The organism is Pseudoclavibacter sp. AY1H1, assembly GCF_002931055.1.
Lineage (GTDB): Bacteria > Actinomycetota > Actinomycetes > Actinomycetales > Microbacteriaceae > Pseudoclavibacter.
In genome coordinates, this window is record NZ_PSXX01000004.1 from 57,672 (window position 1) to 168,624 (window position 110,953).

At 67.7% G+C, this 110,953-nt stretch carries 117 protein-coding genes (1 of these 117 running past the window's edge); 59 read left to right on the forward strand and 58 right to left on the reverse strand.

Going from position 1 to position 110,953, the window contains the following annotated elements; translation table 11 throughout:
- Window positions 1–315: 315 nt before the first annotated feature.
- Genes C5E05_RS08385 through C5E05_RS08420 form a run of 8 tightly spaced genes read right to left on the reverse strand, consistent with a single transcriptional unit; the run spans window position 316 to window position 8,130 of the window.
- Entirely contained in the window at window positions 316–1,530 is a 1,215-nt protein-coding gene (locus tag C5E05_RS08385; protein ID WP_104341653.1) for an acetyl-CoA C-acetyltransferase, read from the reverse strand.
- The gene (locus C5E05_RS08390; RefSeq protein WP_104341654.1) at window positions 1,527–2,183 is read right to left on the reverse strand and encodes a CoA transferase subunit B; all 657 of its coding nucleotides are present in this window, start codon (window positions 2,181–2,183) and stop codon (window positions 1,527–1,529) included. The genes C5E05_RS08385 and C5E05_RS08390 overlap by 4 nt, the downstream gene beginning before the upstream one ends.
- Window positions 2,183–2,998 carry a CoA transferase subunit A gene (locus C5E05_RS08395; RefSeq protein ID WP_104341655.1) on the reverse strand — a complete coding sequence of 272 codons (816 nt, stop codon included), beginning with the start codon at window positions 2,996–2,998 and terminating at the stop codon, window positions 2,183–2,185. The genes C5E05_RS08390 and C5E05_RS08395 overlap by 1 nt, the downstream gene beginning before the upstream one ends.
- Window positions 2,991–4,247 carry a 4-carboxymuconolactone decarboxylase gene (gene pcaC, locus C5E05_RS08400; protein WP_104341656.1) on the reverse strand — a complete coding sequence of 419 codons (1,257 nt, stop codon included), beginning with the start codon at window positions 4,245–4,247 and terminating at the stop codon, window positions 2,991–2,993. The genes C5E05_RS08395 and pcaC overlap by 8 nt, the downstream gene beginning before the upstream one ends.
- Window positions 4,244–5,473, reverse strand: coding sequence for a lyase family protein (locus C5E05_RS08405; protein WP_146081073.1), 1,230 nt, complete (start codon window positions 5,471–5,473; stop codon window positions 4,244–4,246). Before C5E05_RS08405 ends, pcaC begins: the two co-directional genes overlap by 4 nt.
- A gap of 2 nt (window positions 5,474–5,475) precedes the next feature.
- Entirely contained in the window at window positions 5,476–6,063 is a 588-nt protein-coding gene (pcaG, locus tag C5E05_RS08410) for a protocatechuate 3,4-dioxygenase subunit alpha (RefSeq protein ID WP_104341658.1), read from the reverse strand.
- On the reverse strand, window positions 6,056–6,859 hold the full coding sequence (pcaH, locus tag C5E05_RS08415; RefSeq protein ID WP_104239812.1) for a protocatechuate 3,4-dioxygenase subunit beta: 804 nt from the start codon (window positions 6,857–6,859) through the stop codon (window positions 6,056–6,058). The genes pcaG and pcaH overlap by 8 nt, the downstream gene beginning before the upstream one ends.
- The gene (locus C5E05_RS08420; protein WP_104341659.1) at window positions 6,856–8,130 is read right to left on the reverse strand and encodes a 4-hydroxybenzoate 3-monooxygenase; all 1,275 of its coding nucleotides are present in this window, start codon (window positions 8,128–8,130) and stop codon (window positions 6,856–6,858) included. The genes pcaH and C5E05_RS08420 overlap by 4 nt, the downstream gene beginning before the upstream one ends.
- A gap of 405 nt (window positions 8,131–8,535) precedes the next feature.
- On the opposite strand from C5E05_RS08420, the gene C5E05_RS08425 reads away from it, so the two are divergent.
- Together C5E05_RS08425 and C5E05_RS08430 are read left to right on the forward strand one after the other, a co-directional pair.
- On the forward strand, window positions 8,536–9,303 hold the full coding sequence (locus tag C5E05_RS08425; RefSeq protein WP_104341660.1) for a YfbU family protein: 768 nt from the start codon (window positions 8,536–8,538) through the stop codon (window positions 9,301–9,303).
- A 264-nt stretch (window positions 9,304–9,567) separates the two neighbouring features.
- On the forward strand, window positions 9,568–10,836 hold the full coding sequence (locus tag C5E05_RS08430; RefSeq protein ID WP_104341661.1) for a helix-turn-helix domain-containing protein: 1,269 nt from the start codon (window positions 9,568–9,570) through the stop codon (window positions 10,834–10,836).
- Window positions 10,837–10,920: 84 nt separating this feature from the next.
- Here the strand turns inward: C5E05_RS08430 and C5E05_RS08435 are convergent, their stop codons facing one another.
- The 4 genes from C5E05_RS08435 to C5E05_RS08445 all read right to left on the reverse strand — a co-directional run bounded on the left by C5E05_RS08435 (window position 10,921) and on the right by C5E05_RS08445 (window position 13,937).
- The gene (locus tag C5E05_RS08435; protein ID WP_104341662.1) at window positions 10,921–11,157 is read right to left on the reverse strand and encodes a hypothetical protein; all 237 of its coding nucleotides are present in this window, start codon (window positions 11,155–11,157) and stop codon (window positions 10,921–10,923) included.
- A complete protein-coding gene (locus C5E05_RS08440) occupies window positions 11,157–11,402 on the reverse strand; it encodes a hypothetical protein (protein ID WP_104341663.1) in 246 nt (81 codons plus the stop codon). The genes C5E05_RS08435 and C5E05_RS08440 overlap by 1 nt, the downstream gene beginning before the upstream one ends.
- 645 nt (window positions 11,403–12,047) lie before the next feature.
- Window positions 12,048–12,218: a hypothetical protein gene (locus C5E05_RS20110; protein WP_181059458.1), complete on the reverse strand. Its 171-nt coding sequence runs from the start codon at window positions 12,216–12,218 to the stop codon at window positions 12,048–12,050.
- Window positions 12,219–12,701: 483 nt separating this feature from the next.
- The gene (locus C5E05_RS08445; RefSeq protein ID WP_181059460.1) at window positions 12,702–13,937 is read right to left on the reverse strand and encodes an MFS transporter; all 1,236 of its coding nucleotides are present in this window, start codon (window positions 13,935–13,937) and stop codon (window positions 12,702–12,704) included.
- Window positions 13,938–13,957: 20 nt separating this feature from the next.
- On the opposite strand from C5E05_RS08445, the gene C5E05_RS08450 reads away from it, so the two are divergent.
- Window positions 13,958–14,587, forward strand: coding sequence for a TetR/AcrR family transcriptional regulator (locus C5E05_RS08450; RefSeq protein ID WP_219819511.1), 630 nt, complete (start codon window positions 13,958–13,960; stop codon window positions 14,585–14,587).
- 660 nt (window positions 14,588–15,247) lie between these two features.
- Here C5E05_RS08450 and C5E05_RS08460 read toward each other — a convergent pair.
- Window positions 15,248–16,222 carry a LacI family DNA-binding transcriptional regulator gene (locus tag C5E05_RS08460; RefSeq protein WP_104307393.1) on the reverse strand — a complete coding sequence of 325 codons (975 nt, stop codon included), beginning with the start codon at window positions 16,220–16,222 and terminating at the stop codon, window positions 15,248–15,250.
- A gap of 180 nt (window positions 16,223–16,402) precedes the next feature.
- Between C5E05_RS08460 and C5E05_RS08465 the strand changes: the two genes are divergently transcribed.
- Both C5E05_RS08465 and C5E05_RS08470 read left to right on the forward strand, forming a co-directional pair.
- Window positions 16,403–17,629 carry an MFS transporter gene (locus C5E05_RS08465; RefSeq protein ID WP_104341666.1) on the forward strand — a complete coding sequence of 409 codons (1,227 nt, stop codon included), beginning with the start codon at window positions 16,403–16,405 and terminating at the stop codon, window positions 17,627–17,629.
- 43 nt (window positions 17,630–17,672) lie between these two features.
- A complete protein-coding gene (locus C5E05_RS08470) occupies window positions 17,673–19,301 on the forward strand; it encodes an amidohydrolase (RefSeq protein WP_104307391.1) in 1,629 nt (542 codons plus the stop codon).
- Window positions 19,302–19,449: 148 nt separating this feature from the next.
- Here C5E05_RS08470 and C5E05_RS08475 read toward each other — a convergent pair whose 3' ends face one another.
- The 3 genes from C5E05_RS08475 to C5E05_RS08485 form a co-directional block, all read right to left on the reverse strand.
- The gene (locus C5E05_RS08475) at window positions 19,450–20,829 is read right to left on the reverse strand and encodes an aldehyde dehydrogenase family protein (protein ID WP_104307390.1); all 1,380 of its coding nucleotides are present in this window, start codon (window positions 20,827–20,829) and stop codon (window positions 19,450–19,452) included.
- Window positions 20,830–21,061: 232 nt separating this feature from the next.
- Window positions 21,062–21,808: a GntR family transcriptional regulator gene (locus C5E05_RS08480; RefSeq protein ID WP_146081393.1), complete on the reverse strand. Its 747-nt coding sequence runs from the start codon at window positions 21,806–21,808 to the stop codon at window positions 21,062–21,064.
- A 57-nt stretch (window positions 21,809–21,865) separates the two neighbouring features.
- On the reverse strand, window positions 21,866–23,260 hold the full coding sequence (locus C5E05_RS08485) for an aspartate aminotransferase family protein (RefSeq protein WP_258064805.1): 1,395 nt from the start codon (window positions 23,258–23,260) through the stop codon (window positions 21,866–21,868).
- Between the two features lie 58 nt (window positions 23,261–23,318).
- Here C5E05_RS08485 and C5E05_RS08490 point away from each other — a divergent pair, with 58 nt between their 5' ends.
- The 4 genes from C5E05_RS08490 (at window position 23,319) to C5E05_RS08505 (ending at window position 28,867) form a co-directional block, all read left to right on the forward strand.
- On the forward strand, window positions 23,319–24,383 hold the full coding sequence (locus C5E05_RS08490) for a phosphotransferase (protein ID WP_104307387.1): 1,065 nt from the start codon (window positions 23,319–23,321) through the stop codon (window positions 24,381–24,383).
- Between the two features lie 98 nt (window positions 24,384–24,481).
- Entirely contained in the window at window positions 24,482–25,255 is a 774-nt protein-coding gene (locus tag C5E05_RS08495; RefSeq protein WP_258064806.1) for an SDR family NAD(P)-dependent oxidoreductase, read from the forward strand.
- A gap of 58 nt (window positions 25,256–25,313) precedes the next feature.
- The gene (locus C5E05_RS08500; protein ID WP_104341668.1) at window positions 25,314–28,172 is read left to right on the forward strand and encodes an aminotransferase; all 2,859 of its coding nucleotides are present in this window, start codon (window positions 25,314–25,316) and stop codon (window positions 28,170–28,172) included.
- 89 nt (window positions 28,173–28,261) lie between these two features.
- The gene (locus C5E05_RS08505; RefSeq protein WP_104307384.1) at window positions 28,262–28,867 is read left to right on the forward strand and encodes a DUF1349 domain-containing protein; all 606 of its coding nucleotides are present in this window, start codon (window positions 28,262–28,264) and stop codon (window positions 28,865–28,867) included.
- 109 nt (window positions 28,868–28,976) lie between these two features.
- Here the strand turns inward: C5E05_RS08505 and C5E05_RS08510 are convergent, their stop codons facing one another.
- The 3 genes from C5E05_RS08510 to C5E05_RS20520 all read right to left on the reverse strand — a co-directional run bounded on the left by C5E05_RS08510 (window position 28,977) and on the right by C5E05_RS20520 (window position 32,177).
- On the reverse strand, window positions 28,977–30,356 hold the full coding sequence (locus C5E05_RS08510) for an APC family permease (protein ID WP_104307383.1): 1,380 nt from the start codon (window positions 30,354–30,356) through the stop codon (window positions 28,977–28,979).
- Between the two features lie 16 nt (window positions 30,357–30,372).
- Window positions 30,373–31,971: an amidohydrolase gene (locus tag C5E05_RS08515; RefSeq protein ID WP_104341669.1), complete on the reverse strand. Its 1,599-nt coding sequence runs from the start codon at window positions 31,969–31,971 to the stop codon at window positions 30,373–30,375.
- 83 nt (window positions 31,972–32,054) lie between these two features.
- On the reverse strand, window positions 32,055–32,177 hold the full coding sequence (locus tag C5E05_RS20520; protein WP_258064808.1) for a hypothetical protein: 123 nt from the start codon (window positions 32,175–32,177) through the stop codon (window positions 32,055–32,057).
- Window positions 32,178–32,537: 360 nt separating this feature from the next.
- On the opposite strand from C5E05_RS20520, the gene C5E05_RS08520 reads away from it, so the two are divergent.
- Window positions 32,538–33,233 carry a TetR/AcrR family transcriptional regulator gene (locus C5E05_RS08520; RefSeq protein ID WP_104341670.1) on the forward strand — a complete coding sequence of 232 codons (696 nt, stop codon included), beginning with the start codon at window positions 32,538–32,540 and terminating at the stop codon, window positions 33,231–33,233.
- A gap of 239 nt (window positions 33,234–33,472) precedes the next feature.
- Here the strand turns inward: C5E05_RS08520 and C5E05_RS08525 are convergent, their stop codons facing one another.
- Window positions 33,473–34,615, reverse strand: a complete 1,143-nt coding sequence (locus C5E05_RS08525; protein ID WP_104341671.1) for a zinc-binding alcohol dehydrogenase family protein — start codon at window positions 34,613–34,615, stop codon at window positions 33,473–33,475.
- 78 nt (window positions 34,616–34,693) lie between these two features.
- On the opposite strand from C5E05_RS08525, the gene C5E05_RS08530 reads away from it, so the two are divergent.
- Window positions 34,694–35,257, forward strand: coding sequence for a TetR/AcrR family transcriptional regulator (locus C5E05_RS08530; RefSeq protein ID WP_104341672.1), 564 nt, complete (start codon window positions 34,694–34,696; stop codon window positions 35,255–35,257).
- Between the two features lie 197 nt (window positions 35,258–35,454).
- On the opposite strand, the gene C5E05_RS08535 is transcribed toward C5E05_RS08530, so the two are convergent.
- From C5E05_RS08535 to C5E05_RS08565, 7 genes are all read right to left on the reverse strand, one after another.
- Window positions 35,455–35,892: a nuclear transport factor 2 family protein gene (locus C5E05_RS08535; RefSeq protein WP_104239828.1), complete on the reverse strand. Its 438-nt coding sequence runs from the start codon at window positions 35,890–35,892 to the stop codon at window positions 35,455–35,457.
- A complete protein-coding gene (locus C5E05_RS08540; protein WP_104341673.1) occupies window positions 35,883–36,689 on the reverse strand; it encodes an MBL fold metallo-hydrolase in 807 nt (268 codons plus the stop codon). The genes C5E05_RS08535 and C5E05_RS08540 overlap by 10 nt, the downstream gene beginning before the upstream one ends.
- 107 nt (window positions 36,690–36,796) lie before the next feature.
- Complete coding sequence (locus C5E05_RS08545; protein WP_104239830.1) at window positions 36,797–37,291, reverse strand: MarR family winged helix-turn-helix transcriptional regulator; 495 nt, start codon at window positions 37,289–37,291, stop codon at window positions 36,797–36,799.
- Between the two features lie 213 nt (window positions 37,292–37,504).
- A complete protein-coding gene (locus C5E05_RS08550) occupies window positions 37,505–37,822 on the reverse strand; it encodes a transcriptional regulator (RefSeq protein WP_258064809.1) in 318 nt (105 codons plus the stop codon).
- A 17-nt stretch (window positions 37,823–37,839) separates the two neighbouring features.
- Entirely contained in the window at window positions 37,840–38,343 is a 504-nt protein-coding gene (locus C5E05_RS08555; protein ID WP_104341675.1) for a hypothetical protein, read from the reverse strand.
- A gap of 55 nt (window positions 38,344–38,398) precedes the next feature.
- Window positions 38,399–38,839 carry a hypothetical protein gene (locus tag C5E05_RS08560; protein WP_104341676.1) on the reverse strand — a complete coding sequence of 147 codons (441 nt, stop codon included), beginning with the start codon at window positions 38,837–38,839 and terminating at the stop codon, window positions 38,399–38,401.
- Window positions 38,840–38,942: 103 nt separating this feature from the next.
- Complete coding sequence (locus C5E05_RS08565; RefSeq protein ID WP_104341677.1) at window positions 38,943–39,815, reverse strand: alpha/beta fold hydrolase; 873 nt, start codon at window positions 39,813–39,815, stop codon at window positions 38,943–38,945.
- Between the two features lie 85 nt (window positions 39,816–39,900).
- On the opposite strand from C5E05_RS08565, the gene C5E05_RS08570 reads away from it, so the two are divergent.
- Window positions 39,901–40,398 carry a CGNR zinc finger domain-containing protein gene (locus C5E05_RS08570; protein ID WP_104341678.1) on the forward strand — a complete coding sequence of 166 codons (498 nt, stop codon included), beginning with the start codon at window positions 39,901–39,903 and terminating at the stop codon, window positions 40,396–40,398.
- A 73-nt stretch (window positions 40,399–40,471) separates the two neighbouring features.
- Here C5E05_RS08570 and C5E05_RS08575 read toward each other — a convergent pair whose 3' ends face one another.
- A complete protein-coding gene (locus C5E05_RS08575) occupies window positions 40,472–40,795 on the reverse strand; it encodes a hypothetical protein (protein WP_104301278.1) in 324 nt (107 codons plus the stop codon).
- A gap of 338 nt (window positions 40,796–41,133) precedes the next feature.
- Between C5E05_RS08575 and C5E05_RS08580 the strand changes: the two genes are divergently transcribed.
- From C5E05_RS08580 to C5E05_RS08590, 3 genes are all read left to right on the forward strand, one after another.
- Entirely contained in the window at window positions 41,134–41,667 is a 534-nt protein-coding gene (locus C5E05_RS08580) for a GNAT family N-acetyltransferase (protein WP_104341679.1), read from the forward strand.
- Between the two features lie 62 nt (window positions 41,668–41,729).
- Window positions 41,730–42,107, forward strand: coding sequence for a hypothetical protein (locus C5E05_RS08585; protein WP_146081074.1), 378 nt, complete (start codon window positions 41,730–41,732; stop codon window positions 42,105–42,107).
- Window positions 42,108–42,222: 115 nt separating this feature from the next.
- On the forward strand, window positions 42,223–42,714 hold the full coding sequence (locus C5E05_RS08590) for a hypothetical protein (RefSeq protein ID WP_104341681.1): 492 nt from the start codon (window positions 42,223–42,225) through the stop codon (window positions 42,712–42,714).
- 80 nt (window positions 42,715–42,794) lie between these two features.
- Here the strand turns inward: C5E05_RS08590 and C5E05_RS08595 are convergent, their stop codons facing one another.
- Window positions 42,795–43,418 (reverse strand): hypothetical protein, encoded by a 624-nt coding sequence (locus tag C5E05_RS08595; RefSeq protein ID WP_104341682.1) that lies wholly within the window; start codon window positions 43,416–43,418, stop codon window positions 42,795–42,797.
- Between the two features lie 27 nt (window positions 43,419–43,445).
- The gene (locus C5E05_RS08600) at window positions 43,446–44,957 is read right to left on the reverse strand and encodes a SulP family inorganic anion transporter (protein WP_104341683.1); all 1,512 of its coding nucleotides are present in this window, start codon (window positions 44,955–44,957) and stop codon (window positions 43,446–43,448) included.
- A 158-nt stretch (window positions 44,958–45,115) separates the two neighbouring features.
- Here C5E05_RS08600 and C5E05_RS08605 point away from each other — a divergent pair, with 158 nt between their 5' ends.
- Window positions 45,116–45,487 carry a MerR family transcriptional regulator gene (locus tag C5E05_RS08605; RefSeq protein WP_104341684.1) on the forward strand — a complete coding sequence of 124 codons (372 nt, stop codon included), beginning with the start codon at window positions 45,116–45,118 and terminating at the stop codon, window positions 45,485–45,487.
- Window positions 45,488–45,680: 193 nt separating this feature from the next.
- Here the strand turns inward: C5E05_RS08605 and C5E05_RS08610 are convergent, their stop codons facing one another.
- The gene (locus tag C5E05_RS08610; RefSeq protein ID WP_104341790.1) at window positions 45,681–46,052 is read right to left on the reverse strand and encodes a metalloregulator ArsR/SmtB family transcription factor; all 372 of its coding nucleotides are present in this window, start codon (window positions 46,050–46,052) and stop codon (window positions 45,681–45,683) included.
- Between the two features lie 100 nt (window positions 46,053–46,152).
- On the opposite strand from C5E05_RS08610, the gene arsB reads away from it, so the two are divergent.
- Both arsB and C5E05_RS08620 read left to right on the forward strand, forming a co-directional pair.
- Window positions 46,153–47,247: an ACR3 family arsenite efflux transporter gene (arsB, locus tag C5E05_RS08615; protein ID WP_104341685.1), complete on the forward strand. Its 1,095-nt coding sequence runs from the start codon at window positions 46,153–46,155 to the stop codon at window positions 47,245–47,247.
- 56 nt (window positions 47,248–47,303) lie between these two features.
- On the forward strand, window positions 47,304–47,714 hold the full coding sequence (locus tag C5E05_RS08620; RefSeq protein ID WP_104341686.1) for an arsenate reductase ArsC: 411 nt from the start codon (window positions 47,304–47,306) through the stop codon (window positions 47,712–47,714).
- 10 nt (window positions 47,715–47,724) lie between these two features.
- Here the strand turns inward: C5E05_RS08620 and C5E05_RS08625 are convergent, their stop codons facing one another.
- From C5E05_RS08625 to C5E05_RS08635, 3 genes are all read right to left on the reverse strand, one after another.
- The gene (locus C5E05_RS08625) at window positions 47,725–48,180 is read right to left on the reverse strand and encodes a putative immunity protein (protein WP_219819512.1); all 456 of its coding nucleotides are present in this window, start codon (window positions 48,178–48,180) and stop codon (window positions 47,725–47,727) included.
- Between the two features lie 152 nt (window positions 48,181–48,332).
- Entirely contained in the window at window positions 48,333–48,644 is a 312-nt protein-coding gene (locus C5E05_RS08630) for a hypothetical protein (RefSeq protein WP_104341687.1), read from the reverse strand.
- On the reverse strand, window positions 48,641–49,252 hold the full coding sequence (locus C5E05_RS08635) for a TetR/AcrR family transcriptional regulator (protein WP_104341688.1): 612 nt from the start codon (window positions 49,250–49,252) through the stop codon (window positions 48,641–48,643). The genes C5E05_RS08630 and C5E05_RS08635 overlap by 4 nt, the downstream gene beginning before the upstream one ends.
- 91 nt (window positions 49,253–49,343) lie before the next feature.
- Here C5E05_RS08635 and C5E05_RS08640 point away from each other — a divergent pair, with 91 nt between their 5' ends.
- Together C5E05_RS08640 and C5E05_RS08645 are read left to right on the forward strand one after the other, a co-directional pair.
- Window positions 49,344–49,985 (forward strand): hypothetical protein, encoded by a 642-nt coding sequence (locus C5E05_RS08640; RefSeq protein WP_104341689.1) that lies wholly within the window; start codon window positions 49,344–49,346, stop codon window positions 49,983–49,985.
- 19 nt (window positions 49,986–50,004) lie between these two features.
- Window positions 50,005–50,937, forward strand: a complete 933-nt coding sequence (locus C5E05_RS08645; RefSeq protein WP_104341690.1) for a CPBP family intramembrane glutamic endopeptidase — start codon at window positions 50,005–50,007, stop codon at window positions 50,935–50,937.
- A 41-nt stretch (window positions 50,938–50,978) separates the two neighbouring features.
- Here C5E05_RS08645 and C5E05_RS20115 read toward each other — a convergent pair whose 3' ends face one another.
- The 3 genes from C5E05_RS20115 to C5E05_RS08655 form a co-directional block, all read right to left on the reverse strand.
- A complete protein-coding gene (locus C5E05_RS20115; protein WP_181059462.1) occupies window positions 50,979–51,815 on the reverse strand; it encodes a CPBP family intramembrane glutamic endopeptidase in 837 nt (278 codons plus the stop codon).
- A 124-nt stretch (window positions 51,816–51,939) separates the two neighbouring features.
- Complete coding sequence (locus C5E05_RS20120) at window positions 51,940–52,431, reverse strand: hypothetical protein (RefSeq protein WP_181059464.1); 492 nt, start codon at window positions 52,429–52,431, stop codon at window positions 51,940–51,942.
- 171 nt (window positions 52,432–52,602) lie between these two features.
- Window positions 52,603–53,262, reverse strand: coding sequence for a stage II sporulation protein M (locus tag C5E05_RS08655; RefSeq protein WP_104341692.1), 660 nt, complete (start codon window positions 53,260–53,262; stop codon window positions 52,603–52,605).
- A gap of 111 nt (window positions 53,263–53,373) precedes the next feature.
- Here C5E05_RS08655 and C5E05_RS08660 point away from each other — a divergent pair, with 111 nt between their 5' ends.
- The 4 genes from C5E05_RS08660 (at window position 53,374) to C5E05_RS08675 (ending at window position 56,088) form a co-directional block, all read left to right on the forward strand.
- A complete protein-coding gene (locus tag C5E05_RS08660) occupies window positions 53,374–53,619 on the forward strand; it encodes a hypothetical protein (RefSeq protein WP_104341693.1) in 246 nt (81 codons plus the stop codon).
- Window positions 53,616–54,752 (forward strand): sensor histidine kinase, encoded by a 1,137-nt coding sequence (locus C5E05_RS08665; protein WP_146081075.1) that lies wholly within the window; start codon window positions 53,616–53,618, stop codon window positions 54,750–54,752. Before C5E05_RS08660 ends, C5E05_RS08665 begins: the two co-directional genes overlap by 4 nt.
- Entirely contained in the window at window positions 54,749–55,369 is a 621-nt protein-coding gene (locus tag C5E05_RS08670) for a DNA-binding response regulator (protein ID WP_258064810.1), read from the forward strand. The genes C5E05_RS08665 and C5E05_RS08670 overlap by 4 nt, the downstream gene beginning before the upstream one ends.
- Window positions 55,370–55,437: 68 nt before the next feature.
- Window positions 55,438–56,088, forward strand: coding sequence for a Type 1 glutamine amidotransferase-like domain-containing protein (locus tag C5E05_RS08675; protein WP_219819513.1), 651 nt, complete (start codon window positions 55,438–55,440; stop codon window positions 56,086–56,088).
- Window positions 56,089–56,144: 56 nt separating this feature from the next.
- Here C5E05_RS08675 and C5E05_RS08680 read toward each other — a convergent pair whose 3' ends face one another.
- Window positions 56,145–56,810, reverse strand: coding sequence for an SDR family oxidoreductase (locus tag C5E05_RS08680; RefSeq protein WP_104341695.1), 666 nt, complete (start codon window positions 56,808–56,810; stop codon window positions 56,145–56,147).
- A gap of 119 nt (window positions 56,811–56,929) precedes the next feature.
- On the opposite strand from C5E05_RS08680, the gene C5E05_RS08685 reads away from it, so the two are divergent.
- Both C5E05_RS08685 and C5E05_RS08690 read left to right on the forward strand, forming a co-directional pair.
- Window positions 56,930–57,493 carry a TetR/AcrR family transcriptional regulator gene (locus C5E05_RS08685; RefSeq protein WP_104341696.1) on the forward strand — a complete coding sequence of 188 codons (564 nt, stop codon included), beginning with the start codon at window positions 56,930–56,932 and terminating at the stop codon, window positions 57,491–57,493.
- A gap of 46 nt (window positions 57,494–57,539) precedes the next feature.
- Window positions 57,540–58,133: a class I SAM-dependent methyltransferase gene (locus C5E05_RS08690; RefSeq protein ID WP_104341697.1), complete on the forward strand. Its 594-nt coding sequence runs from the start codon at window positions 57,540–57,542 to the stop codon at window positions 58,131–58,133.
- Between the two features lie 52 nt (window positions 58,134–58,185).
- Here C5E05_RS08690 and C5E05_RS08695 read toward each other — a convergent pair whose 3' ends face one another.
- Complete coding sequence (locus tag C5E05_RS08695) at window positions 58,186–58,926, reverse strand: chromosome condensation regulator (protein ID WP_258064811.1); 741 nt, start codon at window positions 58,924–58,926, stop codon at window positions 58,186–58,188.
- A gap of 220 nt (window positions 58,927–59,146) precedes the next feature.
- On the reverse strand, window positions 59,147–59,809 hold the full coding sequence (locus tag C5E05_RS08700) for a ThuA domain-containing protein (protein ID WP_104341699.1): 663 nt from the start codon (window positions 59,807–59,809) through the stop codon (window positions 59,147–59,149).
- 91 nt (window positions 59,810–59,900) lie between these two features.
- Between C5E05_RS08700 and C5E05_RS08705 the strand changes: the two genes are divergently transcribed.
- The 7 genes from C5E05_RS08705 to C5E05_RS08735 all read left to right on the forward strand — a co-directional run bounded on the left by C5E05_RS08705 (window position 59,901) and on the right by C5E05_RS08735 (window position 68,250).
- Window positions 59,901–61,007 carry a substrate-binding domain-containing protein gene (locus tag C5E05_RS08705; protein WP_104341794.1) on the forward strand — a complete coding sequence of 369 codons (1,107 nt, stop codon included), beginning with the start codon at window positions 59,901–59,903 and terminating at the stop codon, window positions 61,005–61,007.
- 86 nt (window positions 61,008–61,093) lie between these two features.
- The gene (locus C5E05_RS08710; protein ID WP_104341700.1) at window positions 61,094–62,386 is read left to right on the forward strand and encodes an ABC transporter substrate-binding protein; all 1,293 of its coding nucleotides are present in this window, start codon (window positions 61,094–61,096) and stop codon (window positions 62,384–62,386) included.
- Complete coding sequence (locus tag C5E05_RS08715) at window positions 62,383–63,315, forward strand: carbohydrate ABC transporter permease (RefSeq protein ID WP_104301228.1); 933 nt, start codon at window positions 62,383–62,385, stop codon at window positions 63,313–63,315. Before C5E05_RS08710 ends, C5E05_RS08715 begins: the two co-directional genes overlap by 4 nt.
- Window positions 63,312–64,229, forward strand: coding sequence for a carbohydrate ABC transporter permease (locus tag C5E05_RS08720; protein WP_104341701.1), 918 nt, complete (start codon window positions 63,312–63,314; stop codon window positions 64,227–64,229). Before C5E05_RS08715 ends, C5E05_RS08720 begins: the two co-directional genes overlap by 4 nt.
- Window positions 64,226–65,230, forward strand: coding sequence for a hydroxyacid dehydrogenase (locus tag C5E05_RS08725; RefSeq protein ID WP_258064813.1), 1,005 nt, complete (start codon window positions 64,226–64,228; stop codon window positions 65,228–65,230). The genes C5E05_RS08720 and C5E05_RS08725 overlap by 4 nt, the downstream gene beginning before the upstream one ends.
- 69 nt (window positions 65,231–65,299) lie before the next feature.
- Window positions 65,300–67,294 (forward strand): DUF5074 domain-containing protein, encoded by a 1,995-nt coding sequence (locus C5E05_RS08730; protein ID WP_104341702.1) that lies wholly within the window; start codon window positions 65,300–65,302, stop codon window positions 67,292–67,294.
- On the forward strand, window positions 67,291–68,250 hold the full coding sequence (locus C5E05_RS08735; RefSeq protein ID WP_181059466.1) for an N-acetylglucosamine kinase: 960 nt from the start codon (window positions 67,291–67,293) through the stop codon (window positions 68,248–68,250). The genes C5E05_RS08730 and C5E05_RS08735 overlap by 4 nt, the downstream gene beginning before the upstream one ends.
- Here the strand turns inward: C5E05_RS08735 and C5E05_RS08740 are convergent.
- The 7 genes from C5E05_RS08740 to C5E05_RS08770 form a co-directional block, all read right to left on the reverse strand.
- A complete protein-coding gene (locus C5E05_RS08740) occupies window positions 68,162–69,385 on the reverse strand; it encodes an MFS transporter (protein WP_181059468.1) in 1,224 nt (407 codons plus the stop codon). The genes C5E05_RS08735 and C5E05_RS08740 overlap by 89 nt on opposite strands.
- 83 nt (window positions 69,386–69,468) lie before the next feature.
- On the reverse strand, window positions 69,469–70,689 hold the full coding sequence (locus C5E05_RS08745) for a zinc-binding dehydrogenase (RefSeq protein ID WP_258064815.1): 1,221 nt from the start codon (window positions 70,687–70,689) through the stop codon (window positions 69,469–69,471).
- Window positions 70,686–71,441, reverse strand: coding sequence for a phosphonatase-like hydrolase (locus C5E05_RS08750; RefSeq protein ID WP_104341704.1), 756 nt, complete (start codon window positions 71,439–71,441; stop codon window positions 70,686–70,688). Before C5E05_RS08750 ends, C5E05_RS08745 begins: the two co-directional genes overlap by 4 nt.
- A complete protein-coding gene (locus tag C5E05_RS08755; RefSeq protein WP_104341705.1) occupies window positions 71,438–72,610 on the reverse strand; it encodes a TIGR03364 family FAD-dependent oxidoreductase in 1,173 nt (390 codons plus the stop codon). The genes C5E05_RS08750 and C5E05_RS08755 overlap by 4 nt, the downstream gene beginning before the upstream one ends.
- Entirely contained in the window at window positions 72,607–74,352 is a 1,746-nt protein-coding gene (locus tag C5E05_RS08760; protein WP_104341706.1) for an ABC transporter permease, read from the reverse strand. The genes C5E05_RS08755 and C5E05_RS08760 overlap by 4 nt, the downstream gene beginning before the upstream one ends.
- Window positions 74,349–75,176 carry a phosphonate ABC transporter ATP-binding protein gene (gene phnC, locus C5E05_RS08765; protein ID WP_104301308.1) on the reverse strand — a complete coding sequence of 276 codons (828 nt, stop codon included), beginning with the start codon at window positions 75,174–75,176 and terminating at the stop codon, window positions 74,349–74,351. Before phnC ends, C5E05_RS08760 begins: the two co-directional genes overlap by 4 nt.
- Window positions 75,177–75,225: 49 nt before the next feature.
- Entirely contained in the window at window positions 75,226–76,146 is a 921-nt protein-coding gene (locus C5E05_RS08770; protein ID WP_104301212.1) for a phosphate/phosphite/phosphonate ABC transporter substrate-binding protein, read from the reverse strand.
- A gap of 209 nt (window positions 76,147–76,355) precedes the next feature.
- Here C5E05_RS08770 and C5E05_RS08775 point away from each other — a divergent pair, with 209 nt between their 5' ends.
- The 3 genes from C5E05_RS08775 to C5E05_RS08785 all read left to right on the forward strand — a co-directional run bounded on the left by C5E05_RS08775 (window position 76,356) and on the right by C5E05_RS08785 (window position 77,959).
- Entirely contained in the window at window positions 76,356–77,105 is a 750-nt protein-coding gene (locus tag C5E05_RS08775; RefSeq protein ID WP_258064816.1) for a GntR family transcriptional regulator, read from the forward strand.
- Between the two features lie 155 nt (window positions 77,106–77,260).
- Window positions 77,261–77,737, forward strand: a complete 477-nt coding sequence (locus tag C5E05_RS08780; RefSeq protein WP_104307365.1) for a hypothetical protein — start codon at window positions 77,261–77,263, stop codon at window positions 77,735–77,737.
- A gap of 3 nt (window positions 77,738–77,740) precedes the next feature.
- Window positions 77,741–77,959 carry a helix-turn-helix transcriptional regulator gene (locus tag C5E05_RS08785; RefSeq protein WP_104341708.1) on the forward strand — a complete coding sequence of 73 codons (219 nt, stop codon included), beginning with the start codon at window positions 77,741–77,743 and terminating at the stop codon, window positions 77,957–77,959.
- A gap of 47 nt (window positions 77,960–78,006) precedes the next feature.
- On the opposite strand, the gene C5E05_RS08790 is transcribed toward C5E05_RS08785, so the two are convergent.
- Complete coding sequence (locus C5E05_RS08790) at window positions 78,007–78,648, reverse strand: TetR/AcrR family transcriptional regulator (protein ID WP_104341709.1); 642 nt, start codon at window positions 78,646–78,648, stop codon at window positions 78,007–78,009.
- Window positions 78,649–78,795: 147 nt separating this feature from the next.
- Between C5E05_RS08790 and pdhA the strand changes: the two genes are divergently transcribed.
- From pdhA to C5E05_RS08810, 4 genes are all read left to right on the forward strand, one after another.
- Window positions 78,796–79,899: a pyruvate dehydrogenase (acetyl-transferring) E1 component subunit alpha gene (gene pdhA / locus C5E05_RS08795; protein ID WP_104341710.1), complete on the forward strand. Its 1,104-nt coding sequence runs from the start codon at window positions 78,796–78,798 to the stop codon at window positions 79,897–79,899.
- Window positions 79,896–80,891 (forward strand): alpha-ketoacid dehydrogenase subunit beta, encoded by a 996-nt coding sequence (locus C5E05_RS08800; RefSeq protein ID WP_104301204.1) that lies wholly within the window; start codon window positions 79,896–79,898, stop codon window positions 80,889–80,891. The genes pdhA and C5E05_RS08800 overlap by 4 nt, the downstream gene beginning before the upstream one ends.
- Window positions 80,892–80,900: 9 nt before the next feature.
- The gene (locus C5E05_RS08805) at window positions 80,901–82,241 is read left to right on the forward strand and encodes a dihydrolipoamide acetyltransferase family protein (RefSeq protein ID WP_104341711.1); all 1,341 of its coding nucleotides are present in this window, start codon (window positions 80,901–80,903) and stop codon (window positions 82,239–82,241) included.
- Window positions 82,242–82,407: 166 nt separating this feature from the next.
- Window positions 82,408–82,992 carry a TetR/AcrR family transcriptional regulator gene (locus tag C5E05_RS08810; protein WP_104239867.1) on the forward strand — a complete coding sequence of 195 codons (585 nt, stop codon included), beginning with the start codon at window positions 82,408–82,410 and terminating at the stop codon, window positions 82,990–82,992.
- A 21-nt stretch (window positions 82,993–83,013) separates the two neighbouring features.
- Here C5E05_RS08810 and C5E05_RS08815 read toward each other — a convergent pair whose 3' ends face one another.
- Window positions 83,014–84,417 carry an APC family permease gene (locus C5E05_RS08815; RefSeq protein WP_181059470.1) on the reverse strand — a complete coding sequence of 468 codons (1,404 nt, stop codon included), beginning with the start codon at window positions 84,415–84,417 and terminating at the stop codon, window positions 83,014–83,016.
- Between the two features lie 150 nt (window positions 84,418–84,567).
- Here C5E05_RS08815 and C5E05_RS08820 point away from each other — a divergent pair, with 150 nt between their 5' ends.
- Window positions 84,568–86,253, forward strand: coding sequence for an amidohydrolase (locus tag C5E05_RS08820; RefSeq protein WP_181059472.1), 1,686 nt, complete (start codon window positions 84,568–84,570; stop codon window positions 86,251–86,253).
- Between the two features lie 29 nt (window positions 86,254–86,282).
- Here C5E05_RS08820 and C5E05_RS08825 read toward each other — a convergent pair whose 3' ends face one another.
- Complete coding sequence (locus tag C5E05_RS08825; RefSeq protein WP_104301194.1) at window positions 86,283–86,477, reverse strand: hypothetical protein; 195 nt, start codon at window positions 86,475–86,477, stop codon at window positions 86,283–86,285.
- A 54-nt stretch (window positions 86,478–86,531) separates the two neighbouring features.
- Window positions 86,532–87,215 (reverse strand): response regulator transcription factor, encoded by a 684-nt coding sequence (locus C5E05_RS08830; protein WP_104239871.1) that lies wholly within the window; start codon window positions 87,213–87,215, stop codon window positions 86,532–86,534.
- A 116-nt stretch (window positions 87,216–87,331) separates the two neighbouring features.
- Here C5E05_RS08830 and C5E05_RS08835 point away from each other — a divergent pair, with 116 nt between their 5' ends.
- The 5 genes from C5E05_RS08835 to C5E05_RS08855 all read left to right on the forward strand — a co-directional run bounded on the left by C5E05_RS08835 (window position 87,332) and on the right by C5E05_RS08855 (window position 92,753).
- The gene (locus C5E05_RS08835) at window positions 87,332–87,952 is read left to right on the forward strand and encodes a hypothetical protein (RefSeq protein WP_104341714.1); all 621 of its coding nucleotides are present in this window, start codon (window positions 87,332–87,334) and stop codon (window positions 87,950–87,952) included.
- Window positions 87,949–88,992, forward strand: a complete 1,044-nt coding sequence (locus tag C5E05_RS08840; protein WP_104307359.1) for a peptidoglycan-binding protein — start codon at window positions 87,949–87,951, stop codon at window positions 88,990–88,992. The genes C5E05_RS08835 and C5E05_RS08840 overlap by 4 nt, the downstream gene beginning before the upstream one ends.
- Complete coding sequence (locus C5E05_RS08845) at window positions 88,989–89,711, forward strand: ABC transporter ATP-binding protein (protein ID WP_104341715.1); 723 nt, start codon at window positions 88,989–88,991, stop codon at window positions 89,709–89,711. Before C5E05_RS08840 ends, C5E05_RS08845 begins: the two co-directional genes overlap by 4 nt.
- Window positions 89,704–90,891, forward strand: a complete 1,188-nt coding sequence (locus C5E05_RS08850; RefSeq protein ID WP_104341716.1) for an ABC transporter permease — start codon at window positions 89,704–89,706, stop codon at window positions 90,889–90,891. Before C5E05_RS08845 ends, C5E05_RS08850 begins: the two co-directional genes overlap by 8 nt.
- 68 nt (window positions 90,892–90,959) lie before the next feature.
- Window positions 90,960–92,753 carry a cell wall metabolism sensor histidine kinase WalK gene (locus C5E05_RS08855; protein WP_181059474.1) on the forward strand — a complete coding sequence of 598 codons (1,794 nt, stop codon included), beginning with the start codon at window positions 90,960–90,962 and terminating at the stop codon, window positions 92,751–92,753.
- Between the two features lie 21 nt (window positions 92,754–92,774).
- Here the strand turns inward: C5E05_RS08855 and C5E05_RS08860 are convergent, their stop codons facing one another.
- Window positions 92,775–94,595 carry a carboxylesterase/lipase family protein gene (locus C5E05_RS08860; protein WP_104341718.1) on the reverse strand — a complete coding sequence of 607 codons (1,821 nt, stop codon included), beginning with the start codon at window positions 94,593–94,595 and terminating at the stop codon, window positions 92,775–92,777.
- Between the two features lie 91 nt (window positions 94,596–94,686).
- Window positions 94,687–95,604, reverse strand: a complete 918-nt coding sequence (locus C5E05_RS08865; RefSeq protein WP_104341719.1) for a MerR family transcriptional regulator — start codon at window positions 95,602–95,604, stop codon at window positions 94,687–94,689.
- A gap of 184 nt (window positions 95,605–95,788) precedes the next feature.
- On the opposite strand from C5E05_RS08865, the gene C5E05_RS08870 reads away from it, so the two are divergent.
- The 8 genes from C5E05_RS08870 to C5E05_RS08905 all read left to right on the forward strand — a co-directional run bounded on the left by C5E05_RS08870 (window position 95,789) and on the right by C5E05_RS08905 (window position 101,031).
- Window positions 95,789–96,136, forward strand: a complete 348-nt coding sequence (locus tag C5E05_RS08870; protein WP_228496687.1) for a GntR family transcriptional regulator — start codon at window positions 95,789–95,791, stop codon at window positions 96,134–96,136.
- On the forward strand, window positions 96,129–96,977 hold the full coding sequence (locus C5E05_RS08875) for an ABC transporter ATP-binding protein (RefSeq protein WP_181059476.1): 849 nt from the start codon (window positions 96,129–96,131) through the stop codon (window positions 96,975–96,977). The genes C5E05_RS08870 and C5E05_RS08875 overlap by 8 nt, the downstream gene beginning before the upstream one ends.
- A complete protein-coding gene (locus tag C5E05_RS08880) occupies window positions 96,974–97,612 on the forward strand; it encodes an ABC-2 transporter permease (protein WP_181059478.1) in 639 nt (212 codons plus the stop codon). The genes C5E05_RS08875 and C5E05_RS08880 overlap by 4 nt, the downstream gene beginning before the upstream one ends.
- A gap of 95 nt (window positions 97,613–97,707) precedes the next feature.
- Window positions 97,708–98,100, forward strand: coding sequence for a PadR family transcriptional regulator (locus C5E05_RS08885; protein ID WP_104239880.1), 393 nt, complete (start codon window positions 97,708–97,710; stop codon window positions 98,098–98,100).
- Window positions 98,097–98,636: a hypothetical protein gene (locus C5E05_RS08890; protein WP_104341721.1), complete on the forward strand. Its 540-nt coding sequence runs from the start codon at window positions 98,097–98,099 to the stop codon at window positions 98,634–98,636. Before C5E05_RS08885 ends, C5E05_RS08890 begins: the two co-directional genes overlap by 4 nt.
- Window positions 98,637–98,728: 92 nt before the next feature.
- Window positions 98,729–99,232: a hypothetical protein gene (locus C5E05_RS08895; protein WP_104341722.1), complete on the forward strand. Its 504-nt coding sequence runs from the start codon at window positions 98,729–98,731 to the stop codon at window positions 99,230–99,232.
- Window positions 99,233–99,385: 153 nt separating this feature from the next.
- Complete coding sequence (locus C5E05_RS08900; RefSeq protein WP_258064817.1) at window positions 99,386–100,183, forward strand: Abi family protein; 798 nt, start codon at window positions 99,386–99,388, stop codon at window positions 100,181–100,183.
- Between the two features lie 296 nt (window positions 100,184–100,479).
- Entirely contained in the window at window positions 100,480–101,031 is a 552-nt protein-coding gene (locus C5E05_RS08905) for a GNAT family N-acetyltransferase (protein ID WP_104341724.1), read from the forward strand.
- Between the two features lie 97 nt (window positions 101,032–101,128).
- Here the strand turns inward: C5E05_RS08905 and C5E05_RS08910 are convergent, their stop codons facing one another.
- The gene (locus C5E05_RS08910; RefSeq protein ID WP_104341725.1) at window positions 101,129–101,965 is read right to left on the reverse strand and encodes an SDR family oxidoreductase; all 837 of its coding nucleotides are present in this window, start codon (window positions 101,963–101,965) and stop codon (window positions 101,129–101,131) included.
- 64 nt (window positions 101,966–102,029) lie between these two features.
- Between C5E05_RS08910 and C5E05_RS08915 the strand changes: the two genes are divergently transcribed.
- Together C5E05_RS08915 and C5E05_RS08920 are read left to right on the forward strand one after the other, a co-directional pair.
- A complete protein-coding gene (locus tag C5E05_RS08915) occupies window positions 102,030–102,362 on the forward strand; it encodes a helix-turn-helix domain-containing protein (protein WP_104239962.1) in 333 nt (110 codons plus the stop codon).
- A gap of 106 nt (window positions 102,363–102,468) precedes the next feature.
- On the forward strand, window positions 102,469–103,581 hold the full coding sequence (locus C5E05_RS08920; RefSeq protein ID WP_258064818.1) for an acyl-CoA desaturase: 1,113 nt from the start codon (window positions 102,469–102,471) through the stop codon (window positions 103,579–103,581).
- Between the two features lie 35 nt (window positions 103,582–103,616).
- On the opposite strand, the gene C5E05_RS08925 is transcribed toward C5E05_RS08920, so the two are convergent.
- Genes C5E05_RS08925 through C5E05_RS08935 form a run of 3 tightly spaced genes read right to left on the reverse strand, consistent with a single transcriptional unit; the run spans window position 103,617 to window position 106,362 of the window.
- Window positions 103,617–104,366, reverse strand: a complete 750-nt coding sequence (locus C5E05_RS08925; protein ID WP_104307348.1) for an NAD(P)H-binding protein — start codon at window positions 104,364–104,366, stop codon at window positions 103,617–103,619.
- On the reverse strand, window positions 104,363–105,370 hold the full coding sequence (locus C5E05_RS08930) for an ankyrin repeat domain-containing protein (protein WP_104341727.1): 1,008 nt from the start codon (window positions 105,368–105,370) through the stop codon (window positions 104,363–104,365). Before C5E05_RS08930 ends, C5E05_RS08925 begins: the two co-directional genes overlap by 4 nt.
- Window positions 105,370–106,362 carry an alpha/beta fold hydrolase gene (locus C5E05_RS08935; protein WP_219819514.1) on the reverse strand — a complete coding sequence of 331 codons (993 nt, stop codon included), beginning with the start codon at window positions 106,360–106,362 and terminating at the stop codon, window positions 105,370–105,372. The genes C5E05_RS08930 and C5E05_RS08935 overlap by 1 nt, the downstream gene beginning before the upstream one ends.
- Window positions 106,363–106,515: 153 nt before the next feature.
- Between C5E05_RS08935 and C5E05_RS08940 the strand changes: the two genes are divergently transcribed.
- Together C5E05_RS08940 and C5E05_RS08945 are read left to right on the forward strand one after the other, a co-directional pair.
- Window positions 106,516–107,142, forward strand: a complete 627-nt coding sequence (locus tag C5E05_RS08940; RefSeq protein ID WP_104341728.1) for a TetR/AcrR family transcriptional regulator — start codon at window positions 106,516–106,518, stop codon at window positions 107,140–107,142.
- Entirely contained in the window at window positions 107,130–107,933 is an 804-nt protein-coding gene (locus tag C5E05_RS08945; RefSeq protein ID WP_104341729.1) for an alpha/beta fold hydrolase, read from the forward strand. The genes C5E05_RS08940 and C5E05_RS08945 overlap by 13 nt, the downstream gene beginning before the upstream one ends.
- Before the next feature lie 36 nt (window positions 107,934–107,969).
- On the opposite strand, the gene C5E05_RS08950 is transcribed toward C5E05_RS08945, so the two are convergent.
- Window positions 107,970–109,157: an MFS transporter gene (locus C5E05_RS08950; RefSeq protein ID WP_104341730.1), complete on the reverse strand. Its 1,188-nt coding sequence runs from the start codon at window positions 109,155–109,157 to the stop codon at window positions 107,970–107,972.
- A 262-nt stretch (window positions 109,158–109,419) separates the two neighbouring features.
- Between C5E05_RS08950 and C5E05_RS08955 the strand changes: the two genes are divergently transcribed.
- Window positions 109,420–110,953 carry the 5' portion of a glucose PTS transporter subunit IIA gene (locus C5E05_RS08955; protein ID WP_104341798.1) on the forward strand. It continues 398 nt past the right edge of the window, so the window shows 1,534 of its 1,932 coding nt (coding positions 1–1,534); the start codon lies at window positions 109,420–109,422; its stop codon lies off the right edge, out of view.

The following is a 110,953-nucleotide window of genomic DNA, read 5'->3' on the forward strand; positions in this document are numbered from 1 at the left end:
CAGCCAGACAACGCGCCCCACCCCAGCTTCTCGAGATGGGTTACACGCCTCGGGATGGGATGCAACCCATCCACAAGCGCGAAACCCATCCCGAAACCGCAGTGGGCAGGCAGCGAAACGAAGGTGGGGGTGGGAAGACAGACGAGGAATCCATCCCGAAACGGACGCAGCCAGACAACGCGCCCCACCCCAGCTTCTCGAGATGGGTTACACGCCTCGGGATGGGTTGCAACCCATCCGCAAGCGCGAAACCCATCCCGAAACGAAAGTGGGTGGGCAGCGCGGCCCCGCCGCACCGCCGCACCGCCGCGCGCCCTACACGCGCTCGAAGACGGCGGCGAGCGCCTGGCCTCCGCCGATGCACATGGTCTCGAGGGCGAGGCTGGCGTCGAGGGCCGGCAGCTCGTTCGCGAGGGTCGCGAGCATGCGGATTCCGGTGGCGCCGATGGGGTGGCCGATGGAGATGCCGGAGCCGCGCGGGTTGAGGCGCGGGTCTTCGGCGTCGATGCCCCAGTCGGCGAGGCACGCGAGCACCTGCACGGCGAAGGCCTCGTTGAGCTCGATCACGTCGAGGTCCGCCAGGCCGATGCCTGCGCGCGCGAGCGCAAGCGACGTCGCCGGCACCGGCGCGACACCGAAGAGGCGCGGGTCGTTGCCCGCTACCGCCCACGAAACCAGCCGAACGGAAGCCGTGAGGCCAAGCGCAGCCGCCCGCTCTGGGGTCGTCACGATGCAGGCTGCGGCCGCGTCGTTCTGTCCGCTCGAGTTACCGGCCGTGACGGTGGATGCCGGGTCCTTCTTCCCGAGGATCGGCCGCAGTCGGGCGAGGGCCTCGAGCGACGAGTCGGCGCGCGGATGCTCGTCCCGGTCGACGAGCACGTCGCCCTTCCGGCCAGGCACGGTGACGGGCACGAGCTCGGCGTCGAACGCGCCGGATTCCTGCGCGGCGACGGCGCGTTGGTGCGACTGCAGGGCGAAGCGGTCCTGCGCCTCACGGCTGATGCCGTACTCGGAACGCAGCAGCTCGGCGCTTCCCACGTTGCCGTCGGGGCTCGGGTAGTTGACGCCGCCGACGGTCTCCCGGCCGCGGGCCAGGGCGTCGTGGAGCATGAGTCCGGCGGGCGGGGTGCCGCGGCGTCCCTGCTCCGTATAGAGGGGAGCGTTCGACATCGATTCGGCGCCGAGGGCGACGACCACGTCGGCGACCCCCGTCTGCACCTCCATCGCCGCATTCATGACGGCCTGCAGTCCCGAGCCGCACCGGCGGTCGAGCTGGTACCCCGTCGTGGTGATGGGGAAGCCCGCATCCAGTGCCGCGACCCGCCCGAAGGCCGGAGACTCCATGGAGGGGTACCCCTGCGCGCCGATGACGGAGTCGACGGCGGTGACGTCGAGCCCGCTGCGCGCGACGAGCGCCTGGAGCACGGCGACGCCGAGCGCTCGAGCCGAGAGCGGCGCGAGCGATCCGCCGAGCCGCCCGACGGGCGTGCGGAGCGGTGAGCAGATGACGACCTCGCGGAGCTCGGTCATGCCGAGACCTCCTGCAGGGACTCGGCGACCGTGAAGGCGGCCCCGGTTGCGTCCCGAACCTCGTCGACCGTCACGCCGGGCGCGAGCTCGACGAGCACGAGCCCGGAGTCCGTCACGTCGAGGACGGCCAGGTCGGTGATGATGCGGTCGATGCAGCCCTTGCCGGTGAGGGGCAGGGTGCACTGCTCGACGATCTTCGGCGAGCCGTCCTTCGCGACGTGCTCCATGACGACGAGCACGTGCTCGGCGCCGTTGACGAGGTCCATCGCTCCGCCCATGCCCTTGACCATCTTGCCGGGCACGGCCCAGTTGGCGATGTCGCCCTGAGCGGAGACCTGCATGGCGCCGAGGACGGCGTTGGTGACGCGGCCGCCGCGGATCATGCCGAAGCTCGCTGCCGAGTCGAAGAAGGACGCGCCGGGCAGCACGGTGACGGTCTCCTTGCCGGCGTTGATGAGCTTCGGGTCTGCCTCGCCCTCCCACGGGTACGGGCCGACGCCGAGGATGCCGTTCTCGGAGTGCAGCACCACTTCGATGCCGTCGTCGATGTAGTTCGGGATGAGCGTCGGCAGTCCGATGCCGAGGTTCACGTACGAGCCGTCCTTGAGCTCCTTGGCGGCGCGGGCGGCCATCTCGTTCCTGGTCAGCGGCATCAGGCGTGTCCCCTCGAGTCGGTGGATGCGGTCGTTCCGGCGGTTTCGCGCGGCCGGACGGTGGTCTTCTCGATGGGCAGCTCACCGGACTGCTCCGATGTGAGCACAACCACCCGGTCGACGTAGATGCCGGGCAGGTGGATCTCGTCGGGGTCGAGCTCGCCTGGCTCGACGAGTCGGTCGACCTCGGCGATCGTGATGCGCCCGGCCATGCCGGCGAGGGGGTTGAAGTTGCGGGTCGACTTCTCGAAGCGCAGGTTGCCGTGGCGGTCGCCGACAGCGGCGCGCACGAGCCCGAAGTCGGTGCTGATGGCGGTCTCGAGCACGTACTCCTTCGCGGCCCCGAACACGTCGAAGGGGCGCTGCTCCTTGGGGTCGCTCACGAGGCCGACGGTGCCGTCGGAGTTGTAGCGGATGGGCATCCCACCCTCGGAGACCATGGTGCCGGCCCCGGTCGCCGTGTAGAAGGCCGGGACCCCGACGCCGCCAGCGCGCAGGCGCTCGGCGAGGGTGCCCTGCGGGGTGAGCTCGACCTCGATCTCGCCGGACAGGTACTGGCGCGCGAACTCCTTGTTCTCGCCGATGTAACTCGCGATGACGCGGCGGATGCGCCCTTTGGAGAGCAGCTCGCCGAGGCCCCAGCCGTCGACGCCGCAGTTGTTGGAGACGACCTCGAGGCCGTCGACGCCGAGCACTTGGATGGCGCGGATGAGGGTGATGGGCACGCCGGAGAGGCCGAATCCTCCGACCGCGAGCGATGCGCCCGCCGGGATGTCGGCGACGGCGTCGGCCGCCGAGGCGTAGGTCTTATCCACGTTCTGCTCCTTCGTTGGGGCTGGACTCTGCTGTGTCTGCGGTGCCGTCGGCACTGGCGGCGTCGAGGTCCGCGAAGACCTCCTTGGCGATGCCGAGGGCTGCGTTGGCGGGAGGCAGCCCGGCGTAGAGCGCGGTGTGCAGGATGACTTCGGCGATCTCGGCACGCGTGAGGCCGTTGGTGAGGGCGGCGCGCACGTGCATCCGGATCTCTGCCTCGTGCGATCCGGTGACGAGGCTCGCGAGCGTCGCGATGGACCGCTCGCGGCGGGACAGCTCGTCGCGCGCCCAGATCTCGCCCCACGCGTAGCGGGTGATGAAGTCCTGGAACGGCGCGGTCTCTGCGGTCGTTCCGGCAACGGCGCGGTCGACGTGCGCGTCGCCGAGCACCTCGCGGCGCACTTGCATGCCCTGCTCGTGCGCGTTCGTCGCGCCGGGCTGCGCCGGCAACGCGGATGCGCGCAGGTGCGTCGTGAGGAGGCGGGCCGCGGCGTCCGGGTCTTCGAGCGCGGCCAGGTGGGCGGTGCCGGCGATGGTGGAGTGGTAGCCGTTCGGGATGCGCTCGGTGAGCGTCTGCATGGCTTCCGGTGTCGTGACGGCGTCGTGTTCGCCGCTCACGACGAGCACGGGTGCGCGCAGCGAGCCGAGCGATGCGGTGCGGTCGAAGACGGCGAGCGCCTCGTTGCAGCGGGCGTAGGACTCGTCGTCGATGTCGATGAGCGTCGAGAGGGATCGCGCGGCGGGAGAGAGCGGGTGCTGTTCGAGGAAGCCGGGCGCGAACCAACGTTGGGCGCTGCCCGTGACGAGCGACGCGGTTCCGGATGCGCGCACCGCGGCGGCCCGCTGCTCCCATCCCTCGGTGGTGCCGATCTTCGAGTCGGTGCAGAAGAGCGCGAGGCTCTTGACGCGCTCGGGGTGCGCGAGGGCCAGCTCGAGGGCGATGGCGCCGCCGAGGGAGAGCCCCGCGAGGTGGAATGCGCCGCCGCCGGCTTCCTCGACGACCCCGAGGACCGCATCCGCGAGCTCGGCGATCGTGAACGGCTCGGTGACGGCGGGGCTGGAGCCGTGGCCGGGGAGGTCGACGCGCAGGATGCGGAGCGTGCTGCCGGGTGTCGAGGCGCGCAGAGCTTCGACGGTGCCGTCCCAGAGCGCCATGGTGGTGCCGAGCGATGGGAGCAGCACCAGCAGCTCGTTCTGGGCTGCGGGCTGCGTGCCGGGGGCGAAGGCGCCCCTGAGCCGTGGGATCGTCATGCCGTCTCCTCGCTGTTCGTGCTGTCGTCCGCGTGGCTGTGGCTGTCGCTGTCGCTGTCCGCGTCGCTGTCCACGTCGCTGTCCGTATCCCGCTCCTGGCTGGCGTCCTGGTAGAGGAACCGGCTGATGGCGGCGTTGACGACGCGGTTCGCGGCCTGCAGCGTGACCTGGTCGGCGCCCGCGACGGCGGAGTCGGCGAGGTGGTGCCGCGCCGTCTCGCGCTCGACGGTGACGCGGTCGAGGGAAGCGGCGAGGCGTCGCGCAGACACGCTAGCGAGTTCGAGGAGCCGGCGCAGCGCATCCCATTCGGCGTGCCATTCGCCGGCCGGCCGTTCGTCCTGGGAGATGGCGGCGGAGGCGATGGTCGCGAGGAGGCCGGGCGCCTGGAGGGCGTTCGAGACGACCACGATGGGGGCGACGGGGTTTTGCTTGTGGGGCATCGCCGAGGAGGCGCCGCCGCCGGCGAGCGACAGTTCGCCGACGCGTTCGCCGGAGGAGGTGACGAGGTCGCGTCCGATGCGCCCGAGGGCTGTGCACACGGCCGTCGCGGCGCTCGCGACGGCGAGCACCGGGGTGCGCTCGGCGTGCCAGGAGCGGCGGGGGTCGTCGAGGCCGAGGCCGGCCGCGAGGTGCGCCCGCAGGATGCTCGTGGTCTGCGCGCCGGACCCGAGCCGGTCGGCTGCCTCGCCGGTGCCGACGGCGCCGCCGAACTGCACGGGGTAGTCGAGGGCGTCGATGGCCGCGATGGCGGAGGTGACGCCGTCGAGCCAGCCCGCGAACTGCACGCCGAGTGTGCTCGCGGCGGCCTGCCGGCCGAGCGTGTAGGCGACGCGGGGTGAGCGGCGTTCGGCGTCGGCGAGGCCCTGGAGGCGGGTGCCGGTCGCGGCGAGGTCGGCCCGCACGGCGGCGAGCGCGTCGCGCGCGTGCAGCATGCTGGCGGAGTCGACGATGTCCTGGCTCGTCGCACCCGCGTGCAGGCGCGGGGCCTCGACGCCGGCGGTGGCGAGCGAGGCGCGCAGCTGGCGCACGAGCTCCGGAACCATCACGCCGTCCGACTCGAGGCCGTCGCGCAGCGCGTCGGCATCGAGGTCGGCGGTCTCGACGGCACGTGCGGATGCGGTGGCGTCCTTCGTCTCGAGCGCCGCCCACGCGAGCAGCAGCTCGGCCTCGACGCGCAGCATGCCGCGCACGGGCGAGCCCTGCTCGTCCCCACCTTCCCGGCGCACGGTCACACCTCCTGGCCGAAGTCGAAGAAGACCGTCTCGCCGTCGCCCTGGAGGCGGATGTCGAAGCGGTAGCTGCCGGGCGCATCCGGGGTCGCGATGAGGGTGGCGCGGCGCTCGGGGGTCAGGCCGGCGAGCACGGGGTCCGTCTCGTTCTCGCCGGGCTGGTCGCCGAAGTAGGCGCGCGTGAAGAGGTGGTGGAGGAGGCCCCGCGCGAAGATCGTGACGAGCAGGTAGGGGGCGGCTCCCGCATCCCGTCGCCCTGGCTTGATGGTCGTGAACGAGTAGTGGCCGTCGCGGTCGGCCGGTGCGCGGCCGAAGCCCGTGAACGTGTAGCCGTCTCGTTCGAGGCTGCCACGCTGCGCGACCGGCTGGCCGTCGGCGTCGAGCCCCCACAGCTCGAGAATGGCATCCGGAACCGTCTCGCCCGCACCGTCGGTGACGGTGCCGTGGAGGCGGATCGCGTCGGGCCGCCAGGGGGCGGCGATCTCGCCGCCGCGCTCGTAGGGCAGGGCGTAGCCGTAGAAGGGGCCGACGGTCTGCGACGGCGTCTGGCCGAGCGGTGCCGCCTCGGTGGTGGTGGGTTCAGGCATGGTCGGTGTCCTCCGGTTCCATCCACGTGGACTTCGAGCCGGTGAGCACGATGTCCCACTTGTAGCCGATCGCCCACTCGTGCTCGCTGACGTCGTGGTCGTAGTTCGCGACGAGTCTTGCGCGTGCGGCTGGGTCGACGATGGACTGGTAGATGGGGTCGAGCGCGAAGAGCGGGTCGCCGGGGAAGTACATCTGCGTGATGAGGCGCTGCGTGAACTGCGTGCCGAACAGCGAGAAGTGGATGTGCGCGGGGCGCCACGCGTTGCGGTGGTTCTTCCACGGGTACGCGCCGGGCTTGATGGTGGTGAGCCGGTACTCGCCGTCGTCGCCCGTGATGATGCGGCCGACGCCCGTGAAGTTCGGGTCGAGCGGGGCGGGGTGCTGGTCGCGCTTGTGCACGTAGCGTCCGGCGGCGTTGGCCTGCCAGATCTCGACGAGCTGGCCGCGCACGGGGCGGCCTTCGCCGTCGAGGATGCGGCCGGAGACGATGATGCGCTCGCCGATGGGTTCGCCGTTGTGCTGGATCGTGAGGTCGGATTCCTCGGCGGCAACGTCGGTGTGCCCGAACGCGGGGGAGACGAGTTCGATCTCCTCGGGGTCGGCGCGCACGAGCTCGTGTGTGGGGTGGCGCAGCGCGACGGATCGGTAGGGCGCGAAGTCGCGCAGCGGGTGGCTGCGGGTGTCGTCGGCGTGCGCGGTGTGCATGTCGGCGATCTGCTGCGAGATGTGCGTCTGGGTGACCAGCGAGTCGACGGGGCCGTCGAGCTGCTCCGGCTGTTCCTGCGGGGCGCTCATCGTGCATCCACGAACGGGAGGCCGGCGTACTGCTCGGCGAGGCTGACCTGGGCGGCGTGCGAGGAGGTGACGTAGCGGATCTGCCCGAGCTGGCGTTGGAAGTCGAAGGCGCTCTGCTCGGCGGATCCGTCGGCGGGGTGCACGTGGAGCATGTCGGTCATCCACTGCGAGAAGTGCTGCACCTTCCACTGCCGGTCGAGCGCTTTGTCGCTGTACTGCTCGAGGCCCGTGTCGTCGCCGGCGTAGTGGGCTTGGAGGGCTTCGGCGAGGAGGGCGACGTCGGCGATGGCCGAGTTGAGGCCCTTCGCGCCGGTCGGGGGCACGATGTGGCCGGCGTCGCCGACGAGGTAGAGGCGCCCGTAGTTGAGGGTGGAGACGACGAAGCTGCGCATGGGCAGGATCGACTTCTCGGTGATGGGGCCTTCGGTGAGGGTCCAGCCCTCGGTGCCGAGGCGCGTCTGGAGGGCTTCCCAGATGCGCTCGTCGCTCCAGTTGGCGATGTCGTCGTCGGGGCTGACCTGCAGGTAGAGGCGCGAGACGGTGGTGGAGCGCATGGAGTGCATGGCGAAGCCGTCGCGGTGGAGCGCGTAGATGAGGTCGTCGGTGGAGGGGGCGACGTCGGCGAGGATACCGAGCCACGCGAAGTCGTAGACGCGCTCGGCGACCTCGAGGGTGCCCTCGGGGAAAGCCTGGCGGCAGACGCCGTGGTAGCCGTCGGCGCCGATGATGTAGTCGCAGTCGAGGGTGATGCGCTCGCCGTTCGGGGCCGTGTAGGCGACGGATGCGCGCTCCCCGTCGATCTGCGCCGATTCAATGTTGGTCGGCTGAACGTCGGTGGCTTCGAAGACGAGCTGCGAGCCGAGCCGCTCGTGTTCGGCGACGAGGTGGTGGACGAGCGCCTGCTGGCCGTAGACGGTGACGGTGCGGCCGGTCAGCTCGGCGAAGTCGATGTGGTGGCGTTCGCCCTCGTGCTGCAGGTAGATGCCGTGGTGGGTGAGGCCGTTGGTCTTGAGGTCGGCGTCGAGGCCGTACTTGCCGAGGAGGTCGACGGAGTCCTGTTCGAGCACGCCAGCGCGGATGCGCCCGAGCACGTAGTCCTTGTCGCGCGCCTCGAGAATCCGGTAGTCGATTCCCGCCTGGCCGAGGATGTGGCCGAGCAGCAGGCCAGCCGGCCCGGCTCCGATGATCGCCACCTGCGTGGACTGGCGTACGCCCGTCGCGGTGCTCTCGCCTGCCTCGGCGCTCTGGCCGTGGCTCTCGTCGCTCGTCATCGAACGCCTCTCGTCGTTGGGAAGGATGAGACGAGTGTGCGGGGCGGGTGGATGCGGTGGGCGGAGGTTTCCGCTGGGTGGAAGGTTTCGGGAAGCTACCGGGCACCGAGGACGGCGGGAATGAAGCGCCGCTCGTGACAGGTCAGCACTGTCGCAAAACCGACGGCGGATACACGTCTCCGCTGAGGGAGTTGTGACACCTGGTTTTGAGAATCACGCATGGCGACCCCAAGAGGGAAGCTGACCGAGGTCCGTTCTGAGGGTGAGACGTCGCGAAACCCTAGGGTTTAGCGACCAGCCGCAACGGTCGGCGCCCCAGCCTGCAGTGACTGTTGATCGCGGTGTTCCACTGGTAGACTGTCACACAGTATGACACCTACGTCATACGCGAAAGGAGTAACACACATGGGTGTTTTGAATGTCAGGGTTGACGATCATGACCACGATCGACTGAGGGAACTCGCGGAGGCCGAAGGTGTCACGGTGAGCGACTACGTGCGTGATCTTTTGCGTGACGCAATAATTCCGATCACAGGGCGCTCGGACGAGCACGGTGACCAGAAGGCTCCGGAGAGCTTTGCGCTGCGGGATCGACTCGTCTTGTCGTTGCTGCACCGCATCCTCGCTCGGGTCCTCCCTGAGGACGCGAACGGCGCTGACGGTGACGAGGAGTACCAGCTCAAGAAGGCGGAGATCCTAGAGTCCGGGTACACAGGACAGTACTGGCTCGAGGTGGCTGGATTCGAGACTGAACTATCCAAGCGGGACAGTGGCAGAGTCGTCGACATCCTCGACATGCACCGCATCATCACCTTCAGCGTTCGGCAGCTCGAGGAAGCAGGAACGCCGGTCGAGCCTGAGTTGGAGCGTCGACTGCGCTTCCGCGGATTCGATCACAACGACTCACTCGAAGGCCACATGGCTGGATACGTGCGGTTCTTGATGGCCGACGGTCGTCATTGGAGTGAACTTATCCCCCAGATCGAAGAGACTAACGACGGAAACTCGCACATGCCGATGCTCGAGGTGTATCAGCGCATGCTGACCGAGTATCGACGGATTATGGCTGGCCGTGAGCAGAGGTATCACCCAGACAACTATCTGCTGAGTTCGGAGGAGCTGACGCGCGTGCACGAAGCGCAGATTCACCCCTCGAATCGAGGACGCTCCTAGCTTGTCAGGTTCGGGTAGCTTCAGTGAGTGGTTGCAAGGTGGCGGCCGTGGGTCGAGCCCAGTGCCGGTCCGCGGTAACAACTCGGCGGGGCGGCGGAGGGTGCACCTCCACTGCCCCGCACACCCTTCTCCTGCAACTCTCATTGAGAATGAGACAACGATTTGCCGCCTCTCGGGCACAACTCGGTTCAAGCGTTACAGGTCAACGGCAACGATCCATCCGAACTGTGAACTGAGGGAACCTTACGTTCGTAGGATTGCGACATGCTGCACACTCCTCTCCACCGGCTCCTTGGTCTGCCACCGGGAGCGATGACTGATGCCATGCTCGACGACGCAGTCGAGCAGGGCATCGCAGAGTCCGACGAATTGGATTGGAAGACAGCGTTGCCTGCACAGGGAGAGTTCAAACGCTCAGATCACGTCAAGGATATTGCGGCCTTCGCGAACGCCAGCGGCGGGATGCTTGTTTTCGGCGTTCGGGACGAGGAGAAGCTGGCTGTCGAGCGCACTGACGCCGGCGAGTTCTCGGAAAACTACGAGCGCACGATCCAGCAACTTTGCATGTCAGCGATTACGCCGCCGATTTTCGGCGTTCGCGCATACCGAATCGGTGGAGAGCCAAACCGAGCTGTGGCCTTAGTCGTGCCGCGGAGTACCGATGGCCCCCACTTGATCTACAGGAACGAACAGTTCGCAGCCCCGCTTCGTGTCGACGCCGACACACACTGGATGAAAGAGCGTGATCTCGAGAAGGCGTATCGCGCACGGTTCGACGCGGCCCGACAGTCGCAGGTGGAACTCGAAAACCACTACGACGACATGGCGCGGTCGTTCAACACGAGCCAATCCGCGGTGCTCGTCGGTGCCGCCCGCCCTCGAAGCCCGGACGTCTCACCCAAGCGCCGCGACAGAGCTGACGCCGCTCTGGTAATGACCAATGCGCATAATCTAACGGACTGGTGGCTCGCGAATAAGTTCGGGTACCACCCGCTGCACGACGTGCAACCGTACGACAGTCGTGCAGGCTTGCGTAGCTGGGTGGCTCCACCAAGTGGACCAGAGTGGCGTAGCGCTCGTGCGGCCGTATTCGATGACGGATCGACCAGTCTCGCCTGGGTTGCTGGTGGCCATAGATACGGCGCTCAGGGTGAGTACCTCTCCCCCTGGGAAGTTCCGGTCGAGGCGCTGGAGACATTTGTGGCTACGCTCCTCGCTCTCGTGCACGCATCGGCAGACGTCCACTTCGCCGGAGATGTCGACGTCCGTGTGGGTGTGGAATGGTCACCGGCGGGGAGTAAGCAACCAGGTCTGGTGTTTATTCACGAGGGACGCTCTGAGGGCTCAGTCGCCTCTTCGCCGCTTGGTGCAGCCTTCCGCCCAATCACGGTCACGGTAAATCCTTCAGTATCCGCAGAAGAATTTGTTGGCGCAGCCGTTGACCTGGCCACCGACTGTGTCAATCAAGTCGGCTTCAGCGAGCCTTATTGGCTCAGTCGGGACTTGCCGCCACGCAGCGGTCGATACAAGTGACTCATCACGACCGCACAGGCGCGTCCAGGTCACCGGTAGTGCCAACGCCTTGCCGTTCGGCTCCGAGCTACAAGCCGAGGTCCTCTACTCGTCGCCGCCCCAGTCGCGTATCGCACGCAATGCCTCATCTGCTGACGCGTATTTCGCGAGGAAAATCGAAGACTCTGCGGGCGACTGCCACAGCGTCTCTGGTCGCGGGTCGATGATCCAACTTTCCCCAGCCTTCTGGAGGGTTGCGACTTCGTATCGTGTGAACTCTCCGGCTGTGACAACAAGCAACGTTCCGTCTGATTGCGGCTCCAGAACGAACTTCGTAGCCATCAGAGCTCTTCCAAGCGCGCAGCCAACTCGCGAAGGGACTTCACGACCAGCGTGCGCTCGATCTCGCCTGCGAAACTCCAGGTGAAACCAGGAGCACCGGGAGTTAGGACCGAAGAGTCCGCGTCCAGAGCGATCGTGTAGGTTGCGTGATCCCCGTGACGGTCAGCGCTCGGCGCCTCGGTGGAGGCCGTAACTCGCGCTGTGAAACCCGATTCGTTGACATCCGAGCTGTTTGAGTAGGTCATTGGTCCAACCTAACTGCTCCGTGGTGGTCAGAATCAGATATTCATCCGGTTCGGAGATCCGGATGGCGGCAGCGGGTAACGGAATTTGCTAGCAGCCGGCGCTGGGGACGGCGAGTATCCTCAACTGCATTCTTCGATCCGACCTTGCATGTTCCCCTGTGGCGCGACCGCCAACCGGGTGGGCGAGGTCTACGCGAGCTGCTCCTGAGTCGACCTCGCCCCCGGAGGTGTGTCTCATAACCTATTTGTCGCAAAACTCATGGGTTTCGCGAGCATACTCTCGCAGCGAGTCGCCCTACCCTGGGTCGAAGACGAGACCCAAAATGCCGCTGGTCAGCACGAACCATACCAGCATGACCGCTGCTCCTAGGCTCACAAGCAGCGTGAGCATCTTTCTGTCCTCGTTTGATGGCATGACACCAGCTTGCATACTCTGCACCTGAGGGCATGCACAAATGTTGCGAGACGCGGTGAGCAGTCGTCGTGTTGCCTTCGCACGCCGAGACGTGTCGATCTCGTGCCCTGCCGCGTGAGACACCTCAAAACCCATCGTTCAAGGTCTGAATGCAACGCTGTCGATCCAGACCGGTCGGAAGACGTGCGGTCAATTGCTCGTAGCGGGAAATCTCACAGGCGTGACGTTGGTTAGCGCTCTCGCACTGGAGTGATCAGGACTCCGCCGAATCGCGCCTCGGAGTAGTCCCACTCGCGTCCATCAACCCACACCCGCGCCGAGATGCAGGGCAGCGATTCGTGCTCGCCGTTCGGCCAGTGCAACACGAACCCGCCGCCGAACGACGCGTTCGATCCAGCCACGCGTGCACCGTTCGCATCTACTGCGCGAGCTTCGCATTCGAGGCACAAGTATTCGGGGTACCGATCGGACTGGACGACTTGGGTGCCGCAGTTCGGGCAGGGCTGCATTCCGCGGGCACCAGGGAGGAACGGACTCATCTGACGAGCGTAGGCCGAACGGCGCGCGTGCTGTTCGCGTACGGCCGGCTGATCGACATCGGGCGCAGCCCGGGATGGTGGAGACGAGTTCGGAGTGTCTCGCTCCCCCAGTCTGGCCAAGTGAGACATCGCAAAACCCGTGGGTTGTGAGAATGAAGGTGAGCCCCATAAGTATGTGTTCCCGCGCCCACCTCCCGCACTTCGTCGTGGACACGCCGCCTGGCCGTGTCCGCCCGTGGCTAGGTCGGGCGAGAGCATGGGACAGTGAGCACCCATTTCGACAAGACGTTGAGCGTCCTGCGGGCACGTGCGTCGTGTGGCGTGGCTTGGTGAACCACTGATCGGTTAGCGCGAAACGGGCTGTGACTGGGAGGCGCTGGCACCATCCGGAACCCCCGCAGCCTGGCGACGGGCCCTGACGAGACCAGCCGCGATCGCGATCACAACCAGAGCGACATCCAGCGCCCCGTACACGACCGCGGTGGGTTCGAGACCGAAGCGCTCGACGGCGAGGCCCGCCACCAGCGCGGGGACGCTGAAAGCGATATAGCTGACGATGTACATCGTCGAGAAAACTTGTCCACGCTCCGCATCCGGAGCTGCCTCACCCAGCGCGCCGACGGCGAGGCGGAAGGTCGCACCGAAACCGAGACCCGCGATCGCCGAACCGACGATATACAGCGGCGTACCGGCCATGACGAGTGCCGCGATCGTGATCAGCACCCCGAGAATCAGTGTTCCGTAGCCGAACAGCGTACCCAGGCGCGGGGGGAGAAATGCCGAGACAGCTGTGCCGACCGTACCGGCGATGAAGAAGACCCCGAGCACGAGGCCGATGGTGAAGTGGCTCTGCACGCCGAGTACGGTGCCGAGGATCGACGACCCGAGTGACAGGTAGAGGCCGCCCAGGGCCCAGGTCGCGGCGATCGACGGGACAAGGGCGAAGAAGATGCTTCTTGCGGCGGGAGGAAGCCCGATGCTCGGCAGGAGCGACCGCCAGATCGAGCGGGCTGTGCGGCTGTCTGGCCGGACGTGCTCTGGAACCAGCCAGATGAGAGCGGCGATGACCAGATAACCGACAGCCAGGATCCAGAACACCAGCTGCCGGGGGAAGGGCGCGAATTCGACCAGCGCGCCGGCGAGCACTGCTCCGAACGCGATTCCCAATGACGGGACCGCGCTGCTGACCAGCGAACCGGAGCGGGCGCTCGGCGCTTTGTCGATGATCATCGCCGTGAAGGTGCCGGTGGCGGCGCCGACCGCGAAACCCTGCACGAGTCGCGCCGCTACCAGAGCGCCCGTACTGTCGGCCGTTGCGAAGAGAACCATGCCGAGGGTCAGCAGAACCAGAGAGGCCGATGCCACGGGGCGGCGCCCGATCCGGTCGCTCAGCGAACCGACCGTGAGCAGAGCGACGAGCAACGCGACGACGTAGGCCGCGAAGATGACCGTCAAGGTGAACGATGAGAAGCCCCAGAGCTGCTGGTAGACGGGGTAGAGCGGAGACGGAGCCGATGCTGCGGTCAGCGTCGCCGCACCGGCGAGGCCAGCGAGCGTAAATGAGATGGGGCGCGAGAGCACGATACCTCCGTCGTAAAGCAATGATCTTTGCTTTAAACATAGGCGTCGGTGTTGGTTATAGCAAATTTCTTTGCGATAATCTGATCATGTCATCTGCTGCAGCGTCGACCCGGCCCGGTGGCCGGAGCGCAAGAGTTCTGAACGCGATCTACACCGCCGTCGGCGAGCTCGTCGGCGAAGGAACAGAGAGGGTCACCTTTCCGCTCATCGCCGAGCGCGCCGGAGTCAACCCGACCACGCTGTATCGCCGATGGGACGACGTCGACGCTCTGCTCGAAGAGGTCTCCGTCGCGGCGCTGACGCGAGAGGGTGACCAGATTCCCGACACAGGCGCCCTTGAGACGGATCTCACGGAATGGGCACTCATTATCACCAAGGACATCGCGCGGCCACACCGCACACGGTATCTGCGAGCGATGGTGGCAGCGCGCACTGAGACCGTCTCGAGTTGCCCCGTGATGGAGCGGCGGCGCGACCAGGCGGCGGAGATGGTGCGTCGGGCATCAGGGCGGGGACAAGCAGCGCCGACCGTCGGGCAGATCCTTGACCACATCGTCGCACCGCTCTATCACCATGTCGTCTTCGCCCTTCCTGTCGACGAGGAGTATGCGCGGCGACTCGTTCGCGACGTGCTCTTGATGGTGCGCTGAGTCCGAGAAGGGATCGCCTAGCTTTTCCCAGTGGTCACGCCTCCGCGACGACGTCGGCGTCAGCGTCGGCGTCTGAGATGCCGTCGTGAGACGCCGCGAAACCCAAGGGTCTCCCGATGCCGCCTCTGTTGCGGAACGAGTTCGATTCGCGGTCCGGAAGCGGTTGTTCAGGAGAGTCTGCTCAGGAGGTCCCGCAGGGCGGCGTCGTCGTGGGGAAGGGCAGGTTGGGTGTTACTGAGCGCGAGGTGCACGATGCCGTGGACGAGTGCGAACGCGGCGAGCACGTCAGTGCGCTCAGGTTCGTTTTCTCCAGTGGCGAGGTGAGCCCAGGCGCTCTTGCGTGCGCTGGAGAGGCGGGGTGTGCCAGATCAAGCAGCTCCGTCTGCCACATGACGTTCACCGCAGACGCTGATTGCTCCGGGGCTGCCGACTTCAGGAGCTGGGATCCCTTGCTCAGCGGGACCCGCAGTCGGGATCGCAGGAGCGGAGGTCGACTCGGCCGGCGGAGGGGTCGGTGTCGCCTCGTTGACGGTCTCAGCATCCGCACAGTCAGACACGAGCGTGATGATGGCGTGCGAGACGTTCCAAAGAGCCCATGGGCTTTGAAACGCCCACCGGCGGGTAAACGCGCTGGGTTCGATGACGGGGTACTCGCCGGCGTCAAGGCACGCGGACGACGACGTCGTGAAGCACGTTCTTCGCGACCGCTTCGCCCCTCAGCACCTCGAACATCAACTCGCCGGCCGCGCGGCCGTACGCGCGGGGACGCAGGTCGACGCTCACGAAGTCGTCCAGGCCGGACTCCGTCCTCGGGTCGCCGCTCATCGTGGCGATTGGCAGCGTCGCCTGCCCCCGCGCAGCTCGCAGGAGCTTGAGACGCGGGGCGACACCCTCCTGGATGACCAGGATGCTGTCGATGCCGTCAGTGGCGTCGATCCGATTGAGCACGTCGATCAGCTCTTCGCGGACCGGATGCACGCCAAGTCCGAAGACCAGGGGCTCATTCCCGTCGTTCTCGCAGCGACGCCGATAGGCCTCGTCGACCTCCAGCGACCACTGGGGTGCGACGGCAGAGTCGATGCTGACGAGGGCGGGCCGACGCCCACCGATGCTGGCGAGCGCATCCATGACACGTCCGGTCAGCGCGCCCTGCGCGGCGGCGATCGTCGCCATGACCTGGCCGCTCGCCTCACCGCGGTAAGGCCCGACCGCAACCACGGGGACCTTCCTCCGGAGGGCATCCGCGACGAAGGCATCGCCCGGGAGCGAGTCGAGAGCGATGAGACCATCGACGTTCAGACTGCGCGAGGCGGCACGCGTTCCCCCCTCGGTGAAGAGGACCAGGTCGTTGCCCTCGGCTGCGGCAACCTCGGTGACGCCGAAGACGAACTCCATGTAGAAGGCGAGAGATTCGGCCGAGGAGATCAGATGCAGGCCGATCGCGTTGTGCTTCCCACCACGGAGCGCCTGAGCGGCGCGATTCGAGACGTACCCCATGGCTTGCGCCTGCTTCATCACCAGCTCACGAGTGCGCTCGGAGACGCGACCACGGCCGTGGAGGGCGGAGGACACGGTGGTCGGCGAGAGCCCGAGCTCTCGTGCCAGGTCGAGGATCGTGACAGGTCCGGTACTCACCGGACCAATCTACTCGCGATTTCGGCACCGCTCTTGCCCAGGACTTCCAGGTGCGGTAACGTCACCGCAACACTGCGGCAACGTTGCCGCAAATGCTCCGGAGCATGCTTCAGCTCACACTCTCTCGCACACCGGCGCGCACCTTCCCAAGCGGGCGCCGTCCCGATCACTGGAGTCCACATGACCCACCCATCCACGCAGGCGACTGCCACCGCCACCCTCAGTGCACTCACTCCCCGAGTCGTCCTCAGCTTCGTCGGCACGCTCGTCATCGCCTTCATGGCCGCGAACCTCGTGCCGGTTCTCATCGCCGGTATGGTCACCCACCTCGACATCGACATCAGCACCGCAGGCCTGCTCGCCACCTGCATGAGCCTCGCGTCTGTGTTCGCGATGCTCATCACCAATGGCTTCGTCGCCCGCGGCAACCGCGCCGCGATCTCGCGTGTGGGCCTCGTGCTCCTTGCTGGCGGGTACTTCCTCGCAGCGGCACTCATGAACGTCGCCGGGGTCGCCACCGGCCTCATCGTCGGCGGCCTCGGCATCGGCATCGTCCTGGCCTGCGGCACCGCGGCGCAGTCGTCGACCGTCAACCCGGACCGCACAGTGACCACCGTCATGATCATCAACCGCATCGGCGCGACCTCCCTGCTCGCGATCGCGCCACTCTTCCAAGGCGACCTTCGGGCCGTGCTCATCACCATCGGCTGCCTCGGCGTGCTCGGCCTCGTGGTCGCCGGCGCCTTGCCCAGCCTTGGCATGAAAGAGCCGGCCACCAAGACCGGGCCGACACGACTGCAGAGCATCACGACCCTCGGCATCGTCCTCGCCGTCGCGACCGGCCTCTGGTCGGTCACCGAGGACATGGTCTACTCCATGACCAGCGTCCTCGCGGATCGCGCCGGCATCGCCCCGAACGTCGCAGGGTGGCTGCTGTCCGGCAAGGTCTTCGGCGGCCTCATCGGAGCGCTCCTGGCCCCGGTCGCCCTCAAGCGTCTCGGTCGCAGCACATCGCTGCTGATCATCGTCGTCGTCAGCACCGCCGCCAAGTTCGCAATGATCACCTCCACCGACCCACTCGTCTACGGCCTCGCCATCAGCATCTGGGGTGTCATGTACGGCGCAGTCCTCGTTCTCCTGCTCGGCCTCGCCGCCGTCATGGATGTCACGGGCCGCACGGGGGTCGTCGTCATGGGCGTGTACCTCACCGGCATCGCGCTCGGCCCGTTGCTCGGCGGCCAGCTCATCGTGGCCGTCACCCCGCTCATCTACGCGGTCATCGTGACCGTGCCCAGCATCACGTTCGGCCTCGTGCTCTTCAAGATCGCTCGAGCGAGCCGCAAGTTCGAGGACGGCAACACGACCGCGATCCCCGTCTCGACGGGCGCCGAACCAGCTCGCCGCTGACCCGCACTACAGCCGACAACCGCACGCACTCGAGGAGACCACCGTGACCCCTGCAGCACCCGCGGACCTGATCATCACCGCAGGCCGCATCCACACCTTGACCGAGGATGGAGAGCACACCACGACCGTCGCCATCCGCGACGGGCGCATCATCGCCGCCGGAGGCGACGAAGTCCTCGACGAGCTCGCCGGGCCGGACACGAGCATCCACCGCTACCCAGAGGCGACCATCACGCCGGGGCTCATCGACAGCCACACGCACATCGTCTGGGGCGCCGAGCTCTCGCGCGGCCTCAACCTCACCGACCTCACACTCGCCGAGGTGCGCGAGCAGCTCGAAGCCGCCGCCCGCCACACCCCTGAAGGCGAGTGGCTCTTCGGATGGGGAGTCGACCCGAACATCTTCGGCGAGGGCTTCGACGGGCGCATCTTCGACGACATTACCGGGCACGTGCCGCTGTTCCTGCGCATGCGGGACGCGCATTCCGCGGTCGTGAACTCGGCAACGATCGCACGGGCCGAGCTCACGGGGGCAGAGACGTTCCCGGACGAATCGCGCATCGACGTCGACCGAGACGGAGCCGTCACTGGCTACGTGCTCGAGCTGTCCGCCATGAACCTCGTCATGGCGCACGCCCCGGAGCAGTCGTTCGACGACCGCGTGCGGCAGGTCAGGGAAGTCCTCGCCGGCATGTCCGAGGTCGGGTTGACCTCGACGCACGTCCTCGACCTCCACGAGGGGAGCCAGGAGATCCTGACGGCCGCCGAGGAGCACAGCGAGCTCCCTCTGCGCCTCCGCATCTCCCCTTTCGTCATGCCAGGATCCGACCACGATGACTTCGAACGCCTCGCGGCTCTGCAAGGCGAGGGCGGGCGGCGCTGGCGCATCGAGGGAGTGAAGTTCTTCATCGACGGCACCGTCGACAACGGCACCGCGTGGCTCCACCAGCCCGACACCTACGGGCAGGGCACCGACTCCATCTGGACCGACCCCGACGCGTACCGCGCCGCTCTCCGCTTCTTCGCCGAGCGAGGCATCGCGACCGCGACCCACGCCATCGGCGACCGCGGCGTCGACTTCGTCCTGGATGCGATCGAAGAGCTCGGCGAGGTCAGGCACCTCGCACCGCACCGCATCGAGCACATCGAGACGATCCCAGACTCGACCGTTGGCCGATTCGCGGAGCTCGGAGTCGCCGCGAGCATGCAGCCCATCCACGGCACACACCACACGAAGGCCGACCGAAGCGACAACTGGTCGGTACGGCTCGGGGAGCAACGGGCCTCGCACGGCTGGCGCTGCCGCGACATCCGCGAGACCGGTGCCACGCTCGCACTAGGAAGCGACTGGCCCGTGACGCCGTTCGACCCTCGAGCGATGATGGCCGACAGCATCCTCCGCTACCCGGTCGCCAAGCCCGGCACCGCCCCAGTCCAGCCGGAGCAGGGGCTCACCGCACTCCAGGCGCTCGAGGGGTACACATCCCACGCCGCCCGAGCCGTCGGGCTCGACCACGAAGAAGGGAGCATCGCGCCTGGGGCCCGTGCGCAGCTGACGGTCTTCGCAGCCGATCCGCTGAGCATCACCCCGGCGACACTCGCCGAGACGCCGGTCATCGCCACCTACGTCGACGGGACCCTGGCACACGCGACCGCGACGGCGCGCGTCTAGGCGGAAACTCCTCGGAGCGGCGTCGCGGGCCTCAAACGCGAGGCGCAGAAACAGGTGGCGTCGCCTCCAGATCTCGACGTCCGCTACCGGGCTTGTCGAGGCGCGCGCGGAGGCGCATCGACAAGCCCGGTGATCGACGCCTCAGCGCCTACGCGATTCGGATGAGCTTCTTGTTGACGAACTCGTCCATCGCGGGCTTGCCCATCTCGCGGCCGGTACCGGAGCGCTTCACGCCACCGAAGGGCAGCTCCGCGGCGTCGCCGAGGACGAGGTTGATCCACACCATGCCGGCGTCGATCCCGTCCGCGACCCGCAGCGCCTGCTCCTGGTCGGTCGTGTACACGTACGAGCCAAGGCCGAACGGGGTGTCGTTCGCGAGGCGCACGGCCTCCTCCTCGGACGCGACCCGGTAGAGCGACGCGACGGGCCCGAAGAACTCTTCGTGGAACGCGTTCATCGCAGGTGTCAGGTCGGTGAGGACGGCCGGTGGGAAGAAGTTGCCCGTCGGCTCACCCGATGCCAGGATCGTCGCGCCCTGTGCCTTCGCGCGGCCCAGCTGTTCGCCGAGACGCTCGGTCGCGGCGGCGGACGACAGAGGCCCGAGTTGAGTGCTCTCCACCATCGGGTCAGCGGGCGCGTTCGAGGTGAGGGCCTCGGTGAACTTCTCCGCGAACTCATCGAACAGCTCGTCGATGACGATGAACCGCTTGGCGGCATTGCAGGACTGCCCGTTGTTGTCGATGCGGGCGTTGACGGCGTCCATGACGACGGCATCCATGTTGTCGGTTGACAGCAGGATGAACGGGTCGGACCCACCGAGCTCGAGCACGACCTTCTTGAGGTGCCTGCCCGCCAGCTCTGCGACGGCGGAACCGGCACGCTCCGAACCGGTGACCGAGACGCCCTGCACGCGGGGGTCGGCGATGACCGTCGCGATCTGATCGTTCGTGGCGAAGATGTTCACGTACACGGAATGGTGGGCGCCGAGTTCGGCTTCGGCGTCGTCGAAGATCTGCGCGATCGCCAGCGCCGACTCGGGGCACTGCGGGGCGTGCTTGAGGAGGATCGTGTTGCCGTTGACCACATTCGGACCAGCGAACCGCGCCACCTGGTAGTACGGGAAGTTCCAGGGCATGATGCCGAGCAGCACACCGAGCGACGCGCGTCGGATGAATGCGGAGCCCGTGCCGTCGGACAGTTCGATGGCCTCGTCTGCAGAGAACGCCTCGCCGTTGTCGGCGTAGTACTGGTAGATCACCGCGGCGAAGTCGACCTCGTCGAGCGCCTGCTCGTAGGTCTTGCCCATCTCGCGGACGGCGATCTCGGCCAGCTGTTCGCGGCGTTCCGTGTGGAGAGCGGCGACGCGCGCGACAAGCGCGGCACGGTCGGCGACGGCGACGCGCCGCGACCACTCCTCGTGGGCGGCGGACGCGGCGGTGATCGCCCGCTGCAGCTCCTCGTCCGTGATCGTCGGGTATTCGCGGAGAGTCTCTCCGGTCGCGGGATTGACAACGGCGTAATCGCTCACTGGTGTGCTCCTCTGTCTGAAAGGTAGGGGGATATGGGTGGAATTCTGAGGGCGGCATGAGGCTCGGATCGGCGTGCGGCAGTGCGAATACCCGTTTGCAGAATCACGGAGGCCACAACTCGCATCGGGGCCGGGATCCGCACATCGGGCGGTCCCGCAGCGCGGTTCTGCGGCTCGTCGGCAAGCCCCGGGAAATCGCCGGCCGCGTCTGGAGATCTGTACGACACACGTGTCACGCTCCCGCCGAGGCGATGCTCCGGAGAACCTGCTCATTCGCTCGTATGTGCTCCAGGACGGCCGCGTGAGCGGTCTCGGCGTCGCGTCTGAGAAGTGCTTCGGCAATGAGCACGTGTTCCCGGAGTGCGTCTTCGTGGTGCCATCCGACCACCACCTCCCGGCGCTGGAGGAGCCTGATCGCGAAGGTCATCTGACTGCGAATAGAGGCGAAGAACTGATCAAGGAGAGGACTGCCGGCAAGGGCGATGACCGAGGCGTGGAATTGCACGTCCGCCGTCGCGTGACGCGATGAGTTCTGCCCCTCCGCGGCCGCCCGCCGGAGATCAGCTAGCGAGACCATCACGGTGTCGAGTGCGGAGTCCGGCGCATCGGCGCAGGCGCGGGCACCTGTGCCCTCGAGGACAGCGCGGGCAGCGTAGAGGTCCGTGACGTCGTCGGTCTTGAACTGGCGGACGCGGGCGCCCCGGTGCTTCTCGTGGGTGACCACGCCCTCTTGCGCGAGCATCAGAAGGGCTTCTCTGACGGATCGTCGTGAGGCGCCGAACCGGTCGGAGATCGAGATCTCCCGCAGAGGCTCGCCCTGCTCGAACCGCAACGCGAGGATGTCGTCGCGCAGATGGTCGGCGATCAGCGAGGGTGCAACCATATTTGCCTCCGGGCCGCCAGAAGCGGCCGCATCAGATGTGACCAGGTGTCGTGGTCGTCGCCAGTGTACCCACGGGGTCAGCGCCGTCCGTCGCACGCCCGCCAGGCGGATCGCACGACGGGCGATGGGGCCCGTGGCTGGATTTGTCAGTGCCTAGGACGGCATCTGGTCTCTCTCCTCAGCAGTGACGGAATCTTCGTTCTCGGTTTCCGAGAGCACCTCGCTGAGTGCCGTGAGCAGCCGGTCTGCGTGCTGTGACTCGAAGACCATCGGAGGTCGGATCTTGAGGACGTTCTCGTGACGGCCGGACGCGCTGACCAGCACTCGTTTCGCTCGCAGCCCGTTGACGACCCGGTTCGCCAGACCGGGGTCGGGGGTGCCGAAGGGGTGGATGCCACTCCGGACGAACTCGACGGCGAGGAAGAGACCCTCGCCGCGAACCTGACCGAGACGCGGATCCTGGCGTGCAAGTTCGCTCAGTCCGTCCATGAGGACAGCTCCGACGGCTGCCGCGCTCGGAAGAAGCTCACGATCCTCGATCTCATTGAGGACGGCGTTCGCCGCGGCGATACTCACCGGGGTTCCTGCGAAGGTGTTGAAGTACCGGACGTCGCGCCCGAAGGCATCCATGTGCTCGCGTCTGCCTACTACCGCGGAGATGGGGAGGCCATTGCCCATAGGTTTTCCGAGGACGACGAGATCGGGTTCGACGCAGTGCCGAAGGAAGCCCCACCACGCGGATCCCAGCCGACCGAAGCCCGGCTGGACCTCATCGGCGATGTAGAGGCCACCGCGATTGCGAGCGACATCGACCGCAGGCCGCAGAACTCCCTGTGGATGCGTCACGAGACCATCGCTGGAGAGAACCGAGTCGATGATGAGGGCGGAGAATCTCACGCCCCTCCGCTCGAGGAGGGTGATCGCGTCTTCGACGCGCTGCGCGAAGAGCGCGGCCGACGCCCCCTCGTCCGACGGGTCTCGCAATGGGTCGGGCGCGGGCACGGTCACGACGTGGGCTGGGAGCGTGTTGTTCGGCCCGAGGCTGGGCGAGATGGCTGCACTGGCTTGCGTGGTCCCGTGATACGCATTCGAGGTGATGACGACACCGGTCCCGCCGGTGATATGCCGTGCCATTCGGAGCGCGAGATCCACCGCCTCGCTGCCGGTGCACGCGTACACCACCTGTTCCAGGTAGTCGGGAAACAGGGAGACCAGTCGTTCGCTGTAGTCGACGATCTGATCCGTGAGGTACCGGGTGTGCGTGTTGACTTTCCCGAGCTGCTCGTCGACGGCCGCCCGCACTCGCGGGTTCGCGTGCCCGACGGCCGGCACGTTGTTGTACGCGTCGAGGTAGTCGACGCCGTCGGGGTCGAACAGGAGGGCGCCGTCTCCGCGAGCTACCTCAACGGGGCGCTCGTAGAAGAGCCGATAAGGCGCGCCAAGCACTCTCTGCCGCCGCTCGATCAGCTCAGCCGCCCTGCGCCCTACTTCCACGCCAGAGGCGGGGTCGTAGCTGTTCACCATGTGCATCTGACCGGGAAAACCCATGTCGCCTCCTTTGGTCACCAACTCGACTATTGGTCACCAATATTGATACCCTACTCGCATGAACATCACAACCGACGCCGATTCGGCCTCAGCGCACGCATCTGCTGCCGCGGTCGACGAGGTCAACGTCGCCGACGCCGAGATCATCGAGATCCTGCGGACGCGGTTCGAGATCCACGCGTCGGCCGTTCAAGCCGTCGGGGCCGAGAGCGCCGCCGTGTTCCGCGCAGTCGATGACCGAGACACGGCATTCGCCGTCAAGGTCTTCTGGGCCGACGCATCCTCGAGCGCCCCCCTTCGGTGGCACCAGGAAGTCGTCCAGAGGGTCGCGGAAGCGGGGCTCCCGGTCGCCCAGCCGCGACGATCCACTGCCGGAGAGCTCACCGTCGAGGCCGAGACGGGCAAGAGGGCGCTGCTCGTTCAGGTGTCAGACTGGCTGAGCGGAACACCACTGGAACGAGTGCCGATGCGGAAGGAACTGCTCCGCGAGATCGGCCATGTCGCGGCGCGACTTCACCAGTGTCTCCGACTGGAGAGCGCACCGGCCGGACACGGAGAGCACCCGTGGCAGATCACCGAGTCCAGGACGACGATCGAGCGTGCCCTCAAGCGCATTGCGATCCTCACGGACCAGGGGCAGCTCCCGGGGACCGCGAAGGAAGTTGCGCGGCTCGAGCGCGCAGCCGACACCGTCTTCACCCTCCTGGCGGAGAGCGTGGCGCCTCGGTTGAGCAGACTCCCAACCACCGTTGTGCATCACGACCTTCACGACTCCAACCTCCTGGTGGGGCCCGGGACCGACCACACGACGATCACCGGCATCCTCGACTTCGGCGATATGGCCCGCAGCATCCGCATCTCGGAACCCGTGATTGCCGGCGCCTACGCTGCGCGTCACTGCGCCGATCCCATGTCGGCCGTGGACGAGGTCATGACCGGATGGTCTGCGTCTGTCCCCGTCACATCGGACGAAGCTGCGGTCGTGCTGCCGCTCGCGGCCGCACGGCTGCTCGCCAACGCCACGGTATGGATGTCACGCCTGGGCACCGCCCGGGGCGACTACGCCGCGCACCGTCGACGCGGTTCTCTCGAGACCGCAGAGGCGCTCCTCCACGCGGTCTAACGACCATGAAGAAGTGCGAGCGTGGCCGCGCCCCGTCCGCGCACCAAGACCCCGAGTGGATCTCGAGACACACCGATCGTCCAGAAAGTGGGAAGCTATTGGATACCCCAAGCCGCGTAGCGATCATCACCGGAGCGGGCAGCGCCGAGGGAATCGGAGCCGCCGTCGCGATGATGCTCGGTCGGGCCGGCATGAAGGTCGTCGTCACCTCAACGACAGACCGCATCCACGAGCGAGTATCCGACCTGCATCGAGCCGATATCGACGCCAGCGGAGTCGTGGCAGACCTCACGGAACAGCGAGGGGTGGATGCTGTTCTCACTGCGGCGCGTGAGAGGTACGGCGTCCCGACCGTCCTCATCAACAACGCAGGTCTCACTTCCGTCTCGCGCGCCGAGCCCACCGCCGCGATCGATGACATCTCCATCGAGCAGTGGCGGAGCGCGCTGGATCGGAACCTCACCACAGCCTTGCGGATGACGCGCGCCGTCATCCCGCACATGCGGGAAGCCGGTTACGGGCGCATCGTGAACGTCGCCTCTCTCTCCGGGCCGGTGATGGCCTACCGGGGAGACATCGGCTATCACACCGCCAAGGCGGGGATGATCGGCCTGACGCGCGGAACCGCGATCGACGTGGCGGCATCTGGCATCACGGTGAATGCCGTCGCACCCGGGTGGATCTCGACGTCCTCGTCCAGCGATCACGAGCGCTCCATGGGGCGGGCCACCCCGATGGGCCGCTCAGGTTCGGCCGAGGAAGTCGCGTCTGCCATCTGCTCCCTCGCAGGAGCCGGAGCCTCATACATCACGGGGCAACTGCTGCTGGTCGACGGAGGCAATTCGATCGACGAGGAGCGTGGCATGGGATGACCAGAGCGCAGCGACCTGACCTCACACTTCCACTTCACACAGCACCCAAGGAAAAGCCATGACCGACGTCTTCGACTACTTCACACAAGTTGATCTCCCCACCCCGACGCTCTCCGACGAGGAGGTGCAGCGACTGTTCGTGGAAGTGTTCGGGATCGAGATCGACGTGCAGGCGCTCGGCAGCCAGCAGGATCAGAACGTCCGCGTCTTCGAGCGGGGGTCGACGCAGCCGCTCGGTGTCCTCAAGCTGAGCAACCCCGTCTTCAGCGAAGCGGAGATCGACATGCAGGATGCCGCGGCGACAACGGTCGCGCAGCGCAGTCCGCAGGTGCGTGTCCCCCGCATCGTCCACGGACCCCGCGGCGCTATGTCGGCGTGGTGGAATTCGTCCCAGGGGCCCATTCACGCCCGCGTCATCGAGAACGTCTCTGGCCGGACGCTCATGGGGTCGTCCTACCTCTCGCCCGCCGTGGTGGAGGGGCTCGGCGCGCTCTCGGGCGCGGTGAGCGCCGCCCTCGCGGACTTCACGCACCCCGCAACGAGCCGTGTCCTCCAATGGGATCTGCGTCATGCCGAGCGTGTCATCGATACGCTCCTGCCCCTCGAACCGGATGCCGACATGCGCGGCATCGTGCAGCGCGCCGCCGACACCGCCCGCGCCGCCCTCGCCCCGGTGAAGGCCTCCCTGCCGATCCAGACCGGGCACTTCGATGTCACCGACGACAACGTGCTGCGCGCCTGCGGCGCCACCGTGCCCGACGCGGTCATCGACTTCGGCGACACGTGCGCGTCGTGGCGAGTGGGTGACATCGCCGTCACCGTCTCCTCCGTGCTGCATCACGATGGCGCGTCCCCGGAGAGCGCCTTCCCTGCCATTCGCGCCTTCGATCGCCTGCGCAACCTCACCGATGACGAGCTGACCGCACTGTGGCCCCTCGTCATCCTGCGCGGCGCCGTGCTAGTGCTGAGCGGCCGCGCTCAGGTACGCGTCGACGAGGAGAACGAGTACGCCACCGTCGCACTCGAGCGCGAATTCCAGATCCTCGAGCAGGCGATATCGGTCCCGATCCCCGTGCTGACTGCGGCGACACGCACCGCCCTGGGCCGCCCTAGCGCGCCCGAACGTGCATGGGCGGGCTCGAGCCTCCTCTCGCCCGGGCGGCACGTCGCGCTCGACACCGCCACCGAGTCGCCGCTGAACGACGGCGGAGCGTGGCTCGACACGACGACCCTCGACCGAGCAGCGCAGCACGCACTCGATGCTGGCGCCGGTATCGTGACCGCGCCTGCATGGTCTGCGCGCCTCACGGGCGAGACCGACCCGCTGCCCTCGGCGACCGACACGATCCCGACCGACCTTCTGCTGTGGCTGGCCACCCCGACGCGCATCGACGGCGAGACCGTCGTGGCGGGGGGAACGCTCACATGGAGGTCCGGCGAGGAGATCCTCACGATCTCTGGCGCCTCCGAAGACCTGGCATCGGCTGTTCTGCCCGCGCGCGCCCGCCTGACCCTGCGGCGCGGTATCGACGGGATGATGCCGCCGGAGCGAGTCACACCCGCCCTCGCCGCAGCCTGGCGCAAGGTAACAGGCGACCCAGGAGTCGCGATCGGCCTGCCTTCGGCGACGGCGGCCGACGACGACTCGCTCGCGCGTCGCCATGAGGTGCTCGCTGAGGTTCAGGAGCACTATTACGCCGTACCACCGCGAATCGAGCGAGGCTGGCGCGAGCATCTGATCGACGTGGACGGTCGCGTCTACCTCGACATGGTGAACAACGTCGCCTCAGTGGGCCACGCCCACCCGCACGTCGTCGCGGCGGGCTCGCGGCAGATGCACCTGCTGAACACCAACTCGCGCTTCCACTACCGCGCGATCACCGACTACGCCGAGCGGATCGCGGCGACCTTGCCCGAGGCGCTCGACACTGTCTTCCTGGTGAATTCCGGCTCCGAGGCCACAGACCTCGCCATCCGCCTCGCGATGGCAGCGACGGGTCGCCCCGACATCGTCGCAATGCGCGAGGCCTACCACGGGTGGACCTACGCCAGCGACGCTGTGTCCACATCCATCGCGGACAACCCGAACGCCCTCGCCACGCGCCCCGACTGGGTCCACACCGTGGACGCGGCGAACTCCTACCGCGGAAAGTACCGAGGGGCGGATGCCGTGAACTACGCGCCGGAAGCCGTCGCGGTGATCGACGAGCTCGCCGCCGCCGGTCGCCCCGCTGGCGGCTTGATCACTGAGACGTACTTCGGCAATGCCGGCGGCATCGCACTCCCGGAGGGGTACTTGCGGGAGGTCTACGCGGCGATCCGCCGCCATGGGGGTCTCGCGATCGCCGACGAGGTGCAAGTCGGGTACGGCCGACTCGGCGAGTGGTTCTGGGGCTTCCAGCAGCAGGACGCGGTGCCCGACATCGTGGCCGTCGCCAAGTCCATCGGTGGCGGGCAGCCTCTCGGCGCCGTCATCACGCGCCGCGAGATCGCGGACCGCTACCGCAGCGGAGGGTACTTCTTCTCCTCGACCGGAGGCTCCCCGGTCTCCGCTGTCATCGGCACTGCCGTGCTGGACGTCATCGAGCAGGAGGGCTTGCAAGAGAACGCGCGCGTCGTCGGAGGCCACCTCAAGCGACGCCTCGAGGAGCTCGGCGAGAAGCACGACCTCATCGGCACCGTGCACGGTTCCGGCCTCTACCTCGGCGTCGAGTTCGTGCGTGATCACGAGACGCTCGAGCCCGCCACCGCCGAGACCGCGGCGATCTGCGACCGCCTCCTTCAGCTGGGAGTCATCATGCAGCCCACCGGCGACTACCAGAACGTCCTCAAAGTCAAACCTCCACTGGTCGTCACGCGAGCCTCGGTCGACGTCTTCGTCGACGCCCTCGACCGCGTGCTCACCACCGGATTCTGACCCGACCCACTCATCGGAGAGGCAGGTCTCGACGCCACGAGGTCGCTGCATCCCGAAGCCCGAATCTCACTCTCGTTAGGCAGACCGCTATGCGCATTCCCACCCTTCCGTTCGACCTCCTCCCCTCGGAGGGCTCAGTCTGGGCCGTCACGACCTCAGGTCTCGAAGGAGCCGCCCCCGCCGGGACGGACCTCTTCGTCGATCCCAGTGGGGAGAGCGGTGTCGCCGCGGAGACATTGCTCAATGCCCACACCCTCCTGGGGACCCCACCAGAAGGTGACTTCACGTTCGCTGCCGAGGTGACACCCGAGCTTCGGGCGACGTTCGACGCAGGGGTTCTGCTCGCGTGGGTTGACGACACCAACTGGGCGAAGCTGTGCTTCGAACGTTCTCCGGCGGGAGCGCTGATGGTCGTCTCGGTCGTCACGAGAGGGCTTTCGGACGACGCCAACGGGTTCATCGTGAATGCTCCCGATGTGCGCCTCCGTCTCGCGCGAGTGGGCAGGGTGCTGGCATTCCACGCGCACGACGGGTCTGCATGGCGTTTCATCCGCGCGTTCTCACTGCCGCGAGTAGCGACCGAGTTGTCGGTGGGCTTCGAGGTGCAGAGCCCGACCGGGGACGGATGCCGAGTCTCCTTCGCCGACATCGCGTTCGAGCGTCGGACAGTCGTGGACTTGCGCAACGGCGACTGAACCGCGCCGGCGAACGGCTTGACTGACGTGTGACACGAGGACCTCCGTGGATCGAGTGGGTGTGATGACCCACATCGACCACGGAGGTCCTCGTCCTATCCCGGGTGGCTCAGGCGATCACGCGTACACCGGAGTCGGCGACGGGGACGGGGACGGCGTCAGTCTCGTCGAACTCGACCTCCGGCGGTCGGCGACGGAAGCCGTGGGTGATGACGGCGAGCCAGACGACACCGAGAGCGACCCAGATGAGCCCGACGACGAGCGCAAGACCCGAGAGGCTGAGCCAGAGCCACGCGGTGAGCAGGAACCCCAGCGTCGGCAGCACGCCGAAGCGGAGCACTGCCGCGGCCCCACGGCGGCGTTGGTCGATGAGGAAGTGCTTGATCACCGCCAAGTTGACGAGTGAGAATGCGGTCAACGCGCCGAAGCTGATCACCGAAGCGACGGTGTTGAGATCGGCGACAACGGCAGCGAGTGACACCACACCGACGAACAGCGCGGCGCCGATCGGTGTCTGCCAGCGCGGACTGACCCAGCCGAAGAGGCGGCGCGGCAGCACGCCGTCGCGACCCATCGCGAACAGGATGCGGGCGACGGAGGCCTGGGAGGCGAGCGCCGCGGCGTAGCACCCTGCGATGTAGGTGACCAGGAAGAAGATCTCGAGCCATTTGCCTGCGGCGACCTCCATGATCTGGTTCGCCGCCGCGTCAGGGTTGTCGATGTCCGCGACCGACGGGATCACGAGCGTGGAGACATAGGCGATGACGGTGAAGATGAGCCCGCCGAGAATCGTGGTGATGATGATCGCCCGCGGCACGGTCCGACCTGGGTCGCGCGCCTCCTCCGACATCGTCGAAATGGCGTCGAACCCGAGGAACGACAGCGCGAGGATGGCCCCGCCGGCGAGCAGTCCGGGGAAGGTGAGTCCGGCGTCGTACAGCGGCTGAAGCAGCGAGGCGGTGGGGTTCTGAATCGCGTAGCTGATCGCGCAGACGACGAAGACGGCGGCGAAGATCAACTGCAACCCGACGAGAACGAGGTTGGCGTTGCGCACCACGGCGACGCCGACGACGTTGAGGGCTGTGATCAGCACGACGCTGAAGAGCGCGAACAGCCACGGCGGGACGGCGGGCAGCTGCGCGTTGAGGTAGATGCCGATCAGCACGTAGTTGATGAGCGGGAGCAGGAGGTAGTCGAGCATGAGCGCCCAACCGGTCAGGAAGCCGACGTGGCCGCCGAATGTCTTACGGGCGTACGTGTAGGCGCTGCCCGCACGAGGGAAGGCGGGTACGAGCGCGGCGTAGCTCAGGGCGGTGAAGAGCATCGCGACGAGGGTCACGAGATAGGCGGTCGCAACGTGCCCGTTCGTGGTGACGGCGACCAGGCCGTAGGTGGTGAACACGGCTAGGGGCACCATATAGGCGAGGCCGAAGATGACGAGGGAGGGGATTCCCATCACCCGCTTGAGTGAGGTGTCGGTGGATTTCATGGCAGTCCTGTTCGGGTCAGCGTGCGGCGACCACGGAGGTCGTCTCTGTGAAGGTGCGGATGCCGCGCCGCCACGTACCGCGGACGCGGACGTTGGCAATGGCAGCGGGCTCGATCGAGCGGAGATCGTCGGTGAGCCAGACGAGGTCGGCGGGCATCCCGGGGCGGAGAGCTCCGCGACGGTCCTGATCGCCGCCCTGCCACGCGACGCCGCTTGTGGCGGCGTCGATGGCTTCGTCCACGGTGAGTCGCTCCTGCGGCTGCCATCCCCCAGAGGGGTGGCCGCCCACATCCTGACGGGTGACCGCAGTACGGATACCAGCGAGCATGTCGGGGGCTGCGACGGGCCAGTCGCTGCCGAAGCTGAGGCGCGCACCGGCTTTTTGAGCGGAGTGCATGCGGTACTGCAGTTCGCGCTGCGGGCCGAGGCGTGGCAGCGTGAGATCGGTCATGACGGCGTCTTCGAGCGCCCACTGGGGCTGGAAGCAGATCGTCACGTCGAGGTCGGCGAGGCGCGGCAGATCGGCGGGGTCGATGACCTGCGCGTGCGCGATCGTGAGGCGCCGGCCGCGGCGGAGGCTCTCGCGGATGCCCTCTGCGGCGTCGAGGGCTGCGCGCATTGCGCCGTCGCCGATGGCGTGCAGGTGGACGTCGAATCCGGCGGCGTCGCACGCCGCCACGGCGTCGACGAGCCGCTCTGGCGACCAGTTGGGCAGGCCGCGGGTGCGAGCGTCGTGGTAGCACTCGAGGAGGTGCGCCGTGTGATTCTCGAGGATGCCGTCGACGAAGAACTTCACGGTGCGGCACGTCAGACCCGGGGTGCCATCGATCTCGTCGGCGATGCGTCGCAGCTCGTCGAGCTGAGCGGGCCAGCGGATCGGGTCGGCGCGCAGGGCGAGGTCGGCGTCGACGACGAGTTGGCCGGATGCGGCGGCCGCGAGCCAGGCAGGAACGTCTTCGACCTCGCACCAGGCCTCCTGCACCCAGGTCACCCCGTGTGCCGCGAGGTGCTCGCCCGCCCATGTCAGAGCATCGACGTCGGCGGCGATCGCGGGCTGCGGCGCGTGAGCAAGCACGAGGTCGATCGCCGGGCGCTCGATGAGCGTTCCCAGGGGCGAGCCGTCGGGGCGACGTGCGATGCGGCCCAGCTCCGGGTCCGGGGTCGTCGCATCGACCCCGGCGGCGCGGAGCGCGGCGCTGTTGACCCAGACGGTGTGGTAATCCCACGCATGCAGCACGACGGGCCGGTCGACCCCGTCGAGCCAGCGGGCGTCGAACATCCCGCCTTCCACGATCGTGGCGTCATAGCTCCCCCCTACCAGCCATGGAGCATCCGAGACGGCGGCCCACGCCTGCACGCGGGCGGCGATCGTCTCGACGGTCCTGGCGTCTCGCAGCTCAGGGCCGACGCGCTCGCGCCCGGCGAGGAGTGGATGAGCGTGGCCCTCGCCGAAGGCGGGCAGCAGGAGCCCACCCTCGAGATCGACGTATTCGGCGTCGTCGGGTACAGCGCTGCCCTCGGGCGCGACGACGCCGTCGACGATGATGAGCTGATCGGCGTCCGGCGATGAGCCGTCAACACGGATGGTGCCGTCACGGAACACGGTGACAGTCATAGGAACCTCCTGCTGCCCTCTTGGGCGGTTTCTTGCGGTAAGCGCTGGCGCACTCTGCGCCAGCCGGGAATCGGTGGTCGGCGTCAGCTCGCGCCCGCGGCGGTGTCGAGTGCTGTGTCAGGGGGAGGCGCGAGGGAGGGGGACGCGGCGACCCGGAGCGACCATGCCGGGACGATGACGGGCGTGAAACGGGTGGATGTGCGCATGTGCAGACCTTCTGGACAGGAACGGATGTGAGTCGACTGACATGGAACGGGAGGAGCGTCAGCGTGGCAGTGAGTGAGGCGTGGTCCGAGTGGGGCAGCCCGGGATGAGACGTCTTCGAAGCACCGCCGGGATCCAGCAAATGAAAGCGTTTCATTTGTTGTGGGTTGATAGTAGACCCGCCTACCTAGCCCGCACAACAAGAACTTTTGGACGGATTACGGGCTCATTACGGGCTTGTTTCCAGCTGCACCCGCTGCAGGGGCCGCAGTAAAATGAAGGACATTCATTTCAGGCGGAGGCGGGGTTCGTTCTTCAGCTGGCGAACGAGGGAACCAGGCGGAGAGTACGATGAGGCCTCAATGACTCCCGAGATTCCCGAAGCTGCGGGCGAGAGACGAGCACCTCCGCGACCCGCCCGACGCGCGGGTCGCCCCGTCAAACCACTCATCACCGCGGACGGCATCGCCGAGGGCGCCATCGAACTGCTCGATGATGACGGCGACTTCACGATGACGCAGCTAGCGCGCCACTTGGGTGTCGGCGCTTCGGCGCTCTACAACCACGTCACCGGCAAAGAGGAAGTGCTCGCTCGTGTCCGCGAGCTGGTCAGCGACCGGATCGACGTCAAGATCTTCGACTCGACCCCCTTCTTCGAAGCGCTGGGAGTCTGGGCGCGGTCCTACCGTGATGCCTTCGCGCGTCACCCCGCGACGATCGCGGTCTTCGCCACCACAGCACTGGACGGCGCCGGTCGAACGACAGAGATGTATGAGCGGGTAGTCGGGGCCTTCCTGAGCGCGGGGTGGCCAGAAGAGGACGTTATGACAGCGCTCGTAGCGCTGGAGGACTTCATTCTCGGTGCCGCCTTGGACGCCGTCGCCGCCGACGACATGTTCGAGCTCCGCAGCCCAGACGACGCGCCGACCTTGAGCCGGGTAACCGCTGCAAGCCGGCGCTCCGCATGGGGAGAGGACCCTGCCCTAGCGTCGTTCGAGGCAGGCCTCGACGCGATGCTGACGGGCCTGAGAGCGCGTCTGGCGCGCCTCTGCAGCTGAGCCCAGCTCATCCCACTCCACACTTTGCCCGAGAGGCGATTGGGACATCGAGTTCTTGTGGCAGATCTTGGAGAACCGGATCGCTTCTGAAGAGCACGAGAATTCCTGCGAGACCGCAGCCACCTGACGGACGGCGCGGGCAGACACTATCGAGCATGTGGCACTCCCCTACAGTGCGCAGCACGCAGAGCACCGCGCAATGCCGCGTGAGGTCCGGCGGCCTCGTAGGCTGCGGGTGATCAGGAGTCCCCCGACGCAGCGTCGTGCAGTGTGACGACCAGCTTCTGAGCGGACACGCCACCGCGGAGCGTGTCGATCGCTCCTTGGAGAGCAGAAAGGCCGTCTCCGACAACGTGGGCATTCGGGTAGGCGCGATGCCGGCCCGATGCGAGAGCTTCGGGGAGGTAGCTCCCCCAGATGGCAGCACCAACGGGAGAGGTCGAGATGGCGCTTCCCCAGATGAACGAGGCCCTGATGTTGCGGGCACGGCTGCGTACTTGCAGCAGCGCGCTCCGTGTTCCCAAGCGCAGGAGCAGGCGGATCCGGGCGAGGGAGAGGCCACCTCGACGGGGCTGCTCGTAGAACGACACGGGCGGGCTCGCCATCGCGATCTTCGTCGCGCCGGTCGCCCGAGCGATCTTCAGGCACGGTTCGGCTGACCCCACGGCGATGGCCAGGACACCCGCAACGACGGAACCGTCGACAGCCTCGATGATCCGGTCGACAACGTCCGCATCGCGGTAGTCGAAGGCAGCCTCAGCTCCCAACCGCTTCATCTGTTCGTGATTGCGAGCAGAGGCAGTCGTGACGACTCGATAGCCGGCCGCTCGGGCGAGTTGAATCGCGTTGCCTCCCACGGCCGTCGCGCCACCCCACACCACGACGACCTCGTCGCGAGATCCTGAGTCCCCGAGGCCGGAGTAGTCCAACCCCAGCTGCGCGGTTTCGAAGAGGCCGGCTGCAGCAGTGGACAGCGCGAGTGGGAGGACGGCGGCCTCCTCGAACGCCATGGTGTCCGGCAGAGCGGCGGCGAGGTTCGCGTCGACGGCGACGTATGCCTGGAAACCACTCTCGGAGACAGCATCGCGGCCCTTCTCCAGACCGATCGCGTACGCCGTGACGCGATCGCCGACCTCGAAGGCGCCCACGTCCTCTCCGACCTCGACGACGACACCCGCGACGTCCTCGCCGAGGATCACCGGGTACTGCAGCCACCCGTACATCAGCCGTCCGTTGGACTGGATGATCGCATCCAAGGGGTTCACTGCCAGTGCGCGCACTGCAACCAGCAGCTGCCCCGGGCCTGGCTTGGGTGCGGGTGCGTCTCGGATCGTCAGGTCGGCGTATGGGGCATCGATCCACGCCGCAGTGTTTTCTCTCATGACCGTCCGCTCTCCACAAGTGATGACATCTCGTGCCGTCACTGTACACCTGATGACACCTCGTGCCATCATGTTGCTATGCCTCGATGGTCCCCCGACGCCGCACTTCGGCTCGAACGTGCGGCGATCGTCCTGTTCGAACAACAGGGCTTCGCCGCAACGACGGTGCCCCAGATCGCCGCAGCCGCGGATCTGACCACTCGGACGTTCTTCCGCCACTTCGCCGACAAACGCGATGTCCTCTTCCTCCGAGATCGCGAGTTCCCCCAAGCCGTCAGCGACTTCATGAGCTCGGTCCCACCCGACGCCACCGGGGCCACCACGGTACGCGCGGGGCTCGTTGCGGCATCCCGCGGGATTCAGGACTGGCGAGCGTCGATCGCTCGTCGGCGCCTGATCGTCCGCAGCGAGCCAGCACTGCACGAGCGCGAGCTCCTGCAGAGCCACCACCTCGCCCTCGCGATCGAGGAGTCACTGAAGCAGCGTGGCACCACCCCTCGCTGGTCGCGCACGTTGGCCGCTCTTGCCGTGACCTGTTTCGACCTCGCGATGGACCGATGGCTTGCGGGACCCACGGATCGCCCGCTCGAGGAGTGCGTGACGTCGGTCTGGGACGACATGCGCGAGTGCATCAGCGAGTGACGCCGCTCACATCGGATGCCCAAGAGGGAGGACGTGCGTGGCTCCCACCCATGAGCCCGCCTCGGCTCTGCCACGTCGCGAGGTGACTGCGGCAAGGTCGGCTGCGTCATGGGGTGATTCTAGGGACCCGACCCCGAGGCCAGGGCGCCTCGTGCACAGCACAAGACGCCCCAGCTCACGTCGACCGTTGCGCCGAGTTAACCTGCTGCCGCCTCCGCGACCAGGGCAGTGTCGACGAACTGCTCGAACCGCACGATGAGTCCGCCGCGAACCACGAAATGGTGGGCAACCCGTGCGTTCAGCGCCTTGCCCGTGGTTCGGTGGGTTGCGGTGTACCGCGCAAGCACGACCACATTCTCCCCCTCGACGATGTAGGAATCGTCGTGGGCAGTCCAGTCCTCCCAGTCGCGGCCGAGGACTTCCATGACGTTCGAGGTCACCCCTCGGGGCGTTCGGTACGTCCCTGCGAGTGGGAACCCTGCCATTTCGGTCCACTCGACGTCGGGGGCCAGGGTGGCCCGGAGCGCGTCGAGGTCGCCCGCCGCTGAGGCGAGGTACTGACGGCGGACCACATCCCGCGGTGCAGCGCTCGTCGTCTCGTTTTCGTCGTCGTTTGTGCTCTGGTTCAGCCCCATGTCATCTCTCCCTTGGCAACTTTGGTCCCGATCTGAGCTGCGATGCCCATCCCGGAGTCGGGGTACTTCTGGTTCAGCAGTGCAGTGGCGGCAGCGCCGTCCGTGGTTTCAGCCAGTACCTTCTCGAACGTGTCGAGGTAGGTGCGGGTGTACCGAAGTGCGCTCGCGTCGTTCGCCGTGTCGGGCAGGCGATGACCTGGGATGACGGTGATCGGGTCGAGGGCCGACATCGCGTCGAGCTGGTCGACCCAGGCCGAGCGCAGTTCGGGCGTGGCGGTGTCTGCGGTCCAGACGTGCTCCTGCTGGAACACGAGAACACCGCCGAGGATGACGCGCTGCGCGGGGTGCCAGAGGTAGTGGCGGTCGGGGAGGAGCTCGGAGCCGCCACGGAGCTCGAGCTCTTCGCCGTCGACCGTGATGGTGTCGGAGGTGAGCGGTGAGATCTCGGGGAAGCGTGTCGGCAGGTTCGTGCCGAGCGTGGCCCAGGCCTTGAGCTTGCCCTCGAAGGAGGCCGAGATGTGTTCGATGACGATCGGGGTCGCCGTGACGATTGCCTCGGGGAACGCCTCGGCGATGACTTCAAGGCCGAAGTAGAAGTCCGGGTCCGCGTGACTGACGAACACGGTCGTGAGGGTCTTGCCGGAGTCGAGGATCGCAGCCACAAGCCGGTGCCCGTCAGCTCGAGTGAAGCCAGCGTCGACGAGGACCGCCTCTGTTGGCCCGGTGACGAGCACGGCGGACTTGTTGAGGGAGCCGACGGGGAAGTTGAGATCGAAGACTTCGAAGGAGAGTGTCATGGTCGGTGATCGCTTTCTTTGGCTGTGCAGCGTCTGCCGCACACAAGAAGCAACTTAGCTGAGCAGTCAGCTATTCCCGGAACTTTCGCGGCATGACTCCGCCCCGGTCAGGGCATGATGGGCAGCGCCCGCGCAGCTTCCTTGCTGAGCGCCTCGACCGAGGCAGCGAATGCCGCGCGGTGCTCTTCCGGAAGCACCGCGAGCAGCGTCCGCTCGATGTTGGCAGCGTGCACAGCACTCGAGTGCAACAGCATCCGCTCCCCCTCCTCGGTGAGGTTGACCAGCTGGACGCGCGCATCCTCCGTCGAGGGTTTGCGCGTGACGAAGCCGCGCTGCACGCCGCGCTGCACGAGCCGAGTCGCACCTCCCGACGTGAGCACGCGCGCCTGAGCGATATCTCGGACCGCGATGCCGTCTGGGCCAGCCCTCCCGACGACGACCAGGAGCTCGAACAGGGTGTGCTCAAGACCCGTCTCGTCCTGGAGCGCCTTGGCGAGGAGATGCTCCCACCCATTGGCGGCCCCAAGGAGTCGGCCGAAGAGAAGGATCCGTGGGTCGCTGACCGCCTCGCACACACTCGGAATGACGGTCACTGAACTCATGAAGTCACCCTAATCCGCCTCCTCGCTAAGAGGGTCGTGGTGCTCACAAGAACGCCGCCGGACGACGAAGTGGAGATGGGCGAGACCGCTGCCCACCGGGGAGATGACAACGAAGCCCGGCGATCAACCACCCCACCTAAGGACAACAACCCGGGACTTCGAGCTCGGGAGCCGCTTCCCGGTCACGAGCGCCGGGCCGCCATGACTTGGGGACTACGCCTGCCCCGGAAGGGCGTCGAAGTCGGCGCCATTGGCGATAGCGGTCAATGCGGCGAGGTGAGCCTCCACCGCGGTGGACCCGACCGGTGTGAGCTTGACCCAGGTGAGACGCCTTGAGTCGGCTCGACTGGCTGACCTCTCCTTACGGAGCGACACGAAACCGGCGTCGGTCAGCACTTTGATGTGCTTCGAGAGCTTGGCATCATCGATGGCGAGCGCGTCGCGAACGACGGAGAACTCCAGCTCGTCGACGCTCCGGAGCAGTCCGCAGATCCGCAGCCGCAGCGGGGCATGGATCACCTCGTTGAACACGGGAGCGCGACCGGCCGTCACGCTCCCGCCACCTTCGGAGCGGCGACCCCCTGGCGGAGAGCCTCGTCATAGCGGCGGCCGAGGATGACGGTGGCCATGAAGGTGACCCCAGCAGGGATGAGCGCCCACCACGGATCGATGCTCAGGAACTTGAAGGCCAGACTCGACATCATCGCGGCGACGAGCACACCAAGCGTTGCCAGGAGCAGGCGCTTGCTTCGCGGGCCGGCCGGCTTCGTCACGACAACCCCGAAGCGTTGGGAGTAGGTCGTGGTCAGGATCGGAATCGCGACGATCCCGAGCACCAACAGCACCATTGGCCATGCCCCGGGAAGCGCATGCGCACCCGCGAAGATCGCGGTGATCACCCCGAGGGCTGGGTGATACCACCACGGCGTGACGATGCGAGCGGCCAACCCCTGACTGTCGTGCCCGAGGTCGTCGAGCGCAGCCTGTGCCTGATCCCGGCTGGGCGACTTAGCCCGGCTATCCGGTGTCTGATCCTCGAAGTCACTTGCCATGCTCGCAACTCTATCCAGTGAGTTGCGAACGTGGCAAGTCATCCAGTGCGAGGAATCAGAGAACGACCCTTGTGAGCTCCTGCCCTTCCGGGGTGGTGACCGTGAGGATCGTGCCTGAGTAGGAAGCGATGCCTGCGAGACCCAGAACGAACTCGTACGTACCGGGAACTGCTCCCGTCGAGGTGAAGCGCGCGCCGCGACTACCCAATCGAGACCAACCCCACGTGCCGGGAGTCGTTCCCGAGGAGTTGAGGGCCCACTGATTCGCAGTGCCGTCGATGTCCACGTCGAAGGTCGTGCCTGCCGTCAGGCTCTCCGTCGTCGTGAGGGAGATCGGGAACCGCGTGGAGTCACTCGTGTTCGCAGAGAGGGTGACCGGCTGCGCTGGGCTCGCTGCCATGGCAGGCGCGGCGACGCCGAGAGCAAGAACTGGAGTGGCCCACGCGAGACCGATCACGGTGCGACGCGAGACAGCCTCAGGTTCGGGTGCGGTCATGGTGAAAAATATAGCGACCGCACGGTCAGGCACCTAGCACGATTTTGGCACTGACGACCGGGATAGAGGTCGAGCCGGAGCAGGCATCGCACCACCCGACGTTCTATGCGCTTCGCTCGCTGGTCTGGAGCCAGCCCTTGATAGCGTCAGCGACCTCATCCAGGTGAGATTCGAGCAAGAAGTGTCCGCCATCGATGAGGTCGACGCGAGCGTGCGGAGCGTCGCGAGTGAACGCCTCGGCGCCGGCTGCGTCGAAGATCTCATCGTTGCGCCCCCAGACAACGAGGACCGGCACCTGCGAGGTACGGAGCCAGGCGTGCACGGCTGGGTACAGGTCACGGTTGGTGGTGTAGTCGCGGAAGAGCGTCAGCTGCACGTCATCCTGTCCCGGCCGGGCGAGGAGCGCGAGGTCGTGCTCCCACGCGTCGGGGTCGACGGTCGTCATGTCGGGCACGCCGTGGGTGTACTGCCATTCGACGGCCTCCCGGCCGAGGGCGGGACGGAGCGCGTCGCGCGTCTCGGTGGTCCGCTCGGCGGCGTCGGCCCAGATCGGGTCCCAGAAGCCGGGCACGAAGCCCTCTTCGTACGCGTTGCCGTTCTGGGAGATGACCCCGACGACCGCTGCGGGGTCGGCGAGAGCGAGGCGCCAGCCAACCGGGGCGCCGTAGTCCTGGACATACATCGTGTACTGCGTGACCCCGATGGTCGAGAGGAACCGACCCGTCACCTGCGCGAGGGCCGCAAAGGTGTATTCGAACTCGTCGACGGAAGGCGCAGCGGAACGTCCGAAGCCGATGTGGTCCGGGGCGATGACGCGGTACCGGTCGGCGAGCGCGGGGATGAGGTGCCGGAACATGTGGGAGCTGCTCGGGTACCCGTGCAGGAGCAGGAGCACGGGAGCGTCGGCGGGGCCGGCTTCGCGGTAGAAGACGTCGAGCCCATCGACGGAGACGGTGCGGTGGTGGACGGTGACCATGGCTAACCCCTTTGGCTTGTTTTACTGGTTAGCAGGACGGTAGCATGGATTCGTCGCACCAGACAGTGCGGGAAAGCGAGGAGAGGTGCTTCGCAACGAGGAACTGCTGCTGAGCCTGCTGAACAGCGCACCGGTCATCGAGGGCACCCCGACCGACCGACTTCAGGGCGAGACGGGACAAGACGTCGCTCGTAGCTGGGGCGGGACAGGATCCGCGAACGAGCTGGCGCGCCTCCGACGCGTACGACAGGCGCTGCAGGCCGTCGTCCGTGGAGACGACGGAGGGGCGATCGGAGAGCTCACGGGCATCCTCGACGATGCCGTGCAGACGCCGCGCGTCACCCCGGATGGCGTGACCTGGGAGCTTCAGACTCCCGACGACGACCGCCTTGCGGCAGGGGCCGTGCTGGCGTGGTCGAGCGTGATCACGGAGTTCCCCGGACGCCTCCGCGCCTGCGCGAATGACGAATGCACCCAGTTCCTCGTCGACCACAGTCGCCCTGGCACCGCGAAGTGGTGCTCGATGGCGGTCTGCGGCAACCGGATGAAGGCGCGCACGCACGCACGCCGCTCCAAGGTCTGAGCCAAGCTGCCCGCGAGCGCAGCCCCCAAGCGATCACTCTGGTCGGGACAGGCGACTGCAGATTGTGGGCCCGTCAGGCCTCGCTGCGACGGCGGGAACCCAGGCCAACGGCCGTCAATCCCGTGATCGCCACTCCCAGCACCAATGCGGTCCCCAAGCTGCGGTCGCGTGACGCCGCGCAGGCACCGATCGCTTCCTGCATCCCGTTCCCACCCGTGTCGCGAACACCGAGTCGGTAATCCGGGTCAGCGCCGAGGACGGGGGTGCAGACGACCTTGACGGGATCTTGCGTGGACACGACGACGGACGCGGGAAGCGTGAGGGCGAGAATCACGACGCAGGCTGCTACCGCGGCCAGCCCCCAGGCGATGACAGCAACAATGCGAGCTCGTCTCATTCCGGGATCCTACAACCGTGGCCGTTGCGGCCATCGCCCCTGCCGAGCAGGCCGCCCGCAGTGTCACACGCTGACCACTCTCGGGAGATACTTCGGCGATACTCATCGGCACCGTCCGGCAGTTCACGGGTGGCACAACTCGTGAGCGAACTCGACTCGGCGATTCGACTCCGAACCTACTCAAAGTCTCCGGCACCCATCTCCCCAGTCTCCCCGCACGCGCAGCGCTCCGCAGCCATCGGGGACTGAGAAGTTTCGGGGACCTGCGCCTAGAGCATTCCGAGCACGGCCAGCGGCCTCCGAGTGCTGGGTGGATCTCACAGTGCGAGCATGAGGCCATGCTCAATCTGCTGACGCTTCCGGCCGAACTTCCGACGGCAGCCGAGCCCATCGCGATCCGGCGAGCGACGCTCGGAGATCCGCCCGCGCTCATGGGGCTGCTCTCCGATGACCCGATCAGCGCGTCTCGGGGCGACGTTGCCGATCACGCTGACGAGAGGCTGTACCGCAGGGCGCTCGAGGGCATCATCGCCGATCCGGGCAACGAGGTCATTCTGGCGACCGACTTGGCCGGAGCCCCCGTCGGCACTCTGCAGCTCACCCTCATCCCCGGGATGGCCCGCCGAGGAGCCTGGCGGCTCCAGATCGAGGCGGTACGAGTTGCGGCCCACCACCGTTCGTCCGGGATCGGCACGGCTCTCATGAACTGGACGGTCAGCGTGGCTGCGCCGGCACTCGGCGCCACGCTCGTGCAGCTGACGTCCGACAGTGCCCGCGCCGACGCCCACCGCTTCTACGACCGCCTCGGTTTCCGGCCCTCGCACACCGGATTCAAGCTCACCCTCGACACCGCCCGCCAGCCGGAGCACTGACTGGAACGCGCTGCTGGTCACCTCGGGGCTCAGCAGCACAGGGGTTTTGCGAGGCGGCGGCGATGACGGGGTTTCTCGGTCATGATGTTGTGATGGTGAGCAGCGAACCGAAGAAGCGCATTCTGCGCCTGGCCTCCAGCTCGCCGCGGCAGGGAGATGCGGACTCGCCGGCATGGCCCTACGACGTCGACTTCGTGCTGAACGAGGGCGGGTTGTGGACCATCGGTCTGAGCGAGGGGGTGGGGCACGGGGCTGCCGGACGTGTCGTCAGCGTTGAAGAGGCCCTCCAAACGCGCTCACTCGCGCACATCGTGAAGGCCGAAGGGAGCTGGCTGGTCCCATACCTTCGGCGACTGCAGGCTGGCGGGCGAGTCACCGAAGAGGAGCTCGTCGAGGACTATCTCAGTCGACACGGCCGCCTTCCGCGGGCAACTGCCTAGTCGGAGCATCACGGCGACGGCCTCGCAGACTCTGACTGACCGGGAACCCGCCGCGGGCGCCGGGAGTTGAGCTTCCTCTGCCAGTGCAAGAGCTGAGCCCGTATGATCACGCCTCGTGAAGAGCGTGAACGTTCCGATGATCGTCGATTCCAGCTCATGGTGGGACGAGGGGGTCGAGGTACCCAAGATCGATCACGAACTTGCCGGGCCCGCGACCTGGCTGCGGGGCCATCCGTCGGTCTTCGACACAGATCACGACGAGACGCTCCTCTTCGCCGAGACCGGAAGCGGAGTCTCCCGGTGTGGAACGGCGGACGACTTCAGGCAAGACATCCTGTTCGAGAACGTACCCATGGGGTACACCAGCCTGACGCTGCTCGAGAAGCGCGCGGTCGTCATGGGTGGTCGCGTTGCGCGCCTCTGGCCTGGTGAACGTCAACCACTGGGATACGTCGCGAGCACGGTGGATGTGGCGGGGCGACCTCTCGGGGCGGGTCGCGATTCGATCCTCTGGCACAGCATTCACCGCGCGCTGCGATGGTCGACGATCGTCACGGATCGCCCGTTCACCGTCGGCGCCGTGCACAGCTCACAGGCCTGGCACTGATCGCCGTCGACTCAGCTTCGCAGCGTCCGCATCCGACTGCCGGCTAAACGTCTTGGTGGGCCCGTCCACTCGTCAGCTCCCTAGCCGGCGACCCACGGAGCGGTGAGACCCACGCGGAGGGCACGATCGAGGTCGCCGAACGGACGACCGCTGAGCACGATGAGGGGTGCGTTGCGAGTGGCCTTCCGCTTGCTCCCCCAGGTCATTCCGACGAATGCGAGCTGGTCGGCGTCGGCGGTCCAGATGAAGACGACGCCGTCACCTCCGCGGCTCTGCTCCGGCAGTGGCACGTACCGGGTCGGGTCTCCGGATGCGAACGCCGCGTGGAGGCGCTCGAACGCGTCCGGGCTGAACGCGTGGTAGCCCTCGAAACGCTTCCGGAGCGGTGTGCCTGTCTGCTCACGGACCCACACTCGCGACCAGGACCCCGCGATCGCACCGATAGCGAGGACTCCGAAGGTCACGGCGAGGATGATGATCGCGATGGGAAGAATCCCCAGCCCCCGCAGCGCCTGATAGCGCGGGCGCGACGCTTCCTGTGCGCTCTCCTTCGAGTACTCCATCAACCCGGCGAAGTTCACCACCGCGAACACCACCGCTGCCATGCACAGCAGGAGCGCGCCCGTCGCCACGATCGTGCGCGGCAGCGAACGCCGAGAGACGAGGCCGGGAGTCCGCGAGAGCGTCGTGTCGTAGAGAGCCACACCCCCAGCATCCCAGGTCTGCGAGGCCTAGTGGCTCGAGGCCACCCCTCCGCTGAGTCGCTGGTGGAAGGCGGTGGTCGCGTCGTTCATGCCCTCGATGTGCACGCTCTTGCCGTGGGCTTCATATTTCGTGACGACGGCGTCGAGGGCCGCGACGGTCGAGGCGTCCCAGATGTGGGAGCGGGACATTTCGATGACGATGCGGTCCGGGTCTGTCGTGTACTCGAACTGCGTCGTGAGGTCGTTGCTGGAGGCGAAGAACAGCTCCCCCTCCACGTCGTAGTGGGCGGTGCCGCCGTCGATGCGGCGGGTGACGCTGGTGAAGTGCGCGACGCGGCGGGCGAAGAGGACCATGGCGACGAGCACGCCGAGCACGACGCCGATAGCGAGGTTGCGGGTCCAGACGGTCGCGACGACGCTGATGAGCATGACCGCGAGCTCGCTCTTCGGCATGCGCTTCAGCGTGGCCGGGGTGATGCTGTGCCAGTCGAAGGTCGCGATGGAGACGACGATCATGACGGCGACGAGGGCTGCCATGGGAATGACCGCGACCACGTCTCCAAGTGCGAGGACGAGAACCAGCAGGAAGACGCCGGCGAGGAACGTCGAGATCCGTGTGCGGGCACCGGACGCTTTCACGTTGATCATGGTCTGGCCGATCATCGCGCATCCGCCCATGCCGCCGAAGATGCCGGAGAGCATGTTGGCGACGCCCTGCGCCCAGGTCTCGCGGGTCTTGCGGGAGTGGGTGTCGGTGATCTCGTCGACGAGCTTCGCGGTCATCAGCGACTCGAGGATGCCCACCACGGCCATCGCGATGGCGAACGGAGCGATGATCTGCAGCGTCTCCAGGTTGAGGGGCACGTTCGGGATGAACAGCTCGGGCAGACTGCGCGGCAGCTCTCCCTGATCCCCAACGGTGGGCACGTTCAGGCCGAAGACCACGGCGGCGCCGGTCAGCAGCACGATCGCGACAAGCGGCGCTGGTACGACCTTCGTCAGCCTCGGCAGCAGGTACATGATGAGGAGGCCCGCGCCCACGAGCGGGTAGACGAGCCAGGGCACGCCGAGCAGCTGCGGCACCTGCGAGATGAAGATGAGGATCGCGAGGGCGTTCACGAACCCGACCATGACGCTGCGCGGGATGAAGCGCATGAGCTTCGCGACCCCGAGCAGGGCGAGGACGATCTGGATGAGGCCGCCGAGGATGACGGTGGCGATGAAGTAGTCCATGCCGTAGTCGCGGGCGACGGGCGCGATGACAAGCGCGATCGCGCCGGTCGCGGCCGTGATCATCGCGGGTCGGCCGCCGAGGAACGCGATGGCAACGGCCATCACGAACGAGGAGAAGAGGCCGACGCGAGGGTCGACGCCGGCGATGATCGAGAATGCGATGGCTTCGGGGATGAGCGCGATCGCCACGACCAGACCAGCGAGCACCTCGCGAGTCAGGATGCGGGGGCTCCGCAGCGCCTGTAGGACGGTCGGCTCGATGCGGTACCGGGATGAGGGATCGGAAGTAGGGGTGACGATGGTCACGGGAGCTCCTCGGTGGGTGCAGGAATAGGACGAGGGAGCACGCGCCGTTGCGCACCACGAGAGCCTGAGGCGTCTCGAAAAGAGTGAGAGGATCGCGGAGAACCGCAACCTCACACAAACCTACCGCAACGTGAGGGTTGAGCCAAGAGGGGCACGAGATGACCGAGGAAACGATGCAGATCGGCAAGCTCGCCGACCGCACCGGCATGTCGATCCGGTCGCTGCGTCACTACGACGAGATCGGGTTGCTTGTGCCCTCGGCCCGCACCGAGGGCGGGTTCCGCCTCTATACCACTGAAGACGAAGAACGCTTGCTGCTCATCCGACGCATGAAGCCGCTGGGCTACAGCCTGGAGCAGATGCGAGAGCTGCTCGACGTCGTCGACGAGCTGGCTGCGCATCCCGAGAACGCCGGAAACCGCGCTCGTCTCGAGGAGATCCGAAGCGAAGCGCTCGAGCGGCAGGCGAAGCTCCGCAAGCAGGTCACTGCCGCAGACGAGTTCGTCGATCGATTGACCGCCCTGAACTGAGGTCGAGACTGTAGGCGAGGGCCGGTGTCGCTCGCCAGATTCGGCGATCAGTGTCCTTCACGAAGGCGATGGCCCAACGCTTCACCGCGCGCTCTGATGTCGTCCCGAACGAGGCGCATGCGCTGCACTGCGCCCATCTGAGACTTATCGGCGTTCTTCTGGCAGACGAAGACGACGCTGCGGGGACTGGCGGTCATCGGGTCGCTCCGGCGAGTGCGTTGCTGGTGAGGAGGGCGGCGAGCGAGTCGAGCGCGCCGGGTACGAGACTGAAGTAGGCCCACGAGCCGCGCTTCTCGCGGGCGAGGATGCCCGCCTCGACCAAGATCTTCAGGTGGTGGGAGACGGTGGGCTGCCCGAGTCCGAGCGGCTCCGTGAGGTCGCAGGCGCACGCCTCCGCCTTCTCCTGCGCCGCGATCATCGAGATGAGCCGCAGCCGGGCTGGGTCCGCGATGACCTTGAGGGTTCTGGCCAGCTTCTCGGCGTTCTCCGCGGAGATCGCCTCGTCAGTGAGGGGCTCGCAGCACGCGGTCACGTCGGTGAGCGGCAGGAGTTGCGTGAACGACATCTGAACGTCCTCCATGGAAATTGACAGTCATCGATACCCTAGCCATACTCGTATCGATCCGCATCAATATCGACCGAGATCAATATCTCTCTGGAGCTGCATGACTGCTGTCACCCCGCCCGTCAAGCTCGGCATCACAGATCGGTTCCTGCCGGTCTGGATCATCGCGGCCATGGCCCTCGGCCTCGCTCTCGCAGTGTTCGTTCCCGTCGTCGGGGAAGCGCTGCACGCGTTCGAGATCGGCTCGGTGAGCGTTCCGATCGCCATCGGGCTGCTGGTGATGATGTATCCGGTGCTCGCGAAGGTCCGCTATTCGGATGCACGGGCCGTCGCCGGTGACCGGAAGCTGCTGATCTCCTCGCTCGTCATGAACTGGCTTGTGGGACCCGCCCTCATGTTCGCCCTTGCATGGCTACTTCTGCCAGATCTGCCCGAATACCGGACCGGGCTCATCATCGTGGGGCTTGCTCGCTGCATCGCGATGGTGCTGATCTGGAACGACCTCGCCTGCGGGGACCGGGAAGCGGCCGCGTTCCTCGTGGCGCTGAACTCCGTGTTCCAGGTCATCATGTTCGGGGCGCTCGGCTGGTTCTACCTCCAGCTACTCCCGTCCTGGCTGGGCCTGCCCACGACCAGTGCGGACTTCTCCTTCTGGGCCATCACGATCAGCGTGCTCGTGTTCCTCGGCATCCCGCTGCTCGCCGGCTACCTCTCCCGCCGCATCGGGGAGTCGACGAAGGGCCGCGACTGGTACGAGTCCAGGTTCCTCCCTAAGGTGGGCCCATTCGCGCTCTGCGGGCTGCTGTTCACGATCGTCATGCTCTTCGCCCTCCAGGGGCAGCAGGTCATCGACCGCCCCTGGGACGTCGCACGCATCGCTCTGCCGCTGCTCATCTACTTCGCCGTCACCTTCCTCCTCGGCTTCGGGCTCGGGAAACTCGTGGGGCTCGGCTACGAGCGCACCACGACGCTCGCGTTCACCGCGGCAGGCAACAACTTCGAGCTCGCGATCGCCGTCGCCATCGGCACCTTCGGCGCGACCAGCGGGCAGGCCCTCGCGGGCATCGTCGGCCCACTGATCGAGGTGCCCGTGCTCGTCGCCCTCGTCTACGTTGCGCTCTGGCTGCGCCCCCGGCTCTTCCCCGCTGCAGCAGCCACCCCGACACCCGCTGCGTCGTCGTCCACCCTCGTCTGAACCCTCTCCACCTCCCTCGTTGACCCCGCTCCACCCACCTCTGTGAAAGGCCCCTGATGTCCACGAAACCTTCCGTGCTGTTCGTCTGCGTCCACAACGCCGGCCGCTCCCAGATGGCCGCCGGCTACCTCACCGCGCTCGCAGGCGGACGTATCGAGGTGCTCTCCGCAGGGAGCGAGCCGAAAGCCCAGATCAACCCCGTCGCCGTCGAGGCCATGGCCGAAGAAGGCATCGACATCGCCAGCAACACCCCGAAGGTGCTCACCACCGAAGCCGTCCAGGCCTCCGACGTCGTCATCACCATGGGTTGCGGCGACGCCTGCCCCTTCTTCCCCGGCAAGCGCTACGAGGACTGGAAGCTCGACGACCCCGCAGGCCAGGGCATCGAGGCTGTTCGCCCCATCCGCGACGACATCAAGCAGCGCGTCGAAGCGCTCATCGCCGAGCTCCTTCCCGCGAAGGCGTAGCTGATCGCTGCTAGAGGCCTTTCGGGAAGCCGATAGCCCGCAACCCTGGGGCGAGCTTCTCCCATTGCCAGGCGCGCTCAGCTTCTCGAGCAGCCTCGCCGCCGCTGTGAAGGCCGACGGCTTTCGCCGCGTAGCTCGCAGCGTGCGGCGAGTGATCGAACATGTGGGCCACTGCGCACGCCTGACCGGCGGCACGAGCGGCGGCGACGGCCGCCGCCCCTGCATCGGTCGCGTCGCGCGCGGCCGCGTGAGCTGCAAACGCAGCAGTGCGACACGTCGTCATCGGGAGTTCGCCGCGTTCCCACGCGCGAACTGCTGCGATCGCTGCGTGCGGGCGGTCATCACCCGGTCGCTGTGCCTCGAAGATGGGCAGGGCGCGCTCCGCGCAGCTCGCCGCCCACAGGGCGATCGCGCGATGGATCGCCGGCTCAGGGTTGGCCCACTTGGCCTTGGTCTCCTCGCTCACGCATCGATCGTCTCAGGGATCGGCTCCAGAACGATCACCCCAACGCGGGTTGGTCGAGAAGGTGTGCGCGCACGTGATGGAAGTGGCCCAGCATTGGTCGGCTCCGACTGCGGGCGAGACGAATCGGAGGATGACGTCGCCGCACGGACGAGTCACCCTTCTGCGGGCTTTCCTCCCTCGTCGATCCGTTGCCAGATCTGTCCGCAAAGCAGTCCGATCGACCCTGCGATGGCGGAGATGACGATCGCCATGGTGAGCGAGCCGGCAGGTATCACCCCCGCGACGACGAACAGCGACAGCATGAACGCGATCCCGTTCAGGAGCAGCGAGAACTTGCTCGACCAGCGGTGCCATCGCCGGGCACGCGCCGTCGTCTCGTCACCTGTCACGCGTCGGTCGAGGAAGAGGGCGATGAGCAGCAGCGGAACGACCTGCAGCGCGGCCTCGTAGAGGAGCGTGTTCATACGACCCTCCACGCGGTCGTGACGGCGTGCACGGCGAGGCGGAGCGTGTCCGTCTCGGCCTCCATCCGCACCGCCTCGGCGGGCAGAGCGCGCTCGGTCATGAGGCCACTGAGCACGGTCGCGAGGAACCGTGCCCGCCGCTCGACGTCGCCCGCGGGCACGTCCCCCTCCTCGATGAGCGTGGTCAGCCATCGCTCGATACGGTGGCGCCCCATCCGTTCGAGCGCGAAGTAGGTCGCCGCTTCGTCTTCGGACGGCGGGGATGCCACGTATGCGTCGTACAGGGCACCCCATTGCTCCCGGGCGCGATCGCCGACACCCACTTGCGCGAGGAACAGGCGCAAGCAGGAGATCAGACGCTCGGCCGGTGACATGGAGCGATCGGTGATGGGATCGTCGGGGATATCGAGGTCGTAGAGGCCCGCGACAACGGTGTCGATGAGATCGCGCTGGGTTGGAAAGAAATGGCGGAGCGAGCCGGTGCTCACCTGCGCACGGGCGGCAACCGCCCTCACACTCAAGCGCGCGGTCGGGTTCTCGCCGAGCATCGTCGCCGCGGCGATCAGGATCTTGTCGCGCGTGCCCGGCCCCTTAGGTACCTCAGTCATGTCTGCCCTCCTCGCGACAACACTCTATTACGGTGTGCTAGCTTAACGCCTCGTTGACTATCACGCTGTACTAATTCGGATCGAGGACGGAATGGGGCTCAAGAAATGGCGCACCCGGCGCGTGCGTGCAGGATCCGGCGAGCCACTTCGCCGCTACCGGTGGTGGCAGATGTTGAGCAGGTCGCTCCGCGCGATCACGCTGCGCTCCGCCGACGGCACCGCATCCACCTACACGGTCGATGTCCGGCACGGTGGCGATATGACGGACGGCGAGATCCGTGCCCGCCTGTATGTGGACGGGGCACTTCAGTCGTTCGCGAGAATGCCGACCCGATTCCCGGTCCCAGGCGGTCACATCGAAGTTGCCATCACCGGCTTCGGACTCAAGCGCTGCCACTACGTGCGCGCGGACGGCAGCGAGGTGCAGCTGACACCCGATCCGGCATCGGGCGAAGGCCGCCGCGCCCGACTGCACCACAGGCATCCCAACGTCAGCCGTCTCATCGGCATCATCTCGACCCTGCTCGTCGTCATCGGCCTGGGCGTCGAAGTGCCGCAGATCATGGCAGCTCTCTCGCAGATTCCCCCCATCGCCGACTCGATCGGGACCTTGACCTCTCCCGTGCAACTGCCGCTTCAGGCCAACCTGCTCATCGGACTCGCCGCCGTCATCGGCAGCACGGAGCGAGCGCTGCGGATGAGGTCGAGCTGGATCGATGAACTCGCCAGCTGACCCACGAAAGGGAACAACTATGTCGAACACCACTACGAATTGGCTTCTCCAGTACGACCACCCCGTACCGACTCCCCGCGTTCCCGCGGCCGTGGAATACCACCGCGTCTACGCGGGCGAGAAGCGTCGGATCCTCCGCGGCGTCCTCGCGATCATCCTCCTGTTCGTCGGACTCGTCGGCTTCGCGCAGCTGTTCCTGTTCGGTGCGGCGATCATCGACTCGCAGATTCTCGGGCGCACCGGCTTCACGCCGCTCCAGCAAGCCGCAGGAGCACTCTCGCTCGGCATGCTCATCCCCTACAGCATGCTGCTGCAGCGCCTGCTCTACGGAGTCCCCTTCCGGTCGCTGCACTCCGTAGCCGGGCGCTTTCGATTCGGCGTCTTCGGCCGGGCACTGCTCGCTTTCGGCCCGATACTGCTTGTTGTCGTCGCCTCCGGTTTCCTCCTCGCCCCCGCCGAGCAGGTTCCCTGGACCACCTTCGACCTCGTCGCCTACTTCGTGATCGGGATGCTGCTGACACCGCTGGCGGCCGCCGGCGAAGAATACGGATTCCGCGGGTTCATGTTCCGCGTGGTCGGCGGGTGGACCCGCGGTACGCGCGTCGGTGCCGCGATCGGCATCATCATCCCGACCGTCCTCTTCTCGCTCTTCCATGGCTCACTGGACCCGTACATCCTCACGTCCTACCTCGTGCTGTTCGGCTCGCTGGCGGTCGTCACGTGGCGCACCGGCGGACTCGAGACCGCCGTCGTTCTCCACGTCGTCTACAACGTCACGGCCCTGGTGCTCGGAACCACGCTGCACGTCGATCTCGGCGGCGCGCTCAACAGCCGCGAAGCAGCATCCGGTTCGTTTGCCACCCTCATGCCGAGCGCGACGCTCATCCTCATCACCGTCGTCATCTGGTGGATGACGCGCAGAACCGGCCCGGCGCGCACCCCCGCACGCTGAGACGTCAACACAACTGCAGCGTGCCGGTGCGGCGTGGGCGATCAGAGACTGCTGGCGTCTTGTCTCTTGTTCCGCCGGTCCTCCCTGATGACGCTCACGACGCCGACGGCGAGGATGATCCAGAGCACCACCCCGAGGGTTCCGATGAACGGATCGGCAGGGGCCTCGTGACTGTTCGGCACGCTGGCAGCCTGAGTACCCGCGTCCGCGGCAAGGTAGAGGCTCCAATCGCTGAAGGCGTGGATCAGCGCGCCGACCCAGAGGCGCCCGGTTACACGCCTGATCCAGTAGTAGCTTGCGCCAGCGATGATGAGGCCGCCCAGCTGGAAGGCGATGACCGCGGGAGGCGCCCCGGCGATGATGCTCCCGGGAATGTGCGCGAGCGCGAAGACTAGGGACGTGATGAGGAGGACCGCGAGTTCACCGTGTCGTTGTCGGACGGCGGTCAGAAGCACGCCTCGGATGGCGAGCTCCTCCCCGAATCCCACGAGCAGCGTTCCGAGGGTGATCACGGCGATCAACGCAAAGGCCTGCTCGGCCCAGGCGACCTCCGTGAGGACCGCGAGGGACGACGCGGTCATGAGGATCGGAATGGAGACCAGGTACCAGCGCCGAGGTGTGAGCGTGGGCGTGGGGCGTTCGCGCCACACCTGTTCAGCGTTGCCAGTCCAGCGGACGTAGAGAAGCAGGAGCGCAATGCCGATGGGAAGCGGGATGAGATGCCCGAGCGCGAACTGGGCCACTTCCTGGTCGTCGCTGACCAAGCTGCTCAAGAGGTTGCCGAGGCCGGCGGCGAGCGCGACATACACGACGACAGCCGCGAGAGCTGTCAGGACCCCGGACTTGCGCGGGCCAGTCACGAGTGTGGTTGCCGTCATGCGGGGGTCCGTTCTGTGGAAGCGCTCCGACCTCCGTGTTCGTGCGTGTCGAGTGCGACGAGCAGCGCCGTCCGTTTCGGTTCGCTCCCGCCGGGCAAGAGGGTCGGAGCGTGGGGCCGACCGCTCAGAAGGTGCCGTCGGCGGCGAGCCCGGTGAAGGTGGTCGTGATCGTGGTCGGCGCGACACGGACGGTGTAGCTGGTGCCGACAGCGAAGCTGCCGCTGATGAAGAAGTCGCCGAGGACCGGCGTCTGTTCACCCGCAGGAAGAGGGGTGGTGTTCGTGAGAGTGACGACGTTGCCATCGACGCTGACGTCGAATCCAGCAGGTGCTGCCGACGTGGTGAAGGGCACCCCCGTGGGAACCGTGACGATGACCTGGAGCTGCTGGGCGGTGTACGGGCCGCTCGCGCTGGAACCGTCGTAGTTCGACCCGGCGAAGAAGATTCCTTCACCGGCACTTGAACCTCCATTCAGCGTGAGCGTGCCGCCGGTTGCCGTCGTGCTTGCGACTGCGGCCGGAACGGAAGCCGACAGAGCGAGGACGGGCGCCGACCAGCTCAGCGCGGTCAGCACTGTTCGACGGCTCGGATCGGCTGGGGTATGCGCGTTCGACATGGTCTCTCCAGAAGGGTGGCGCGTTGAGGTGGTCTCGGTGGGCGCGATCAAGCACGCATCAGGCAATCATGGCCAGCCTACGCAATCCGCCCGGAGCGCTTGACTCGGCCCGGGATTCATGAGCTGCGTACCTCGATTTGCCCCTATGCCAGGTGTGTGGCCTCGACGCGACTACAGCAGCCACTCGGCGAGCGGGTGGATGAAGTAGCGGAGCGAGATCGCCTCCCAGATGGCCCCGATGACGAGGAGGGAAAGCGCAGGCACGGCGAGCATTCCCATGCACTGCAGGCCACGGAGGTATCCGCGTCGCCGAGTGGGGGCGCCGATGGTTCGCGGGAAGAGCCAGTGTCGCCCGAGGAGCCACGCGCCCAGCAGCAGGAGGATGTAGGCCTGCAGCTCGATGATCAGCGTCAGCGAGTGCGGGATGAGCTGCACCCACGCGACGGGCGAGGTGGGAGCGAGGGTGATGCCGGTTTCCACCGCGAAGTAGGCGAAAAGGCCCAGGCCAGCGAAGGGCACGATGAGGGACGGCAGGAAGATGAAGCCCAGTCCGACCTTGCCGATATTGACGGCGAGGATCACGAGGGCGAACAAGGGCGGTGTGAGTACGAGCTCCTGGACCAGCCCCGCCGTGCCGTCGCTCTCGAGGGCATCCGCTCGAGCTGCGTTGAGGTCCGGGAAGACGATTCCCAGCACGAAGCCGACAGCGGTGACGCCGTAGGCGCCCACGTTGAGCCAGGCGTAGGCGCGCGCGTTGTCGCGGATGAGGCGGAACGAGCGCCGCCACCTGCGTGGTCGTGAGTGGTGGTTCGTTCGAGCTGCTGAGGTCATGGTTCCACCTCACCGGCAGAGGGGCGTCGTCGGTAGTGACGTCACGTCACCGAGGAAGGTGACACAGCGTCACTACCCGGAGGGCGAGGAACTGGCCAGAGTTGGAGCACTATGAAGGCAATCGATCTGACACTCAATGCCGTGATCGCCGTGACGGTGACGGTATTCCTCGCGTACCTCGGTTTCCATTTGTGGGACTTCGGCATCTTCACCACCCTGCCGCCGGACATCACCGGCTTCTTTCTCGACAATGCCGCCCTGCAGTACATTGCGCTCGGAATGCTCGTTGCTGCGATGATCGCCAAGGTGCCCGTCGGACGCAGGATCAAGACGCGGGACGCTGAGACTCGGAGGTGACCATCGACATAGTGGGACGAGACGACGTCCCGTCCGAGCGGCGGATGCGCCAGCTGGCGATGGTCACGGCCGTCGTGGCGATCGCCCCGCCCAGCCTGCTGGGCGTTGCGGTCACCGCCGCATCCTGGTGGGAAGGCGCGACGGCCGCCATCGGCTACCTCCTGGCCCTCGGGGTGCTCCGCGAGTGGAGCCTGGATCGGTACCCGCGGAGGGCCATGTTCGCGCTGATCTTCACGGCGGTGGGCTGGGGTGTCGGCTCGCTCACCGCATCGAGCCCCATCAGCTTCGTGCCGCTGTCACTGATCGGGGCCATGCTCCTGGCCAGGTCGCGGAGGCGGACGCTGTGGTTCGTCGTGTTCGCGGCCGGCGTCGCCGGCGTGGGTGCCAGTGCGCTCATCTTCCACCCGGTGACGTGGGAGGTCGTCACTCTCTACCTGGTCTCTCCCGCCCTGGGAACGTTGTTCATCACCGGGGTGATCGTCTTCAGCGAGCATGTCTGGCTCGTCGTCCGGCGCCTGAAAGTGGCCGCCAGGACGGAGGCGGAGCTGGCCGTCGCGAACGAGCGGATGCGCTTCGCCGGAGACCTGCATGACATCCAGGGCCACACGATGCACGTCATCAAGCTCAAAGCCGCTCTCGCCCGTCGTCTCGTCGCGACAGACCCAGGCCGTGCGATCAGCGAACTCGATGACATTCGCCAGCTCACGAGTGACACCATCGCGGAGACCCGGACGCTCGCCTACGCCCGGCATCGGCTCAACCTTCTGGCCGAGCTCGAGAACGCCACGAAGCTATGCCAGGCGGTGGGCATCCAGGTCAGCACGGAGGTCGCGGATGGGACAGAGGCGAGCCCGCATGAGCTGCTCGCGCAGGTGCTCCGCGAAGCGACCACGAACTTGCTGCGTCACGCCAGCCCCGAGCGCGTGACCATCATCGCGACCCCAGACCGCATCGAGATCACCAACGACGGAGTAGGCGCGGAGGGCGCTCCGCTCCGTGGCCTCGCACGACTCCGCGAACGTCTCGAGGCGAATCGTGGGACGCTGTCCGTGCAGCACACCCCGCCCACGTTCACCGTCTCAGCTCACATCAGCTCGCCGCCGGTCGACACTCCGGCGCGGAGTGCGTCGTGAGCAGCGGCCGCGGCCCTGTCCGCGTGGTCCTCGCGGACGACGAACTCCTCCTGCGCACCGCCCTCTCGGCGCTCCTCCCCCTCGATGGCCTGATCCAGGTCGTCGGCCAGGCGAGCAACGGGGACGAAGCCGTCGCTTCCACGCTCGAGCACGAGCCTGACGTGCTTGTCATCGATCTTGAGATGCCCGGGACAGACGGGCTGCAGGCCGTTGCACGGATCCTGGCCGAGCGGCCCGCCCAACGCGTCCTCATGCTCACTCGACACGCACGGCCCGGCGTCCTCCGGCGAGCCCTTGACCTCGGGGTGCTCGGCTTCATGAGCAAGGCCTCCGACCCGGAAGACATCGCGGACGCCGTCGAGCGCGTTCACGCTGGGCAGCGGTGGATCGCCCATGATGTCCTCGAGGCCGCCATGGCTGATGATTCGCCGCTCACCGCCCGAGAGGTCGACGTCCTGCGCGAGACGCGCGAGGGGTACTCCGTCCGCGACATCGCACGGAGGCTCCACCTCGCCCCGGGAACAGTCCGCAACTATCTCTCCAGCGCGATGCAGAAGACGAGTGCTGGCACGCGCCATGACGCAGCCCGGGTGGCCCACGAGCGCGACTGGCTCTGACGTCTGGACGCAACGAGCTTCGAGCGGAAGAGCACAGCAGCCGTCCGGGTTCGATCAAGCTGTCGGCGGTGGCTGATACCGTGCCCGGCGTGAAGATCCTCCTGCTCTCTCGCTGTCCGGGTGCGCTCGCGTCTTTCCTCGCGGAGTCGACAGATCGCGAAGGCCCGATCCGCCTCGGCTACCTCGACGACGCCCAGGTGGCGTTCTCGGAGGCTCCGTTCGTGCGAGCAGAACGCGACTCTGTGGAGGAGCTGGGCCACGAGGTCGTCGGCATCACCGTTCGGGGCCTGAGCGTCGCCGAGTTCGAGCGCGTGCTCGGAGGGCTGGATGCGTTGTACGTGGCGAGCGGGAGCACCTTCGCGCTTCTTGAGGCGCTGCGCGTGTCTGGCTGCGACGTTCCGCTGGTCAGGCACGTGCGAGCGGGACTCCCCTACGTCGGGTCCAGCGCCGGATCGATCATCGCGGGGCCCGATGTCACGCCCGCCTCCCTGATGGACGACCCTGCAGATGGGCCTCTGCTCACTGATCTCGTCGGCCTCGGGCTGGTCGAGCAGACGATCATCCCGCATGCGGATGGGCAGTTGCCGCCCTACCCGCCGGACCTGATTCGCACGACGCTGGACACGTACGGAGCTGACTACCCGCTGCTCCCCCTCGCCGACGACCAGGCCCTCCTCTCCGACGGAACGAACACGAGCGTGATCGACTCGAGCTGCTGAGCGTGCCGACGTGGAGATGATCAGTCTCATCGGGCGTCTGAAACGTGGTCTGCGTGTTAGCCGTTGTAGGCGACGTAATGCAGCTCGGGCTGCCGACGCTCGTCGTGCAGTCGCGCCAGCGCCTCGGCGATGACCTCGGGCTCGGCGTCGGGGTGGCCGCCTCCGATGAGCGCGGTGATGCCCATGTGCGCGACATAGACGCCCTTCGGCTGCAGTGCGTTGTGCAGATTGAGGGCCCAGTTGCGGAGTCCGGCTGCGGCGATGTTCACGTTGGCGAGGGAAGGCCGGGGGTTGAGGGAACCACCGCCGGTGACGACGAGAACCGTGCCCTCGCCGGCCGCGATCATGTCCGGCAGCACAGCACCGACGGCGGTGAGTGCGCCCCCGAGATAGAAGTCGATCTGGGGCTGCAGGTTCTCCATCGTCACATCGAGGACGTCGACGGTGGCCAGGGACCGGTCCGCTGGCGAGAACTCGAGCACGTCGATCGGGCCAAGGGTGTCCCTGATCGCACGAAGAGCTTCCGTGACGGAGCCTGGGCGGCTGATGTCGGCAGCGAACGCGTGGGCTGCGATGCCTTCGCCCACGAGAGTCTCGACGAGGGAGTCGAGCCTGGCCTGGGTGCGTGCCACGAGAGCGACGTCGAACCCTCGACGTCCGAAGGCACGGGCGATCTCGAGTCCGAGTCCGGGGCCGGCCCCGATGATGGTGAGAAGAGGCATGAGGCGTCCTTTCGTGTCCCGCGCAGCGCAGATACCGCAGGGGTGGGTTAGATTGAGGTTGCCCTCAAGTTCCTCAGCATCATATGTTGAGGCCACCCTCAATATCTACCGGAATCGTCATGACGCCCATCAACGGCCTCCGCCGAGATGCCCAAGCCAACGTCGAGAGGCTCCACGCAGCCGCACGGACGGTATTCGCGCGCCGCGGGCTCGCGGCTCCGCTGGACGAGATCGCCCGCGAGGCGGGCGTGAGCATCGGCACCCTCTACAACCGGGTCGGGTCCCGTGAAGCACTCATCGACGCCGTGATCCCTGCAATCGCCGGCGAAAAGCTACTGGCGCTCAAGGAGCGATCGCTGAGCCAACCATCGCCTCGTGCACGGCTGGAGGCGTTCATCGCAGGGATGATCGACCTACAGGTCGACGATCCGGCGCTGAGCGATGCCATGCTCCGTCGCTTCCCGAACGCGACCTCGCTCATCGAGACCTGCGATCGCTCGACCGCGCTCGGTCAGGATCTGATCGACGACGCCCACGCCTCTGGCGCCCTCTCCCGAGACTTCACCGCCGACGACCTCATGACAGTGCTGTGGATGGCAGGAACCGCAAGCCACGACCCCTCAGCCCCCGCAGGATGGCGACGAGTCGTCGACCGCAGCATCGCCGCCGCCTGGACCGCCTGACGACAGCAGCACCTCGAGGCTCGCGCACTTCGCTAGCATCGGCTGAATGTCGAAGACCACGGACGCCTACTCCCTCCGAGCGGACGAATACAGCAGCCTCCTAGGTTCGATGGAGTCGGTGCACGACTCCGACCGCCAGCTCATCGACAGCTGGGTAGCGGCAGTTGAAGGTCGGGGGCTGGACGCAGGTTGCGGGCCCGGGCACTGGACGGACTATCTCGCCAGGAGGGGGCTCGAGGTCCGGGGCATCGACCTGGTCCCGGCCTTCATCGAGCGTGCGCGATCCTCGTATTCCGGCGTGCGATTCGATGTGGGGAGCATCGACGAGATCGACGAGCCCGACGACTCCCTCGGGGGCGTCCTGTCCTGGTACTCGACGATCCACCACGACCCGTCTCGCATCTCCGAACCCCTCACCGAGTTCGCTCGGGTCCTGCGCCCAGGCGGCCTGCTTGTCCTCGGGTACTTCGAAGGTCCCGCGTGCGAAGCGTTCGATCACGCCATCACAACCGCGTACCGGTGGCCGGCGAGCGAGTTCGAGCAAACCCTGGAAGCATCCGGATTCGAGGTGCTCGAATCCCATCGGCGAACGAGCAGAACCCACAGACCACACGGCGCCGTCGTCTGCCGACTCGCTTGAGCCTGGCTGAACGGCGGGTGGCATCGCAGGAGGGATGCTTCGGCCCAGCCCTTCAGGCGAGTTCGATTTTCCACTCGGCGACGTCGCACTGCCCGTCGTCGTTGTTGCCGGATGCAAGCACTGTTCCGTCTGCGCGCAGGCCGAGCGTGTGCGCTGACCCCGCGGCCACCGCCACGACGTCCCGCCACGTTGCGACCTCGCATTGCCCACGCCCGTTGTCGCCGGATGCGCGCACCCGACCGTTCCCGAGGACAGCAACCGTGTGGCGGCTCCCGGCTGAGAGGGCCACCACGTCGCGCCACTCCAGCGCATCCACGAGGCCCGCCGCCCGATCGCCAGCGACAACCACCCGACCTTCTCGAGTCAGACCGACAGTGTGGAAGTAGCCCGCAGCCACCGCGCTCACGCCGCGCCAGTCCGCCACGGAGGATTGCCCCCTCCGATCGTTGCCCGCAGCGACCGCCGTGCCGTCTGCGCGAAGCCCCACCGTGTGCCAGTCTCCCGCGGCGACGGCGACAAGCTCGCTCCACCCTTCGACGTCATTCGCTCCCTCGTTCCGCCTCCCCGCGGCCAGGGCTCGCCCGTCCGCGGAGACGGCGAGAGTGCGCCGCCAGCCGGCAGCAACAGCCACGACCTGCGTCCAGTCACCGACGTTGCACTGCCCCTCGTTGTTCCAACCGGTGGCGAGTACGGTGCCGTCCGCGCGCAACCCGACTGTGTGAGATCGGCCCGTGTTCGCTGCGGTATGCACCCCACCGACAGCGACCGAGATGACCTCGGACCAGCTGTCCACCCGTCGCTCCTCCGAGCGCGCTCGACCAGCGGTGCATACAGCCCCGCCTGCCATCACACCGGCAGAGTGGCGTCGACCGGCCGCGATCTTCGCGCGGGCAGGTTTCGCGTGCTGGTCGAACCTCATACGTTGATCGTCTCAGCCAGTTCGCCGTACCGCGCTCATCGACGTGCGGTGCCCTCCGGTATCACTCCGACGACGGGGCCAGCTCGCCGTCGCGCTAGGGACGCAACCAGCGGATGAGTCGCCGGAGGAGCTCTCGGTGCTCCGGAGCTTCGAAGGATCGAGCGTCGTGCCCGAGCGCATCGTAGGCAGCCCGGCCGTACTCGGCCGTCTCGTCGCGCGTCCAGATGAGCGGGTGCGTCGAGCCATCGTGGGCGTGGGCCAGCAACGTCCGCACGGCGTCGGCCACGCGCAGGTGGCTGTAGCGCTCATCGTTGATCGTGAAGTCCTCGATGCCGACGGTGATCGGGTCTGCGACGACCTGCACCTGGGTCTCGTCCTGCTCCGGGTGCATGGAAACCCCTCGAACCCACCGCCCGCCGAGCGCTTCTTCCCATTCGGGTGACTCGGTGAAGCTGGTCGAGGAGACATGCAGGGCCAGCAGCGGGGTGCCGCTCCCGAGGAGTCGACGCAACCCCTCTCGAGCGCTGGCGGCGGGTACCTCCTCGCCGTCACGGGGAAGACCGAGGTTCACGACGAGCAGGTCGGGCGCGGGCGGATCCGAGCTCAGAACGGAATCGACATCGGTGGCGACAGTTGTTGCGAATCCCTCATCCTCGAGGAGTCGCACGAGCTGAGCGGTGGTTTCCGCGAAGGGATGCCAGGGGTCTGCGTAGCGTCCGACGCCGCTGAGGACGAGGGCGGTGAGTGGGGCGGGCATGTCCCGGAGTGTAGGTGACGCTCGCGCGGAGGGGCCGAGGTGTGTTTGCATTCGGGTGTTCTTGTTCGAATGAGTCCGTTTGGAGTACGCCATGGTTGCCGCCGCCCGTAGGGATGTCATTCTGCGTGAACTGGAGCTGCGCGGTTCCATCATGAACGCCGCATTGGCGGCGAGGCTCGGCGTCTCGCAGATGACCTTGCGACGCGATCTGATCGCGCTGGAATCGAATGGGTTACTGGTGCGGGTACACGGCGGAGCGCTGTCGCCGGGAGTCGCGGTCCAGCAGGAGCGCGCCGACCCGCTCGCATCACGGGCGAGCGAACGCCCCGTGGCGACCATCGGGATGATCGTGCCAACGAGCGCGTACTACTTCCCGGAAGTGATCAGAGGGGCGAGCCAAGCCGCCCGTGAGCTGAACTGTCGACTGGTGGTGGGCGCGACAAGTTATTCCGAGGCGGAGGAGCTGCGCCAGGCGCAGCGCCTCATCGATCGAGGCGTGGACGCCCTCCTGATCACGCCGCACGACACGATCCACGAGGACTCGCCTCTGCTTGAGCTACTGGAGCGCGCGCCGGTCCCGATCGTGGTCGTGGAGCGCTCGATCGACGAGGCGATGGCTGGCCGATTGGAGTGGGTGCGCTCAGACCACAGCTATGGTGCGGAGATCGCCGTGCGGCACCTCGTGGATGAAGGACACGAACGGATTGCCCTCGCCGCGCGCCCCGTTGCCACGGCCACCGGACTGAACATCGGGTACCAGCGGGCGATGCGCGCAACAGGGAACAAGGCTGGCCGGATGCGGCGGGAGCTCCCCCATCCCCCGGCCGGCCAGAACGTGCTCATCTCCGAGCTCACGCAGCTGCTGGACGATTGCCTCGCCCAGGGCGTGACCGCGGCGATCATTCTCGGCGACGCGGATTCGATGGCGTTCACGGACCTCGTCATCGAACGAGGCCTGCGTGTGCCCGAAGACTTCGGGGTGATCGCCTACGACGACGAGATCTCGGCCCTCGCGGCGGTACCGCTGACGGCGGTTGCGCCGCCCAAGCACGAACTCGGCCATACGGCGCTCCGCCTGGTCATGGACCGCCTTCGCCTGGGCGATGAGCGAGCGCGTTCTGTTGTGCGCATGATCCTCTTGCCGAGTCTCATCGTCCGGGAGTCGACGCGTCGCACCGGAGATTCTGTGCGTTTGTGAGCGTTTGAGGCGCGAACGCTTGGCGCGTGGGGGGGGAGCATCGATGATCGATCCACACCACCGTTGTTGTCTCAGAGGAGTCCCTCATGCGTCTGCGTCGTCTCCCGATCCCCGCTGCCATCCTGGTCACGGCGATCGCTCTCACCGGCTGCGCGCCGACCGGTTCCGCGCCCGCTGCCCCACCGGCCGGTCCGGCCACCGGCGAGGTCACGTTCTGGTCCTCGCTGAGCGGCATGGCGGACGTCGCGGCCGCCTTCAACGCGAGCCAGGACGACATCACCGTCTCGTTCGAAGAGATCCCCAATGGCGCGAACGGCGGGTACACGAAGCTCGCGGCAGCGATCACCTCCGGCACGGGCCCGGATGTCGTCGGCATCGAGTACGACCGCCTGCCCGGGTTCGTCGCTTCCGGCCAGGTGCTCCCGCTGACGGACCTCGTCGATGAGGAGACGCGCTCCGCCTACGACGACCAGGTGGAGAACCTGGTCACGTTCGGCGACGACAGCTACGCCCTCCCGTACGACGCGCCGCCCCTCGTGAACTGGTACCGCCAGGACGTTCTCGACGCCGCCGGAGTTGCCGTGCCGACGACCTGGGAGGAGTTCGAGGCGGCGGCTCGTGCCGTGAAGGCGTGGAACCCCGACGCGTACCTCGCGAGCTTCTTCACGAACGAGCCACCGCTCGCCCCCTTGTCCTGGCAGGCAGGCGGCAAGTGGTTCTCCGCGGAGGACGACCACTGGAACGTCGCCGTCGACGACGCAGCGTCGGTGAAGGTGGCCGACTTCTGGCAGCGACTGATCGATGAGGACCTGATCAAGAAGCAGCTCGGCTACAGCGATGAATGGACCGCGGACCTCGGCAACGGCACCGTGAACGGCTGGATCGGCGGCTCATGGAGCGCATCCGGGTTGAAGACCCGCACCGAGGCCGCCGGGCAGGCAGGCAAGTGGATCGCCGCGGCACCACCGACGTGGGACGGCGAACCGACCGGCGCGCTCAACGGGGGAACCGGCTTCGCGCTCGCAGAGACGAGCGAGAACACCGCGGCCGCTGCAGTGTTCCTCAAGTGGCTGGCGACAACCGAGGAAGCCGTGCAGGCCCGTGGTGCCGTGGGAACGGCGTACCTCGCCTACCCCGGCTTGAACGAGGTCGCCGAATCCGTCGCCCCCGTCGACTACTACGGCAACGACATCTACCAGGTCTTCGACGACGCGTCCGCGAACCTCGCCCCGTGGGCCTGGGGCCCCAGCTACGACATCACCAGCACTGAGCTGAAGGAAGGCGTCACCAGCGCCCCAACCCTCGCCGACGCGCTCAGGAGCACGCAAACGGGAACCGTCGAAGGTCTCGAGGGGCTCGGGCTGGACGTGACCGAATGACACTCCTCAAGCGCGTTCACCCCAGGGCGCCGCGCCGCACCGGAGTGTCGGGCACGGGCGGGCGCACCGCCGCGATCTTCCTGGTCCCGTTCTTCGCCCTCTTCCTGGTCACCATGATCGCCCCGGTCGTCTACGCGATCGGCATGAGCCTGTTCGCCGAGTCCCGATCCGGCCTGGGCTTCGGTGAGACGACGACAGAGTTCGTGGGACTCGGGAACTACATCTCCGTGCTCTCGGACCAGAGCTTCATCGAAGGGTTCGGCCGGCTGGCCATCTACTGCGTGCTCTACGTTCCCGTCCTGCTGCTGGTCGCGCTGACGCTGGCACTGCTGCTGGACGCGGGCGTCACCTATGCGAAGCGCACCTTCCAGCTCCTCCTGTTCCTGCCTCACGCGGTTCCCGGCGTGATCGCCGCACTCATCTGGGCCTACCTCTACACCCCCGGTGTCAGCCCGATCGTGAAGGCGCTCGCCTCCGGCGGGATCGAGATCAACTTCCTCTCGGTCGAGTTGGTCCTGCCGTCCATGGTCAACATCGCCGTGTGGGAATGGGCCGGATACAACGTCATCATCCTCTTCACGGCTCTGCAGGCCGTGTCCCGCGAAGTGCTCGAGGCAGCCCGCATCGACGGCGCCGGCGGGATCCGCACCGCCATCTCCATCAAGACACCCCTCATCGCCCCAGCCCTGGGAGTTGCGCTGCTGTTCACCGTCATCGGCTCACTGCAGCTCTTCACCGAGCCCCGCATCCTCTCCTCCGCCACGACGGCAGTGACCAGCACCTGGGTGCCCAACATGTGGGCCTACGACGCGGCCTTCAACCGCAACAACCTGCCGGAGGCGGCCGCGGCCTCCATCGTGCTCGCAGCGCTCGCTGGAGTCCTGTCCTGGGCCGTGACCCGATTCACCTCGAAGGAGCCCACATCATGACCGCGACGCTCGACACCGTTGACGCCCCGACCGTCTCAACCGAGCCGTCCACGGCTCCGCCACGTCGCCGTCGCGCGCGGCGCCGTTCCGGTGGCGCCGCACTCACGGTCAACGGCCTGCTGATCGTCGGCACCGCCTACATGGTGCTGCCCCTGTTCTGGCTCGTCTTCGCGGTCACCAAGGACGCCTCCGGCCTGTACTCCGGAGACGCGTTCTCCATCGGGAGCGACTTCTTCGCGAACATGTCGCGACTCCTCACGCAGGACGACGGCATCTTCCTGCGGTGGCTCGCGAACAGCATCCTCTACGCCGGTGCGGGGGCGATCATCGGAGGATTCGTCGCTCTGATGGCCGGCTACGCGTTCGACAAGTTCATCTTCAAGGGCAGCAAGCCCCTCTACGCCCTGGTCCTCGTCGGTGTCCTCATCCCCAACACGGCAACCGTCATCCCGCTCTATCTCCTCGCCGCGTCCGTCGGTGCGACGAACACGATCTGGGCTGTGCTCATCCCCGCCTTCTGCAACCCGTTCAGCGTGTACCTCGCCCGCGTCTTCAGCGCCGGCTACCTCCCCAATGAAGTCCTCGAGGCGGCCCGGGTGGACGGGGCTGGCCCCATTCGCACCTTCCTGCAGATCGGGTTCCCGATGCTGCTCCCAGGTTTCGTGACCATCGCCCTGTTCCAGTTCGTCGGCGTGTGGAACAACTTCATGCTGCCGCTGATCATGCTGCAGGACCGAAGCCTCTTCCCCTCCAGCGTCGGCATCGCGCTCTGGCAGAGCCAGGTGCAGCAGAACCCGGACTTCTCCACCCTGGTCATCGCCGGCTCCTTCCTCTCCATCGTGCCCCTCGTGGTCGCGTTCGTGATGCTGCAGCGCTTCTGGCGCGCTGGCCTCAGCGCCGGGAGTGTGAAGTGAGTCCCCGCAAACGCGTCGCCTTCGCGATGACCACGGCCGCGTTGAACCGCGTCTTCCCACCCCGGCAGATCGATGCGATCGCTGAGACCGCCGACGTCCTCGGGCACATCGTCGAGTTCGAGTCCGACCGGGCTCGGGGCATCCTCGCGGACGTGGAGGTGCTGATCACCGGCTGGGGCTCTCCTCGCGTCGACACCCGCGTCCTCGCCGCCGCCCCGAACCTGGAGGCGATCCTGCACTCTGCCGGCACCATCAAGCCCTACGTGAGCGAAGCTGTCGTTCATAGCGGGATCAGGGTGAGCACTGCGGCGGCGGCGAACGCCGTGCCCGTCGCCGAGTACACCGTCGCGATGATCGTCTTGGCCGCGAAACGCGTCCTGCCCATGGCGCGTCACTACCGGGACGCTCGACGAGCGTTCGACGTCGAGAGCAGCTACCCCCAGCTGGGGGCGTTCGAGAAGCGCGTCGGAATCGTCGGCGCGTCCACGATCGGCCGTCTCGTGATCGAGCTCCTGCGCGCCTACCGCTTCGAGGTCGTCGTCTACGACCCGTATCTCAGCGACGACGACGCGGCGCACCTTGCGGTCGAGAGCGTCGGGCTGGATGAGCTGCTCGCCACAAGCGACGTCGTCTCGGTCCACGCCCCGTCCCTCCCCAGCACGCACAATCTCATCGACGCCCGCGGCATCAACCTGATGCGCGTGGATGCGACCCTCATCAACACCGCGCGGGGCGAGATCATCGACCAAGATGCCCTGACCGCTCGCGTCGTGGCCGGCGAGCTGTACGCGATCCTGGATGTCACCGTCCCCTGGATCCTCGAGGCCGAGCACCCCCTCTACGTGGCGGAGCGTGCCCTGCTCACCCCCCACATCGCCGGCTCGTACGGCACTGAACTCGGTCGTCTCGCCGAGTCCGTCCGGGAAGAGCTGGCGCGCCTCTCCAGCGGTGACGATCTCGCACACGGGCTCACGGCCGCACGGTTCGCGGTCACCGCCTGAACCCCAACCCCAGCAACGCCCCGCGGGGCGCCCTCTTGTCCCCGACGTTCTCATTCAGGGAGTACCCCCATGTCGCAGATCTCTCGCCGCACCGTCCTCACCGCTCTCGGCACAACCGCCGCGTTGGCCGCCTTCGCGACCCCCTCCTACGCTGAGGACGCCGCTCCTCGCGCGCCGAGGATCACCTCGCTCGGCCCCGCCATCGAGCAGTACGCGTTGATGAGCAGCGTGCTGCTGGACGGCGTCGCCTACATCGGATCCCGGAACCTGGAGACCACCGGCGTCATCGCGCTCGACATCGCGTCAGGAAAGGTCATCGCCTCCACCACGGTCGGCAACGGGCACAGCATCCAAGCGCTCGGGCTCGACCCGATTCGGCGCTTGCTCTACATCGGAGTTCTGCAGAAGTCGGCCGGCAGCCAACCCAATGTGTTCCGGTGGGACCTGGACAGCCCGAACAGTCCAGCGACCGCGATCGGTGCCATCGGCGATCGCGATGTGCGTGCCCTCGCGGTCGCGCCAGACGGGGTGCTCTTCGCTGTCGGCGGGGGTGGGGCGACGGCCCCCGCGCTCTGGCAACACGACCCCGCGGTCGGAGGCCTCGTGAGTCTCGGCGTGCCGGATGCGAAGGTCACCCTGGCACGGACGGTGGCCGCGACCGACCGGACTGTCTACTTCGGCGCCGGGAGCACCCTCGGTGGCGGCGGCAGCACCAGCCGCGCCGCCCTATACGCCTTCGATCGAGCCGCAGCTCAGTTCTCGAACATCACCCCAGCGGAGATGACGAACGACCCGAGCATTCGTGATCTCGCCGTCATCGACGAGCAGCTGCTCGTCTCCACTGCCGGCGCCGCAGAATCGAGCAAGATCGCCCGTCTCGAGCTCGCGGATCCCACTTCCTATTCGCTGGCGGCCTCCATCGGCAAGGTCGCCAAGAACTTCGCTGTCCTCGACGACACCGTCTACTGCGCCAACGAGACGGGCATCCTCTCCTGGGACCCCTCAGGAACGACCGTGCGACAGCTCGATCTCAAGGGGCTGGATCTCGGGGAGATCTGGGGCTTGGACGCTCTCGACGGGGCCCTCGTCGCGACCTCCGGATACGCGATCGTCGCCGTGGTCACGCTTCCCGAGGCAGCCACGCGCGTCATCGACCTCGGTGAGGCGGGCGCCCCCATCGGACCGCAGACCTGCATGGGCATCGCCGTCGGCGCTGGATACGCCTACGTCGGCGGCAATGGCGGTGTCGCCCGGCACAACCTCAGGACGGGGGACGTCTTCAACCTCACGATCCCTGGCGAGGCGAAAGACGCCGAGGTCATCGACGGTGTCCTCTACACGGGCCAGTACAGCGGCCAGGGCATCTGGGCGCACGACCCTCGAAGCGGCACCACGACCCGGCGCGTCGCCAGCTTCCCGGAAGCTCAGAATCGCCCCCTGGACACCACCTGGGATGCCTGCAACGAGCTGCTCCTCGTCGCCGCGCAGGCGGACACCGAGGGCGGTGGCTCCCTGTGGACCTACAAGCCCGCCACAGGGGTCGCGAGCATCGCGGTCAACCCGATCGACGACATCCAGCTCGTGCGTGCCGTCGCGACCGCAGACGGTGTCGCGTACCTCGGCGGGGACAACGCCCAGAAGACCGGGCCGCGCGGCACCATCGTCGCCTGGGACCCCACGCTGCAGAGCGAGCTCTGGCGGGTGGAGACGAACCAGGCCAATGGCATCGCCGCGCTCGCCGTCCAGGGCGAGCACCTGTTCGCGATCACCATCAAGGGCACGCTGATCGTCATCGATCGCACCGAGCGTGCGATCGTGCACACGTCCGACCAGCGATCCCTCACCCCGGGCTTCGCGGCGATGACCAATGCCGGCGGCAGCGTCTACGTCGTCACGGACACGACTCTGTTCCGCATCGACCCGCAGACGTTCGCGATCACGGTCGTCGTCGCCGGCATCAATGGCGGCTGGTACAGCGGACCGCACCTCGCGGCGGACAAGCACGGTGCCATCTACACGCTCCGCTCCCGCGAGCTCGTCCGCATCGAAGACCAAGCCCGGTGACCGCGCCGACTCTGCGCTCCGTCGGCCTCGATGTCGGCGGCACGAAGACCCACGTTGCTTTCGAGGACACCTCAGGGCTGCGCGGGGAGGTTGTCGTCTCTTCCACGGAGTGGCGACGGGGCTCGCTGTTCTCCGACACGGGCAACCTCGAGCGCCTTGCTGGCATCGTCCACGACCACGGGGTCGTGGACGCCGAGACCAGCGTCGCAGCTGGCCTGAACGGTGTCGACACTTCCGAACAAGCCCGCCGTGCCGAGTGCGAACTCTCCAGCGCACTCGGCACGGCGCTCATCACCGTCTCAAACGACGCGGAACTCCTGGGTCATGCCCTGGGTCCCGAGCCGTCCCTGCAGCTGATCGTGGGAACTGGAACCGTCCTGGTAGGACGTGACCAGTCCGGCGCTCCACTGCGCGCGATGGGTTACGGCTGGCGGTTCAACGACTTCGGCAGCGCTCCAGCGCTCGTCCGTGAAGCGCTTCGTGAGCTGCACCGCCTCGCTGATCACACGACCACCGTCCCAGACCCTCTCGCTGAGGTGCTGCAAGCGGCATACGGAGCAAGGAACCTCACCGAGCTCACGCTCGCGATATCCGACCGGGCCAGCCTGACCGAGTGGGGAAGCCACGCGCCACTCATCTTCCAAGCCGCAGATCTGGGCTCCCCCAGTGCCATCAGGGTGATCGCTGACGCGGCCGACTACATCGCCGCCGTCGTGCACGCGTTGCGGCAACGGGGTGCAGTCGGCGAACGCATCGTGGCGGCGGGTGGGGTCATCACCAACCAGCCCCGACTCCAGAGCGCGATACGGGCTGCGCTCACAGCGATCGAGGAGCCGTTGGAGCTGCTCGTGCTCGATCGCCCGCCGGTCAGCGGAGCGCTTGTTCTTGCCAGCCTTCGCCACCGCGATCTGCGCAGGGCCCTCGATGTCCCTGTGCCCTGCGCCCCTCTTCCGTGAGGTGAGCACCTCGTCGAGGCCGCTCGAAGACGAGGAGCGCCCCGATCGCCGCGACGCCGGCCAGGAGCGCGACCGCGAGCGGGAACGAGCCCACCGCAGCCGCGAGAGCGACCCCCGCAACCGGGGCGAGCGCGATCGACGCCGTGATCGGGGCGCTGAACACCCCGTTGAGCGTGCCGAGCCGTTCGGTGCCCCAGCGCTCGACGACGGCGGTGGCCTGCACGAGCGTCAACGCACCGCGGGCCGCCCCGGCGAGCAGCGCGAGGAGAACGAGCACGGCGAACGGACCCGAGATGAGCGCGAACGCCACGAGCGTGAGGCTCGCGACAGCGCCCACGAGCAGTGCGCGCAGCGGCAGCGGAACGACGCGGTTGAGGACGGTGAAGAGCGCGCGGCCCACGACCTGCCCCACGCCCACGAGCCCGAGCAGCAGGGCCGCCGCTCTCGCGTCGATGCCCCGCTCGGAGAGCAGCGGGATGAGGTTGAGGGACACGGCGTAGACGCTGAACGAGAGGAGCGTCACGCCAAGGCAGAGTCTGATGAAGCGACTGCTCCTGACGACGACCGGATGCCCCATCCGCTCCCCGTTCGGCACCCGTCGGGGCGTGGGGTCGCGTCTCGGCAGCAGGAGCGCGTGCAGCGGGATCGTGACGACGGCGAGGAGAGCACCGAGCACGAGGTAGGTGCCACGCCAGCCGACAACCTCCGCGAGCAGTGTCGCGCCCGGCACGTACAGCGTCGAGGCGAGGCCGGCAACGAGGGTGACCACCAGGAGAGGTCTTCCGGCGGCGGCTCCGTAGCGGAGGCCGATGACCGTGAAGGCGGCCTGGTAGAGCACGCCCGCCTGCGCGACGCCGACCACCACCCAGGCGACGACGAACATGGGGAAGGTGCTGGCTGCGGCCACAAGCGCGACACCGGCAGTGGCGAGTGCCGATGACCACGCCATGACGACGCGGCCCCCGAAGCGGTCGAGCAGACCCCCGAAGCCGACACCGACGCCGGCCGAGACGAGAAGACCCGCGGAGAAGGCGGCCATGACGCTGACGAGACTCCACCCGGTGTCGGCGACGATCTCGGCGGCGACCGCGGGGAGGACGTAGTAGAGCGTGCCCCAGCTGATGAGCTGCGTCACGCAGAGGGTGACCAGCACCGGATCCGGACGCCACCGCGTCTTCTGTGCTCCCGAGCGCTGAGGAGACGTGGCAGCCGAGGCGGTCATCTGGGGGTGACCGCCGCCTCGACCTCACGGGTGCGCCGCTGGCCACGCGGGGCAGTCCCCGCGCCGCACGATGTCGACAGGTCTATGCCGACGCGTATGGGGCCCCCGGTGGCAGCCAGCGCGACGCCGTCTCCGAGACGCTCGAGGGGGAAGGTGGCCTCGACGAGTTCCGCGAACGGCCACCGGTCGGCGCTGCCTTCGACGAACTCGAGAGCCGCCGCCAGGTCGGCCGAAGTGTAGTTGTGGACGCCGCGGACGGTCACGAGACCCCGGACGAGGGATTCCGGGTCGAGGGCGACGGGCTCAGTGGGGAAGACGCTGCCGACGAGGACGACGGCACCGCCGACCTCGACAGCGTCGAGCGCGGCGGATACGGCGGCTCGCGACCCGGAGGCCTCGATCACGATGTCCGGGCCAAGCAGGCCAAGCCCCGACCAGGCCTCGGCCGCGGCGCCGGGATCACCGGGATCGATGGCCGCGTGCGCGCCGAAGCGCGCGGCGAGGTCCCGCCGTTTGCCGTCTGGGTCAGCGACGACGACCGTGCACCCGCGGTCGCGCGCGAGCGCGGCGACGGTAAGGCCGATGAGCCCGGCCCCGGAGACCAGCACCGCGGGCGAGTCGAGCTCGAGGACACGGAGCGCGGCGCGCATCGCGGCGACCGCGGTCGCCGTGCCGCAGGTGACGGGGGCGAGGGCAGCAGCCGGCGTCGTCTCGTCGACGGCGACGATGCCCGTTCCCGACCGCAGATGCATGTGGGTCGCGAAGCCGCCGCTCAACTCCCACCTGGTGGTGAGGCGCTCGTGCCCGTACTTGAGCAGGCTCCGGCACTTCTGTGTCAGCCCTCGCGTGCAGCGGTCGCATTCGCCGCAGCTGGCCAGCACCGACCAGACGATCCGGGCACCGTGCTCGAGGGCCTCCCCGTCGATGGTGCGGGCGCCGCCGTCACCGGTTGCGACGACCCTGCCCACGTACTCGTGGCCGAGCACTCCCGGCGCCGGGGACTGCCGGTGGCCGAGCATTGTGTGCACGTCGGAGCCGCAGATCGTTGCGAACTCGAGGGCCACGAGCACCTCGCCCGGCCCGAGCACGACGTCGGGCACGGCGACAGCCTCCAGCGGCCTCTCGACGCCGAGCCACACCATGGCCGTCGCGGCGGGCTGCAGGTGGATGCGAAGCGCAGACGGCTCTTCGACTCTCGGCGCCGCGGCCGACCTCACGATGCGGGCCGCTGGAACGCGGGCAGCTCGCGGAGCGCGGCGACGCTGTCGATGACGGCGTGGGCGCCGCTCGCTTCGAGCGTCTCCTGGTCGTGGGCGCCGCTGAGCACGCCGACTGCGAGGCCGGCCCCCGCGCGAAGTCCCGACTGCACGTCGCTCGCGGTGTCCCCCACCACGGCGACGGCCGCGACGCTCGAGGTTCCGGTGCGCAGCACGGCGCTCAGCACGAGGTCGGGGGCGGGACGGCCACGGCCGACGTCTGCGGGCGACAGCGCGAGATCGACGAGCTCCTCCCAGCCGAGGGCTCGGAGGATCGCGTCGCGCGTGACCGGCGCGAAGCCTGTCGTCAGCACGACCGAGAGACCGGCGTCTCGCAGGGACTCGATCGTCTCCCTCGCCCCAGGGATCTCCTCGACCCCCTCTTCCTCGACGAGCTCGGCGTAGGCAAGCTCGAATGCGGCGGTCGCCTCCGCTGCGGCCGCGGTGTCTCCGTCCGCGAGGTGCGTGAAGACGTCGAGCTTCGATTGGCCCATCGTCTCGCGGACGTAGGCGAGGGCCTCGGGCCATGGGAGGTGCGCGGCGACCCCCGTGCGGTTCGCGGCACGCTCGAACGCGCGCTCCACGACGCCGTCGTCGAGCACGGTCGTTCCTGCCATGTCGAGCACGACGAGCTCGAGGGGCACGCGAACGGACGCGGCGGTCTGCGCCTGTGTCTGTGCCTGCGCCTGCGCGGAAGTGGTGAGGGTCGTCATCTCAGGCCTTTCGAAGGTGTTCGAGCGGACACGGCGTCCAGCTCGAGAGCAAGGTGGTGCTCGGCGAGGCCGAGCCCGGTGGTCATGCCGATGCCCGTGGTCGCCGCAATGGCGAGCACGCCCGGCTGCGGGCGTTCGACGAGGAACTCGTTCGGTGCGGCTGCGTACACGCCCTGCCAGCGCTCCCGAACGCGCAGCGGCCCGACGTCGAGGAGCCGTTCGGCTTCGGCGAGCATGAGGTTCACGGCTGCCTCGGATTGGAAGGGCGACACCGTCACGCCACGCCAGTGCGTGTCGCCGACCAGCAGCGAGCCGTCTGGGAGCTGCGTGAACATCTGGTTGAGATCGATGGCCGCGAGATCCGGGCGTTCACCGTGGAGGCGTTCGCGGACCGCCGAAGCCTCCGAGAGCCCGGCAAACCCCCGGTAGCGGATGAGCGACCAGCCGGTGAGCAGCGGGGCGCCGAGCGGCCTCGGGAGCGGAGCATCCACTCGCAGCATGTCGAGCGCGCACCGTTCGACGGCGTTCTCCTCGGCGGCATCCGGGAGGAGCTGGTCGATGTCGTGGTTGACGGCGACGACCACGAGCCCCGTGGCGATATCACCCCGGCTCGTCTCGACGACGCCGCTGCGGACGCGGCCGACGGCCGTGCGCATCCGGAACTCGACGCCGATGCTCTGCAGGCGGCGGATGATCGCGGCGACCGCGGAACGCGGATCAGTCTGCAGGTCTGCCGCCAGGAACGCGCCACCGGCCGCGACGCCGTGTCTCACCGGGGTGCGATCGGCGACCTCGGCCGCATCGAGCATCCGGATCTCCTCCCCGACGGGGAGTCGGTCGGCTTCACCGAGCGGAGAGCGCCTGGCAGCGTCGAGCAGCGCCAGCTCATCGTCGTGCCGAGCGACGACGACGGTGCCCGTCTCCCGAAGCCAGAACCCGGCATCGGTCGCGAGTTGCAGCCAGAGTTCCCGGGCCAGCACGCCGTACCTTCGGGCGTCGCCCGTCTGCGGCGTGAAGCACAGGTGCCCGAAGTTGCGGATGCTCGCACCGATCGGCTCGCTCGTGCGGTCGACGACGACAACCGACAGGCCTCGCTTGGCTGCAGCGTATGCGGCACCGAGACCGACGATGCCGGAGCCGACGACGGTGACGTCGAAGCCGCGGCTCATCGGAACACCCGCCTCATCCACATCGCGAGGCCCTCGACCAGGAGCACGGTGACCAGGATCATGAGCACGATGGCCGTCACGAGCGGGTAGTTCGAGCCCTGTCCGGCGTTGAGGAGGTAGTAGCCGACGCCACCGCCCCCGACGATGCCGAGCAGCGTCGCCGCGCGGATGTTCGTGTCGAGCAGGTAGAAGGTGTGGCCGATGAGGGCGGGCGTGCCCTGCGGCAGTGTCGCGCTGGCATAGGTCTGCAGGCGGGTCGCTCCGGTCGCTCGGAGGGCCGTCTCGGGGCCGCGGCGCACCTCCTCGAAGGAGTCGGCGATGAGCTTGCCGAGCAGGCCGATGCCGCCGATCGCCAGTGCGATCGTGCCCGCCTGCGTGCCGAGCCCCGTGATGATGATGAGCACGATCGCGAGGATCACCTCGGGGATGCCGCGGATGCCGACCAGCAGCAGACGCGTCCCTCCCTGGACGGTGCGGTTCGGCGCGACGTTCCTGGCGGCGAGGGAGCCGATGACGAGGGAGACCAGGAAGGTGAGGAGCGTGGCCGCGAACGCGATGGCGATCGTGTCGCGCATCGCCTCGAACATGGTCGCGAGGTCGTAGACGCCGAACGAGGGCGGCCAGAACTGCGCGGCGATCTCGGGGATGCGGGCCCAGAACGTGAGGAAGTCGAGCCAGTTGATGTCGGCGAACGCGACGGCGGCGACCACGACGAGCGCTGCCACCCACCCCCAGACGACGTGGCTCACGCGGGTCGCGTTCCAGGGGCGGCGGATCGCCTCCGCCGGCGACCGGAAGCGCCGTGCGCCGCCGAGCTGGCCGCTTCGCGTGGTGCCTCGCGAGCCGCGCATCCGGTCGACGAGCCGGTCGATGGGGTTGCGGCTGCCTTCGTGACCGCCGAGCATCGCGGCGCGCACCAGGCTCGAGACCACCTCCATCGCGACGCAGAGAACGAAGATCACAAGCGCGATACCGAGGCCCAGCGAGTAGTCGAGCGACTTGAAGGCGGTCGACATCTCGAAGCCGAGCCCCGCGACGCCGACGTAGCCGAGGATCACGGAGCCGCGAAGGTTGATGTCGTTGCGGTGGAGCACCGTCGCGACCCACGAGGGCAGCACCTGGGGCAGCACTCCCGACGTGAACTCCTGCAGCTTGGAGCCACCGGCCGCGCGGATCGCGAGGCGCGGCCCCTCGTCGATCTGCTCGATCGCGTCGGCGAACATCTTCGAGATCATGCCGATCGAATGGATGCCGATCGCCAGAATTCCAGGGAGCGACCCGAGGGAGAACATGAGCACGAACACCATGGCGAGGACCACGTCGGGAAGCGCGCGGGTGAAGACGCCGAGGAAGCGGGCGGAGGCGCGCCAGGAACGGCCTGGGGTCGTGTTGGCCGCAGCCAGGTACGCGACTGGGATCGAGACGACGGCGGCGAAGAGCGTGCCGCACAGCACGAGCCCCAGAGTGAGGCCCGTGAGCTCGAGCAGCTCGGGCCACTCCGGGAAGGCGAGTCCGCCGACGCGGGTGAAGAAGCGCTCGGCGTTGGACCAGCTCTCGAGCATCGCCGGCACGGAGATGTCGATCTCGATGAGCGCGGCGACCGCGATGCCCGCGAGCGCGAGGAGGGTGAGGACGGCGGCGATGCGCTCTGGGGTTCGGCGCTGGCGAGGAGCGCGCGCCTCGAGGTCCGTCTGGTGAGGGGCGGATGTGCGCGGGGGCGGGGGCGCGACGGTCGCGGTCATCGTGCCGCCTCCGCCGCGAGGAGTTCGTTCTGCACGGCCTCGAGCTCGGCGGTGCTGGTGGCGACCCGGCCGTAGATCTCCATGACCTCGGCCTTGGTGAGGCCTTCGACGGGGGTGTCCAGCACGACTGCCCCGTGGCGGAGCCCGACGATGCGGTCCGCCCAGGAGATGGCGAGGTCGACCTGGTGGAGGCTGCAGACCACGGTCAGGCCGTCGGCGGCGGCGATCTCGCGGATGAGGCGCATGACCTGCTCGCTCGACTCGGGGTCGAGGGAGGCGACGGGCTCGTCGGCGAGGAGGATGTCCGGGCGCTGCATCAGGGCGCGCGCGATGGCGACGCGCTGCTGCTGGCCGCCGGAGAGCGTGTCAGCGCGCTGGTAGGCGCGGTCGAGCAGGCCGACCCGGTCGAGGTGGCCGAGCGCCTCCAGCTTCCTCGCCTTGGAGTAGCCGAACAGTCCGAGGCGCGGGCCGCGGATGGTGGCGAGCGCCCCGGTCAGCACGTTCTCGAGCACCGTGAGCGACGGCACGAGCTCGAACTGCTGGAAGATGAACCCCACCCTGCTGCGCAGCCGCCGGAGTGGGCGGCCGCGCAGTCGCGACACCTGGTCGCCGAGGACGTTCACGTCTCCCGACGTGGGCTGCTCGAGCGCGTTCAGGTGGCGCAGCAGGGTGGACTTGCCGGACCCGGAGAGGCCGAGCAGCACGACCATCTCGCCGCGAGCGACCTCGAGGCTCACGCCATCGAGCGCGGTGGTCTCGCCGAAGCGCTTGGTGACGTCGGCAAGCGAGATCACTGGGGACGTGGTGTCAGCGGTGGTGCTCATGTCGGTGCTCATCTCGGGTCTCGGCTGATCAGACGGGGTCAGGCGTGGGTCAGCTCTGGCACTGCGTGGCGTTGGTCGCCTCGCAGATGTCGCGAACCGTGTCGTAGTACTGGTCGTCGACCGGCTTGGTCTCGAAGAAGACGCTGCGGAAGCCATCGCTGTCGGCGCTCTCCACGCCGGCGGCGATGATGTCGTCGATCGTGACCTCGGAGAGGATGTCGCGGAGCTGCTGCTTCAGGTCGTCCGGCAGCTTGTCCGACTCGACGATGGGGGCACCGGGGACCATGGTCTCCGCGATGACCTTCACCTTGTCGGATTTCTCGACCTCGCTGTCTTCGGCGAATCCTGCCTCGCATTCGACGCCTTCGCCGACCTTCTGCACGCTGACGTCGTGCTTGCCCGCCATGACGGGGGTGATGTCCGCTTCGGGGTCGATGCCTGCTTCGAGGAGGTTGTAGCTCGGGAACAGGTAGCCGGAGGTGGAGGAGGGGTCGACGAAGCAGACCTTCTTGCCCGCGAGGTCTTCGATCGATGCGATGTCGCTGTCGACGGGCACGATGGCCTGCGAGTAGTAGCCGGGCTCCTGGCCCTCGGACGTCACGATGGAGGAGATCGGGGTGAGCTCGGCGCCGTTGTTCGTGGCGGTGACGTAGGTGAACCCGGAGAAGGAGGCCACGTCGACCTTGCCGGCGATCGCGGCTTCGATGAGCGCCGCGTAGTCCGTGGACTCGTGGTACTCGACGGTCTTGCCCGTCTCGAGCGCGATGTAGTCCATGAGCGGCTGGTAGTTGGTCTCGGTGTCGACGGAGTCGGGGACGACGCCGAAGACGAGGGTGTTCGAGTCGACGGCGAAGCCGGAGGAGTCGGTGGATCCGGAGGCGTCTGCTGCGGGCGTGGAGCAGGCGGCGAGGCTGAGTGCGAGGATGCCGGCGCCTGCGAGGGCGATCGCGGGCTTGAGAGCGCGGGTCATGTGCTGTGCCTTTCGGGCGGGGTCTCGGAGCGGGACGTGAAGAGACTGCCAGAGACACCACCAACCTGTATGCCTATCTTTGCACAATTCACGAGTTGTTCACCTATGTTGAGACCCTCGGCAACCAGGCTTCGCGAGAACAGGCCTCCAAACAAGCGGCTTCACACTTCAGCAGCGCTCAGGCGGGCGTGAGCAAGTAGTATGCCTATGTGACCGACGTTATGTACAAGCAGATCGCTGACGACCTCCGACGACGCATCGCCAGCGGTCAACTCGCACCCGGCGATGACGTCCCATCCGAAGGAGAGCTCGCCGAACGCTGGAGCACCTCCCGGGGCCCGGTCCGCAACGCGCTCGCGGCCCTGCGCGGCGAGGGCCTCATCGAGACCGGCCGCGGTCGACCGGCACGGGTCGTCGAGCGCAAGGCCCACCAGGCCGTCGACGTGTCCATCCCGTTCACGAAGTGGGCCAAGGAAATCGGCACCGTTCCTGGCGCCGAGACGCAGGAGGTGAGCCTGCGGCGTCCAGACCCGGCGCAGGCTGAGATCTTCGGGATCGACCCGTCCCAGCTTGTTGTGCACGTCCTTCGACTCCGCAGCCTCGATGGCCGGCCGACGATGCTCGAGCGGCTCACATTCACGGAGGAAGTCGGACGCCACCTCTTCGAGGTCGACCTGAACACCGTGTCCATCACCGAGTTCCTCGACAGCCGCGGCTACGGCTACACCGACATCGACCACGAGATCGACGCGAAGGCCGCCAATGCACTGGACGCCAGGCTGCTGGAGATCGAGGAAGGCTCCCCCGTCCTGCGCCTGCGCCGGGTGACGCGAGACAACGATGGCCGCGTCTTCGAGGTCTCCGACGACCGCTACCGGAGCGACATCGTGCGCTTCACGGTGTCAGCATCCGGCAGGTCGCGGCGGGGGACGCACTACGTGCGGCCGATCGCGTTCTGACCTTCGCCGGTCGGCGTTCAAGGTCGCCGATGCTGCCATCTGCCGACCCACTTGAGCCCGCTTGAACGGACCGCTGGCCTCACCCTTGTGTCAAGCGTGCTTGACGTGTATAACTGTCTCGACAGTCAAGCTAGCTTTACACATGGGAGTGCAACATGGACACCGAGCGTTCTTCGTACACAGCGGACACTCGAAGCCGATGGGGCCGAGTGAAGTTCGGCGGGCGCTGGTCGGCACTCTGGCTGGCGATCCCCTCCGGCCTGCTCCTCGCCTGTGCCATCGCAACGATTCTGGTGCTGACCGGGTCCGCCGGCCCGCACCCGCTCGTCGGGTGGTTCGCGACGGTGCTGGTGTCGTTCTGGGCCTGTGCCGGTCTCGTGTGGGCGCTGTCCGTCGACCGGGACAGCCTTCGAGGGGCCACCCCGCGTCCCGAGCAGTCGGTGGAGTCGGCGTGGATCGAACGCGCGACGAGTGGCGCGTTCGGCGACACCCTGCTCGTGACCGGTCTCGGCACCGCAGTCATCGCGGTCGGGAACCTCGACATTCCCGCGCTCCTTGCCCTGGTCGCCGTGATCATCGTCGCGATGGGATCGGTGAGCATCCGGTATGGCCTCGAGCGAAGGCGAGGCTAGTCGGTGAAGAACGAGCTCCCGGCGCTTCGCAAGCAACGCGGGTGGTCGCAGCAGCGCCTCGCGGAGGAGCTCGGCGTCTCCCGCCAGACGGTCATCTCCATCGAGCGCGGCCGCTTCGACCCCTCGCTGCCCCTCGCGTTCCGACTCGCGCGCGTCTTCGAATGCCCGATCGAGAGCATCTTCGACGACGATGACGCCGAAGGGGCCGACGACACCGAGTGACGGGTCCCCTCTGACGACTCCCGCAGGCATCCGCGAGAAGGGCCGCGTCAGCCGTCGTCGCGCGGGCGTTCCGTCAGCCCGAGGAGGGCGATGACCTGCTCGGCGTGCGCGCGCGCAGCCGCCGCGCTCGGTGCGGGCGCCAGCCCGAGCAGGCGGCGACGGTGCGGCTCACCGAGGAGCAGCCCGAACAGCGCCTCCGCCAGCGCCAGCACCTCCGCGTCCGTCTTCACCTGCACGAGCCCGCTCGCAGGAGAGACGCACTGCGCAAGCAGGGCGACGTAGCCCCGTGGGCCGCTGGAGTAGAAGCCCGACGCGAGCTCCGGGAACTGCGCCGCTTCTCCGATCATGAGTCGGTGCAGGCCGACGGCGTTGTCCGAGTGCAGGACGAAGACGAGCCGCGCTGCGGTCTCGAGCAGCGACTCGGCGGTAACCCCGTGGTTCGCGAGGTCGCGAGCGCGGAACCGCTCGATCGCCGCGGTGAACACCTCCGCCTTGTCACCGAAGTAGGTGTAGATCGTGCGCTTGGTGACCCGTGCGGCTGCTGCGATCTCATCGACGGTGACCTGGCCGTAGCCATTCGACACGAACAGCGCGACGGCGACGTCCAGGATCTGGTCTCGGCGCTCCTCCCGCTCCTCCGCGGTCGGACGGCCCCGCTTGCGGCTCGTGCTCGACACGGTCTCGCTCATCCGCAGTGCTCCCCACCTCGTGCTTCGCCTGTCGACCCTCGACGACAACCATCCTATAATGAGACGTATTCGTTTCATTACACGCGTGGTCATCCCTCGCGGTCGATCGCGCCGAGCCCCAGAAGGGTCAGGCGAGAGGAGCTCCCAATGGCTGCACGCAGATCCGCAACCCCGCGGAAGACAGCGTCGAATCCACCCCCAGCGCACACCACGTCCCTCGACAGTGAGGGACTCGTCGAGTTCTACCGCCAGATGGTGCTGATCCGGCGGTTCGAGGAGCGCGCCGCCCGCTCGTACACGCAGGCGGAGATCGGTGGCTACTGCCACCTGAACCTCGGTGAGGAGGCGACGGTGGTCGGCCTGATGGCGGCGATGGAGTCGACCGACTACCTCTTCACGAACTACCGGGAGCACGGATACGCGCTCGGGCGAGGCATCGCGCCAGGGCGGATCATGGCAGAGCTCTACGGGCGCAGCGGCGGCGTGTCGAAGGGGTGGGGCGGGTCGATGCACCTCTTCGACCTGGAGTCGCGCCTGCTCGGCGGGTACGGCATCGTCGGCGGGCAGGTGCCGCTCGCCACCGGTGCGGCCCTCGCGATCGACTACCGCAGCGGCCAAGAGGCCGTGGTCTGCGTCATGGGAGACGGCACCACGAACATCGGGGCGTTTCACGAGTCGCTGAACATCGCTGCCCTGTGGGACCTGCCGGTCGTCTACGTGGTCGTCAACAACGGCCTCGGGATGGGCACCACGGTCGAGCGCGCCTCCGGCGAGCCCGAGCTGCACAAGCGGGCATCCTCGTACCGGATGGCATCCGCCCGCGTCGACGGGAACGATCCCGTCGCCGTCCGGGACGCTGCGGCCAGCGCGCTCGCGAGCGCCCGGGCCGGCAAGCCGTTCCTGCTGGAGACGGTGAGCGAGCGGTTGAAGGGCCACTCGGTCGTCGACCCCGCGAAGTACCGCACCCGCGAGGAGGCTGAGGCTCTCAAGGCCGGCGACCCCATCGCCGCGTTCGCGGTTCGCCTCGCCGAGCAGGGACTCCTGACGGACGAGGCAATCGCCGACATCGACGCTGCCGCCATGGCCGCCGTCGCCGAGGCCGTCGCGTTCGCCGAGGCGAGCCCGCACCCGTCGGTCGACACGCTCTTCGACTACACCTACGCCACACCGGTTCCCAACGATTCCCGCAGGCTGCCCGGCCAGCCACTCTTCGAACCATCCCCCTCACCCACGATCGGAGCATCCGCATGAGCATGATGACCTACCGTCAGGCGCTCCACGACACCCTCCGCGCCGAGATGCTGCGAGACGAGAACGTGCTGCTCATCGGCGAGGAGATCGGCGTCTTCGAGGGCTCGTACAAGATCACCGCCGGCATGCTCGCGGAGTTCGGCGAGAAGCGCGTGCGAGACACCCCCATCGCCGAGGAGGGGTTCACGGGAGCCGCCATCGGCGCCGCGATGCTCGGACTGCGCCCGGTCGTGGAGATCATGACCATCAACTTCTCGCTGCTGGCCCTGGACCAGATCGTGAACCACGCCGCGAAGATCTATGGCATGTTCGGCGGTCAGGCCCGGGTCCCCCTCGTCATCCGCACCCCGGGCGGAGGCGGGCAGCAGCTCGGCGCCACGCACTCGCAGAACATCGAGCTGTACTACGCGTTCGTGCCCGGAATGAAGGTCGTCGCCCCGTCCAGCCCCGCTGACGCGAAGGCGCTGCTGCTGGCCGCGATCCGCGACGACGACCCCGTGCTGTTCCTCGAGAACCTGGCGCTCTACAACACCAAGGGCGAGGTGCCGGACGACGACACCCCCGCCGAGATCGGCCGGGCCGCCGTGACCCGCGAGGGTGCCGACATCACCGTGGTCGCCTACTCGCGCATGGCGGCCGTCGCCCTCGAAGTGGCCGAGCGGCTCGCCGAGACCGAGGGCATCGACGTGGAGGTCGTCGACCTCCGCAGCCTGCGCCCGCTCGACCGCGACACCGTCATCGCATCCGTGAAGAAGACCCACTGCGCCGTCGTCCTGGAAGACGACTGGCTCACCTACGGCATCGGCGCCGAGATCGCCGCGACCATCTCGGACGGCGCCTTCGACTGGCTGGACGCACCCGTGCGCCGGGTCGCGATGGCCGAGGTGCCCATGCCCTACTCCAAGCCGCTCGAGACCGCCGCGCTCCCCTCCGCGGACGACGCCGCCACCGCCATCCGGCAGACCCTCGCCGCGGTCTCCCGCCGCATCTAAGGACACCCCATGATCGATATCCTCATGCCCCGCCTCTCCGACACCATGCAGGAGGGCGCCATCGCCGCGTGGCACAAGCAGCCAGGCGATGCCGTCGCCGTTGGCGACCTGCTCGTCGAGGTCGAGACCGACAAGGCCACCATGGAATACGAGGCCTACGACGCCGGCGTCCTGCGCGACATCCTGGTCGCCGAAGGCGAGGTGGCGACCATCGGCACGGTCATCGCGCGCCTCGATGACGGCAACGACGAAGCGAACGACGACGCACCAGCGAGCGCATCCGACGCTGTCGCGCCAGCGGCTGCGGATGCGGATGCGGCTGGCGCGATGGGCGCAGCGGACGCGAGCGCCGCCGCTCGGGAGGTCGCTTCCCAGCGCACAGCAGGACAGCGGCTATTCGCGACGCCGCTCGCGCGCCGACTCGCCCGCGAGCACGAGATCGACCTGTCGGGCGTCCTGGGATCCGGCCCCGGCGGCCGGATCGTCCGCGCCGATATCGAGGATGCACGCGCACGTCAGGCCTCCCCCGAGGACACGGCCATCGCGTCGCCCGCTCGGTGCACGTCGCGCGCGACGGCGGGCCAGACCACCGGTGGCACCAGCACCAGCACCAACACCAACACCAACACCACCAACACTCCTGATGCGCGACAGCCAACGGTCGTCCCGTTCGACAAGACCCGCGAAGTGATCGCTCGACGCCTCAGCGAGAGCAGCAGCACGGTGCCGCACTTCTTCGTCACGGCTGCGGCCGACGTCGAGGCCCTCCTGGCGCTCCGCGCCGAGCTGAACGGCAGCCTCGAATCGACGGGGCGCCCCAAGATCAGCGTCAACGATCTCCTCGTGCGCGCCTGCGCCATCGCGCTTCGCGAGCATCCGGGAGTCAACGCCTCCTACTCCCCGGAGGGCCGCGGAGAGACCCTGCTCCACGGGCGCGTCAACATCGGCATCGCCATCGCCTCCCCGACCGGGCTCGTCGTGCCGGTGATCGACGACGCAGACCTGAGGCCGGCGTCGCAGATCGCGCGCGAGTCTCGGCGACTGGCCGGACTCGCGACGGAACGCAAGCTCGGAGCCTCGGACATGGCGGGCGGCACGTTCACCATCAGCAACCTCGGCATGTACGGCGTCGAGCAGTTCACCGCCATCATCAACCCGCCGGAGGGGGCGATCCTCGCGGTCGGCGCGGCGAGGCCAGAACCCGTCGCCGTCAACGGGGCAGTCGAGGTGCGTCACCGCCTGCGATACACCCTCTCCGCCGACCACCGCATCATCGACGGAGCCCTTGCCGCGGAGTTCCTCGCCACGCTGACGGGGCTCCTCGAACAGCCCATGCACATCATCGCCTGAGCGACTGGAATCGCGGTCGCGGGGACGGTCGCACCCCCGCGACCCCGACCCGGTGTTGGCGGTCCGGCTTCCCGGGCGGCGATCTCGTACTGTGGTGGGACCGTCGCTCGAAACCGGAGAGCCCGGGCGACGCCCACTCCAGGTGGGAAGCTGAAGGAGGGACCACATGGGCCGACCGAGTCTTGTGCATGAGCGGCGCCCGCAGATCGTCGCGGCCGCGAAGCGAGTCATCGGGAAGTACGGAGTCGAGGGCGCGACCCAGGAGCGCATCGCCTCCGAAGCTCAGCTGAGCCGGGCGCACATCCGTCACTACGTCGGCAACCGCGACGAGCTCATCCAGCTCGTCTGGAACTCGACGATGGACCCGTACGCGCAGGAGATGCACGAACGGGTGCAGGCCGCGCGCTCCGGCCAGGGGCTCGAGGGGGTGCTCGACTTCCTCTTCGGCACCGGTGTCGAAGCGAGTCCAGACGATGCCGTGTTCGATGCATTCCTGGCCTGGTCCCAGCACGACGAGCAGGTCAGGCGGCGCCTGCTCGACAGCTACGCGACCGTGGTCACCGAGGTCGCCGCGGCGATCAGGGCGACGCACCGGGAGATGGACGTCGCACGGAGCGAGGCGCTCGGCTATGCCATGCTGTGCCTCACCATCGGGTCCTCGAGCATGAGCGTTCTCCAGTTCCCGGACGCGCAGACCAGTCCGCTTCGCGACTTGGCGGCGTCGATGATCCAAGCGGCGGCGGCTGCCTGAGCGCCGCCGCTCGATCGCGGCTCAGCTGCGGTCGGCGCTCGGCACCTCGAGACTGCGGGTGCTCTCGTCGTCGCCGACCTCGTCCTCCGCGCGGATCTGCGCGGGCAGACGGCGGAAGCCCTTCGTCAGGAAGCCGAGGTAGATCACCCCGATGATCAGCCAGGTGATGCCGAGCATCTTCGCTGAGGAATCGATGCTCACCCAGAGGGCGACATTGGTGGCGACGCCGATCAGCGGGAGGACGAGGTAGCGCACCACATCCATCCCCGAACGCCGGCGCTGGCGAACGAAGTAGTGGTTGATCACGGCGATGTTGACCATGATGAAGCCGGTGATGGCGCCGAAGCTCGTGAGCGAGGTCGCGCCGAGGAGGTTGTCGGTGAAGAACACGGCACCGAGCGCCGCGACGGAGACGAGCACGATGTTGTTGACCGGGGTTCCGAACCGCGGCGAGAGCTTGCCGAAGAACCGCTTCGGGAGCAGACCGTCGCGCCCCATGCCGTAGAGCACGCGGGAGACGGCGGCGACGGCCGCCATCGCGCAGAGGATGCTCGCGGCCTGATCGGCGACGAAGAACGTGATGTTCAGTGCTTCTCCCCCGATCCGGGGCAGGAGCTCGAAGATGCCGGTATCCGGATCCTCGAACTCCGCGTACCCGGTGGGCCAGGCGATCTGCAGGAAGTAGGCGATCGTCGCGAAGCCGAGGCCCGCGCCGATGCACATGATCAGGATCGCTCGCGGGATCGTGACGGTCGGCGCGTGGGTCTCCTCCGCGAGCGTGGAGACGGCGTCGAAGCCGAGGAAGGAGACGGCGAGGATCGAAGCCGCCCACATCACGTTGCCGAAGTTGAACGTCTCGGGGTTGTAGATCGCCTCCGGCACGAAGAGGCCGCCAGCTCCGCCGCCCTGCAGGACGTAGCTCGTGATGAGGCCGATGAGCACAACCGCGAAGATGATCTGCGCGGAGACGACGGCGATGTTGAGTCGGCCGGAGACCCGTGCTCCGAGGATGTTCATGAACGCGCCGAAACCGGCCGCGAGCAGCACCCAGATGGCGGTCGGAATGGCGGGAACGTACTCCTCCATGTAGATCCCGAACAGCAGGTAGCAGATCATCGGGAGCAGCATGTAGTCGAGTAGGAACACCCAGCCGGTCGCGAAGCCGAGGTAGGGATGCACGCTCTTCTGCACGTAGGTATACGCGGACCCGGCGACCGGGAAGGCCTTCACCATCTGCGCATACGAGTACGCGGTGAAGAACATGACGACCAGCGTCACGAGGTACGCGAGGGCCATCATGCCCCCGCTGAGCTCGGTGGCGATGCCGTAGAAGTTGAAGATGGCCGTCGGGGCGAGGTAGGCAAGCCCGAACGCCAGGAGGTGACGCAGCTTGAGTGATCGAACGAACTGGGTGGCTTGACTCACGGGTGCTCCTCTGGGGGTCTCCGTCGACTGCACTGTCGCGTGGAGTGGGGCACGAATCGTGCCCTCTGGCGAATAGATTACCAACATTGCTAATTTATGCCAGACTGCATTTCCAAGTTGTTACGTCTCTACCCGCAAGGAGCGCTCATCGTGGACCTGATCCTGACGAACGGCAGATTCTTCACCGCCGACGAGGCCGCTCCGTGGGCGAACGGAGCGGTCATCCGTGACGGCCGGATCGCGCAGATGCTCAGGGAGGAGGACTCGCTGGCCCTCCCAGCCGAGGGGCTTCCCAGCTACGACCTGGGCGGACGACTCGTGCTGCCCGGCCTGATCGACGCCCACACGCATCCCAGCGGCGTCGCGAAGAGCGCCTGGCACGTTTCCCTCCCGCAGACGGACGACGTGGACGCGATCCTCGCCTTCATCCGCGAACACGGCGAGCGGCACCCCAAGGAGGAGGCGCCCTACCTGTTCTTCGAGTACTACCCGAGCACGCTGTTCGCGGGAAGCGCCCCGACGAAGGAGCTCCTCGACTCGGCGATCAGCGACCGCCCCGTGCTCTGCCAGGACTTCAGCGACCACGCGCACTGGGTCAACTCGAAGATGCTCGAGCTGCTCGAGGTCGACGAGCACACGCCAGACCCCGTGCCTGGCCTCGAGATGTTCGTCCGTGACGCACACGGCGTGCCGACTGGTCACATCCTCGAGTTCGCGCACCTCCGCTTCATCGACCGCCTGTACGACTCCATCGGGTGGCGCCCACCAGAGGAGCTGACCGCCGAGAGCCTGAAGCCGTTCTTCGAGTTCATGACCCGGCACGGTGTCACGTCCCTCTTCGAGGCGCTCATCGAGGACGAGGATGTGCTCCCCGCACTCCGCGAGCTCCACCGACGCGGGGAGCTGCACACCAGGTACGAAGGCGCGGTTCGGTTCCGGACCCTCGCCGACCTTCCCGACGCGATCGAGCGAGCCCAGCGCCTCGACCGCGAGCACGGCACGGATCACATCCGCGTGCGAACGCTCAAGCTCTTCCTCGACGGCACGAACGAGAGCGGGAACAGCGCGGTCCTCGCTCCGCTGGTCCACGACGACTCCGGCAGTCTCGGCGAGATGCAGATCGAGACCGACGAGCTTGTGAGCTGCCTGCTGCTGGCGAACGAGGCGGAGATCGACGTGCACATCCACATGGTCGGCGACCGCGCCTTCCGGGCTGGATGCGATGCCGTCGCGGCCACCAAGGAGTCGCTCGCCGGGACAGGCGGTGCCTGGCGGACGCAGGTGACGTTCGCGCACTGCGAGCTCATCGACCCGGCCGACATGCACCGGCCGGCCGAGCTCGGCATCATCGTGAACTGGACGAACCACTGGTCGGCGGGGTACTTCGGTGAAGAAGCGAAGAGCTACCTCGGGGACGAGCGATGGAATCGGATGTACGACTTCCGGGGCGTCCTGCAGGCCGGCACCTCGATGACCTTCGCGAGCGACGTCGTGACGAACTTCGAGCTCCACCGGGGAAACCCGTTCTTCGGCATGCAGGTGGCCGCGACGCGGGTCGACCCTGAGCTGCCCCTCGACCCCGACCGCTACCCGGGGAGCATCCGGCCGAGCCGCGAATCGCGCTTCGAGGTCACCGCGCTCCTGCGCGGGCACACCATCGAAGCGGCTCGACAGCTCCGGATCGATGACAGAGTCGGGTCCCTCGAGGTCGGGAAGGACGCGAACCTCGTCGTCCTCGACCGGGACCTCTTCGACGTGGAGCTCGACCAGCTCGGACAGGTGAGCCCGTCGGCGGTCCTGTTCGAAGGAGAGCTGGCCTTCGGCTCGCTCACCTAGACCGACGGCGGTCTCCGTCCGCGAAGTCCTCAGCGAGATGTGCGCTTCGGAACGAGCAGAGTGATGAGGAGAACGGCGAGACCTGCGCCTCCGGCGACGAACCCCGCCATCTGGAGTATCCCGGCACCGATGTTCGCATCGAGTGCCGTCGGGTCGGTGATGAGGACCGCCGAGGCGAGCGCGATGAATCCGATGGCAAGAAGAATCGTTCCGAGAAGTCGCATGCAGTGTTCCTTTGGTTGAAGCGCGGTTGGGTGTGGTCGTGATGTGTGTCCGGCTCAGCCCTCGTGGAGCGTGTACCCGACCCCGTAGACGGTGAGGAGCCTCGACGGCGTCTGCGGATCGGCCTCGATCTTGGCCCGGAGGTTCTTCACGTGGGTGTCGATCGTGCGGCCTCCGATCCAGCGATCTGTGCCATGCAGGCGGTCGAGCAGGCGGGCGCGGCTGAGGACGATACCGGGGTGCAGGGCGAACTCCTCGAGCAGGTCGAACTCCGCGCGGGTGAGGTCGAGGAGCCGATCGGAGAGGGTGGCTCGACGCCGCTCCGGGTCGATCTCCAGGTCGCCGACGGCGACGACCCTCGTGGCCGGCGCCGTGCGGTGGACTCGCCGCAGAAGCGCGCGGACTCGGGCGACGAGCTCGCGCGGGCTGTACGGCTTGGCGAGGTAGTCATCGGCGCCGAGCTCGAGCCCGAGGAGCAGATCGTTCTCCGTGGAGCGTGCGGTGAGCAGGAGTATCGGGAGCTCGAACTGCTCCTCGCGCAGCGTGCGGCAGACGGTGAGGCCGTCGGCCCCGGGGAGCATCACGTCGAGGACAAGCAGGTCGGGCGCAGAGCGACGCACCTCGGAGAGCGCTTCGGCGCCGTCGGCCAGCACCGTCACGTCATGCCCCTCGCGTTCGAGGTAACGGCGGACGAGCTCGGACTGCAGCGCATCGTCCTCGACGATCAAGACTCTGGTCACGACCCAACCCTAAGCACGCGTCCGCCATGCGGTCTGGCTCTGCACTGAACGCTCACAAGTCCCTCACATCCGAGGACGAGCGTGGGTCACGGCCGCTCACGACACGAGGAGGACTCATGCTCCGCATCACCCACCGATCCCTGACCGCCGCAGCAGGCGCCATCGCGCTCGTCGGAGTGCTCGCCGCGTGCTCCGCACCCTCAGCCGACCAGAGCCCTGAGGGTGACACCGGCATCGCGACGTTGGAGACGGCCGCTCCGGCCCCGACCGAGGCAGCCGATGCGCTCATCGCGGAGTACGGCGAGCCGGTGCGCCTGCGTCTCGACATGTCGGACGAAGAGGAGGCGGACGCCTGGAAGGCGCGGGATCGCTGCCTCGAAGACCACACCGATGCACCGCAGGACGCCCCCGTGGGCGGCGGCGGAGACTCGGTCAGCGCCAGCGACGGTGGGGATCCGGTGAAGGCCGCCGAGGCCGAGGCTCTCTGCCTGCGCGTGGCGCCGCTGCCTCCGTGGGAGCTCGACGTGCAGAACCCGGATGCGCTGCGGTTCGCGCAGGGCGTGGTGGACTGCCTGCACGATCGCGGCGTCCGCGAGGTCGAGATCGCGGAGGCGGACCAGTTCGGCCGGATCAATATCGCCTTCGGCGGTGAGACGAACGATGCCACCTCGATCTCGCTTGGCATGCAGTACGTGGATGCCTGTGTGGCCTCCGAATCGGATGGGAGCGCTGCATGACGAGAGGTCGTCGCCGCACCGCGCTCATCGTCGCGCTCGCGGTCTGCTCCGCGCTCGCCGCGGGCGCCGGCGGTGCCGCCCTGGTGCTCCGGCCCGCGAATGAGGCAGCCCCCGTGGAGGAGACAGCCGCGCCGTCCACCACGGTCGTCGAGCGTGGCGAGCTCGTGCAGACCGCTCGCCTCGACGGTGCCGTCGGCTTCGGCGCCGCGGCCCCCGTGACGACGAAGGCGGATGGCATCATCACCTGGCTGCCCGAGGCGGGCGAAGTCCTTGATCGGGGGTCGGTGGCCCTGCGCGCGAACGAGCGCCCGGTGCCCGTGCTCATCGGCGAGGTTCCGCTCTACCGCGCGATCGACAAGCCGAAGATGGAGGGGGCCGATGTCAGCATGGTCGCGTCGAACCTGATGGACCTCGGCTACCTGTATCCCAGCGACATCGACACGTTCGAGACGGGGAAGCACTTCAAGCAGGCAGTGCGGGACTGGCAGGAGTCGCTCGGCGTCGAGCGCACCGGCATCCTCGGACCCGCCGACGTGGTCGTCCTGAGCGCGTCGAGTCGCGTCGCCGCCGTGAGCGCCCGCCTCGGCGACACTGCGGCTGGCCAGCCATACACGGTGACGCTCACGAGGCGCGTCGTCGAGGCGTCCGTCCCGGCGCAGGACGCGGGGGTGATCGGCGCCGGTGCACGAGCCACGATCGAGCTGCCGGATGGACGCGTCGTCGACGGTTCCATCGACAGCGTGAACACGACCGGCGAGGGGGCCGAGGCGAAGGTCGACGCAATCGTCGCGATCGACGATCAGGCCGCCCTCGACGGCGTCGACGCTGCCGCCGTGACCATCCGCATCGTCACCAGATCGGTGCAGGACGTGCTGATCGTCCCCGTGGCCTCGCTTGTCGCCCTCGCCGAAGGCGGGTACGCCCTGCAGGACGACCGGGGCGGACTGCACGGCGTCGAGATCGGTCTGATCGCGGACGACCGCGTCGAGGTCAGCGGCGAGGGAATCGACGCCGGCATGACGGTGGTGTCGGCACGATGACGACGACGCCTGCACTCGAGCTCGAGCGAGTCAGCCGCATCCACCCCGGTGGAGTCGTCGCCCTCGACGACGTCTCGCTGCAGATCGACCCCGGTGAGCTCACCGCGATCGTCGGACGCTCCGGCGCCGGCAAGTCAACGCTGCTCAACGTGCTCGGCACGCTCGACCGCCCCACGAGCGGTGCGGTTCGCATCGGCGGGACCGACACCCGAAATCTCACGGATCGTGCGCTCTCCACCCTGCGGGGCAGCACGATCGGGTTCGTCTTCCAGGGCTTCCACCTGAGCGACGGCGTGACCGCCGAGCAGAACGTCATGATGGCGCTCCTCTACAGCGGCGTTCCGAGGCGAGCGCGCCGCGATCTCGCACGCGCGGCGCTCGAGCGCGTGGGGCTCGAGCACCGCATGGGGCACGCGGCGCAGGAGCTCTCCGGCGGCGAACGGCAGCGAGTCGCCATCGCCAGGGCGATCGTGACCGATCCGCTCGTCGTCCTCGCCGACGAACCGACCGGCGCCCTCGACACCGCGAACGGCGAACGTGTGCTCAGCCTGCTCGAGCGGCTGCACGACGAGGGCACCACCGTCGTCGTCATCACCCACGACGTCGAGCTCGCCACGCGACTGCCGCGCCGTGTCGAGCTGAGCGACGGCCGCATCGTCGCCGACACGAACACCGCCACCACCACCGACGCCGGTACCGAGGCGGTGGAGCATGCGTGAGCGCCGCAGACGCCTCGGCCTCCGAGACCTGCTCGAGGTGGGCACGGTCGGGCTTCGCACTCGGCCGCTGCGCGCCGTGCTCTCCACCATCGGCATCGCCATCGGCATCGCCACGCTGGTGACCGTCACCGCGGTGCCCGCGTCCTCGCAGGCCGCGCTCGACGAACAGCTCACCGCGCTCGGCGCGGACCTGCTGCGCGCCGACCCACGTGCAGGTGCCGACGGAGACCCCGTCCCGCTTCCGGCCGAGGCGCTCGGCATGCTGCAGCGCATCGGGGCCGTGACCGATGCCGCGACGGTCGGCAATGCCCACGCCCCCATTCGCAGCAACGAGCTCCGCGAGTACCCGGAGACCGGGCTGACGACGCTCGCCGTTCGCGGTGACCTCCCCGCGGTGCTCAGGGCGGAGGTGACCTCCGGTCGCTGGCTGGCAGAGAGCGACCTGCCCACAGCGGTGCTCGGCATCGACGCCGCTGAGCGGCTCGGCCTGTCCCAGCTCCCCGACCGTCCCGTCACGATCGACGTCGGCGGCGTCGCGTTCACCGTCATCGGAGTGCTTTCCGCGACGCCGCTCTCCGGCGACCTGCAGTCAGCGGTCCTCGTCGACGATGCTGCGGCGCAGCGCTGGCTCGGCTTCGATGGCGCACCGACGGTCGCCTACGTCACCGGAGACGAGGCGTCGATCGAGGCGCTGCGTCCGGTCGTCGCCGCGACCCTCTCCCCGGGGGCGAGCGGGCTCGTGCAGGTGAGTCAGCCCTCGGCCGTCCTCGCCGCGAAGGACGCCGCCCGTTCCAACTTCGATGGGCTGTTCCTCGCGCTCGCCGCGGTCGCGCTCGTGATCGGCGGCATCGGCATCGCGAACACGATGTTCGTCTCCGTGCTCGAGCGTCGCCGGGAGATCGGCCTGCGACGCGCGCTCGGCGCACACCGCGGGCAGATCCGGGCCCAGTTCCTCCTGGAGGCGATCCTGCTCTGCGCGCTGGGCGGCGCATCCGGAGTGCCGCTCGGGCTGCTCGGCACCGCAGCTTGGAGCGTCGTGCAGGGGTGGCCGCTGGTCGTTCCGGTGGAGACGATCGTGGCAGGTATGACAGCGGCGCTTGCGACAGGCGCAGTCGCCGGACTCGCCCCCTCGATCCGCGCCGCGCGACAGTCGCCGACGGCGGCCCTCGCCGCGACGTGAGCAGGCAGGGCGTCGACCGTGCGCGGATACCATTCCGGGCGAACAGCGATGAGAGCATGGCAGACGACATGAGCAGAAGCAAAAGAGCCGGGGCCGCGGGCGCCCGACGTGTGCCCCGGCTGCTCGCCCGCTACCTCGCGGCTGGAGTACTGCTCGTCATCGCGTCGGCGGGCGGCACGATCTGGCTCGCGGAGACCTCCGAGTACCGCTACGACGAGCAGGCGTCCGGCGCCGCGCTCATGCGGGACGAGCAGGTGATCGACGAGCTCACGAACTGGGCTGGGAGCCACACCGACTGGAGCACCGTCGGGCCAACGCTGCTGCTCCTGGGCAACGAGACAGGGCGCCGCATCGCCGTCATCGACGCTGCGGGGACGGTCATCGCCGACACGGCGCCCGATCTGCCCCGCCCAGCGAGCTCCACTCGGCTGCTCGACCCGCTCGAGCCGCTCTCCGACCCGGTGACGCTCGAGCCGCAGCTGCACGAGGGAATCACCGGGCCCTTCCTGCTCGATCAGACGCAGCGCGACCAGCTCACAGGGCAGGCGAGCGCGGTGGTGGAGTGCCTGGGTGACGCGCTCGTCGACACGACGGTGTGGGCGAGCGGTCGCCCAGTGGTCGCCGGCGGAGAAGACGCCCCAGACTGCGGCCGTGCGGCCCTGAACACGCCACTGCCGAGCGAGCGGACCGCCCTCGACGAGCTCCGCGATCGCACGAACGCGTGCATGCTCGCCGCAGATGCACCTCTCGTCGCCGACGTCGAGCTCGACCTGCCCCCGTCGAGCGACTCCGCGCATCTCGCGCTGCGCACCGTCCCGGCGAGCGGCGATACCGCAGACGAGTGCCTCCTGCAGGCGCGCATCGACCAGTCCGAGGCGACGACCGCGCCCGCGGTGCACGTGGTCCTCACCGACGAGCGTGGCGGCCCGCAGGGTCCGCTCGACGCGAGCCCAGGATCGATCGCCCGCTTCGGAGTCTTCATCGTGGTGCTGCTCGCGCTCCTGTCGGCAGCCGCCGCGCTCATCATCGGGCCGACCCTGCGGAGCGCGCGCCGACTCGAGACCGCCGTCGATCGCTTCAGCACCGGTGACCGCGACGCTCGCACGGGGCTGCATGCCCGCGACGATCTCGCCGGGATCGGTGCGGCATTCGACCGCATGTCCAGCGAGATCGCCGGACACGAAGCGTCCCGCCGGCGCCTGCTCGGCGATATCGCTCACGAGCTGCGCAGCCCGCTCACGAACATCCGCGGATGGGTCGAGGCTGCGGACGATGGACTCGGCCTCGAACATGCGGCGCTCCGGCGGCTGGTGCTCGACGAGGCCAGTCGCATGGAACGCATCACCGGCGACCTCCAGCTCCTCGCGCTCGCGGAGTCCGGCGACCTCGTGCTGGAGCGCACGCGGTGCGATGCGGCCGCCGTCGTGCAGGAGCTCGCCGAGGCGTACCGAGCCCGCGCGGCCACCGCAGGCGTCGAGCTGAACGTCACGACCCCCGAGCAGCTGCCGCTCACCACCGATCCCGCCAGATTGCGGCAGATCCTCGACAACCTCCTCTCGAACGCGCTCCGGCACACGCCGTCCGGCGGACGCGTCGACGTCGAGGCGGCGACAGCAGACGGCACGGTGCGCATCGCCGTGATCGACACCGGGACGGGCATCGCCCCAGCCGACCTCCCCCGCGTCTTCGATCGCCTCTGGCGCGGGGAGCCTTCTCGAGTCCGCGCAGGGCAGAGCACCGGCCTCGGCCTCTCGATCGCCCGCAGCCTCGCCGAAGCGCTCGGCGGCACGATCCAGGCGCGGAGCACTCTCGGCGAGGGCAGCCGGTTCGAGGTGTCGCTGCCTCCGCTCAGACCACAGTGACGGGTTCCGCGTGCAGCGGGATCAGCCCTGAGCCAGCCAGAAGTCGACCTCCTGCTGGCGCGGCCTCGGAACGACCCTGGTCTCATCGCCGAGCTCGAGGACGTGATCGGGAGATGCCTGGAGCGTGGGCCAGGCAGGCCGCGCATCGCCGTTCGGGTCGCCGGTCCTGACGAAGGCCAGCCAGTAGCCGGTCATCTCGGCCTCGAGACGATGATCGATCGCCTCGTAGGCGACGTCGCCATCGGCCCCCAGATTGCCGTACGCGTACATGACCTCGGCCCCGTGGTACGCGCCGAATCGCTCGAGTGCGGGGTCAGGTGGCACCCGCGTGAAGAAGTACGGATAGACGCTCCCGGTACCCGTCGCCGCCGCGCTCACGCCCCACTCGTGGGTCGGGCTGATCATGGACCTGTCGGTCTCCGCCCGCACGCGCGAGTCGAGCACCTGCTCCGCGGTCTCGCCCGGGTACAGCTGCAGGTAGGCATCCGCCTCCGCGCCGTAGGTCTCGCGGGCTTCCTGCTCGTAGGCGCCCGGGTCCGTGTCCAGGCTCCCCAGCAACGACAGGGAGGCTTCGTCCGCGTTGCTGCCCAAGAGCAGCGGGACGTCATTCTGCGCGCCGGCGGCGTAGATCTCGGTGGGCGAGGCGGGGAGCAGCGCACCGTCGATGTGCGGCCACCAGTGCGCCGACAGCGAAGCCGCAGCTTCCTGGATCGCCTCGGAGGGCAGTGCGCGCAGCTCGGCCAGACTCGCGACCCCGAGCGCTTCCTGCAACGAGGCTGCGGCCGCGCGGGCGTTCTCGGCGGTGTCGTACAGGTCGCCGGCGTCTCTGTCGCCGGCCGTTCCGAGACAGCTGCCGCTCTCGCCGATGAGGCCGTGGACGAGCCCCGCAGCAAGCGGGGAGACGCCGAGGATGCAGGCGCTGCCGGAGCCCGCCGACTCCCCCGCCACGGTGACCCGGCCGGGATCGCCCCCGAACGCGGCGATGTTGTCCTGCACCCAGTGCAGCGCGGCGATCTGATCGCGCAGACCCTGGTTGCCGCCCTCGTCCCCCAGCTCCTCATCCGCCAAGAAGCCGAACACGCCGAGACGGTAGTTGATGGTGATGACGATTGCCTCGCCGCGAGCAGCCAGCGCGGCACCGTCGTAGGCGGGAAGCGCCCCAGACCCACCGGTGAATGAGCCACCGTGCACGAACACCAGCACCGGGAGCCGCTGTTCGGGCTGCGCCGAACTGCTGCGCCAGATGTTGAGCCGCAGCGCATCCTCGTCCGTGGCGTAGCCGCCGAGCAGGGTGTTCTCGAGCGGCACATCCATTGCCTGCGTCGCCGCGCGAACGAAGAACGACGGCTCGGATTGCACAGCAGAAGGGCCGAAATCGTCCGCGATCAGGGTCTCAGCGCGAGGAAGCGCGGGCTGCGGCGCCGCCCACCGCAAGTCGCCGACGGGAGGGGCCGCGTACGGTATGCCGGCGAACGCCTCGACCCCGGCTTCCTCGTCGCGCACCCCGACCACCGCTCCCTGCTCGGTCGCCACGGTGGCGGTGTGCGGACCATCGATGGTCCGGGTCACGATCGGCGGACCAGCCGCGATGGCAATCGCTGCGACCAGGGAGGCGGACACCAGCCATGCCGGCACCTGCACGAACCACCGGCGAGAGCCCCACGTGTGCGCCGCGAGCGCGACGAGCAGCACGCTGGCGCCCACCAGCAGCCAGGCCCACCAGAGCCCCTGGTTGAGCCAGACCAGAACCCCGCCGAGGGCCGAGACCAGCGCAAGCGGCACCCACCATTTGGCGCCGACCTTCGGTGTCCGGGAATCGCGCGGAGTTCGGGGACTGCTCATGGTCTTCTCCTCGTTGCAGCTCTCAGATACCTCACCACACCTCGACCTGCGCAGAGGCAGGGTTCGCGACGCTGACTCGCGTCGTGGTGGGTCAGTAGAGCTCGAGCGCCAGTTCCTGGGCGAGTTCCATGCTCCGCCAGCGCGCTGGGGAGAAGTCGTACGGCATCATCTGGACGGCCTCGGCGAGGCTCGTTCCGCGCGCCGCACGGGCGTCTTCGGCATCTTCGGCGGCGTCCTCCGCGCCCTCGTGGTCATCGGCAGGAGCAGGAGCAGGATGTGACTCCTCCCAGGCGTCGAAGCGGTCGTTGTCGGCCTGCGCGAGGCCGGAGCTCTCGATGACCCCGTTGAGGGTGGCCTCGAAGGCGGCCCGTTCAGCGGCCACCTCAGCCACGCGGGGGTCGTCGACGGCGACCGTATCGTCGAGCGCCTCCTCGGCGGCATCGATGCGGTCGGCCTCCTCCCGCAGCTCCGGGTGGGTGGCCAGGGCGATGAACCGGGATGCCTGGACGGAAGCACCGAGTGCGCCGAAGATCCGCTCGGTCACGAGGAGGGTGTCCAGGTCTTCCTGCCGCAGGGCCCCCTCTGGCAGCTCTGCCAGGCGGTCGCTCACGACATCGGAGAGCAAACCCAACCTGCTGCCCTGCGCGCGCATGCGCTGCACCGCCGTCCGCTGCCGCTCGAGTTCGGCCTGCCGCGCGACGAGGGACTCCTCCAGCCGCTCGAGGATGCGCGCGACATCGCCGCCGCTGCCGGCTGAGTCGGCCACGTTCGCGTCCGCGAAGGCATCGCGGATGTCGTCGAGCGCGATGCCGGCGTCGGCCATCCGACGGATCCACAGCAGCTGGATCATCTCGTCGTAGCCGTAGCGGCGGCGGTCGTCGCTCCCCCGCGCCGGCTCCGGGATCAGCCCCAGCTGGTGGTAATGGCGAATCGCGCGGGGCGTGGTCCCGACGAATTCGGCGGCTCCGCCGATCGTGACCTGGCGGGGCGGGATGAACGACGACAGCATGTGGGGCCTTCCTCGGGGGTGGCTGGATGCATCCACTGCACCACATGACGCTGCGGAAGGTGCAAGTCCGCAGTCGATCCGAGCCGGAGACGGCGGGGTCTAGAATGAGAACTGTTCTGGTGTTATGGTGTTTATGTACAGTGGAGTTCGCATGCGGAAAGTACTGATTTCAACGAGCGCCTCGTTGCCCATCTACGAACAGATCAAGACGCAGGTACGGTCGGCGATCCTGTCCGGAGATGCCGCGGCAGGCGAGACGTTGCCTTCATTGCGCCAGTTGGCGGCAGACCTCCGAGTGAGTGTCATCACCGTGACTCGCGCGTACAACGACCTCGTCCACGAAGGCCTGGTCCGCAACGAGCACGGCCGCGGATTCGTCGTGCTGGAGGTCGACCCCACGATCGCCTCCGGAGCCCTGGAGGAACGAGTCGCCGCCGCACTGCACGAGCTGCTCATCGCAGCTCGAAGCGCCCACATCGACATCGACGAAATGCACCGACGCCTTGATGAGGCTTGGAGGAACAATGACTGACGACGCAGCGCAGATCGCAGACCTGCGCATCACTCGACCCGACTTCACGGTCGAGGACATCTCATTCAGCATCCCGCGCGGTTCCGTGGTTGGACTCGTCGGCCCGAACGGCGCCGGGAAGACCACGATCATCCGCTCCCTGCTTGGCCTGATCACCCCCGACGCGGGACGCATCGAGGTCTTCGGCGGCCCAGCTGGAGCGAGCACGGCCCTCGCGAAGACGGGCATCGTCCTCGACCGGCCGACAGCCGCCGAGGACTGGCGCGTAACGTCGCTCGGCCGAAGGCTCGCCCCGTTCTACCCGAGGTGGGATCACGCCCGCTTCGCGCAGCTGCTCGACCGGTTCAGCATCCCCGAGAAGCGGCGAGTCGGTGAGCTCTCCCGCGGACAGGGCGTGAAGCTCGCGCTCTCGTGCGCCCTCGCGCAGCAGCCGGAGCTCCTCATCCTCGACGAGCCCTCGAGCGGACTCGATCCGGCATCGCGCCGGGAGATCACGGACGTGATCCGCGAGTTCATGGTCGACGCGCGGCACGCGGTGCTGTTCTCGACGCACATCACGACCGACCTCGACGAGCTCGCCGATGACCTCATCGTGCTCGTGGGCGGGCGCATCGCGCGCCGAGGCCCACTCCCCGACGTCAAGGGGAGCTACGCCATCGCGCGCGGCACAGGCACCGTGCCCGCGAGCGCACTCGGCCCCCAGCACACGGGCCAGGGATGGTCCGCGCTCATCCGCGTCGACGACTCCCCGCAGTACGGGCCCGAGGTCGTGATCGACGAGGCGACCATCGACGACATCATCATCCACCTGGCCGCCGCACACGAGGAGGCAACAGCATGACGCTCGCATTCACTCGCTTCGACCTGATGTCCTGGGCCGTCAAGAAGCAGACGCTGCTGCTGCTCGCGTTCATCGCCCTGGTCGGCATCGTGCTCCCGCTACCGGGGATGGCCATCGCCGCATCCGCCCTCGTCACATCCCTGATCTTGTCCGCCCCTTTCCTGGGAGACGAACGCGATCGACTCGACACGCTCTACGGAGTGCTCCCGATCTCGCGGGGCGCAGTTGTCGTCGGGCGCGCGATCTCGGTGCTCCTCTACGGCCTCGCCGCGGTGGCCGTCGCGACAGCAGTGACGTTCGTCATGGCGTGGGTGCGCAACCGCGAGCTCGCGCCCGAACTGCTTCTCGTGAACTACGCGGCGGCGTTCGCGATCATCGGCCTGGCGGTCGGCGTGCAGCTCCCCGTGCTCTTCCGCGTCGGCTACACCCGTGGACGCTTCATGGTCTACGCCCCGGTGATCGTCATCGCGGGCGGAGCCTGGGTGGGCCAGGCCACCGGCGTCCTCGGCGACGACACGTTCTCGGCCCTGCCCCTCGAGGGCATCGTCGCGGCGTGCGCCGCCATCGGCATCATCGGCATCACCGTGGGCACCGGTCTCGCTGCACGTTTCTACCGGGCGCGCGAACTGCGCTGACCGCATTCCCGCACTCCGCCACTCCCGCATTCCTGGCGACCCGCATCGAACAGCATGCATTGCAATACCTTGCATTACAAAGTAAAGTGCAATGCATGACAACCTCAGTCGGTGCGCAACTCCGCAAGGGCGTCGTAGAGTACTGCGTCCTCGGACTCCTTCAACAGGGGCCCATGTACGGGTGGCTGATCTCAGAACGACTGGTCTCCCTCGGGCTCATCGGCAGCATCGGAACGCTCTACCCGTTGATGACTCGACTGCGCGAGCGCGAGCTGATCGCCGCGCACGCCGACGACTCCGATTCGGCGCGACCCCGGAAGTACTACGCCATCACCAGTCAGGGACACGCCGAGTTGGAGCAGTTCAGGTCCCAGTGGGCGCCGTTCGCCTCCGCCGTGGAGGAAGTCACGCAATCACGAACGACCACCACCACGACCGCGAGCGACAGCATCCGCTCACGCGACCAGACGGAAGCAGGAGACCGATGAAGCCTTTCGAATCGCAGAACGAAATCGCAGGCAGCTACCTGAAGGAGCTCCAAGCAGCGCTTCGTGATGGGGTGCCCCAGGTCCGGGACGAGGTGCTCAACGACATCGCGGACACGCTCCGCGGCCTCGATGCCGACGAGACTCGAGTCCGCATCCGAGAGCTCGGGGCACCGAGCACGATCGCAGCCGACGCCATGGCGGAGACGCCCTCGCCCGAAGGGACCGGGCCGAGCCGCGCGTACCCGATCATCATGTCCATCGCCCTCATCGCCGGCTGGTACCTGGTGCCGGTGCTCGGCTGGGTGGCCGGACTCATCATGATCGGCTCGAGCCAGCACTGGTCGTCGCGAGTGCGCAGGAACGGCATCCTCGCGTCTGTCGCCGTGATCGCCGTCTCGACCATCGGCATCTTCGCGTTCCGCGGGACAGACGCGTGGGTCGTCGGCGTGATCATCTTCGCCGTGCTGCCGCTCCTCGGCAACATCTTCGTCGCCGACTACCTCCGCCGCCGCTGGGCACTGCCCGGCCAGCACTAGATCCGACGCACACCCGGCCCGATCTGGCCCAGCTCGACAGCTCTGCCGATGACCGATGACCGATGACCCGAACTCTGGAGGAGAATGTCGGTATGCGCCTCCGTCGATTCACTCCAGTGCTGCTCGTCCCCCTCGTGCTCGCAGCACTCGTTGGATGCTCGCCCACTGCGCCCACGGAACCGGAGCCGCCGAAGTTCAAGCTCTCCCTCAACGAGGTACGCGACGCATCGCGGGAGGTGGCCGAGGGGATGGTCGCGGAGTTCCCGGAAGCAACGGGGCTCATCGAAGCCGATCCCAACGTCTCAGCCTGCGCCGGCGAGGAACCCAGAATCGGTCGTTGGGTGTGGGCGACGACGTTCTCGTCCACCGACCTCGTGAACACCGTCACGAAACTCCAAGAGGAGTATGGCGACGCCGTGACCTCCACGGGCACCGCGAGTGAGACGGTCGAGTATGCCGACGGCTCCACATGGCCTGCGACTGGCTCGCACACCTTGATCGAAGACGAGACCGGGTCGTACCTCCTGAGCTACCCGGCTGGAACCGAAGGACAGGTCCTGCTTCGCGTGGTCACCGCCTGCGGAGTGCTGCGCTGAGCATCCCGCCACCGAGACGATTCGGAACCCACGGGTCTCGCGTATCTGGGCGCTAACGCCTCCCTGCCGAACCCTGCTAAGTTAGGGGCAATCGTTCAGCCCGCCCGGTCCACCGGTGTGGGCTGGATTTTTTTGTCCGAGAGGATGCCGAGAGTGTCACCTTCACCGAAGAAGTACCTCACGATCGGAGAGCAGGCTCAGCTCCTCGAGAGCCGGGGCATGGAGCTCGACGGCAACCCCGAGCAGTGGCTGAAGTCGATCAACTACTACCGGTTGAGCGGGTACTGGTACACGTCGCGTCGATTCGAGACAACCGCTGAGGGCGCGCCCTCACGATCCGATCAGTTCCAACCGGGGACCAAGTTCTCAGAGGTTGCGGCACTGTACGAGCTTGACCGCAAACTTCGCTCTCTTGTACACGTCGGGCTCGAGCGGGTCGAAGTAGCGCTCCGCAGTCAGGTCAGCTACGTCCTCGGGCGCTACGGCCCCTTGTCCTACGAGGACAAGTCCCTGTTTCGGGATGCCTTCAACCACTCGTCGTGGGTCGACAAGACGCACGAACGGGTGAAGCGGGCGGCCCGCAGATCGATGTTCATCAACCATCACATGCAGAATCACGCTGGGGTGATTCCGATCTGGGTGCTCGTCGACGTCCTCGACTTCTCGGACGTATCGATGCTCTACGACGGAATGCGCGCAACAGACCAGTTCGATGTGGCTGAAGGCATGGGTATTCGTCTCCGACTTGACCGGTTATCGCACAGGCAACGCGGCAAAGCCGTCAAGCATCATCCGTTCGCCCGGTGGCGCGAGCAGCTGACGGTCGTTCGCAATATCTCTGCCCATCATGGACGCCTTTGGAACCGCTCCCTCGTCCCGGCTGCGACAGGGGCAATGAGGACCATCGAAGAGTTGGAGAGCCTTCCTCCTGGACAGAGCGAAGATCTCTAAGGAGCGCTCGCGGTCATCGCGCAGATCTTGACAGCTGCCGCGCCCGACTCGAATTGGGCACTCAAGGTCGCGTCGGAAGTCGAGCGCGGGTTCGCGGCGCTGCCCGGGCGGGTTGTCAGTGAGATGGGGTTTCCCGGCGATTGGCGCGATGTCGGCGTCTGGAGGGCCTGAGAAGCGCACCGTCCGCAGTGGGTCGTTTGCGCAGGATTTCCTGGGTGGGCCACACCTATCTCGCCGAGCACGCTCGCAGAGCGTCCCCTCGGAACCGGTGACCCGATCAGCGATAGCGTGATCGCATGACAGGCGGCACTCTGCGTTGGGCGACCGAAGCTGATGCGCGGGCAGTCGCCATCGTGCACGTCGACTCGTGGCGAGCGGCCTACGCGGGCCTCATCCCCTCGGAGGTGCTGGCCGCCCTGAGCGTCGAGCAGCGCACCGCCGGCTGGACACGGTGGATCGCCGCCTCCCTGCGCGGCGATGCGACGGACCTCGACGCCGTGCGCCCGCATCGGCTGCTCGTCGCCGAGGACGGGGAACGCATCGTCGGCTGGGCCGCATTCGGGCCCGGGAGAGACCCCGACGATGGGCACCGAGGGGAGCTCGGTGGCCTATACGTGCATCCAGACCACTGGTCGACGGGGGTCGGCGCTTCGCTCATCCGTCGCGCCGAACAAGAACTCCGCACGGCCGGCCACTCGGACGCCTACGTGTGGGTGCTGACGGGCAACGAGCGGGCGATCGGCTTCTACGAGCGACAGGGCTGGCGTGCGGACGGCGCCAGCAAGATCGCGGATGAGGGCAGCGCACGCGCGCTCGTCGAACTCCGACACACAAAGCCCCTGTCTTAGTCATGCCGAAGAAGCGCTGACCGAGAAGGACCTGGGGCGGCTGGCCTCAGCGACGGATACGCGGGGCCAGCCGCCCGACCTGGAGGCGACGCCTGGACTAGACGCCCAGCTGCCCCAGCCACTCTGCGACGGAGCGAGGCGTGATGCCGAGGCGCCGCTGCGCGCTCATCGCCTCCTCGATGACCTCGTGGGCCTGCGTGGCTCGCCACTTGTAGGAGTCGACGACGGGCGCAGCACCGGGACCGATGACACGCGCGAGGTCCTCTCCGAACGCATCCGGATCACGACTCTCGAAGCTGACCGGACGACCAAGGTGCGCTGCGAAACTCTGCGCCAGATCGTCGCCGAGCAGACCGGGGAGGGCGCCGACGCCGACGATTCCGGTGATCGCATCGTCCTGCAGCAGTCCGACGACGACGTCAGCGACGTCGAGGTGGGAGCTCCAAGAGACCGCATAGTCCGCACGGATGGGGTAGCTGAGAACGCCACGCTCCTGCACCGACTCGACGACGAACGGCAGCAGGAGGTTCTCGAGGTAGAGGCGGGGCTGCACGATGGCGGTCGAGATCTCGGCTTCCTCGAGCCTGCGCACCAGCACGGCGAGCGCGCTCTCTGGGTCCTCCAGCGTGTACCCGCTCGTGGAGACCACGACTCGGGCCGGAGTCGACGCCTCGGCGGCGTCGGCGACCGCGTTCGCTGCCGACAGCTGGTCGGCAGGCGATCCGATCGGCAGGTGGACGAAGATCCCCTGAACTCTGCGATACGCGTCGGCCAGCGAGGCGGCGTCGGTGAAGTCGACGGCAACTGCCGTTCCCGGGCCGGCATAGGAGCTCGGTGTGCGAACCGCGGCAGTGACATCGAGGTCGGCCTGGGCGAGGGCTGCGATGACGGGGGCGCCCTGGGCACCAGTGGCGCCATGAATCAAGTAGGTCATGCGTCCATTAGTGCACAGGATGCATCGGTTACGTCAACTGCACTAAAGGGATACGCTCAAACTCATGCCACGATGCGACGATCTCCCCGAGTGCGGTGTCGCCCGATTCCTCGTACTCCTCGAAGGGCCATGGGCCACCCTGATCGTGCGGGAACTGCTCCACGGCCCCCTCCGATTCACCGAGATCAAAGACCGCCTCCCCGGCATCAGTGCGCACACGCTCACGAACCGGCTGCGGCGCTTCGAGGCCAACGGGCTCGTCACACGGACGTCCTACCCGGAGATCCCGCCGAGGGTCGTCTACGAGCTGACCGAGGTCGGTGAGCAGCTGCGGACGGTCCTCGACGCCATGAACGCGTGGGCCCTGTCCGTGCCGGAAGTCGCCAACGCGGAGTGACCGGTTAGCTCCGCCATCACCGTTCTACTAAGATCCTTGCTCGGAATTGCTAGCCATGTCACGAGGTTCGCCTGATGCCTCGTGCCGACCGAGCAAGGAGCCGGCCGTGCAGTCGCCCGCGTCAAAACTCACCCCAAGCAGCTACGGCGCGGTTCGCCGGACGACCAAGGGAGAGAAGACTCCCCGGATCACGCAGAGCTATGGCGCAGTCTCGAAGGCGATCCGTGGGGAGGGACTCCTCGAACGCACGCTCGGGTTCTACGGCGCTCTCGCAGCAGGCCTTCTGGTCGCGCTCGCCGCCGCGATCACGGGGTTCATCCTGCTCGGGGACAGCTGGTTCCAGCTGCTCATCGCGGCGGCACTCGGGGTCATCTTCACGCAGTTCGCGTTCCTCGCTCACGAAGCCTCCCACCGCCAGGTCCTGACCTCGGGGCGGGCGAACGACCGGCTCGGTCGTTTCCTCGCGGCCGGCATCGTCGGGATGAGCTACAGCTGGTGGATGACGAAGCACACGCGTCACCACGCCAACCCCAACAAGAAGGGGAAGGATCCCGACATCGACTTCGACACGATCTCCTTCACGGAGGAGTCGGCGAGCGAGCAACGGGGCCTGCTGGCGCTGATCACCCGCAAGCAGGGGTACCTGTTCTTCCCGCTGCTGACGTTCGAGGGCTACAACCTCCACTTCCGGTCCATCAAGTCGCTCTTCGCCAGGGAGAAGATCACGGGTCGGTGGGTGGAGCTGACGATGATCGCGGTCCGCTTCGCGATCTACCTCGGCGCGATCTTCTGGATGCTCCCGCTCGGCATGGCGTTCGCCTTCGTCGCCGTGCAGATGGCCGTGTTCGGGGTCTACATGGGGGCGTCGTTCGCGCCCAACCACAAGGGCATGCCGCTCATCCCCGCCGACGTGAAGCTCGACTTCTTCAGCAGGCAGGTCCTCACCTCGCGCAACGTGCGGGGCGGCTGGTGGGCCAGTGCGCTCATGGGCGGACTCAACTACCAGATCGAGCACCACCTCTTCCCGAGCATGCCGAGGCCGCACCTCGCCCGTGCTCGCGAGATCGTGCGCGCCTACTGCGAAGAGCAGGACGTGCCGTACGCGGAGACCTCGCTCCTGGAGTCGTACCGCATCGTGGTCGAGTACCTCAACCGGGTGGGGCTGCACGCTCGCGACCCGTTCGACTGCCCCGTCGCCGGCGACTTCCGGCGCCGATAGGCGACCACGCCCACTTGCCTCGATGAGCCCAGAGCTCAGAGCTCGCGCGCGAACCCGCGAACAGCCTCGGCGACCGGCGTCTGCCCCTCGTTCAACTCCAGGATCTGCCGGCTGACGGACGGCTCGAGCACCAGCGCCTCGAGGACAGCGGCCACATCCTCGCGGGGTATCTCGCCGTGCTCCTCTGCGGGCCCGAGGGAGACCTCCCCGGTTCCAGCGTCATCCGTCAAGAGCGATGGGCGGAGGATCACCCAATCGACATCCTGTCGGGTCAGGCTCACCTCTGCCCGCTTCTTGACCGCGAAGTAGTGTTCCTCGTCGTCGCTCAGCGCTCGTTCACGCCACGCTTCGGGAAGCACGGAGAGCAGAATGAGCCGCACCCCTCGGACGCGCTCGACCGCCTCCGCCACGCGACCGAGAGCGGCGAGGTCGATGTCGTCCGTCACGCGCTGGGGGCCAGCATTCGAGCCAGCGGCGTACACGACGACATCGCAGTCCCGGATCATCGCCCCGAGCTCGTCTGCGGTGGAGGCTCCGAGGTCCCCGAGCAGCGGCGACACCTCGGCCCGCTCGAGCGCTGCGGCCTGCCGCCGCGTCCGAACGAGACCGGAAACGGGCACGCCCTGACCTTGGAGGCGGGCCGCGAGCAGCCGACCGACCCTGCCTGAGATGCCGAAGATGAAGACGCGAGGAGGCACCGCCCGCTTCGGCGCTGAGCTCGACTGCTCATCCGCAGAAGTGGGAGCTGAGTGGATGGGCTTCGAAATGATGATGCTCCCTTTCATCGGCGAACCTCTTCTGCTGCCAGCAGGTTCACGAGCTCCTCGTATCCGTAGAGACGGGCGAGATCCTTCGGCGTGAGCCCTGCGTGTGTTCGCAGCACCAGTGAGGCCCCCGCCTCGAGGAGCACCCGAGCCGAGTCGACGTGGCCGTGCCAGACCGCGTCGTGCAGCGCAGTGAGGCCGTTGTACAACCCCTGGGCGTCAAGGTCTGCCGACAGGCCTGTCTGGCGTGGCGCAAGCAGGCAGCGGAGCACGTCGGCATGTCCGAAGTAGGCGGCATCGTGAACCGCGGTGCCCTTCATCAGGCCGATCGTGAGGCGCGGGTCTGCGCCGGCATCGAGGAGACGATCTGCGACATCGACGTGACCTTCGCGAGCGGCCACACCCAACGGCGTGTAGTCGTCGTCGAAGCCACCGACGATCGGGTGGCGCTCGTCGAGCGCGGCGCCGCCTGCGATGAGCTGCTCAACCGCGGAGAGATCCCCCGCGCTCGCGGCGGCGAACAGCGCAAGGGAAGCCACATGCCGCTCGTTGGCACTGTCATGGTCCAGGATGAGCGCTTCGATGGTACCCAAGCCATCCTCGCGGGCGAGCTGGACTGCCGTCTGGTGCCAGTGGTTCATCACGTCGGTTCGAGCTCCTCGGTTCAGGAGAACCTGGACGGCTTCCGGCTGCTTCTGCAGGACAGCGTCCATGAGCGCGGTGTTGCCGAGAGACGGTGACTGCTGATCGATGAACGCGCCGTGATCGAGGAGCAGCGACACCACATCGCCGTTGCCGCCCTGCGCTGCCTTGTGCAGAGCTGTGGCCCCCATGTGACGTTCCACTGTCAGCGGGTCGGCTCCTGCGGTCAGCAGCAGGTCGACGAGTTGCGCGTTCCCGAAGGCGGCGGCGACCATCAGGGGCGTGAGGCCGTCTGGCAGGGGCTGGCTGGCGTCTGTTCCCGTGCGAAGAAGGTCAGCGACCCTGGACAGGTCTTCCGCTCGGACAGCTTGGTCGAGGTTCATCATCGTTTGCTCTCACTTTCAGCACCCATGTCACTGGTGCATTGCCATTCGATACCGGCAAGGAATGCCAAGATCTCCGCCGTCACCCGTTCGGCCGCTTCGTGCTGCGGCCAGTGCCCGACCCCTTCGAGACGGACGACGTCTACCAGCCCAGGGGCGGATACGCGCAACTGCTCGACGGTCGGCGGTTCGGGGTGGAAGAGCTGGCAGAGGCCATCTTCAGCGCCCCATATGTACAGCGCGGGCTGCCGGATCGGCACCCCCTTGAACGCCGACATCTGCTCGAAGGTGATGTCGGATGCGCGGTAGTAGTTCAGACCCGTCGCGAAGCCGCTCCCTTGGAAGGCGGCGATGGAGCGCGAGACATACGTGGGGTCGGCCCAAGCGGGGACGCCGACTGGCGCAGGTCGGAGCATGCCTCGGGAGGAGTCGACGGGATCCCACCCTTCCCCGACGGCGGGGCTTCCAGAAAGCCAGTACAGCGCACTCGGAATGGATGCAGCCGCGGGCTCGAAGGCGAGATGCCCGTCAGGCTTCATCATCTCGAACGCGTAGTAGCTGTCGCCCAACCCGTCCTTCTTCAGCTGGCTCCACAGGCTCGCTTCCCCGCGGGGCAGAAACGGGATGCTCAAGCTGACAAGTCCGCGGAACAGGTCTGGACGGAGCACCATCGCGCGCTGCGCCACGTCCGCACCCCAGTCGTGGCCGACGAGCACGGCCTCGGAGATCTCCAGCGCGTCCAGAACCCCGACAAGGTCCCCCACCGTGTGGAGAGCGCTGTAGAGCTCGACGCTGCTTGGGGAGTAGCTGGCTCCGAACCCTCGCATGTCGAGAGCCACAGCCCTGTATCCCGCCTCGGCGACTCCGGCCATCTGACCGAGCCAGGTCTCCCCCACGTCAGGGAACCCGTGGGCGAACAGGACAGTGGGCCCATCTCCTTGATCGAGCACTCGGAACGGGTGGCCGTTCACGTCGATCTGCCGCTCGCGCAACGGCGGCCTGTTTCCTTCTCCTCGGTTCAACGGTGGTCCCCCTTCTCTCTTGCGTGGCCGAGCCGAAGCGGTTGGGCGCAGAAACGCCCCATCGGTGCCTTCGACTCGATAAGCTACTTTCTGTAGCAACAGTAACCTACTGAAGGTAGCTTAATGACGGCCCAAGCAACACCGCCCCCCGAAGAACCACGGAAGCGTCGCCTCCCCTGGGATGCTCGCCACCAGGATCTGCTGGAGAAGGCGCTGGCCATCGTGCGGCAGGACGGGGTGGACGCCCTGACGCTGGGCACCCTCGCCCAGCACGGGGGCGTGTCGAAGCCCGTCGTCTACGATCACTTCGAGTCGCGCTCGTCGCTGCTGACGGCCCTGTACCGGTGGATCGACGCGGAGCGGAAGCGGGCGTTCCAAGAGGGGATGGCCCAGGACGGTCTCGCCCACGAGCCCACGATCGACGCCCTCTCCGAGACGTACATCCGGTGCGCGACGGATGCCAGCAGCGAGTTCTTCGCCGTCGGGGCTGCGATGACGGGCAACGAAGAACGTGCCAGCATCTACCGCGAGCTCGAGGAGACGGGCGTGCAGATGTTCGAGGCGATCCTTCGGCCGCACGTCCGCATGCCCGACCCGGACCTCCACCGCCTCTGCATCGCCCTTGTCGGCGCGGGCGAGTCCCTGTCGGCCTCGACCCTCAAGGGGGCGATCACGGAGGCCGAGGCGATCGCGACGTACGCCCAGCTGATCGGACTGGCGACGAAGAAGGACAGCGGATGTCGGAGCTGAGCGCCGACGACCGGGTGATCCTCGTCCATGGGTGGCCGGGACTCCCGTCGGACTACGACGCGGTGCGAGACGCCCTCCAGCCTGCGACGACGATCGTGCCCGACCTCCGCGGATTCGGAGCAGCGTTCGCGGGCGAGCTCCCGCTCGCTGAGGCCACAGCGGAAGCGCACGCCCGCCGTCTCCTCGATGGACTTGCGGACCCTGCCAGCGGCGGCCGCACCATCATCGCCGGCTACGACATCGGCAGCCGAATCGCTCAGGCAGCGCTTCGCCTCGACCCGTCGCGGTTCGACGGGGCCGTCCTCACCCCCGCGTATCCGGGCATCGGCGACCGCGCGACGGCGCCGTCCCTCGCACCGACATTCTGGTACCAGCACTTCCAACGCGAGCCGGTCGCTGCCGAGCTGATCGATGGCAGACCCGACGCGGTCGCCAGCTACCTCGACTACCTCTGGCGCACCTGGAGCGGAGCCGCCGCACCCCAGCGTCACCCGCAGCGCGAGGAGCTCATCGCGGCCTACTCCCGGCCGGGAGCGTTCGCCGCGAGCATCCAGTGGTACCTCGCGAATCGCGGGTACGCGGGCGAACTGCCACCGATCGAGACCCCGACCGTCATGCTCTGGCCGACGGAGGATCCCCTGTTCCCGATCGAGTGGGCCGACCGGCTCGACGATCACTTCAGCCGCGTCAGCCTGCACCCCGTCGTCGGAAGCGGACACCTCCTCCCGATCGAAGCACCCGCCGCCTTCGTCAGCGCGATCCGCTCCCTCGTCGTCGCCAGCGAGCGCTGAGCACACCGGGCGCGCGGCAGCCGACGTCGCCAGGACTCAGAGCGCTCCGTTGCCGGTGGGTCCCTCGGCGAGGTCCCTGAACCGGGGCGCGCCCAGATGCATGCAGAAGGCCGCGACGCTCAGCAGCGTCGCGAACACCGCGAGTACGACCTCGGTCCGCACCACGCTCCCGAGGACTCCGATCGCCAGCACCGTCGACGCGGATGCGGCGTAGGTGGCGACGGCGAACTTCGACGCGAGCGAGCTCTGCTGGCTCGCGGCCGCTCCGCGCGTCAGATGCACCAGCGACGTCCGGTAGGCCACAGCCCCTCCCGCACCGAGCAGCGCCATCGCGAGCAACGCGAGCGGGTTGTTCGAGAGCAGCACCGACGTGACCGCGAGCGCACAGCCGACGGCGAACGCGAGGTGACCGCTGGCTGCGGGGAGCAGTCGACCGAGCGGCACGCTCGCGAGCTGAGCGACGGCCGCGGCAACCAGCATGGTGACGCTGCCGCCGAACTGCGCCAGCGGCATCGCGGCATCGGAGAACACCGTCGGCGCGTAGACGACGCCAGCGCTGAGCCCCGTCCAGACCACCGCGGCGCGCGCGATCGTCCGGACGTCGGCGCGCGTCAGCCGACGGGAGGTCGGAGCCCCGACTCCGCGCTTGCGCGCAGCCCGTGGCACGCTTCGGGGAAGCAACAGGACAAGGGCCAGTGCGAGCAGGAGCGCTATCGCGGCGCCAGCGACGTACATGGACATCGCCCCGGCGATGGTCTCGAGCGCCGCAACCCCCTGGGCGATCGCGGTGCCGACGACAGCGCCGACGAGGTTCCCCGTCGCGGCCAGTCCCCGCCCACGCCCTTTGAGCGCATCCACCACCAGACCGGCCGCGCCGCCCGTCGCGAGCCCGACCGCGACCCCGGTCGCCGCCCGCCCGACGAGCAGCTGCACCTCGTTCGAGGACGCGAGGAGCAGGTTCGCGAGCGCCGCGATGAGCAGGGCCGCGACCACGGCCGAACCGGGTGTCACTCGCAGCCGGGAGAATCCGACGACCAGGAGGGTGGCAACCGCTGCTGACACGTAGACCACGAACGTCAGCGACACACCGAGCGGGCTCAGGGGCACCTCGACCCGGAGCATGGGCAGCAGCGGGTTGATGCTGTTGGCGCCGGCGATCACGAAGCCGAAGGCGATGGCCGCGAACGCAGCCAGCGCACGCTCCCTGGGGCGGATGTTCGTCAAGGGGACTCCAGATATCGCTCACCGATCGGATCGCGAAGGCCCCGAAGGTCACCTGGCGCGCGGGTGCCACGCGCGCACCCTGCTGAGCCCGAGTGTACCTCCGAACCGCCGGTGGACACCGCCCCAGGATCCGTGTAAGTTCATGCAACGGACATGTGACTGGTCATGCAGGCAGGATCCGATTGTTGCTCTACAGAGCTACGGTCGGGTCCTTTTTTGTTGCCCGGAAGCTGTCCCCCGAGTTCCAATGGAGGAGCACAACATGAACATCAGCTCAGAGGCGGCAGAGATCCTCGAGCACGTCGGCGGGAGCAGCAATGTGTCTGCCCTGCAGCACTGCTCGACCCGCCTGAGGTTTACCCTCAGCGACGACAGCCCCGTCGACGAGGCGGCACTCAAGTCCATCCCCGGCGTGCTCGGCGTGGTCCGCGGACCCCAGACGCAGGTCATCGTGGGAGGACGAGTTCTCGAGTACTACCGAGCGGTCGAGAAGCTCCGCTCCGGGTCACCGACCGCCGCCGCGACCGAGAAGCCCCGGACCCCGTGGACCGTCAAGCGGGTCGGCTCCAAGGTGCTGGACTTCGTCGTCAGCGTCTTCGTGCCCATCATCCCCGCCATCGCGGGCGCGGGAATCTTCAAGTCGCTCCTCGTCCTCGCGGCCGCGCTCGGCTGGATCGACCGGGAGAGCGACTCGTACGCGCTCATCGCCGCCGTCCCCGACGCCGTGTTCGCGTTCCTGCCGCTGCTTGTCGCCTACACCACCGCGAAGAAGCTCGACGTGAACCGGCCGGTGGCCCTCGGCTCCGTCGCGCTGCTCCTCTTCCCCGGGTTCACGAGCCTCGTGAGCCAGGATGGCGGCGCGGCGCTCTTCGGGATCCCCGTGCCCGTCGTCAACTACAACGCGCAGGTGTTCCCCGCGATCCTCGCCGTGCTGCTCCTCTGGGGTGCAGAGCGCTTCTTCACGAAGTTCTCGTGGCCGCCCATCCGCACCTTCTACGTGCCCCTCATGTGCTACCTCGTGGTCGCGCCCGCCACGGTGTTCCTCATCGGTCCGTTCGGCTTCGAGATCGGCGACCTCTTCGCAGGCCTGCTCTTCAACTTCCACAACACCTTCGGGTGGATCGCCGTCGCGCTCCTCGCCGCCATCCTGCCGTTCCTCATCTCGGTCGGCATGCACAAGCCGCTCCTGCCGCCGACGATCACGACGATGGCCACGTACGGCAAGGAGAGCTTCTACCTGACCGCCTCCCTGGCGCACAACATCGCCGAAGCCGGCGCGAGCTTCGCCGTCGCTGTCCGCACCCGCAACCAGGTGCTCCGCGCCACGGCCGTCTCCGCAGGCTTCTCGGCGCTGTTCGGCGTTACCGAGCCGGCCCTCTACGGCGTCACCCTCCAGAACCGACGCGCACTCATCGCGGTGCTCGCCGGCGCCATCACCTCGGGCGCGTACCTCGGCATCACGCTCGTCGACACCTTTGCGATCGTCAGCCCCGGCCTCGCGAGCTTCTCCATGTTCATCGACGCCCTCGACCCGTGGAACCTCATCCACGCCCTCATCGGCCTCGTGATCGGCGCGGCCGTGTCGTTCATCGTCGGCGTCGTGCTCTGGAAGGACTCCGACTCCGGCACCCTGCGCGTGCTCGGCAAGACCGACGAGCACGCGGATGCGAGCGCGGACGCGGGGGCGGATGCCGCCGCGGTCTCGGCACAGCCTCGCGCGCTCACGATCGTCTCCCCCATGCAGGGTGAGGTCGTCGAGCTCGCCTCGCTCGGCGACGGGGTCTTCTCGACGGGTG

Bases quoted from the DNA above. Each gene is read 5' to 3' on its own strand.
- C5E05_RS08790 (WP_104341709.1), bottom strand. From the start codon at position 78,648: ATGAGCGAGACCGTGTCGAGCACGAGCCGCAAGCGGGGCCGTCCGACC.
- C5E05_RS08805 (WP_104341711.1), top strand. From the start codon at position 80,901: ATGATCGATATCCTCATGCCCCGCCTCTCCGACACCATGCAGGAGGGC.
- C5E05_RS08560 (WP_104341676.1), bottom strand. From the start codon at position 38,839: ATGACCGCACCCGAACCTGAGGCTGTCTCGCGTCGCACCGTGATCGGT.
- C5E05_RS08710 (WP_104341700.1), top strand. From the start codon at position 61,094: ATGCGTCTGCGTCGTCTCCCGATCCCCGCTGCCATCCTGGTCACGGCG.
- C5E05_RS08800 (WP_104301204.1), top strand. From the start codon at position 79,896: ATGAGCATGATGACCTACCGTCAGGCGCTCCACGACACCCTCCGCGCC.
- C5E05_RS08605 (WP_104341684.1), top strand. From the start codon at position 45,116: ATGACCGAGGAAACGATGCAGATCGGCAAGCTCGCCGACCGCACCGGC.
- C5E05_RS08620 (WP_104341686.1), top strand. From the start codon at position 47,304: ATGTCCACGAAACCTTCCGTGCTGTTCGTCTGCGTCCACAACGCCGGC.
- C5E05_RS08910 (WP_104341725.1), bottom strand. From the start codon at position 101,965: ATGACCTACTTGATTCATGGCGCCACTGGTGCCCAGGGCGCCCCCGTC.
- C5E05_RS08895 (WP_104341722.1), top strand. From the start codon at position 98,729: ATGCGCCTCCGTCGATTCACTCCAGTGCTGCTCGTCCCCCTCGTGCTC.
- pcaG (WP_104341658.1), bottom strand. From the start codon at position 6,063: ATGCCTGAACCCACCACCACCGAGGCGGCACCGCTCGGCCAGACGCCG.
- C5E05_RS08780 (WP_104307365.1), top strand. From the start codon at position 77,261: ATGGACACCGAGCGTTCTTCGTACACAGCGGACACTCGAAGCCGATGG.
- C5E05_RS08440 (WP_104341663.1), bottom strand. From the start codon at position 11,402: ATGACCTACTCAAACAGCTCGGATGTCAACGAATCGGGTTTCACAGCG.
- C5E05_RS08565 (WP_104341677.1), bottom strand. From the start codon at position 39,815: ATGGTCACCGTCCACCACCGCACCGTCTCCGTCGATGGGCTCGACGTC.
- C5E05_RS08930 (WP_104341727.1), bottom strand. From the start codon at position 105,370: ATGAACCTCGACCAAGCTGTCCGAGCGGAAGACCTGTCCAGGGTCGCT.
- C5E05_RS08705 (WP_104341794.1), top strand. From the start codon at position 59,901: ATGGTTGCCGCCGCCCGTAGGGATGTCATTCTGCGTGAACTGGAGCTG.
- C5E05_RS08505 (WP_104307384.1), top strand. From the start codon at position 28,262: ATGCGCATTCCCACCCTTCCGTTCGACCTCCTCCCCTCGGAGGGCTCA.
- C5E05_RS08580 (WP_104341679.1), top strand. From the start codon at position 41,134: ATGCTCAATCTGCTGACGCTTCCGGCCGAACTTCCGACGGCAGCCGAG.
- C5E05_RS08645 (WP_104341690.1), top strand. From the start codon at position 50,005: ATGTCGAACACCACTACGAATTGGCTTCTCCAGTACGACCACCCCGTA.
- C5E05_RS08430 (WP_104341661.1), top strand. From the start codon at position 9,568: ATGCTGCACACTCCTCTCCACCGGCTCCTTGGTCTGCCACCGGGAGCG.
- C5E05_RS08880 (WP_181059478.1), top strand. From the start codon at position 96,974: ATGACGCTCGCATTCACTCGCTTCGACCTGATGTCCTGGGCCGTCAAG.
- C5E05_RS08515 (WP_104341669.1), bottom strand. From the start codon at position 31,971: ATGACTGTCACCGTGTTCCGTGACGGCACCATCCGTGTTGACGGCTCA.
- C5E05_RS08610 (WP_104341790.1), bottom strand. From the start codon at position 46,052: ATGTCGTTCACGCAACTCCTGCCGCTCACCGACGTGACCGCGTGCTGC.
- C5E05_RS08885 (WP_104239880.1), top strand. From the start codon at position 97,708: ATGACAACCTCAGTCGGTGCGCAACTCCGCAAGGGCGTCGTAGAGTAC.
- arsB (WP_104341685.1), top strand. From the start codon at position 46,153: ATGACTGCTGTCACCCCGCCCGTCAAGCTCGGCATCACAGATCGGTTC.
- C5E05_RS08770 (WP_104301212.1), bottom strand. From the start codon at position 76,146: ATGACCCGCGCTCTCAAGCCCGCGATCGCCCTCGCAGGCGCCGGCATC.
- C5E05_RS08655 (WP_104341692.1), bottom strand. From the start codon at position 53,262: ATGACCTCAGCAGCTCGAACGAACCACCACTCACGACCACGCAGGTGG.
- C5E05_RS08890 (WP_104341721.1), top strand. From the start codon at position 98,097: ATGAAGCCTTTCGAATCGCAGAACGAAATCGCAGGCAGCTACCTGAAG.
- C5E05_RS08500 (WP_104341668.1), top strand. From the start codon at position 25,314: ATGACCGACGTCTTCGACTACTTCACACAAGTTGATCTCCCCACCCCG.
- C5E05_RS08635 (WP_104341688.1), bottom strand. From the start codon at position 49,252: ATGACTGAGGTACCTAAGGGGCCGGGCACGCGCGACAAGATCCTGATC.
- C5E05_RS08860 (WP_104341718.1), bottom strand. From the start codon at position 94,595: ATGAGCAGTCCCCGAACTCCGCGCGATTCCCGGACACCGAAGGTCGGC.
- C5E05_RS08685 (WP_104341696.1), top strand. From the start codon at position 56,930: ATGACGCCCATCAACGGCCTCCGCCGAGATGCCCAAGCCAACGTCGAG.
- C5E05_RS08915 (WP_104239962.1), top strand. From the start codon at position 102,030: ATGCCACGATGCGACGATCTCCCCGAGTGCGGTGTCGCCCGATTCCTC.
- C5E05_RS08630 (WP_104341687.1), bottom strand. From the start codon at position 48,644: ATGAACACGCTCCTCTACGAGGCCGCGCTGCAGGTCGTTCCGCTGCTG.
- C5E05_RS08390 (WP_104341654.1), bottom strand. From the start codon at position 2,183: ATGCCGCTGACCAGGAACGAGATGGCCGCCCGCGCCGCCAAGGAGCTC.
- C5E05_RS08690 (WP_104341697.1), top strand. From the start codon at position 57,540: ATGTCGAAGACCACGGACGCCTACTCCCTCCGAGCGGACGAATACAGC.
- C5E05_RS20120 (WP_181059464.1), bottom strand. From the start codon at position 52,431: ATGTCGAACGCGCATACCCCAGCCGATCCGAGCCGTCGAACAGTGCTG.
- C5E05_RS08545 (WP_104239830.1), bottom strand. From the start codon at position 37,291: ATGAGTTCAGTGACCGTCATTCCGAGTGTGTGCGAGGCGGTCAGCGAC.
- C5E05_RS08555 (WP_104341675.1), bottom strand. From the start codon at position 38,343: ATGGCAAGTGACTTCGAGGATCAGACACCGGATAGCCGGGCTAAGTCG.
- phnC (WP_104301308.1), bottom strand. From the start codon at position 75,176: ATGAGCACCACCGCTGACACCACGTCCCCAGTGATCTCGCTTGCCGAC.
- pcaC (WP_104341656.1), bottom strand. From the start codon at position 4,247: ATGACGATCCCACGGCTCAGGGGCGCCTTCGCCCCCGGCACGCAGCCC.
- C5E05_RS08680 (WP_104341695.1), bottom strand. From the start codon at position 56,810: ATGCCTCTTCTCACCATCATCGGGGCCGGCCCCGGACTCGGACTCGAG.
- C5E05_RS08530 (WP_104341672.1), top strand. From the start codon at position 34,694: ATGCCTCGATGGTCCCCCGACGCCGCACTTCGGCTCGAACGTGCGGCG.
- C5E05_RS08510 (WP_104307383.1), bottom strand. From the start codon at position 30,356: ATGAAATCCACCGACACCTCACTCAAGCGGGTGATGGGAATCCCCTCC.
- C5E05_RS08660 (WP_104341693.1), top strand. From the start codon at position 53,374: ATGAAGGCAATCGATCTGACACTCAATGCCGTGATCGCCGTGACGGTG.
- C5E05_RS08540 (WP_104341673.1), bottom strand. From the start codon at position 36,689: ATGACACTCTCCTTCGAAGTCTTCGATCTCAACTTCCCCGTCGGCTCC.
- C5E05_RS08425 (WP_104341660.1), top strand. From the start codon at position 8,536: ATGGGTGTTTTGAATGTCAGGGTTGACGATCATGACCACGATCGACTG.
- C5E05_RS08840 (WP_104307359.1), top strand. From the start codon at position 87,949: ATGACGAGAGGTCGTCGCCGCACCGCGCTCATCGTCGCGCTCGCGGTC.
- C5E05_RS08875 (WP_181059476.1), top strand. From the start codon at position 96,129: ATGACTGACGACGCAGCGCAGATCGCAGACCTGCGCATCACTCGACCC.
- C5E05_RS08700 (WP_104341699.1), bottom strand. From the start codon at position 59,809: ATGCCCGCCCCACTCACCGCCCTCGTCCTCAGCGGCGTCGGACGCTAC.
- C5E05_RS08385 (WP_104341653.1), bottom strand. From the start codon at position 1,530: ATGACCGAGCTCCGCGAGGTCGTCATCTGCTCACCGCTCCGCACGCCC.
- C5E05_RS08525 (WP_104341671.1), bottom strand. From the start codon at position 34,615: ATGAGAGAAAACACTGCGGCGTGGATCGATGCCCCATACGCCGACCTG.
- C5E05_RS08750 (WP_104341704.1), bottom strand. From the start codon at position 71,441: ATGACGACCCTCACCACTTCCGCGCAGGCGCAGGCACAGACACAGGCG.
- C5E05_RS08535 (WP_104239828.1), bottom strand. From the start codon at position 35,892: ATGGGGCTGAACCAGAGCACAAACGACGACGAAAACGAGACGACGAGC.
- C5E05_RS08575 (WP_104301278.1), bottom strand. From the start codon at position 40,795: ATGAGACGAGCTCGCATTGTTGCTGTCATCGCCTGGGGGCTGGCCGCG.
- C5E05_RS08865 (WP_104341719.1), bottom strand. From the start codon at position 95,604: ATGCTGTCGTCGTTCATCCCGCCCCGCCAGGTCACGATCGGCGGAGCC.
- C5E05_RS08640 (WP_104341689.1), top strand. From the start codon at position 49,344: ATGGGGCTCAAGAAATGGCGCACCCGGCGCGTGCGTGCAGGATCCGGC.
- C5E05_RS08490 (WP_104307387.1), top strand. From the start codon at position 23,319: ATGAACATCACAACCGACGCCGATTCGGCCTCAGCGCACGCATCTGCT.
- pcaH (WP_104239812.1), bottom strand. From the start codon at position 6,859: ATGAGCGCCCCGCAGGAACAGCCGGAGCAGCTCGACGGCCCCGTCGAC.
- C5E05_RS08755 (WP_104341705.1), bottom strand. From the start codon at position 72,610: ATGAGCCGCGGCTTCGACGTCACCGTCGTCGGCTCCGGCATCGTCGGT.
- pdhA (WP_104341710.1), top strand. From the start codon at position 78,796: ATGGCTGCACGCAGATCCGCAACCCCGCGGAAGACAGCGTCGAATCCA.
- C5E05_RS08810 (WP_104239867.1), top strand. From the start codon at position 82,408: ATGGGCCGACCGAGTCTTGTGCATGAGCGGCGCCCGCAGATCGTCGCG.
- C5E05_RS08940 (WP_104341728.1), top strand. From the start codon at position 106,516: ATGACGGCCCAAGCAACACCGCCCCCCGAAGAACCACGGAAGCGTCGC.
- C5E05_RS08925 (WP_104307348.1), bottom strand. From the start codon at position 104,366: ATGAAAGGGAGCATCATCATTTCGAAGCCCATCCACTCAGCTCCCACT.
- C5E05_RS08585 (WP_146081074.1), top strand. From the start codon at position 41,730: ATGACGGGGTTTCTCGGTCATGATGTTGTGATGGTGAGCAGCGAACCG.
- C5E05_RS20520 (WP_258064808.1), bottom strand. From the start codon at position 32,177: ATGCGCACATCCACCCGTTTCACGCCCGTCATCGTCCCGGCATGGTCG.
- C5E05_RS08845 (WP_104341715.1), top strand. From the start codon at position 88,989: ATGACGACGACGCCTGCACTCGAGCTCGAGCGAGTCAGCCGCATCCAC.
- C5E05_RS08850 (WP_104341716.1), top strand. From the start codon at position 89,704: ATGCGTGAGCGCCGCAGACGCCTCGGCCTCCGAGACCTGCTCGAGGTG.
- C5E05_RS08435 (WP_104341662.1), bottom strand. From the start codon at position 11,157: ATGGCTACGAAGTTCGTTCTGGAGCCGCAATCAGACGGAACGTTGCTT.
- C5E05_RS08520 (WP_104341670.1), top strand. From the start codon at position 32,538: ATGACTCCCGAGATTCCCGAAGCTGCGGGCGAGAGACGAGCACCTCCG.
- C5E05_RS20115 (WP_181059462.1), bottom strand. From the start codon at position 51,815: ATGACGGCAACCACACTCGTGACTGGCCCGCGCAAGTCCGGGGTCCTG.
- C5E05_RS08825 (WP_104301194.1), bottom strand. From the start codon at position 86,477: ATGCGACTTCTCGGAACGATTCTTCTTGCCATCGGATTCATCGCGCTC.
- C5E05_RS08760 (WP_104341706.1), bottom strand. From the start codon at position 74,352: ATGACCGCGACCGTCGCGCCCCCGCCCCCGCGCACATCCGCCCCTCAC.
- C5E05_RS08465 (WP_104341666.1), top strand. From the start codon at position 16,403: ATGACCCACCCATCCACGCAGGCGACTGCCACCGCCACCCTCAGTGCA.
- C5E05_RS08730 (WP_104341702.1), top strand. From the start codon at position 65,300: ATGTCGCAGATCTCTCGCCGCACCGTCCTCACCGCTCTCGGCACAACC.
- C5E05_RS08420 (WP_104341659.1), bottom strand. From the start codon at position 8,130: ATGACGAGCGACGAGAGCCACGGCCAGAGCGCCGAGGCAGGCGAGAGC.
- C5E05_RS08905 (WP_104341724.1), top strand. From the start codon at position 100,480: ATGACAGGCGGCACTCTGCGTTGGGCGACCGAAGCTGATGCGCGGGCA.
- C5E05_RS08715 (WP_104301228.1), top strand. From the start codon at position 62,383: ATGACACTCCTCAAGCGCGTTCACCCCAGGGCGCCGCGCCGCACCGGA.
- C5E05_RS08835 (WP_104341714.1), top strand. From the start codon at position 87,332: ATGCTCCGCATCACCCACCGATCCCTGACCGCCGCAGCAGGCGCCATC.
- C5E05_RS08450 (WP_219819511.1), top strand. From the start codon at position 13,958: ATGATCTTTGCTTTAAACATAGGCGTCGGTGTTGGTTATAGCAAATTT.
- C5E05_RS08485 (WP_258064805.1), bottom strand. From the start codon at position 23,260: ATGGGTTTTCCCGGTCAGATGCACATGGTGAACAGCTACGACCCCGCC.
- C5E05_RS08855 (WP_181059474.1), top strand. From the start codon at position 90,960: ATGAGCAGAAGCAAAAGAGCCGGGGCCGCGGGCGCCCGACGTGTGCCC.
- C5E05_RS08945 (WP_104341729.1), top strand. From the start codon at position 107,130: ATGTCGGAGCTGAGCGCCGACGACCGGGTGATCCTCGTCCATGGGTGG.
- C5E05_RS08720 (WP_104341701.1), top strand. From the start codon at position 63,312: ATGACCGCGACGCTCGACACCGTTGACGCCCCGACCGTCTCAACCGAG.